The organism is Streptomyces venezuelae (assembly GCF_008642355.1).
In the GTDB taxonomy this organism is placed as follows: domain Bacteria; phylum Actinomycetota; class Actinomycetes; order Streptomycetales; family Streptomycetaceae; genus Streptomyces; species Streptomyces venezuelae_B.
In genome coordinates this window covers 3,070,616-3,185,958 of the sequence record NZ_CP029193.1, presented here as the reverse complement: position 1 = coordinate 3,185,958, position 115,343 = coordinate 3,070,616, and the positions used below count along the sequence as shown (strand labels likewise).

100 protein-coding genes, 2 tRNA genes, 1 other RNA gene and 1 riboswitch (2 of these 104 running past the window's edge) are annotated in these 115,343 nt (G+C 71.4%); of the genes, 61 read left to right on the top strand and 42 right to left on the bottom strand.

What is annotated here, in order from left to right; genetic code table 11:
* A protein-coding gene (locus DEJ47_RS14795; RefSeq protein WP_150168540.1) for a CDP-glycerol glycerophosphotransferase family protein crosses the window boundary here: on the top strand, positions 1-526 show its end. Its footprint begins 1,595 nt before the window's first position; only the last 526 of its 2,121 coding nucleotides appear in the window; its start codon lies off the left edge, out of view; the stop codon is at positions 524-526.
* Here the strand turns inward: DEJ47_RS14795 and DEJ47_RS14790 are convergent.
* From DEJ47_RS14790 to DEJ47_RS14740, 11 genes are all read right to left on the bottom strand, one after another.
* The gene (locus DEJ47_RS14790) at positions 502-3,330 is read right to left on the bottom strand and encodes a stealth conserved region 3 domain-containing protein (protein WP_150168538.1); all 2,829 of its coding nucleotides are present in this window, start codon (positions 3,328-3,330) and stop codon (positions 502-504) included. The genes DEJ47_RS14795 and DEJ47_RS14790 overlap by 25 nt on opposite strands.
* Complete coding sequence (locus tag DEJ47_RS14785) at positions 3,327-4,298, bottom strand: hypothetical protein (RefSeq protein ID WP_150168536.1); 972 nt, start codon at positions 4,296-4,298, stop codon at positions 3,327-3,329. The genes DEJ47_RS14790 and DEJ47_RS14785 overlap by 4 nt, the downstream gene beginning before the upstream one ends.
* Positions 4,299-4,434: 136 nt before the next feature.
* A complete protein-coding gene (locus DEJ47_RS14780) occupies positions 4,435-5,358 on the bottom strand; it encodes a class I SAM-dependent methyltransferase (RefSeq protein ID WP_150168534.1) in 924 nt (307 codons plus the stop codon).
* Positions 5,359-5,613: 255 nt separating this feature from the next.
* Complete coding sequence (locus DEJ47_RS14775; RefSeq protein ID WP_190415420.1) at positions 5,614-7,197, bottom strand: hypothetical protein; 1,584 nt, start codon at positions 7,195-7,197, stop codon at positions 5,614-5,616.
* Positions 7,194-9,437, bottom strand: a complete 2,244-nt coding sequence (locus DEJ47_RS14770) for a bifunctional glycosyltransferase family 2 protein/CDP-glycerol:glycerophosphate glycerophosphotransferase (protein WP_150168530.1) — start codon at positions 9,435-9,437, stop codon at positions 7,194-7,196. Before DEJ47_RS14770 ends, DEJ47_RS14775 begins: the two co-directional genes overlap by 4 nt.
* A 121-nt stretch (positions 9,438-9,558) precedes the next feature.
* Complete coding sequence (locus DEJ47_RS14765) at positions 9,559-11,811, bottom strand: CDP-glycerol glycerophosphotransferase family protein (RefSeq protein ID WP_150168528.1); 2,253 nt, start codon at positions 11,809-11,811, stop codon at positions 9,559-9,561.
* 36 nt (positions 11,812-11,847) lie between these two features.
* On the bottom strand, positions 11,848-14,106 hold the full coding sequence (locus tag DEJ47_RS14760) for a bifunctional glycosyltransferase family 2 protein/CDP-glycerol:glycerophosphate glycerophosphotransferase (RefSeq protein ID WP_150168526.1): 2,259 nt from the start codon (positions 14,104-14,106) through the stop codon (positions 11,848-11,850).
* Positions 14,107-14,316: 210 nt separating this feature from the next.
* On the bottom strand, positions 14,317-15,147 hold the full coding sequence (locus DEJ47_RS14755; RefSeq protein ID WP_150175642.1) for a carbohydrate ABC transporter permease: 831 nt from the start codon (positions 15,145-15,147) through the stop codon (positions 14,317-14,319).
* Between the two features lie 47 nt (positions 15,148-15,194).
* Positions 15,195-16,475: a carbohydrate ABC transporter permease gene (locus DEJ47_RS14750; RefSeq protein ID WP_150175641.1), complete on the bottom strand. Its 1,281-nt coding sequence runs from the start codon at positions 16,473-16,475 to the stop codon at positions 15,195-15,197.
* Positions 16,476-16,548: 73 nt separating this feature from the next.
* The gene (locus tag DEJ47_RS14745; protein ID WP_150168524.1) at positions 16,549-17,943 is read right to left on the bottom strand and encodes an ABC transporter substrate-binding protein; all 1,395 of its coding nucleotides are present in this window, start codon (positions 17,941-17,943) and stop codon (positions 16,549-16,551) included.
* A 180-nt stretch (positions 17,944-18,123) separates the two neighbouring features.
* Complete coding sequence (locus DEJ47_RS14740; protein ID WP_150168522.1) at positions 18,124-22,110, bottom strand: FHA domain-containing protein; 3,987 nt, start codon at positions 22,108-22,110, stop codon at positions 18,124-18,126.
* Between the two features lie 475 nt (positions 22,111-22,585).
* On the opposite strand from DEJ47_RS14740, the gene DEJ47_RS14735 reads away from it, so the two are divergent.
* From DEJ47_RS14735 to DEJ47_RS14720, 4 genes are all read left to right on the top strand, one after another.
* Positions 22,586-24,259, top strand: a complete 1,674-nt coding sequence (locus DEJ47_RS14735; protein WP_150168520.1) for a serine/threonine-protein kinase — start codon at positions 22,586-22,588, stop codon at positions 24,257-24,259.
* Between the two features lie 121 nt (positions 24,260-24,380).
* Positions 24,381-25,619, top strand: coding sequence for a serine/threonine-protein kinase (locus DEJ47_RS14730; protein ID WP_150168518.1), 1,239 nt, complete (start codon positions 24,381-24,383; stop codon positions 25,617-25,619).
* A 534-nt stretch (positions 25,620-26,153) separates the two neighbouring features.
* Complete coding sequence (gene prfB, locus DEJ47_RS14725) at positions 26,154-27,260, top strand: peptide chain release factor 2 (RefSeq protein ID WP_150168516.1); 1,107 nt, start codon at positions 26,154-26,156, stop codon at positions 27,258-27,260.
* A 307-nt stretch (positions 27,261-27,567) separates the two neighbouring features.
* Complete coding sequence (locus DEJ47_RS14720) at positions 27,568-28,263, top strand: LPXTG cell wall anchor domain-containing protein (RefSeq protein WP_150168514.1); 696 nt, start codon at positions 27,568-27,570, stop codon at positions 28,261-28,263.
* Positions 28,264-28,412: 149 nt separating this feature from the next.
* Here DEJ47_RS14720 and DEJ47_RS14715 read toward each other — a convergent pair whose 3' ends face one another.
* Positions 28,413-28,604 carry a hypothetical protein gene (locus tag DEJ47_RS14715; protein WP_150168511.1) on the bottom strand — a complete coding sequence of 64 codons (192 nt, stop codon included), beginning with the start codon at positions 28,602-28,604 and terminating at the stop codon, positions 28,413-28,415.
* Between the two features lie 228 nt (positions 28,605-28,832).
* On the opposite strand from DEJ47_RS14715, the gene ftsE reads away from it, so the two are divergent.
* From ftsE to dacB, 8 genes are all read left to right on the top strand, one after another.
* Positions 28,833-29,522, top strand: coding sequence for a cell division ATP-binding protein FtsE (ftsE, locus tag DEJ47_RS14710; RefSeq protein ID WP_150168509.1), 690 nt, complete (start codon positions 28,833-28,835; stop codon positions 29,520-29,522).
* Between the two features lie 85 nt (positions 29,523-29,607).
* Complete coding sequence (ftsX, locus tag DEJ47_RS14705; protein ID WP_150168507.1) at positions 29,608-30,525, top strand: permease-like cell division protein FtsX; 918 nt, start codon at positions 29,608-29,610, stop codon at positions 30,523-30,525.
* Positions 30,526-30,603: 78 nt separating this feature from the next.
* Positions 30,604-31,800, top strand: coding sequence for a S41 family peptidase (locus tag DEJ47_RS14700; RefSeq protein ID WP_150168505.1), 1,197 nt, complete (start codon positions 30,604-30,606; stop codon positions 31,798-31,800).
* A gap of 18 nt (positions 31,801-31,818) precedes the next feature.
* On the top strand, positions 31,819-32,340 hold the full coding sequence (gene smpB / locus DEJ47_RS14695) for an SsrA-binding protein SmpB (RefSeq protein ID WP_150168503.1): 522 nt from the start codon (positions 31,819-31,821) through the stop codon (positions 32,338-32,340).
* Positions 32,341-32,456: 116 nt separating this feature from the next.
* Positions 32,457-32,845, top strand: a transfer-messenger RNA (tmRNA) gene (gene ssrA / locus DEJ47_RS14690).
* A gap of 169 nt (positions 32,846-33,014) precedes the next feature.
* On the top strand, positions 33,015-33,287 hold the full coding sequence (locus DEJ47_RS14685; RefSeq protein ID WP_150168501.1) for a hypothetical protein: 273 nt from the start codon (positions 33,015-33,017) through the stop codon (positions 33,285-33,287).
* On the top strand, positions 33,284-34,057 hold the full coding sequence (locus DEJ47_RS14680; RefSeq protein ID WP_150168499.1) for a collagen-like protein: 774 nt from the start codon (positions 33,284-33,286) through the stop codon (positions 34,055-34,057). The genes DEJ47_RS14685 and DEJ47_RS14680 overlap by 4 nt, the downstream gene beginning before the upstream one ends.
* Before the next feature lie 114 nt (positions 34,058-34,171).
* The gene (gene dacB, locus DEJ47_RS14675; protein WP_165283590.1) at positions 34,172-35,776 is read left to right on the top strand and encodes a D-alanyl-D-alanine carboxypeptidase/D-alanyl-D-alanine-endopeptidase; all 1,605 of its coding nucleotides are present in this window, start codon (positions 34,172-34,174) and stop codon (positions 35,774-35,776) included.
* On the opposite strand, the gene DEJ47_RS14670 is transcribed toward dacB, so the two are convergent.
* A complete protein-coding gene (locus DEJ47_RS14670) occupies positions 35,688-36,959 on the bottom strand; it encodes an MFS transporter (protein ID WP_150168497.1) in 1,272 nt (423 codons plus the stop codon). The genes dacB and DEJ47_RS14670 overlap by 89 nt on opposite strands.
* A gap of 103 nt (positions 36,960-37,062) precedes the next feature.
* Here DEJ47_RS14670 and DEJ47_RS14665 point away from each other — a divergent pair, with 103 nt between their 5' ends.
* Positions 37,063-38,127, top strand: coding sequence for a LysR family transcriptional regulator (locus DEJ47_RS14665; protein WP_272924285.1), 1,065 nt, complete (start codon positions 37,063-37,065; stop codon positions 38,125-38,127).
* Between the two features lie 469 nt (positions 38,128-38,596).
* On the top strand, positions 38,597-39,193 hold the full coding sequence (locus DEJ47_RS14660; protein ID WP_150168495.1) for a hypothetical protein: 597 nt from the start codon (positions 38,597-38,599) through the stop codon (positions 39,191-39,193).
* 299 nt (positions 39,194-39,492) lie between these two features.
* Here the strand turns inward: DEJ47_RS14660 and DEJ47_RS14655 are convergent, their stop codons facing one another.
* Both DEJ47_RS14655 and DEJ47_RS14650 read right to left on the bottom strand, forming a co-directional pair.
* Positions 39,493-39,792: an NAD(P)H-binding protein gene (locus DEJ47_RS14655; RefSeq protein ID WP_150168493.1), complete on the bottom strand. Its 300-nt coding sequence runs from the start codon at positions 39,790-39,792 to the stop codon at positions 39,493-39,495.
* 29 nt (positions 39,793-39,821) lie between these two features.
* Complete coding sequence (locus DEJ47_RS14650) at positions 39,822-40,859, bottom strand: EamA family transporter (RefSeq protein WP_223828359.1); 1,038 nt, start codon at positions 40,857-40,859, stop codon at positions 39,822-39,824.
* 185 nt (positions 40,860-41,044) lie between these two features.
* Between DEJ47_RS14650 and DEJ47_RS14645 the strand changes: the two genes are divergently transcribed.
* The 11 genes from DEJ47_RS14645 (at position 41,045) to DEJ47_RS14595 (ending at position 53,588) form a co-directional block, all read left to right on the top strand.
* Positions 41,045-41,566, top strand: coding sequence for a MarR family winged helix-turn-helix transcriptional regulator (locus DEJ47_RS14645; protein WP_150168489.1), 522 nt, complete (start codon positions 41,045-41,047; stop codon positions 41,564-41,566).
* Between the two features lie 270 nt (positions 41,567-41,836).
* On the top strand, positions 41,837-42,505 hold the full coding sequence (locus tag DEJ47_RS14640) for a hypothetical protein (RefSeq protein ID WP_223828358.1): 669 nt from the start codon (positions 41,837-41,839) through the stop codon (positions 42,503-42,505).
* Entirely contained in the window at positions 42,496-43,542 is a 1,047-nt protein-coding gene (locus DEJ47_RS14635; RefSeq protein WP_165283591.1) for a hypothetical protein, read from the top strand. Before DEJ47_RS14640 ends, DEJ47_RS14635 begins: the two co-directional genes overlap by 10 nt.
* A 185-nt stretch (positions 43,543-43,727) precedes the next feature.
* Entirely contained in the window at positions 43,728-45,068 is a 1,341-nt protein-coding gene (locus tag DEJ47_RS14630; protein WP_150168487.1) for an MFS transporter, read from the top strand.
* 132 nt (positions 45,069-45,200) lie between these two features.
* Complete coding sequence (locus DEJ47_RS14625) at positions 45,201-46,460, top strand: uroporphyrinogen-III synthase (protein WP_150168485.1); 1,260 nt, start codon at positions 45,201-45,203, stop codon at positions 46,458-46,460.
* Between the two features lie 139 nt (positions 46,461-46,599).
* On the top strand, positions 46,600-47,193 hold the full coding sequence (locus tag DEJ47_RS14620; protein ID WP_150168483.1) for a CGNR zinc finger domain-containing protein: 594 nt from the start codon (positions 46,600-46,602) through the stop codon (positions 47,191-47,193).
* Positions 47,194-47,317: 124 nt separating this feature from the next.
* Positions 47,318-47,893 (top strand): sigma-70 family RNA polymerase sigma factor, encoded by a 576-nt coding sequence (locus DEJ47_RS14615; RefSeq protein WP_150168481.1) that lies wholly within the window; start codon positions 47,318-47,320, stop codon positions 47,891-47,893.
* The gene (locus tag DEJ47_RS14610; RefSeq protein WP_150168479.1) at positions 47,890-48,696 is read left to right on the top strand and encodes an anti-sigma factor family protein; all 807 of its coding nucleotides are present in this window, start codon (positions 47,890-47,892) and stop codon (positions 48,694-48,696) included. Before DEJ47_RS14615 ends, DEJ47_RS14610 begins: the two co-directional genes overlap by 4 nt.
* A gap of 99 nt (positions 48,697-48,795) precedes the next feature.
* Entirely contained in the window at positions 48,796-51,144 is a 2,349-nt protein-coding gene (locus DEJ47_RS14605) for a HelD family protein (protein ID WP_190415418.1), read from the top strand.
* 432 nt (positions 51,145-51,576) lie between these two features.
* Positions 51,577-53,007: an NAD-dependent malic enzyme gene (locus DEJ47_RS14600; protein ID WP_150168475.1), complete on the top strand. Its 1,431-nt coding sequence runs from the start codon at positions 51,577-51,579 to the stop codon at positions 53,005-53,007.
* A gap of 299 nt (positions 53,008-53,306) precedes the next feature.
* The gene (locus DEJ47_RS14595; RefSeq protein ID WP_016645140.1) at positions 53,307-53,588 is read left to right on the top strand and encodes an HU family DNA-binding protein; all 282 of its coding nucleotides are present in this window, start codon (positions 53,307-53,309) and stop codon (positions 53,586-53,588) included.
* A gap of 108 nt (positions 53,589-53,696) precedes the next feature.
* Here the strand turns inward: DEJ47_RS14595 and murA are convergent, their stop codons facing one another.
* Positions 53,697-55,040: a UDP-N-acetylglucosamine 1-carboxyvinyltransferase gene (murA, locus tag DEJ47_RS14590; RefSeq protein ID WP_055566701.1), complete on the bottom strand. Its 1,344-nt coding sequence runs from the start codon at positions 55,038-55,040 to the stop codon at positions 53,697-53,699.
* A 254-nt stretch (positions 55,041-55,294) separates the two neighbouring features.
* Here murA and DEJ47_RS14585 point away from each other — a divergent pair, with 254 nt between their 5' ends.
* Complete coding sequence (locus tag DEJ47_RS14585) at positions 55,295-55,897, top strand: YqgE/AlgH family protein (RefSeq protein ID WP_190415416.1); 603 nt, start codon at positions 55,295-55,297, stop codon at positions 55,895-55,897.
* Here the strand turns inward: DEJ47_RS14585 and DEJ47_RS14580 are convergent.
* Positions 55,870-56,748, bottom strand: coding sequence for a LysR family transcriptional regulator (locus DEJ47_RS14580; protein ID WP_150168472.1), 879 nt, complete (start codon positions 56,746-56,748; stop codon positions 55,870-55,872). The genes DEJ47_RS14585 and DEJ47_RS14580 overlap by 28 nt on opposite strands.
* Positions 56,749-56,827: 79 nt before the next feature.
* Here DEJ47_RS14580 and DEJ47_RS14575 point away from each other — a divergent pair, with 79 nt between their 5' ends.
* The 7 genes from DEJ47_RS14575 to DEJ47_RS14545 all read left to right on the top strand — a co-directional run bounded on the left by DEJ47_RS14575 (position 56,828) and on the right by DEJ47_RS14545 (position 65,942).
* Complete coding sequence (locus tag DEJ47_RS14575; RefSeq protein ID WP_223828357.1) at positions 56,828-58,042, top strand: MFS transporter; 1,215 nt, start codon at positions 56,828-56,830, stop codon at positions 58,040-58,042.
* A gap of 15 nt (positions 58,043-58,057) precedes the next feature.
* Entirely contained in the window at positions 58,058-58,357 is a 300-nt protein-coding gene (locus tag DEJ47_RS14570; RefSeq protein WP_150168469.1) for a DUF3039 domain-containing protein, read from the top strand.
* A gap of 126 nt (positions 58,358-58,483) precedes the next feature.
* The gene (locus DEJ47_RS14565; RefSeq protein WP_150168468.1) at positions 58,484-60,109 is read left to right on the top strand and encodes a beta-N-acetylhexosaminidase; all 1,626 of its coding nucleotides are present in this window, start codon (positions 58,484-58,486) and stop codon (positions 60,107-60,109) included.
* A 292-nt stretch (positions 60,110-60,401) separates the two neighbouring features.
* Positions 60,402-61,307, top strand: coding sequence for an FAD binding domain-containing protein (locus DEJ47_RS14560; protein WP_190415414.1), 906 nt, complete (start codon positions 60,402-60,404; stop codon positions 61,305-61,307).
* Complete coding sequence (locus DEJ47_RS14555; protein WP_150168463.1) at positions 61,304-63,097, top strand: 2Fe-2S iron-sulfur cluster-binding protein; 1,794 nt, start codon at positions 61,304-61,306, stop codon at positions 63,095-63,097. Before DEJ47_RS14560 ends, DEJ47_RS14555 begins: the two co-directional genes overlap by 4 nt.
* Positions 63,094-65,406 (top strand): xanthine dehydrogenase family protein molybdopterin-binding subunit, encoded by a 2,313-nt coding sequence (locus DEJ47_RS14550; protein ID WP_150168461.1) that lies wholly within the window; start codon positions 63,094-63,096, stop codon positions 65,404-65,406. The genes DEJ47_RS14555 and DEJ47_RS14550 overlap by 4 nt, the downstream gene beginning before the upstream one ends.
* A 38-nt stretch (positions 65,407-65,444) precedes the next feature.
* A complete protein-coding gene (locus DEJ47_RS14545) occupies positions 65,445-65,942 on the top strand; it encodes an AAA family ATPase (RefSeq protein WP_150175636.1) in 498 nt (165 codons plus the stop codon).
* A gap of 38 nt (positions 65,943-65,980) precedes the next feature.
* On the opposite strand, the gene DEJ47_RS14540 is transcribed toward DEJ47_RS14545, so the two are convergent.
* Positions 65,981-66,052 (bottom strand) — tRNA-Cys (locus tag DEJ47_RS14540).
* Between the two features lie 1,591 nt (positions 66,053-67,643).
* On the bottom strand, positions 67,644-68,189 hold the full coding sequence (locus tag DEJ47_RS14535) for a TetR/AcrR family transcriptional regulator (RefSeq protein ID WP_150168459.1): 546 nt from the start codon (positions 68,187-68,189) through the stop codon (positions 67,644-67,646).
* Between the two features lie 183 nt (positions 68,190-68,372).
* Here DEJ47_RS14535 and DEJ47_RS14530 point away from each other — a divergent pair, with 183 nt between their 5' ends.
* Positions 68,373-69,410 carry an NADP-dependent oxidoreductase gene (locus DEJ47_RS14530; protein ID WP_150175635.1) on the top strand — a complete coding sequence of 346 codons (1,038 nt, stop codon included), beginning with the start codon at positions 68,373-68,375 and terminating at the stop codon, positions 69,408-69,410.
* A gap of 112 nt (positions 69,411-69,522) precedes the next feature.
* Positions 69,523-70,137, top strand: coding sequence for an ArsR/SmtB family transcription factor (locus DEJ47_RS14525; RefSeq protein ID WP_150168457.1), 615 nt, complete (start codon positions 69,523-69,525; stop codon positions 70,135-70,137).
* A gap of 152 nt (positions 70,138-70,289) precedes the next feature.
* Here DEJ47_RS14525 and DEJ47_RS14515 read toward each other — a convergent pair whose 3' ends face one another.
* The 3 genes from DEJ47_RS14515 to DEJ47_RS14505 all read right to left on the bottom strand — a co-directional run bounded on the left by DEJ47_RS14515 (position 70,290) and on the right by DEJ47_RS14505 (position 74,327).
* Positions 70,290-71,096 (bottom strand): S16 family serine protease, encoded by an 807-nt coding sequence (locus DEJ47_RS14515; RefSeq protein WP_150168453.1) that lies wholly within the window; start codon positions 71,094-71,096, stop codon positions 70,290-70,292.
* 438 nt (positions 71,097-71,534) lie between these two features.
* A complete protein-coding gene (locus DEJ47_RS14510; protein ID WP_055568198.1) occupies positions 71,535-72,176 on the bottom strand; it encodes an IclR family transcriptional regulator in 642 nt (213 codons plus the stop codon).
* 351 nt (positions 72,177-72,527) lie between these two features.
* Positions 72,528-74,327, bottom strand: a complete 1,800-nt coding sequence (locus DEJ47_RS14505) for a DEAD/DEAH box helicase (protein WP_150168451.1) — start codon at positions 74,325-74,327, stop codon at positions 72,528-72,530.
* A 241-nt stretch (positions 74,328-74,568) separates the two neighbouring features.
* Between DEJ47_RS14505 and DEJ47_RS14500 the strand changes: the two genes are divergently transcribed.
* The gene (locus DEJ47_RS14500; RefSeq protein WP_150168449.1) at positions 74,569-75,105 is read left to right on the top strand and encodes a dihydrofolate reductase family protein; all 537 of its coding nucleotides are present in this window, start codon (positions 74,569-74,571) and stop codon (positions 75,103-75,105) included.
* 57 nt (positions 75,106-75,162) lie between these two features.
* Here the strand turns inward: DEJ47_RS14500 and DEJ47_RS14495 are convergent, their stop codons facing one another.
* From DEJ47_RS14495 to DEJ47_RS14485, 3 genes are all read right to left on the bottom strand, one after another.
* Positions 75,163-76,707, bottom strand: coding sequence for an MFS transporter (locus DEJ47_RS14495; RefSeq protein WP_150168447.1), 1,545 nt, complete (start codon positions 76,705-76,707; stop codon positions 75,163-75,165).
* Between the two features lie 71 nt (positions 76,708-76,778).
* On the bottom strand, positions 76,779-77,006 hold the full coding sequence (locus DEJ47_RS14490; RefSeq protein WP_150168445.1) for a DUF397 domain-containing protein: 228 nt from the start codon (positions 77,004-77,006) through the stop codon (positions 76,779-76,781).
* Positions 77,003-77,857: a Scr1 family TA system antitoxin-like transcriptional regulator gene (locus DEJ47_RS14485; protein WP_398334473.1), complete on the bottom strand. Its 855-nt coding sequence runs from the start codon at positions 77,855-77,857 to the stop codon at positions 77,003-77,005. The genes DEJ47_RS14490 and DEJ47_RS14485 overlap by 4 nt, the downstream gene beginning before the upstream one ends.
* A 156-nt stretch (positions 77,858-78,013) precedes the next feature.
* Between DEJ47_RS14485 and DEJ47_RS14480 the strand changes: the two genes are divergently transcribed.
* The 3 genes from DEJ47_RS14480 (at position 78,014) to DEJ47_RS14470 (ending at position 80,937) form a co-directional block, all read left to right on the top strand.
* Complete coding sequence (locus tag DEJ47_RS14480) at positions 78,014-78,460, top strand: ATP-binding protein (protein ID WP_150168443.1); 447 nt, start codon at positions 78,014-78,016, stop codon at positions 78,458-78,460.
* 1,237 nt (positions 78,461-79,697) lie between these two features.
* Complete coding sequence (locus tag DEJ47_RS14475) at positions 79,698-80,393, top strand: hydrolase (RefSeq protein WP_150168441.1); 696 nt, start codon at positions 79,698-79,700, stop codon at positions 80,391-80,393.
* Between the two features lie 79 nt (positions 80,394-80,472).
* Entirely contained in the window at positions 80,473-80,937 is a 465-nt protein-coding gene (locus tag DEJ47_RS14470) for a MarR family winged helix-turn-helix transcriptional regulator (RefSeq protein ID WP_150168439.1), read from the top strand.
* A gap of 25 nt (positions 80,938-80,962) precedes the next feature.
* Here DEJ47_RS14470 and DEJ47_RS14465 read toward each other — a convergent pair whose 3' ends face one another.
* The 6 genes from DEJ47_RS14465 to DEJ47_RS14440 form a co-directional block, all read right to left on the bottom strand.
* Positions 80,963-81,529, bottom strand: a complete 567-nt coding sequence (locus DEJ47_RS14465; RefSeq protein ID WP_150168437.1) for a DinB family protein — start codon at positions 81,527-81,529, stop codon at positions 80,963-80,965.
* Between the two features lie 131 nt (positions 81,530-81,660).
* The gene (locus tag DEJ47_RS14460) at positions 81,661-82,644 is read right to left on the bottom strand and encodes a glycine betaine ABC transporter substrate-binding protein (RefSeq protein WP_150168435.1); all 984 of its coding nucleotides are present in this window, start codon (positions 82,642-82,644) and stop codon (positions 81,661-81,663) included.
* Complete coding sequence (locus DEJ47_RS14455; RefSeq protein WP_150175633.1) at positions 82,641-83,513, bottom strand: ABC transporter permease; 873 nt, start codon at positions 83,511-83,513, stop codon at positions 82,641-82,643. The genes DEJ47_RS14460 and DEJ47_RS14455 overlap by 4 nt, the downstream gene beginning before the upstream one ends.
* A 26-nt stretch (positions 83,514-83,539) precedes the next feature.
* Positions 83,540-84,811 (bottom strand): betaine/proline/choline family ABC transporter ATP-binding protein, encoded by a 1,272-nt coding sequence (locus DEJ47_RS14450; RefSeq protein WP_150175631.1) that lies wholly within the window; start codon positions 84,809-84,811, stop codon positions 83,540-83,542.
* A gap of 19 nt (positions 84,812-84,830) precedes the next feature.
* Entirely contained in the window at positions 84,831-85,478 is a 648-nt protein-coding gene (locus tag DEJ47_RS14445) for an ABC transporter permease (protein WP_150175632.1), read from the bottom strand.
* A gap of 74 nt (positions 85,479-85,552) precedes the next feature.
* Positions 85,553-86,023 carry an Lrp/AsnC family transcriptional regulator gene (locus DEJ47_RS14440; protein ID WP_055702366.1) on the bottom strand — a complete coding sequence of 157 codons (471 nt, stop codon included), beginning with the start codon at positions 86,021-86,023 and terminating at the stop codon, positions 85,553-85,555.
* A gap of 121 nt (positions 86,024-86,144) precedes the next feature.
* Here DEJ47_RS14440 and hppD point away from each other — a divergent pair, with 121 nt between their 5' ends.
* Positions 86,145-87,293, top strand: coding sequence for a 4-hydroxyphenylpyruvate dioxygenase (gene hppD / locus DEJ47_RS14435; protein WP_150168433.1), 1,149 nt, complete (start codon positions 86,145-86,147; stop codon positions 87,291-87,293).
* 34 nt (positions 87,294-87,327) lie between these two features.
* On the opposite strand, the gene DEJ47_RS14430 is transcribed toward hppD, so the two are convergent.
* Entirely contained in the window at positions 87,328-88,782 is a 1,455-nt protein-coding gene (locus tag DEJ47_RS14430) for a tetratricopeptide repeat protein (RefSeq protein WP_150168431.1), read from the bottom strand.
* A 106-nt stretch (positions 88,783-88,888) separates the two neighbouring features.
* Here DEJ47_RS14430 and DEJ47_RS14425 point away from each other — a divergent pair, with 106 nt between their 5' ends.
* A complete protein-coding gene (locus DEJ47_RS14425) occupies positions 88,889-90,259 on the top strand; it encodes an FAD-binding oxidoreductase (RefSeq protein WP_150168429.1) in 1,371 nt (456 codons plus the stop codon).
* Between the two features lie 52 nt (positions 90,260-90,311).
* Here the strand turns inward: DEJ47_RS14425 and DEJ47_RS14420 are convergent, their stop codons facing one another.
* Positions 90,312-90,797 (bottom strand): SsgA family sporulation/cell division regulator, encoded by a 486-nt coding sequence (locus DEJ47_RS14420; protein ID WP_150168427.1) that lies wholly within the window; start codon positions 90,795-90,797, stop codon positions 90,312-90,314.
* Between the two features lie 279 nt (positions 90,798-91,076).
* On the opposite strand from DEJ47_RS14420, the gene DEJ47_RS14415 reads away from it, so the two are divergent.
* On the top strand, positions 91,077-92,705 hold the full coding sequence (locus DEJ47_RS14415) for an RDD family protein (protein ID WP_150168425.1): 1,629 nt from the start codon (positions 91,077-91,079) through the stop codon (positions 92,703-92,705).
* 70 nt (positions 92,706-92,775) lie between these two features.
* Positions 92,776-93,438, top strand: coding sequence for an RDD family protein (locus DEJ47_RS14410; RefSeq protein ID WP_150168423.1), 663 nt, complete (start codon positions 92,776-92,778; stop codon positions 93,436-93,438).
* On the opposite strand, the gene DEJ47_RS14405 is transcribed toward DEJ47_RS14410, so the two are convergent.
* Positions 93,428-93,727, bottom strand: coding sequence for a hypothetical protein (locus tag DEJ47_RS14405; protein ID WP_150168421.1), 300 nt, complete (start codon positions 93,725-93,727; stop codon positions 93,428-93,430). The two genes, DEJ47_RS14410 and DEJ47_RS14405, sit on opposite strands and share 11 nt — an antisense overlap.
* Before the next feature lie 541 nt (positions 93,728-94,268).
* Here DEJ47_RS14405 and DEJ47_RS14400 point away from each other — a divergent pair.
* Positions 94,269-96,632, top strand: a complete 2,364-nt coding sequence (locus tag DEJ47_RS14400; protein WP_202457559.1) for an immune inhibitor A domain-containing protein — start codon at positions 94,269-94,271, stop codon at positions 96,630-96,632.
* Positions 96,633-96,787: 155 nt separating this feature from the next.
* On the top strand, positions 96,788-97,132 hold the full coding sequence (locus tag DEJ47_RS14395) for a hypothetical protein (protein WP_150168417.1): 345 nt from the start codon (positions 96,788-96,790) through the stop codon (positions 97,130-97,132).
* A 45-nt stretch (positions 97,133-97,177) separates the two neighbouring features.
* Here DEJ47_RS14395 and DEJ47_RS14390 read toward each other — a convergent pair whose 3' ends face one another.
* Together DEJ47_RS14390 and DEJ47_RS14385 are read right to left on the bottom strand one after the other, a co-directional pair.
* The gene (locus tag DEJ47_RS14390; protein WP_150168415.1) at positions 97,178-97,762 is read right to left on the bottom strand and encodes an isochorismatase family protein; all 585 of its coding nucleotides are present in this window, start codon (positions 97,760-97,762) and stop codon (positions 97,178-97,180) included.
* Between the two features lie 123 nt (positions 97,763-97,885).
* On the bottom strand, positions 97,886-99,214 hold the full coding sequence (locus DEJ47_RS14385) for a nicotinate phosphoribosyltransferase (protein WP_150168413.1): 1,329 nt from the start codon (positions 99,212-99,214) through the stop codon (positions 97,886-97,888).
* Between the two features lie 91 nt (positions 99,215-99,305).
* Between DEJ47_RS14385 and clpS the strand changes: the two genes are divergently transcribed.
* From clpS to DEJ47_RS14335, 10 genes are all read left to right on the top strand, one after another.
* The gene (clpS, locus tag DEJ47_RS14380; RefSeq protein ID WP_150168411.1) at positions 99,306-99,620 is read left to right on the top strand and encodes an ATP-dependent Clp protease adapter ClpS; all 315 of its coding nucleotides are present in this window, start codon (positions 99,306-99,308) and stop codon (positions 99,618-99,620) included.
* Between the two features lie 39 nt (positions 99,621-99,659).
* Positions 99,660-100,262, top strand: a complete 603-nt coding sequence (locus DEJ47_RS14375) for a DUF2017 domain-containing protein (protein ID WP_150168409.1) — start codon at positions 99,660-99,662, stop codon at positions 100,260-100,262.
* Positions 100,263-100,634: 372 nt separating this feature from the next.
* A complete protein-coding gene (locus tag DEJ47_RS14370; RefSeq protein WP_190415408.1) occupies positions 100,635-102,128 on the top strand; it encodes an amino acid permease in 1,494 nt (497 codons plus the stop codon).
* 86 nt (positions 102,129-102,214) lie between these two features.
* Positions 102,215-102,637 (top strand): Mov34/MPN/PAD-1 family protein, encoded by a 423-nt coding sequence (locus tag DEJ47_RS14365; RefSeq protein WP_150168407.1) that lies wholly within the window; start codon positions 102,215-102,217, stop codon positions 102,635-102,637.
* Positions 102,601-102,764, top strand: a riboswitch (cobalamin riboswitch). (Overlaps the previous gene by 37 nt.)
* 43 nt (positions 102,765-102,807) lie before the next feature.
* The gene (locus DEJ47_RS14360; RefSeq protein WP_150168405.1) at positions 102,808-103,788 is read left to right on the top strand and encodes an ABC transporter substrate-binding protein; all 981 of its coding nucleotides are present in this window, start codon (positions 102,808-102,810) and stop codon (positions 103,786-103,788) included.
* A gap of 29 nt (positions 103,789-103,817) precedes the next feature.
* Positions 103,818-104,879 (top strand): FecCD family ABC transporter permease, encoded by a 1,062-nt coding sequence (locus DEJ47_RS14355; RefSeq protein ID WP_150168403.1) that lies wholly within the window; start codon positions 103,818-103,820, stop codon positions 104,877-104,879.
* The gene (locus DEJ47_RS14350) at positions 104,876-105,670 is read left to right on the top strand and encodes an ABC transporter ATP-binding protein (protein ID WP_150168401.1); all 795 of its coding nucleotides are present in this window, start codon (positions 104,876-104,878) and stop codon (positions 105,668-105,670) included. The genes DEJ47_RS14355 and DEJ47_RS14350 overlap by 4 nt, the downstream gene beginning before the upstream one ends.
* A gap of 66 nt (positions 105,671-105,736) precedes the next feature.
* Complete coding sequence (locus DEJ47_RS14345; RefSeq protein ID WP_190415406.1) at positions 105,737-105,895, top strand: putative leader peptide; 159 nt, start codon at positions 105,737-105,739, stop codon at positions 105,893-105,895.
* A 143-nt stretch (positions 105,896-106,038) separates the two neighbouring features.
* Entirely contained in the window at positions 106,039-106,317 is a 279-nt protein-coding gene (locus DEJ47_RS14340; RefSeq protein ID WP_150168397.1) for a MoaD/ThiS family protein, read from the top strand.
* Positions 106,318-106,329: 12 nt separating this feature from the next.
* Positions 106,330-107,283 carry a PLP-dependent cysteine synthase family protein gene (locus DEJ47_RS14335; protein WP_150168395.1) on the top strand — a complete coding sequence of 318 codons (954 nt, stop codon included), beginning with the start codon at positions 106,330-106,332 and terminating at the stop codon, positions 107,281-107,283.
* 63 nt (positions 107,284-107,346) lie between these two features.
* Here DEJ47_RS14335 and DEJ47_RS14330 read toward each other — a convergent pair whose 3' ends face one another.
* Complete coding sequence (locus DEJ47_RS14330; RefSeq protein ID WP_150168393.1) at positions 107,347-107,808, bottom strand: type II toxin-antitoxin system PemK/MazF family toxin; 462 nt, start codon at positions 107,806-107,808, stop codon at positions 107,347-107,349.
* A 195-nt stretch (positions 107,809-108,003) separates the two neighbouring features.
* Here DEJ47_RS14330 and DEJ47_RS14325 point away from each other — a divergent pair, with 195 nt between their 5' ends.
* Positions 108,004-108,756, top strand: coding sequence for an MBL fold metallo-hydrolase (locus DEJ47_RS14325; protein ID WP_150168391.1), 753 nt, complete (start codon positions 108,004-108,006; stop codon positions 108,754-108,756).
* A gap of 10 nt (positions 108,757-108,766) precedes the next feature.
* On the opposite strand, the gene DEJ47_RS14320 is transcribed toward DEJ47_RS14325, so the two are convergent.
* From DEJ47_RS14320 to DEJ47_RS14310, 3 genes are all read right to left on the bottom strand, one after another.
* A complete protein-coding gene (locus DEJ47_RS14320; protein WP_150168389.1) occupies positions 108,767-109,714 on the bottom strand; it encodes a haloacid dehalogenase-like hydrolase in 948 nt (315 codons plus the stop codon).
* An 89-nt stretch (positions 109,715-109,803) separates the two neighbouring features.
* A complete protein-coding gene (locus DEJ47_RS14315; RefSeq protein ID WP_202459258.1) occupies positions 109,804-111,027 on the bottom strand; it encodes a PTS transporter subunit EIIC in 1,224 nt (407 codons plus the stop codon).
* Positions 111,028-111,340: 313 nt separating this feature from the next.
* Positions 111,341-112,654 carry a PTS transporter subunit EIIC gene (locus DEJ47_RS14310; protein ID WP_150168386.1) on the bottom strand — a complete coding sequence of 438 codons (1,314 nt, stop codon included), beginning with the start codon at positions 112,652-112,654 and terminating at the stop codon, positions 111,341-111,343.
* Between the two features lie 144 nt (positions 112,655-112,798).
* On the opposite strand from DEJ47_RS14310, the gene DEJ47_RS14305 reads away from it, so the two are divergent.
* The 4 genes from DEJ47_RS14305 to rdgB all read left to right on the top strand — a co-directional run bounded on the left by DEJ47_RS14305 (position 112,799) and on the right by rdgB (position 115,076).
* The gene (locus DEJ47_RS14305; RefSeq protein WP_150168384.1) at positions 112,799-113,098 is read left to right on the top strand and encodes a glucose PTS transporter subunit EIIB; all 300 of its coding nucleotides are present in this window, start codon (positions 112,799-112,801) and stop codon (positions 113,096-113,098) included.
* A gap of 82 nt (positions 113,099-113,180) precedes the next feature.
* Positions 113,181-113,912, top strand: coding sequence for a ribonuclease PH (rph, locus tag DEJ47_RS14300; RefSeq protein ID WP_150168382.1), 732 nt, complete (start codon positions 113,181-113,183; stop codon positions 113,910-113,912).
* 109 nt (positions 113,913-114,021) lie between these two features.
* The gene (locus tag DEJ47_RS14295) at positions 114,022-114,417 is read left to right on the top strand and encodes a hypothetical protein (RefSeq protein ID WP_150168380.1); all 396 of its coding nucleotides are present in this window, start codon (positions 114,022-114,024) and stop codon (positions 114,415-114,417) included.
* Positions 114,418-114,473: 56 nt separating this feature from the next.
* On the top strand, positions 114,474-115,076 hold the full coding sequence (gene rdgB / locus DEJ47_RS14290) for an RdgB/HAM1 family non-canonical purine NTP pyrophosphatase (RefSeq protein ID WP_150168378.1): 603 nt from the start codon (positions 114,474-114,476) through the stop codon (positions 115,074-115,076).
* 63 nt (positions 115,077-115,139) lie between these two features.
* Here rdgB and DEJ47_RS14285 read toward each other — a convergent pair.
* Both DEJ47_RS14285 and DEJ47_RS14280 read right to left on the bottom strand, forming a co-directional pair.
* Positions 115,140-115,223: transfer RNA gene (locus DEJ47_RS14285), tRNA-Leu, on the bottom strand.
* 35 nt (positions 115,224-115,258) lie between these two features.
* Positions 115,259-115,343, bottom strand: the final stretch of a protein-coding gene (locus DEJ47_RS14280; protein ID WP_150168376.1) for an HNH endonuclease. The gene runs 578 nt beyond the window's last position; only the last 85 of its 663 coding nucleotides appear in the window; the start codon falls outside the window, past its right edge; its stop codon occupies positions 115,259-115,261.

Below are 115,343 nucleotides of genomic sequence, written 5' to 3'. Positions count from 1 at the left end.
GAAGGGGTTCCTGCCCCGCCTCGACCTGCGCCGCTTCGCCGACGCGCTCGGCCCGCGGTACGTCGTCCTCGTGCGCGCCCACTACTTCTACGGCGGCGACGCGGGCCTGGACGCCCACCCGCGACTCGTCGACGTCACCGGGCACGCGCGCGTGGAGGACCTCTGCCTGGCCGCCGACGCCCTCGTCACGGACTACTCGTCCCTGATGTTCGACTACGCCTGCCTCGACCGCCCGATCGTGACGTACGCCCCCGACTGGCAGGCCTACCGCCTCGCCCGCGGCACCTACTTCGACCTGCTCTCCGGCCGCCCCGGCGAGACCCCGGGCGCCGTGGCCACCACCGAGGACGAGCTCGCCGCGCTCTTCAGGGACGGCGGCTGGGACACCTCGGAGACGACGGCGCTGCGGGCGGCGTTCCGGCGGCGCTTCTGCCCCTACGACGACGGGCGCGCCGCCGAACGCGTGGTCCGGCGGCTGTTCCTGTCCGGCGCGTCCGGCGCTCAGGAGCTGTCCCGCACCTCGTAGGGCGAGCGGACCGGGAAGTACGCGGTCAGGAACGAGCGGATGGCGAGCGCCATCTCCTCGTCCGTCACCCCGCCGTCGGGGGACTCCCCGATGCAGAACGCGGTCCGGTCCCGGTTCTGCAGGAGCCGCCCGAGCCGCGCGTGGTCGGCCGGGTCCCCGATGTCCACGAAGTCGTACGAGATGCCGGCGGGCACCGCACGCCCGGTCAGGTACGCGTAGTGCTGGTGCAGCGAGGAGACCAGCGCGATGTCGCCCCGGGAGCGGACGCGGCTGCGGGCCGTGGCCGCCAGCTGCTCGGGGAAGCGCTCGGTGATCTCCTGGAGGATGCTGCGGCGCAGCGCGTACGGCACGTGGAAGAAGGAGTGCGTCGTCGTCCTGCCGAACGCCTCGCGAAGCAGCGCGCGGTTGTTCTTCGCCGCCGCCAGATACCCCTCGTCGTCCGGTGCGACCGGCAGCGCGGGCACGGACGCCGACGACCAGAAGAAGCGGGCCAGGCCATTGCTGAGGAAGAACGTGTCCGGGGTGGTGGGGCGGCCGAGGAACATGTCGTCGTTGAAGTAGAGGAAGTGCTCCGACAGGCCCTCGATGCGGTGCAGCTGCGACTCGATGGAGTGCGAGTTGAAGGTCGGCAGGCACTCCTCCGGGTCGGCGAACAGGTCGCGGTGGTCGACGACGGTCAGGCCCGGGTTGTCCCGGTCCAGCCAGGGCGGGGTCTGGCCCGCCGTGACCAGGTACACGTGCCGGATCCACGGCGCGTACATCGCGATCGACCGCAGGCTGAAGCGCAGCTCGTCCCGGTTGCGGAACCGCACGGCGCCGCCGTCGGCCGACGTGTCGCCGCCGCCGAGCGTCTCCTCGCGGCGGGCCCGCCACGCGGGGTCGGAGTCGTCGACCCACGTGTAGACGGCGTCGATGGGGAAGTCGACGTCCTTGACGAGGAGTTCGGTGAACACGTCGAGCGTCGGGTACGCGCGTTCCGCCACGTCCAGCGTCGCCGTGGGGGTCAGCGAGGGCAGCTCGGCGCCCGCGAGCGTCGACCCGAACGGAGAGTGGAAGGCACCCTCGGGCGTCCGTGGCCAGAACCCGACCGTGCAGGCGAGCCCCGCGCCGTGCCGCAGCGACAGCGTGGTCGTGGTGACCGGCTTGAAGACCTTCACGCCCGCGAGGTCGCCGATGGCGTCGAGGCGTTCGGCGAGAACCGTGCCGGGCGCCGCGTCGCGCGGGTTGACCAGCTCGGCGTAGACCGGCTGCCCGCGCAGCGCCCCGGCGAGGGCCTTCAGCGCGCGGGGGCGGTCGTCGTCGGCGACGGCCAGGGTGTGGGCGGTCCCGCCCGGAGTGCGCACCATGACGTAGGGGACGTCCTGCGACTCCAGGGCGTCCGCGACGAGACGCAGGTTCCACTCGGCCATCCGCGGGGCGAGGATGTCGTCGCGCCGCTCGGCGAGGCGGCCCACCGAGCGGATGACGCGGCCCGACTCGTCCGCCGCGAGGATCTCGTCCTCGCGGGCGTGCTCGTCGGCGGCGGCCGCCGCGTCGAAGGTGTGCGGGGCGGTGGGCCGGAAGCCACTGCCGCCGGACGCGACACCGAGCGCCACCCGGTCCGCGCGCCCGCGCAGCCGCCCGGGACGGTCACGGCCCGCCACGAGCCGTGTGTACAGCTCCTCCCAGCGCGCGGTGACGTCGGCCGAGGAGAACCGCGCGTACACGCCTTCGCGCGCCGCCTCGGCGTACCCGCGCCGCATCTCGTCGTCGCCCATCAACTCGCCCATGGCTACAGCCAGTTCATCGACCTGTCCCGGCGGTACGAGCAGCCCGTCGACGCGGTGCCTGACGATCTCGGCGGGCCCCGTGAGCACGTCGTACGCCACGACAGGGACCCCGGCGGCGAGCGCTTCGAGGAGGACCAGCGGGAACGCCTCGTTGTGCCCGGCCGTCATCAGGCTGAGGCCCGCCTTGGCCCACTCGGCGGCCATGTCCTGGCAGGGGCCGAGGAGTTCCACCCGGTCGTGCAGCCCGAACCCGTCGACGAGGCGGCGCAGATGCCGTTCCCGGTGGCCGCTGCCGAAGATCCGCAGCGTCCACTCCGGGTGTGCGTCGGCGACCTGCGCGAACGCCCTGATGGCGTGGTCCACGCGCTTCTCGCCGGTCAGGCGGGCCGCCATGACGATGACCTTGCTCTGGCCGTCCGCACGCGGCCGGAAGCCGTCCGGCACGGCGTTCGGGATGACGGCGAGCTCGGGGGCGGTCGCGCCGAGGGACTCCGCGAGCCAGTCACGGGTGCGACCGGTGAGCGAGACGAGGGCGTCCAGACGCGGCGCGTGCAGCAGCAGCGGCTCGCCGGACGGACCGCGCCGCTGGGTGGGCCGGTGCTCCTGGTGGACGGTGACGACCCGGGCGGGCACCAGCGCCACGGCGGCGGCGAGCAGCGCGGGCGTCGTCGTGACCAGCACGTCGGTGTCGAGCGAGCCGAGCGCGGCCGTCATCTCGATGTCCGAGAGCCGGTCGAAGGCGCCCTCCCAGGCAGGCCTGATCAGCTCGCTCGGCAGCGCGGCGAGCGTCCGGCACGCCGCGTCGTCCAGATCGGACTCCCGCACGGGGCGTTCGGGTGTGACGGTGCGGTCGACGAGGTGGCGCACCGGCAGTTCGCGTGCCTCCGCGAAGAACGGCTCGGCACGGGTGCGGAAGACGGAGACGACCTCGACCTCGACACCGGGACGCTCGGCGAGGTGCCGGGCCTGCGTGTACGTGGCGAGCTCGGTGCCGCCCATCTCGTCGCCCCAGCCCAGCAGATACGTGATCTTCATGAGGTCTCCTCCGCGAGGTCCCGCGGTGCGTCGGACTCCCGCACGGCGTCGGTGATGTCCCAGCACGTCACCGCGAACGCGCCGGTCCTGGTGAAGTGGGCGTGCGCCCGCACGAGCGCCCCGCCGGGCAGCGCGTGGACGCGGAACGGGGTGGGGTAGGCGGCGGACGGGTCCCGCACGTCGGTCAGCCACCGCCCGACCGGCAGCCGCCCCACGCGGAAGTCCCACACCCACTGCCCGGGCCCCGCCCCGGCCATCGCCGCCAGCGGCACCCGCAGCGCGAACGCCGCGCCCTCCCACGCCACTTCGGCGGGCACGGCCACCCCGTCCCGCCGCCGCACGGCCTCGGCGGCCCCGCCGGGCAGACCCCCGGCGACGAGCCTCCCGTGCACCGTGATCCCGTCCCCCGACGGCACGAACCGCACCAGCTCCGCGCGCGGCCGGGACCGCGTCGCCTGGAGCACCGCACGCCCGCTGCGGGCCCGCACGACCCGGACGAGGGTGCCGGTCCGCGGGTCGGGGGCGTGCGGGGCGGTCGGCGTCGTGGGCGGGGCGCCGGTGTCGGCGGGCGCGAGCCCGTACCGGCGTACGCGGCCGGCCGCGTCCCGCGTCTCGACGGTCAGCCGCCACACACCGTCCCGCATCCCGCGCAGGGTCACCGTGGCGGTCAGGAGGGGAGTGGCGCCGGTGTGCGGTTCGTACGTGAGCGGGACGGCGATCCTGCGCGGTCCGCGGGTGATGAGGAGCCGGGCGCGGCCGGGCCCGTGGGGGGCGGCGAGCGCGACGTTGAGGGTGCGGCTGTCGCGGAGCGAGAGGTGCACGGGCGCCAGGAGCGACCGGTCCCGCCCGGCGCCGCCGCGCACCCGGCCCGCGGCGGTCCGTTCCAGGCGGAAGCGGGTGCTTCGCGCGGTGCTGAGCAGCCGCCGGGCGAGGCGTGGCGGGGCGAACCGTGGGGCGGAGTGGTCCATTTCTCCACTGTGTACGACGTTGACCACATGTCGTCGCGGACGCCCCGGCGGCTGCGCCAACATGCACCATCCGGCGCTGCACCCGCTGCACCCGCTGCACCCGCCGCTTTCGCCGCACCCTGTGCGGTCGGGGCGTTCAGCCGCGGGCTTTCCGTACCGCCCGGGTCACCACCGGCGGCAGCAGGTCGACGGCGAGCCTGCGGACCGCCCGGCCCCGGGGAGCGGGCAGAGCGGGTGGGGGTGTGGGCGCGGGGGCGGCGGATTCGGGGACGGCTGTGGGGGCGGGCCTGGCGGGGCGCGCGGGGTGGCGGGAGGTGACCAGGTCAGGCGCCGGGATCTTCGCCCGGGAGGCCCGCAGCACGTCGAGGCCCGCGATGTGCTGGATCTCCGGGGCGCAGTTGGGCATGGCGTGCAGCGCCTCGTGGAGCGCGTCCCGCAGCGGCGCCGGATCGCCCCAGGTGCCGTACAGCTTGTTGGAGGAGAGCATGACGGGCCGCAGACCGTGGCGGAACACGGCTTCCCAGGTGGCGGCGGCGACGCCCGGCGTGTGTTCGGTGCGGTAGTCGTCGAGGACGAGGACGCCGTCCTCGCGCAGCGCGTTCTTCGCGGTCAGGATGTCGTCGCGCACGTCGTCGTACATGTGTGAGGCGTCGATGTGCACGAACCGGCACGAGGCGTCCTCGACGATCCCCGGCAGCACGTCGGTGCGGCCCTCGACCAGCGCGGGCAGCGTGTCGTGGAAGGCCGTGTAGTTGGCCTCGAAGGCACGCCTGGTCAGGGACTTCTGGTAGAAGGCCTTGGTCGCCTCCTTGGTGTAGCCGTCGTCGGACCCGAAGAGGTCACAGACCGTCATCTTCTCCCCGGGCCGCAGGAACTGGCCCATGACGACGGTGCTCTTGCCGAGGTAGCAGCCCATCTCCAGGAGGTCGCCCGGCGGGGTTCCGGCCGCGCCGTCGCCGAGGAACCAGGCGAACAGCCGCTGGTCCAGGGGCCAGAACCAGCCGGGTACGTCCTCCAGGGTGGTGGGGCGCGGAAGTCCGGCGTCCGGGGTCGTCGTCATCAGAGGCCTCCAGCAGGGGGTCTGCGGTCTGTGTGCGGTCGGTCGGATCGGTCAGTGGTTCGGTCGGGCGGCTGTCTGTCCGGGACCGGCGTTCTGTCCGGGTCCGGCTGTCTGTCCGGGACCGGCGGTTTGTCCGGGCCGCAGGACGCCACCGCAGCGGTCCCGCCCGCTGTCGTACGCCGCGGGGACGACGCGGCCCGCCCACGCGCGCAGCGGCCCGAGGCGCTCCGGGTGACGGACCGCGTCGGCCCGCACCTAGTCGCCGCCGCCGTCGTCCGTGCGGTACACCGGTACGTAGCCCTCCGCCGTCAGCCGGGGCGCCGTCATGCCGGTCTTGCGGGCCCAGACGCCGACGGCGTGGACGAAGGTGGGCCTCAACTCCCGGAAGGCGTACGCCCGCAGCCCCTCGGTGTCGCCCGCCGCGAGCGCGTCCGCGATGCGCGGCTCGGTGAGGCCCGCGAGGTCGTGCACCGTCAGGTCGCTGGTGAGCAGCGTGCCGCCGAGGCTGGGGAGCAGGACGGAGCCGCCCTCGATGCCGAGCCGGTCCGCGTACGTGTTGAAGACGACGCCGTCGCGGTTGACGACGAGGCACATCGGCAGCGTGGGCTCGGCACGGAACGCGGCCCCGCGCTCGCGCTGCGCCGACCACGACAGGAGCAGCGTCGTGCTCAGTGCCACGGCGACGGCGGCCCGGGGGCGCGGCCCGCCGCGCTCGGCGAGGCCCACGGCGGCCGCGGCGAGCGCCAGCGCGGCCAGCGGCCACACGGGCGTCGCGAACCGGTGCATGCCCATCCAGTCCGGCTCCAGGACGCCGTACGCGCACAGTGTCAGGGCCAGCGGCAGGACGACCGCGGCGAGCGCCGTGCGCGGCATCCCGCGCCGCGTGAGGGCGATCCCGAGAAGCGCGGCGGCCACGAGCACCGCGGGCCAGCCCGCGAAGGTGAGGAGTTCGCCGGTGGTGCGGGTGAACAGCTCGGCGTCGGGAAGCTCCTGGGCCTTGGCGACGGCCGTGTTCGGGACGAGACGGCCGAAGACGGCGAGGCGCCAGACGAGGAAGAGCGCGTAGGGCACGGCAAAGGCGACGGCGCTCAGCATCGCCGCCCGCACCCTGTGACGCATCTTCGCGTCGCCCACCGTCAACAGAACCAGCAGCGGGTACGCGCCCGCGAGCACCGCGCCGTCCGGGCGGGTCAGCGCGGCCACCAGGGCGAGGAGTCCGGAGGCCGCGGCGGGTCCTCTGCCGAGCAGGCTGTCCGCGGCGACCGCGCGTACCAGCACGGCCGCCAGAACCGTGGCGACACACGCGTACAGCGGGTTCTCCAGGCCCGAGAACGTCCACGCCACGAAGGAGACGTTGGCGCCGAGCAGCACCCCCGCCAGAGCCGTGACCAGCCAGGAGCGGGCCACCAGGCGCCGGGCGGCGCAGGCGACGGCGGCCAGGGTGACCAGGACGCAGAGCAGGCCCAGCGCCTTGGGGTAGAGGACGAGGTCCGGGATGCCGGAGACGGCCCTGTGGTCGAAGAGGCCGAGGCGGCGGCCCGCGACGAGGAGCGCGAGCCAGGCGGGGTTGGAGTAGCCCTCGACGGGTTCGGCACCCGGTTGCTGGACCGGGCCGAGCCCTTCGTCGATGCTGCGCGCGTACGCGAAGGTGATCGCCGCGTCGTCGACCACCCACTGGCCGAGCCGCGACCCGTGCAGGGCGACGAGGGCGCCGCCCCCGACGACGGCCGCCGCGTCGGCCCACCAGGGGGAGGCGGCGCTCTTCGGGGTGCCGGCGCGGGCGGCACGTGCGGGCTGCCCCGGGATCTCCACGGCGGGAGCAGTCCTCGTACCGCTCATCGTGTGCTGTTCGACAGGGTGGTGGGGGCGGCGTCCCGCAGACGTCCCGGGTCCTGCTGGGGGATGGCGGGCGGCGGACACTCCCGGCCCAGCATGACCCGTGACACCACGCGGGCCGCCGCGTTGCCGTCCTCGTACTCGCAGAACCGGGCGCGGAACGCGGCGCGCAGGGCCGCGGACCGCTCGTCGCGCCACGTGCCGGAGGCGAACAGGTCCGCCAGCCGCGCGGTGTTCGTGGTGACGTGGCCGGGGGGTGTCGCGAGGAGGTCGAAGTACGTGCCGCGGGTGACCTGGAAGGTCTCCCAGTCGTCCGCGTGGACGACGATCGGGCGGTCCAGGCACGCGTAGTCGAACATCAGGGACGAGTAGTCCGTCACCAGCACGTCGGAGGCGAGCATCAGATCCTCGACGGACGGCTCGTCCGTGACGTCGCGGAGCACGCCGCGCCGTGCCAGGTCGCGCAGTTGGAGGCCGCGCACGGCGGCGTGGGCGTACTGCGGGTGCAGCCGCACCAGGAGGGTGACCCCGGGCCCGGCGTCGCGGACCAGCCGCTCGAAGTCGAGGCGCGGCTCGTACCCCTTGCGGTGGTCGCGGGGTGTCGGCGCGTACAGGATCACGGTGCCGCCGTCGGGGACGCCGAGCCGCCTGCGCACCGCCACACCGCGCAGCGGGTCGCCCTGGACGAGGACGTCGTTGCGGGGCGCGCCGGTCGGCAGCGAGGTGAAGCGGCAGGGGTAGGCGCTCGCCCAGGCGCGTTCCGCGTGGCGGCCCGACACGAGGCTGTAGTCCCAGCGGTCCGCGCGCCACAATTGGCCGCGGAGGTTCAGACGGTGCGTCGCTGCGGGGCGGCCGAGGAGGTCGATGCCCATGTGCTTGAGCGGGGTGCCCCGGTGGGTCTGCACGTGGATCTGGCCCTCGCGCTTCACCAGGCCCGGCGCCCAGTTGACGTTGCTGACGAAGTACGTCGCCCGGCTCGTCACCCGGTGGTAGGCCGGGGTGTCGGGCAGCACGAAGTCGACGCCCTGCGGCACCCGGTCGAGCACGTCCGGGTGCACCACCCACACCGCCCTGACGTGCGGCGCGACGAGGCCGGCCGCCTGGTGGACGGCGGCCGGGTCACCGAGCAGGCCGCGGTGCGAGAACGCCGAGTACACGGCGAGGTCCGGGTCCAGCGGGCGGGTGCGCTGCACGCGGGTGAGGGTCCTCTTCACCCTCTTCGCGGCCTCCTCGCGCAGCCGCCGCTTCCTCTCCCGCGCGGCGGCGACCACCGACTGGGCAGCCGCGGCGGCCCGGAACACGGCGTACGGACTGCTCGCCGTGAGCCGCCACTGGAGGCGGAGGGCGTCGTCGGGCGGGGTGAACCCGGGCGGCCTGTGGCGCCGGTGGAAGTCGACGATCAGACGGTAGAAGTCGCCGCGGTCCTCGGCGGGGACGCGCTCGGTGTTCGGCAGCGTCGTCAGGAAGTGGTTGATCGTCCGCTCGAAGAGCAGCGGGCGGGCGGCGTCGAGTTCCGGGTGCGCGTCGAGGAACGCGAACAGCGCCTCGTACTGCGGGAAGATGTCGAAGTGCCTGCGCCCGGGGGTGCGGGTGATGGCGCCCTGCCTGCGCTGGCGGTACTCCACGCACACCCGGTCGAGACAGCCGATGCGGCGCGCGGAGACCAGCGCCTGATACGTGACGGGCGCGTCCTCGTAGAGCCCCTTGCGGTACGTGAATCCGTGCCCGGTGAAGAAATCGCGCCGGTACGCCTTGTTCCAGGCGACCAGGAACAGGTGCAGGTACCGCGGACTGCCGAGGATGTCGAACGTCTCCGTGCCCGCGGAGGCGAGCAGGTCCGCCGTCATGCTTCGGCCGCCGGAACCCCACCAGTGCGTGCGGACGTGGTCGAAGACCAGCACGTCGGGGTCGGCGGTGACGCGGAGCCGCTCGTCGATCGCCGCGAGCGCGCCCGGCGTGTAGCTGTCGTCACTGTCCAGGAACAGGAGGTAGTCGCCGGTGGCGTACGTGACTCCGGCGTTGCGCGCCCCGCCGAGCCCGGCGTTCTCGGCCAGGTGGACCGGGCGGACCCGCGGGTCGGCCGCCGCGTACTCGTCGACGATGGCGCCGCAGTGGTCGGGCGAGCAGTCGTCGACCGCGATGACCTCGAAGTCGGTGAACGACTGCGTCAGGACCGAGTCGAGGCACGCGCGCAGGAAGCCCTGCACCTTGAAGACGGGGACGATGATGCTGAAACGAGGCACGGGGTCTTCCTCCGGTCGGGACGGACGGGCGGGCGGGACGGCCTGCGTTGCGGGACGGGTGGGCGCGACGGCCTGCGCCGGGGGTCGGGTGGGCGCGACGGCCGGTGCGCGCGGACCAGCGCTACGCCCTGTGCTGCGGCACGCGTGGCGCAGCCGGTGCCGGGACGCGGTCGCGCAGCGGGACGACCGGGGGCAGCCGTTCCACGGGCTCCCCGAGCAGCACCCGCCGCACCACCCGCTCGGCGGCGAGCCCGTCGTCCAGATCACAGAACCGCTCGCGGAACGCCGCCCGCAGCGCCCCCGCCCGCGGGCCCTCCCACGCACCCGAGCGGAACGCCGCCGCCAGCTCGTCCGGGGTGCGCGCCACCACGCCCGGCGGCTCGGCGAGCAGGTCGAAGTAGACGCCACGCGTCTCGCGGTAGACGTCCCAGTCGTCGGCGTAGACCACGATCGGGCGGTCCAGGTTGGCGTAGTCGAACATGATCGACGAGTAGTCCGTGACCAGCGCGTCCGAGGCCAGGCACACCTCCTCGGGGGAGCGGTGCGCCGTCACGTCGATCAGCTTCCCGGAGCGCACCACCTCGTCGAGCCCCGCCGACCCCTCGTACAGGTGGTGGGCGCGGAGCAGCACCACGAACGCGTCGCCGAGCGCGTCGCAGAACGCGGGCAGGTCGAGCTGGGCGGCGAAGTCCGTGCGGTAGTCGCGGTGGGTCGGCGCGTACAGCACGGCGATCCTGCCCTCGGGCACTCCGAGCCGCTGCCGCAGGGCGCGCACGTCGTCGGCGGAGGCTCGGTAGAAGGCGTCGTTGCGGGGATAGCCGACGTCGAGGCTCTCGTACGCGCCCGGGTACGCGCGCTCCCACACCTCCGTCGAGTGCCGGTTGGAGGACACGTTGAAGTCCCACCGGTCCACGCGCCGCAACAGCTTGCCCAGGGGCCCGGCCGCAGCGGCGGTGGCGGGGAAGTCCGCCTGGTCCACGCCCATCCGCTTCAGCGGGGTGCCGTGCTGGGTCTGCACGTGGACGGTGCCGGGACGCTTCTTGACGGCCATCTCGAAGTTGACGTTGTTGAAGGTGTACTTGGCCCTCGCCATGACCTCCCAGTAGCGGCGGCTCCCGATCACCACGCCCTCGACACCCTCCGGGAGGCCCGCGGCCGCCCGCGCGTCGGAGACCAGGAACACCGTCCTGATGTGCGGGGCCAGCTCCCGCGCCCTGGCGTGGATCGCCGCCGGGTTGCAGGAGTAGCCGCGCCCCCAGTACGCGGAGAACACGGCGAGGTTCTCGTCGACGGGCCGCCGCAGGAAGGCGGCGTAGGCGTTGCGGCCGGGCAGCCGGCGCGCCACCTTCCCCCACACGACCCGTAGCAGCGAAACCGCGCCCGCCACCCGGGACTTGAGGCCGCGCAGCAGGCAGAACGCGTCGTACGCCCCCGCCCCCAGCAGCCGGTGCTGCACCCCGACGCTCCCCGCGGGCGGCCGGAACCCGGCCGGCCTGTGCAGCCGGTACAGCCGCGCGGCCTGCCGGAAGAAGCGCCGCCGCAGCCGCGCCGAGGGCAGCCGTCCGGGCGTGGACGCCGCCTTGAGCAGCTCGTGCGTGAACCTGCGGAAGACCCGCGCGAGGACCGGCGCGGGCACGTCGAGCGCCACGGCGTCGGCCATCACGCGCCCGAACCGGTCGAGCAGGTCCATGTGGTGGAGGCCGGGGGCGCGGTGCCGTGCGCCCTGGCGGCGCAGCAGGTGCCGTACACAGACCCGGTCGAGCACGGCGATCCGCCCCGCCCGCAGCACGGCCCGCGGGCCCCACTCCGTGTCCGTGAACATGCCGGGCTCGAAGACGAGACCGTGTTCGGCCACGAAGGCGCGCCGGTGCGCGGCGGAGAACGCGGGGACCAGCGGGTCGGGCAGCGCGGCGTGCTCGGCCACGGCGAACGTGCCCCGGGGCGCGCCCGCCCACAGCCGTTCCAGGGCCGGGCCCTCACCGCCGTCGAACCAGTGCACGCGCTCGTGGTCGAAGAACAGCAGATCCGGGTCGTCGCACGCGGAGAGGCGGGCGTCGAGCGCGGCGAGGGCGCCCGGGGTGAGCGTGTCGTCGCCGTCGAGGAAGAGCAGGTAGTCGCCGGTCGCCGCGCCCATCCCGGCGTTCCGTGCTCCCGGCAGACCCGCGTCGGGCGGCGACTGGGTGCGCCGCACCCGCGGATCGCGCGCCGCGTGCTCGGCCGCGATCACCGGGCACGGCCCTGCCCCCTCGTCGAGGGAGTCGACGACCGCGATCACCTCGAAGTCGGCGAAGGACTGGCCCAGCACGGAGGCGAGGCAGCCGGTGAGCCGCCCCGCGACGTCATGGGTGGGGACGATGATGCTGAAGCGCGGCAAGACGGCCTCCCTCAGTGGTGGTTCACTCGGCGCGGATCACAGCTGCGGGGACCGCTGGAGCCCCGAGAACGGCACCCGGTCCGGCAGCGGCGCACCCCCCGGCACCGGATGCCGTTCCTCCAGCGGCACCACGGACGGAAGACCGCCCCGCTCGCCGAGCACCACGTGCCGCACCACGCGCTCCGCGGCGCGCCCGTCGTCGAACGCGCAGAACCGCTCGCGGAACGCCCGCCGCAGCTGCGCCGAGCGTGAGCCCGCCCAGTGCCCGGTGGCGAAGATGTCGACCAGCTCGTCCTCGCTGCGCGCGACCGCGCCCGGCGGGAACGCCCGCACGTCGAAATAGGTGCCGCGGGCCGCCTCGTAGGCCTCCCAGTCGTCGGCGTGCAGCACGATGGGCCGGTCGAGGTTGGCGTAGTCGAACATCAGGGACGAGTAGTCGGTGACCAGCGCGTCCGACGCGAGGCACAGCGACTCGATGCTCGGGTGGTCCGACACGTCGATGAGCCGTCCGGAGGGCTGTTCGCCGCCGACGGCGAGCGGCGCCTCGTAGAAGTGGTGCGCGCGCGTCAGGACCACGAACCGCGGGCCGAGCGCGCGCAGCATCCGCTCCAGGTCGAGGGAGCGGAGCTGACTGCGGCGGTAGTCGCGGTGGGTCGGCGCGTACAGGACGGCGACCGCGCCGTGCGGGACACCGAGGCTCTCCCGGAGCCGGGCGACCTCGGCGGAAGTCGCGCTCTGGAAACGGTCGTTGCGGGGGCAGCCGTATTCGAGCGTCGTGTATCCGGCGGGGAACACCCGCTCCCACACGAGCGTCGAGTGCCGGTTCGCCGACAGCACGTAGTCCCATTTGTCGACGTTCCGCAGCAGCGCGGCGAAGTCCATGCCGCGCGCTGCCGCCGGGCGCTCCTGGAGGTCGAGGCCCATGTGCTTCAGGGGTGTGCCGTGCTGGGTCTGGACGAGGACCTGTCCGGGCCGCTTGACCAGCCTGCGGTCGAAGTTGACGTTGTTCACCAGGTACTTGGAGCGGGCGAGCGCCGTCCAGTACGCGGCCGAGCCGGGCCGCAGTCCGCGCGTCGCCGGGGGAATCGTGTGGTGGTGCCGCGGGTGCGCGATCCACGCGGTGCTGATCTCCGGCACGAGCTCGCGCATCGCGGCTTCCAGGGCGCCCGGACTGCAGCCGTGGCCGCGCCCCCAGTACGAGGAGAAGACGGCGTGCCGCTCGCGCACGGGAAGGCACAGCTGGACGCGGTAGTGCAGCTGGAGCAGGGCGCCCTTGGTGCGGCGGACCGCGTGGGACGCGGACCGCCGGGCGCGGGACCGCAGCCGCAGCGCCGCCCACAGGCCCGTGTACGTACGGTGCGAGCCGAGCCGCACCAGGCCGTGCCGCAGCCGGGTACGGGCGGGCACGGGGGCGCCCGGGGCGCGGTGGCGCCGGTAGTGGGAGCGGGCCCGGCGCAGGAACGCGGCGCGGGAGCCGCGCGGCAGCCTGCCCCGCTTGGTGAAGATCGTCGACAAGTGGTCGACCATGCGTCGGAACATCACGGGCCGCCACGCCGCGGACAGTTCGGGGTGCTCGTCGAGGAACGCGAAGACCCGGTCGTACTGGTCGAAGATGTCGAAGTGCTTGAGGCTCGTGGTGCCGAGGATGTTGCCCTGGCGGCGCTGGCGGTAGTGCACGCAGACCCGGTCGAGGGTGGCCATGGTGTCCGCCGTCATCAGGAGCGGATACGTCCAGGGCGTGTCCTCGTAGTAGCCGGGCGGGAAGGTGAAGCCCTCGCGCTCGACGAAGTCGCGGCGGTGCGCCTTGTTCCAGGCGACCATGAGGACCTTGAGGAGTCCCGGCCGGTCGGCGAGGCGGAAGGGAGCGGCGCCCTCCTCGGTGAGGTGGGCGGCGAACTGGTTGCGGACGGCGTCGCCGGACCAGAAGGTGCGCGCGTAGTCGTAGATGAGGACGTCCGGCTCGCCGGTCTCCTTGATGCGGTCGGAGATGGCGTGCAGGGAGCCGGGGGTCAGGGTGTCGTCGCTGTCCAGGAAGATCAGGTAGTCACCGGTGGCGTGCTCCATGCCGGCGTTGCGGGCCCTGCCGAGACCGACGTTCTCCTTCAGGTGGACGGCTCGCACGCGCGCGTCCCGGGCGGCGAACTCGTCGATGATCGCGCCGCACGCGTCCGGCGAGCAGTCGTCGACCACGATCAGCTCGAAGTCCGTGAGGGACTGTGCGAGCACGGACTCCAGGCACTCGTGCAGATATGCCTGCACCCGGTATGCGGGGACGATGACACTGAACCGGGGCAAGGTGAATCCATGGGTCGGCGCGGTCATACTGCCCTAAAACGCCCACGGAGGTGATCGCGTTACACCGGCTGTGGCATCCGGGGGATGGACAGCAGAGGACGGCCCGGTCAACCCGCCCGGACCGCCCTCTCTGGTATGCACGCCTCGCTCACGCCGTACGTCGCGCTCACGCCGTACGTCGCGCTCACGCCGTACGTCGCGCTCACGCCGCTACTTCACCGCGCCCGCCATCACCCCGGACACGAACTGCCGCTGGAACGCGAAGAACACGGCCAGCGGGATCACCATCGAGATGAACGCGCCGGGCGCAAGGATCTGCACGTTGTCGCCGAAGAACCGCACCTGCTGCTGGAGCGCCACCGTGATCGGCGGGTTCTTGGAGTCGGCGAAGATCAACGCGATCAGCATGTCGTTCCAGACCCACAGGAACTGGAAGATGCCGAGCGAGGCGATCGCGGGCGCCCCCAGCGGCATCACGACCCGCACGAACAGCCGCAACTCGCCCGCCCCGTCGAGCCGCGCCGCCTCCAGGAGTTCACGCGGGATCTCCGCGAAGAAGTTCCGCAGGAGGAAGATCGCGAACGGCAGGCCGAACGCCACATGGAAGGTGATCACGCCGATCGTGGTCTCGAAGATGCCGATCTTGCCGAAGAGGTCGGCGATCGGCACGAGCGCCACCTGCACCGGCACGACGAGCAGCGCGACCACGCCGATGAACCACCAGTCGCGGCCGGGGAACTCCATCCACGCGAAGGCGTACCCGGCGAGCGAGCCGATGACCACCACGAGCAGCGTCGCCGGGACGGTGATCATGATGCTGGACAGGATCGAGTCGGTGATCGTCTCGTCCTTGAGGAGCGTGCTGTAGTTGTCGAAGGTGAGCTGCGAGGGCGCGCTGAACGCCTTCCACCAGCCGCTCTCGCTCATGTCCTCCGGGGTGCGGAACGAGCCGATGAGCAGGCCGATCGTCGGCACCAGCCAGAACAGGCCCACCAACACCAGGAACACCCGCAGCGCGGTGCTGCCCAGCAGGGACGCCATCCGCCCCCCGAGCGACTGCCTGGCCTTCACGATCTCGGTCTGAGCGGTCACCGTCGCGCCTCCCGCCTCATCCGCCGAATGTTGAACAGCATCACGGGGATCACGAGGAGGAAGAGCAGCATCGCGATGGCGCTGGCCACTCCCACGTCCTTGTCCAGGAACGCCGAGTTGTACAGCTGCACCGCGAGTACGTTCGCCTCGTCCTTCGAGGAGCCCGGCGGGATCACGAAGACCAGGTCGAAGATCTTCAGTACGTTGATCATGAGCGTGACCAGGACCACCGCGAGGACCGGGGCGAGCAGCGGCACCGTCACCCGCCGGAACACCTGCCACTCGTTGGCGCCGTCCACCCGCGCCGCCTCCAGGAGCTCACGCGGCACGCTCGCCAGGCCCGCCGCGATCAGCACCATCGCGAACCCCGCCCACATCCACAGGTAGGAGCCGATGATCGAGGGCGTGATCAGCGTGGGGCCGAGCCAGTCGACGCCGTTGTACGCCTCCCGGAAGTTGGACGCCGGATACCGCAGCCGGGCGCCGTCCGCCTCCTTCGGCAGCGCGAACGTGCCGTCGTCCGCCGCCTCGGTGGACGCCACCACCTCACCGTTCCTGACCGCCTCGATCTTGATGCCGGAGTAGCCGAACTCCGTGCTGTCGGGGGCGTTCGCCTTCCCGCGGCCCTTGCCGCGCGTGAAGTCCTGCCACGCGGTGCCGGTGACCTGCTGCGGATCTGCCTCAGCGGGCCGCGCCGCCTTCGCGCCGTCCGGCATCTGGTCGGGCGGTACGCCGGTCAGCGGGAGCACCACGGGCGTGCCCGCCTTCACCGGTTCCTTGGTGATGAACGCGCCGCCGCCCGCGTCCCTCAGCGGCGAGAGCGTGCTCGGATGCGCCTGCGGGAACGCCGACGCCTCGGAGAACGTGTCGTGCACGCTCACCATCACGGCGTTGGCGACACCGCGGTCGGGGTCCGACTCGTACACGAGCCGGAAGATGATGCCCGCCGCCAGCATCGAGATCGCCATCGGCATGAAGATGACGAGCTTGAACGCCGTTCCCCAGCGCACCCGTTCGGTCAGGACAGCGAAGATCAGACCGAGGATCGTGGCGACCGTGGGCGCCACGACCACCCAGATCGCGTTGTTCTTGATGGCCGTACGGATGCCGTCGTCCGTGAAGAGCGTCTCGTAGTTGCCGAACGCGGTGAAGTCGCCCGAGTCGTCGAAGAAACTGCGGAAGAACGAGTACCCGATCGGGTACAGGACGAGCGCGCCGAGCAGCACCAGGGCGGGCAGCAGAAAGAGCACCGCCATGGCCTTGCGCGTGCCGGTCACGCTTCTGCGCGGGGTCGGAGCCGGGGGCGGCGCCATCTCCGGCGCACCCCCGGCGTTCACGGACGCCACCGCGTCAGTCCTTGTACGCCTTGGCCGCGGCGGTCTCCAGCACCTTCTGCGTGCCCGCGACGTCCTTCGGGTTCTGCAGGAAGTCCTGCAACGCCTTCCACTCGCCCTTGCCCGGCGTGCCGCCGAAGGACTGCGGGGCCTGGTCGGACATGTCGAAGCGGATGTCGTCGCCCGCCGCGATCAGATTCTTCGCGATGTTGCGCTGCACGTCGTTGGGATACGCCGACATGTCCAGGTTCTTGTTCGGCGAGATGAAGCCGCCCGCCTCGGCCCAGATCTTCGCCGCGTCCGGCGAGCCGAGGAACGTGAGGAGCGCCTGCGCGCCCTTGCTGTCCTTCAGCGCGACGGCGGCGTCACCGCCGACCACGGCGGGGGACTCGTCGCCGACCGCGGGGAAGGCGAACACCTTCGCGTCCGTCCCCACCTCCGCCTTCGTCTCCGAGATCGACAGCGAGACCATGTCGCCCTCGAAGACCATGCCCGCCTTGGGCTGGTCGCCGCCCGTGAAGGTCTGCTTCACGGACACCGGGAACTCCGTCTGCAGCGCGCCCTTCGCGCCGCCCGCGACGAACCCCTTCGCGCCGAACACCTCGCCCAGTGTGGTCAGCGCCTCCTTGACGGACGGATCCGTCCACTTGATCTTGTGCTGGGCGAGTTGGTCGTACTTCTCCGGACCCGCCTGCGAGAGGTAGATGTTCTCGAACCAGTCGGTGAGCGTCCACGCGTCGGCGCCCGCGACCGATACCGGCGGCACCCCGGAGTCGTACACGGTCTGCGCGGTCTCGACGAAGTCGTCCCAGGTCTTCGGGACCTTGACGCCCGCGTTGTCGAAGACCGCGGTGTTGTACCAGACCAGCGACTTGTTGGCGGCCTTGAAATAGACGCCGTACTGCTTGCCGTCGACCGCGCCGAGCTCCTGCCACCCCTTCGAGTAGTTCTTGTCGAGCTGCTTCTGCGCCTCGGCGCCGACCGGCTTCGCCCACTTGTTCGCCACGGCCTGCTCGATCGCGCCGACCTGAGGCAGCATCGCGACGTCCGGCGGCTGACCGCCGGCGACCTTCGACTCCAGGAAGCTGATGATGGGGTCCTGAGCGGGCACGAAGGAGACGCTGGCACCCGTCCGCTTCTCGAACTCGTCGAGGACCTTCAGGAAGACCTTGCGCTCCGCACCGCCCCAGACGGCGGCCACGGACACGTTCTCCCCGTCCAGCTCGGGCAGTTGCAGCGAAGACGCGGTGTCGTCGTCCGTTCCCTTGTTCCCCTTCTCCCCGTCGTCGCTGTCGTCGCCGCCGCACGCGGCGACGGTGAACGCGAGTGCGCCCGCCACGACGGCCGAGGCGATTCTGGCGGTGGTACGCCGATGTAGCGGTGCCCTGCGTGTACGAAGAGTGCTGCGCATCACTGCCCCGTTCTCTTCCTGGCGAGTCCCGTGCGGTCTGGTCTACGCCCGCGCGGGGAGGGGCGGCAAGATGGCCTGCGCTGTCAACTCGCTGATTGTGATGGCGTTGTGACGTGCAGTCATGAGTTTTGGCATGAGGTGCACGGACTGTCAGGTTCGGGCGGTCGGGGCGGGGTGGTGTCAGAGGAGTGACGGCACTTGGTCCGCGGAGACGGAACGTGCCGCCCGCTCCAGGGCGCTGGCCAGGAGGGCCAGGTCGGTCGGTCCGTTGCCGAGTTCGCGCACCGGCCGCCGGGCCGGCGGGTCGCCCATCCGCTCCCACTCCAGAGGCACCACCGTGGGCCGCAGCGTCGCCGTACGCGGAATGCGTCCCGTGACCCGGCCCGCCTGGAACGCGGTGGCCCGGCCGTCCGGCGAACGCAGCTCGCCCCGTCCGGGCGCGGGCTCCTCGGGACCGGACGCCACCGCGTCGAGCACCACGCGCAGCGACGCGCGCTGCCCGAGCTCGGTCTCCAGGACGCGCTCGCTGCGCCCGGTGGCCGCCACGAGATGCACGCCGAGACGCTCCCCGTCCCGCGCGACCGCCTCGAGAGCACGGACGACGGAACCGGCCGCGGGCCGCCCCGGGGAGCCGAGCGCGGGCGAGAGCAGCGCGTCGAAGTCGTCCACGACGACGACGAGGCGGGGCAGCGGCGGCCCGGGATCCACCCGCTGCCGCGCCGACGCGGGCCGCAGCCGCATCGTGGCACTGGGCGGCGCGTCGAGGTCCCCGTCGAGCCCCTGCGGGGGCGCGGACGGCGCGGGGGAGGTGGAGGCGGCGGAGGTGGGGTTCGTGGGGTGGGGGATTGCGGAGGGGCGTGCGGGGCGAGAGGCCGCGGGGTGGGTGGCCGAGGGGCCGGCTTCGGCGCGCGCGGGGGCCGCGGACGGGTGGTTCCCGGGGCGGGCGGTCGAGGGGCCGGCTCCGGAGCGTGCGGAAGGCAGGGAGGGGGAGTTCGCGGGGTGGGAGGTCGCGGAGGGAGAGTTCCCGATGCCGGTGGGCGAGGTCGTGTCTCCGGAGTGTGAGGAGGGGGAGGACGACGTGGCTTCGGCGTGTGCGGAGGCCGACGCCGTGGCTCCCGGGTGGGCGGAGGCCGCAGGTGGGGTTCCCGGGTGGGCGGAGGCCGTGGGGCCGCCTCCTGGGCGTGCGGAGGGCGAGGGCGTGACTTCGGCGTGTGCGGAGGCCGACGTCATGGCTCCCTGGTGGGCGGAGGCGGAGGGGCGGCCCGCTGGGTGGGTGGAGGCCGAGGGAGCGGTTCCCGGGCGGGCGGGTGCCGAGGGGGTGGTCTCGGAGCGTGGGGAGGCCGGCGCGGGGGCCGTGGACGCCGCGACCGCGCCCGGCGCGGACGACTGCGACCGCTGCGTCACCATCCGCCCCGACACCTCCCGCTGCGTGTGCCACTCCGCGAACCCGAGCCTGCCGAGCAGCTCCGCCCGCCGCTTCAGCTCCGCGGCCAGGGACTGCGCGAACGCCCGCATCCGCACGGGGTCGTTGGCGACGAGGTGCGTCGTGACGTGCGGCAGGTCCGTACAGACGGCGAGCCCCGTCCCCTGCCGCCCGGCGGCGCCCCCCGCACCGACACCGTCCCGCCCGTCGACGAGCACGATGCCCAGCCGGTCGGGGCGCTCGGCGGCCGCCAGGGACGCGGCGACGGAGCGCAGCAGCTCCGTACGGCCGCTGCCCGCCGGACCCTCCACGAGCAGGTGCGGGCCTTCCGCGCCGAGGTCCGCGACGACGGGGCCGCGCGGGCCCGCGCCGAGCACGGCCGTGGCCCGCCCGCCGAGTGCCTCGGGGTCGTCGGCGGCGGCCGCCCACCGCGCCATCAGCGAGGCGGGCGTGGCCCTGGCGAGCCCCAGTTCGTCGAGGAGCCGGGCCGACAGGGGCAGCGGCGCGGACACGCGCGCGTGTCCCTCACCCGCCGTGCCGTCCGTGCGCAGCGGCGCGAGGGCCCGCGCGAACCGCTCGGCCCAGGCCGCCGACACCGCGTCCACGGCGGCGACGGTGCCGTGGCCCGCGGGCCGCCCGCCCGCCGTCCGCATCAGCCGCAGCGCGGTCGCCACATCGCCGCTCAGCAGCGCGACCGCACCGCACGCGCGGAAGGCGGGCGCCACCGCGCAGGCCGCCTCGTACGTGTCCAGGACCGGCGACGCGGGCGACGCGGCGACCGTCTCGGCCAGGCACACCACGTGGATCCCGGCCTGCGCGCCCTCGGCGGCGAGCCGGACGGTGGACTCGCGCAGGGCCGCGGAGCCGGGGTCGCCGTCGACGACGACGACCGTCCGCGCGCCGGCCGGGGCCGTGCCCGCGTGACCCGTGCCGCTGTCGGCGACGTGGTCGTCGAGGCGGCGGATCAGTTCGTCCGTGCGGGCCGCCGCCTGGTCGCGGTCGTAGGCGAGGAGGAGACGGCAGTCCTGGCCGTGCGCGGGCCGCAGGTGGGGGAGCCAGCCGAGCCAGGCCCACTCGGCGGTCCGCTCGGCCGTCACGCGTGCCCGGTCCGTGCTGACCAGCACGATCTCCAGGGTGTCGGGGGAGTGCAGCGCGGCGAGCTGGGCGACGACCGCCCTGGCCAGGCCGGTGAGCCGGTCCCGGGGCCCGGCGAGGCCCAGCGAGCCGGCCTCGCGCAGCCCGACCGTGACGGGGACGGCGGGCAGCAGCCCCTCGCGTCCGTCGGCCGCGGGCAGGGCGCGGTCGACCGTGCCGAGCCGCACCGCGAGTGCCTCGGGATGACCGGGGCCGCGCTCCCAGAGGCGCGGGCCGGGGCCGAGGGCGGTGAGCAGCAGGGCGGCGGGATCGGGCCACGCCTCGGGGGTGCGGGCGGCCGCGGTTATGGCGAGGTCCTCGGGGGAGGGGCCGAGCGGTCGCGGGCCGTGGCCGTCGGCGTGCCCGCCGTCCGCGTACGTCTCGTAGGACCCGTCGTGTCCGTCGCGCCCTCCGTGCTCCCCGTATCCCCCGTACTCCCCGTGCCCCCCGTACTCCTCGAACTCGTCGGGACCGTCCGGGCCGTCGTACGGATCGTGGCCCCGGCCGTCGTCCCGGCCGCCCTTCAGTCGCCGGGCCCAGGCCGAGAGACCGCCGCGCTTGCGCAGGTTGCGGGGGACGGTCGTCCCGCGCGCGGGAGTGCCGGTGCGGGTCCGCTCGGTGTCGGGGGCGGTGCCCTGGTGCGGCACGACGGGCGTCTCGGCGCCGGTGCGGTCGATGCCGCCGGGCATGCCGTGCTCGACCGGCGCGGGCTGCGTTCCGTACGCCCCGTACGGGCTCTGCGCGCCGTGGGCATTCGCCGGCCCGTACGCCCCCTGCGGGGTCTGGGCGCCGGTGTCGTACGTGCCCGCGCCGCCGGTGGCGCCCGCTGCGCCCCAGCCCGCCGGGCCGTACGCGTGATGGGCTCCGGAGCCGTCCGGTGCCGCCTCCACGAGGGTGGGCGGGGCCGTCCCGACGGGCCGCACGCGCACGTGGCCCTCGCCGTCGGGCGCCGTCGCGAGCGCCGTGCCCGCGCCGGACACGGGGCCGCCCGCGCCGTCCGTCAGACGGAGCGCGGACTCGCCGATGCGCAGCAGGGAGCCGGGGGAGAGGCGCACCGGACGGTCGGTGACCTCCTTGCCGTCCACCGCCGTGCCGTTCGTCGAGCCCAGGTCCGTGACCGTGACCCGGCCGTCCGCGGTGAGCGTGACCGAGCAGTGCATGCGCGAGACGTCCGGGTCGTCCAGCGGGACGTCCGCGTCCGCCGAGCGGCCGACCTGGATCCGGCCGCCGTGCAGGAGATGGACACCACCGGCGTCCGGCCCGGCCACCACGTGCAACTGGGCGGCGGCGCCCGCGAGTTCGGGGCCCGGCTCGGCGGGCGTGCCGAGGGAGAGCACCGCTCCGTCGATCAAGGGAGGCTCGCCGAGGGTGCAGCGCTGGGCGTCGAGGCGGTCCGGGCCCGCGTACAGCACGAGGGGCGCGTCACTGCCCGCCACAGTCGTGGCCAGACCGGAGGCGACCGCGGCCAGCGCGGTCCCGGCGGGCGCGGTGACCAGGACGTCACAGGCACCCTGCGGCCCGGTCGACTGGGCATCGCTCGCCGCCGTGGGGCGGCCTTGCTGCTCGGTCCGGCCGCTGCGCGGCCCGAGGACGGTCAGCCGGATCTGCATCGCCGTCAGCGGTCCCTTCTGCGCTGGGCGCCCGGCACGGGGACACGCGCTGTGATTCCCCCCACCGCACACGGGCACGTCGGCCAGTACTGGAGGCATCCTCGCACCTGCCACTGACAACACGCCCGGCGGCCACCTGTAAGTGATCTTGATTGGTCGGCTCTGCTCGGAAAAGTGCCTGCTCGGACCGTTGTGGATATCTCCGGGCGTTCTCGAGCGAAGACCGGATCCCGGTCGATGCGGAAGGCGGTCCGGAGACCCGTTCGGAACCACTCGGCAACCAATGGCCACGGGCGAGCGTCTTTCCACCGAACAACGATCCGGAATGCCCCGGAAAGAAAAAGGCCGGGCGGAATCGGACCGGCCGGTGCCATGTTCGACGGCATTACAGTGGGTCGGAACACCATCGGACAGCCCCCCCGGACATGACCAGCGTCCGGGTCGGGACCAGCCAGACCAGCAGGGAGCGCATGACGTGCGGCCGGTAGGCAGCAAGTACCTGCTCGAGGAGCCGCTCGGGCGCGGCGCCACGGGCACCGTCTGGCGAGCCCGCCAGCGGGAGACCGCGGGCGCCGAGGCGGCCGTCCCGGGCCAGCCCGGCGAGACCGTCGCGATCAAGGTCCTGAAGGAAGAGCTCGCCAACGACGCGGACGTCGTGATGCGCTTCCTCAGAGAGCGGTCCGTCCTGCTCAGGCTGACGCACGAGAACATCGTCCGCACGCGCGACCTGGTCGTCGAGGGCGACCTGCTCGCCCTGGTCATGGACCTCGTCGACGGCCCCGACCTGCACCGCTACCTGCGCGAGAACGGCCCGTTCACGCCCGTCGCGGCGGCCCTGCTCACCGCCCAGATCGCCGACGCGCTCGCCGCCAGCCACGCCGACGGCGTCGTGCACCGCGACCTGAAGCCCGCCAACGTCCTCCTCAAGCAGGACAGCCAGGGCATGCACCCGATGCTCACCGACTTCGGCATCGCGCGCCTCGCGGACTCCCCGGGGCTGACCCGTACGCACGAATTCGTCGGCACGCCCGCGTACGTCGCGCCGGAGTCCGCCGAGGGCCGCCCCCAGACCAGCGCCGTCGACATCTACGGCGCGGGCATCCTCCTGTACGAGCTCGTCACCGGGCGCCCGCCGTTCTCCGGCGGCTCCGCCCTCGAAGTCCTCCACCAGCACCTCAGCGCCGAGCCGCGCCGCCCCTCGACCGTCCCCGACCCGCTGTGGACGGTCATCGAGCGCTGCCTCGACAAGGACCCGGACCGCCGTCCCAGCGCCGAGAACCTCGCCCGCGGCCTGCGCGCCGTCGCCGAGGGCGTCGGCGTGCACTCCACCCCGGCGCAGATCGCCGCCGCGGAGGGCGTGGGCGCGCTGCTCATGCCGGACCCGTCGCCGGCCCACGTCCCGGAGACCCCGGGCGCGGCCGACCCGACGCAGGTGCTGCCGAACAACGCGGGCTCGTACGACCCGAACGCCGCGACCAGCGTCATGCAGAGCACCGGCGGCCACGGTTCCGGGTCCGGCGACGCCGACCCGACCTCCGTCCTGCCCAACAACCGCGGCGCCGCCGACCCGACCGCCGTCATGCCCCCGGTCCCGCCGGGCGGCCCCGGCGCGGACCCCAACGACCCGCACCCCTGGCAGAGCCAGATGGCCGCGGCCCGCGACCGCAACGAGCAGACGCAGTACCAGGCGCACCTGGACCCCGAGCAGGACCCGCTGCGCCGCCGCCCCCAGCGTCAGGTCGCCCGCCCCCAGCAGCAGCCGCACCCGCAGCAGTACGCGCCGCAGCAGCCGCGCGGCCAGCGGCAGCAGCGGCAGCAGTACGCGCCGGCGCCGCAGCCGCAGTACCAGCCCCAGCACCAGCCGCAGCAGTACGCCGCGCCGCCGCAGCAGCCCGCACCACGCCCCACGCGGGAGCCCCGCGAGCCGCGTCAGCCGAGGCAGCGCAGCGCCAACCCGATGAAGATCCCGGGGCTCGGCTGTCTCAAGGGCTGCCTCTTCACGATCGTCATCCTGTTCGTGGCGAGCTGGCTGGTCTGGGAGTTCAGCCCGCTCCAGGACTGGATCGGCACGACGAAGGGGTACTGGGAGCAGCTGAAGGACTGGTACGACACGGTCAGCGGCTGGATGGGGAAGATCGGCGGCAACTAGCCGGTTCGCCTGCCGATGTTGGGGATTTGTCGACATCTGCAGGGTGATTTCCGCTCCCGGAGTGAAGGTTGGCGGCAAGGCCGCGTAGTTTTGTCGCCAACACGCATCCGTAGGAGCAGTCTTGACGCGCAAGATCGGCAGCCGGTACACCGCCCACCAGATCCTGGGCCGTGGCAGCGCCGGCACGGTGTGGCTCGGCGAGGGGCCGGAAGGCCCCGTCGCCATCAAGCTGCTGCGCGAGGACCTGGCCTCCGACCAGGAACTCGTCGGCCGCTTCGTCCAGGAGCGCACGGCGCTGCTCAGCCTTGACCACCCGCGCGTGGTGGGCGTCCACGACCTGGTGGTCGACGGCAACGACCTCGCCCTCGTCATGGACCTCGTCCGCGGCACGGACCTGCGCACCCGGCTCGACCGCGAGCGGCGCATGGCGCCCGAGGCCGCCGTCGCCATCGTCGCGGACGTCGCCGACGGGCTCGCCGCCGCGCATGCCGCGGGCATCGTGCACCGCGACGTCAAGCCCGAGAACGTCCTCCTCGACATGCAGGGCCCCCTCGGCCCCGGCGGCTCCCACCCCGCCCTCCTCACCGACTTCGGCGTCGCCAAGCTGATCGACTCCCCGCGCCGCACCCGCGCGACGAAGATCATCGGTACGCCCGACTACCTCGCCCCCGAGATCATCGAGGGCCTCCCGCCGCGCGCCGCCGTCGACATCTACGCGCTCGCCACGGTCCTGTACGAACTCCTCGCGGGGTTCACCCCCTTCGGCGGCGGCCACCCGGGAGCGGTCCTGCGCCGCCACGTCACGGAAACCGTCGTCCCCCTCCCCGGCATCCCCGAAGAGCTCTGGCAGCTCCTCGTCCAGTGCCTGGCCAAGGCCCCCGCGTCCCGGCTGCGCGCCTCCGAGCTGGCCTCGCGGCTGCGGGAGCTGCTGCCGCTCGTCGCGGGGATGCCGCCGCTCGACGTCGACGAACCCGACACGGAGCCTTCGCCGGCCGAGGAGGCGTACGAGGACTCGGCGCCGCCCGAGCCCCGCGCGACCGCGCCCCGGCGGGGCGCCGTCCCCCTCGTCCCCGGCTCCGCCTCCGCCGACTCCAACCGCGACACGCACACGTCCATGCGCGTCCCCGGGCCCGACGAACTGGCCGGCGGAGCCCGCGGCACGGCCCGCGCGCCCCGTGCCTCGGGCACGGCCCGTCCCGGCTCCGCCAAGCACCGCACGTCGGCGCGGCGCCGCAGGATCACGCTCGGCGTGGCGGGCGTCGTCCTCGTGGCCGCGGCGGGCGTGGGCACGTGGGTCGCCACGAGCGACGACGACGCACCCCCGTCGCAGCCGGGCACCTCAGCCCCCGAAACCCCCTGACCCCACCCGCGGCGTCCCCCCCCCGGGTGGGTCGCGCGTGCGGGCGGAAGGTGGCTGCTCGCGCAGTTCCCCGCGCCCCTGGGCGATCCTCGGCACCCGGCGCCGCCCTGTCCCGCTCGCCCGGAGGCGGCCCCAGGGCGTGGGTCTCGCGTGCGGGCGGACGGTGGCTGCTCGCGCAGTTCCCTGCGCCCCTGGGCGATCCTCGGCACCCGGCGCCGCCCTGTCCCGCTCGCCCGGAGGCGGCCCCAGGGCGCGGGTCTCGCGTGCGGGCGGACGGTGGCTGCTCGCGCAGTTCCCCGCGCCCCTAGGTGGTCCCCAGCACCCGGCGCCGCTCCGCCCCGCCCTCCCGGAGGCGGCCCCAGAGGCACGGGAGCGGCCCTCGGTGTTCCGCGCCGATTCGCCTCCGGGCGCCCGCAGGCTGCCTCAGGGGCGCGGGGGACTGCGCGAGTGACGCGCGGCGGTCCGCGGGGGCGGGGAGGGTCGGCCCCGGAGGGGGCGCCGAGCCACCCTTGCCGGAACCGTTAGGCTGGAGTCGTGGCAGTCGTCGATGTATCCGAAGAGCTCAAGTCCCTCTCCTCGACCATGGAGTCGATCGAGGCCGTCCTGGACCTCGACAAGATGAGGGCCGATATCGCCGTGCTCGAGGAGCAGGCGGCCGCACCGTCCCTCTGGGACGACCCCGACGCGGCGCAGAAGATCACCAGCAAGCTGAGCCACCTCCAGGCGGAGGTCAGGAAGGCCGAAGCGCTCCGTGGGCGCATCGACGACCTCAGCGTGCTCTTCGAGATGGCCGAGGAGGAGGACGACCCGGACACCCGCGCCGAGGCGGAGTCCGAGCTCGAGTCCGTCAAGAAGGCGCTGGACGAGATGGAGGTCAGGACCCTCCTCTCCGGGGAGTACGACGCGCGTGAGGCCGTCGTCACCATCCGCGCCGAGGCCGGAGGCGTCGACGCCTCCGACTTCGCGGAGAAGCTGCAGCGCATGTACCTGCGCTGGGCCGAGCGCCACGGCTACAAGACGGAGCTCTACGAGACGTCGTACGCGGAAGAGGCCGGCATCAAGTCGACCACCTTCGCCGTGAACGTCCCGTACGCCTACGGAACGCTCTCCGTCGAGCAGGGCACCCACCGCCTCGTGCGCATCTCGCCCTTCGACAACCAGGGCCGCCGCCAGACCTCCTTCGCCGGCGTCGAGATCCTCCCCGTGGTGGAGCAGACCGACCACATCGAGATCGACGAGAGCGAGCTGCGCATCGACGTGTACCGCTCGTCGGGCCCCGGCGGCCAGGGCGTCAACACGACGGACTCCGCGGTCCGCCTGACCCACCTGCCGACCGGCATCGTCGTCTCCTGTCAGAACGAGCGCTCGCAGATCCAGAACAAGGCGACCGCGATGAACGTCCTCCAGGCGAAGCTCCTCGAGCGTCGCCGCCAGGAGGAGCAGGCCAAGATGAACGCCCTCAAGGGTGACGGCGGCAACTCCTGGGGCAACCAGATGCGTTCGTACGTCCTGCACCCCTACCAGATGGTGAAGGACCTGCGGACGGAGTTCGAGGTCGGCAACCCCGAGTCCGTCTTCAACGGCGAGATCGACGGTTTCCTGGAAGCCGGAATTCGCTGGCGCAAGCAGCAGGAGAAGTAAAAACCCCGCCGAGTGACGGCGGGGAATGGAACAGCTTTATCGACAAGGCAACTGCCGCCCTTCAGGCGGCAGTTGCCTTTTGCGTCACAGTCGCATCTCCGTAGTACGGTCAACTCCCCTAATTTCGGACATCGCAGGCGCAACGACCTTGACGCTGCTGTGAAAAGTGGAAAGGCTAGCGCGCGGCATGCGTATTCCTGGGGCGCGTGGGATCTGCGGGGGCCGGTCGAATCGACCGGGTCGCCCCGGCGAACGCAGCCCCGGACGCTGCCTCACTGACGATTCAGCTACTGGGGGTGGCAGCCAGATGACAAAGAAGACGCGGATCCGTGTCGCGCGGATAGCCGCGGGCGCCGTGATCGCCGCGGGCGCCTCGCTGACCGCCGCGGGTGCCGCATCGGCCCTCGACGTGGGCGTCGACCTCGGCGGTGTGAGCGCGGACGCTCACGCGGACGAGACCGGCGTCGGCGTGGACGTGGACGTTCCGGGTCCGGGCGACGAGACCCCTCCGGGCGACCCGGAGATCCCCGGCCCCGAGGACCCCGAGAACCCGGGCGACCCGGACCCGGGTGAGCCCACCGAGGAGCCCACCGAGCCCACCGAGGAGCCCACGGAGCCCACCGAGGACCCGGAGCCCACAGAGGACCCGACCGACCCCTCCGACCCGCCCACCTCGGACCCGACCGACCCGACCGACCCGGACGACGGGAACGGCAACGGCGGCGGCAGCAACGGCGGCGGGGGCGGCAACGACAACAACCCCGACGGCGGCTCCAGCCCCGTCGAGCAGGGCAAGGGCAAGGACAGCCTGACCGACACCGGCTCCAAGCCGGTCGAGCAGGGCGGCAACAACGCCCAGCCGACGGCCGACAAGGGCGAGCTCGCCGAGACCGGCGCCACCGAGACGACGTTCCTGCTGATCGGCGCCGCGACGATGATCGCCGGCGGCATCGGCTTCCGCATCCTGCCGCGCCTCGTCGGCAACCGCGGCGCCGCTGCCTGACCCACGCGGCCGGTGCGACGGTGACGTACGCCACGTACGAATGAAGAAGGGCCCGGAGCTTCACGAAGCTCCGGGCCCTTCCGTGTGGCGTCGGTCGCGACACCGTGACTCTCTGTGTGCCGGTGCCGGGTCCTACGGGTTCCGCCGTCCTACGCGGACTGGTGCGCCAGCAGCGCGACCGCCGCGATCAGCACCACGAGCAGCGCTATCAGAGCCGCGGGGTTGAGCCCCGCGAAGGGGCCCTCCTGCTGCATGCGCTCGCGATTGGCCCGGCACACGGGGCAGCGGCCTTCACTCACGGGCGCCGCGCAGTTCGCGCATACCAACCGATCCAGGGTCATGCGCTTCTCCTCCCGCACAGTCTCAGCCTGCCCAACGCCAGGGGGAACCCAATCGTTCCCCCTACCACTGTGCCAGCTTCCGCGGATTTCGGCGCGGCCCGCCCCCTCATGACGGTTTCCGACACCGCCAGGCGTGACAATTCGCGCAACTCAGGACGCCGACTGCGCACGCGTACCGGGTTCGCGTATGGTCACGCTCACCTACCCCCGGCAACCCGTGGTGCATCCGTGATCCGATTCGACAACGTCTCCAAGGCCTACCCGAAGCAGTCCCGCCCCGCGCTCAGGGATGTCTCCCTCGAGATCGAGAAGGGCGAGTTCGTCTTCCTGGTGGGATCCTCCGGCTCCGGAAAGTCCACTTTCCTGCGTCTCGTCCTGCGTGAGGAGCGCACCAGCCACGGCCAGGTGCACGTCCTGGGCAAGGACCTCGCGCGCCTGTCCAACTGGAAGGTGCCGCACATGCGCCGCCAGCTGGGCACCGTCTTCCAGGACTTCCGGCTCCTGCCCAACAAGACCGTCGGCGAGAACGTCGCCTTCGCGCAGGAGGTCATCGGCAAGTCCCGCGGCGAGATCCGCAAGTCCGTGCCCCAGGTCCTCGATCTCGTGGGACTCGGCGGCAAGGAGGACCGGATGCCGGGCGAGCTCTCCGGCGGTGAGCAGCAACGCGTCGCCATCGCGCGCGCGTTCGTCAACCGCCCCAAGCTCCTCATCGCCGACGAGCCGACCGGCAACCTCGACCCCCAGACGTCCGTCGGCATCATGAAGCTGCTCGACCGGATCAACCGGACCGGCACCACCGTCGTGATGGCCACCCACGACCAGCAGATCGTGGACCAGATGCGCAAGCGGGTCATCGAGCTGGAGAAGGGCCGCCTCGTCCGCGACCAGTCGCGCGGCGTGTACGGCTACCAGCACTGACGGCTCCGCTCGCCCGAGCCGGCAGCGATCGGCCCGCCCGTTCCGTCTGATCCACCTGAGCAACCTGATCCACTGAAAGGCCGCCATGCGCGCCCAGTTCGTCCTGTCGGAGATCGGCGTCGGTCTCCGCCGAAATCTCACGATGACCTTCGCGGTCATCGTCTCCGTAGCGCTCTCGCTCGCCCTGTTCGGCGGCTCGCTGCTCATGCGTGACCAGGTGAGCACGATGAAGGGCTACTGGTACGACAAGGTCAACGTCTCGATCTTCCTGTGCAACAAGGCCGACGCCGAGCAGGACCCCAAGTGCGCCAAGGGCGCCGTCACGAACGAGCAGAAGGACCAGATCCTCGGCGATCTGAAGAAGATGCCCGTCGTGGACAAGGTCGTCCACGAGTCGGCGGACGAGGCGTACAAGCACTACAAGGAGCAGTTCGGCGACTCCCCGCTGTCCAGCTCGCTGACGCCGGACCAGATGCAGGAGTCGTTCCGCATCAAGCTGAAGGACCCGGAGAAGTACCAGGTCGTCGCGACCGCCTTCTCGGGGCGGGACGGCGTGCAGGCCGTGCAGGACCAGAAGGGCTATCTGGACAACCTCTTCGGGCTCCTGAACGGCATGAACTGGGCGGCCGTGGCGGTGATGGCGCTGATGCTCGTCGTCGCGCTGATGCTGATCGTCAACACCGTGCGCGTCTCGGCGTTCAGCCGCAGACGGGAGACCGGCATCATGCGGCTCGTCGGCGCGTCGAGCTTCTACATCCAGATGCCGTTCATCATGGAGGCCGCGGTCGCCGGTCTCATCGGCGGCGGGCTCGCCTGCGGCATGCTGCTCGTCGGCAGGTACTTCATGATCGACCACGGTCTCGAACTCTCCGAGAAGATCAACCTGATCAACTTCCTCGGCTGGGACGCGGTCCTCGCCAAGCTGCCGCTGGTGCTCGCGATCGGCCTTCTGATGCCCGCGCTTGCCGCGTTCTTCGCGTTGCGCAAGTACCTGAAGGTGTGACAAGAGCCCTCAGCGTGGCAGGGCGTCGTGCGGTTCAACCCACCGTGCGGCGCCCTTCGTTGTCCTAGACTCACCGTCATGTCAGGCCTCGACCGGTTCGCCGAGCGGTTCCCCGGGCCCCGCCGCATTCGCCGCGGGGCGACCCTGACATTGGTCTTCGCGAGCGTCCTCGTCACCGGAGCGGCCACCGGCTCCTGGAGCGACGCGGCGGACGACGGCCGGAATGAGCCGCCTCCCGCGGTACGTTCCGGCGCCCTCGCGGCGCCGCAGGGCGACGCCGACACCGCGGACAAGGCCGCCGACGCCGCCGCGGAGGCGATGGCCGACGGCAAGTCCGGCGAGGACGCCGCCGAGGAGGCCGTCAGCCGCAGCGGGGACCGCTGGGGGTCGGTGTATTCGCCGGGGGAGTTCCATGAGTTCGAGAAGGCGCTCGACGGCGCGTACACCGGCGTGGGTCTCTGGGCGCGGCGCACGGCCGACGGGGACATCGAGATCTCCAAGGTCCAGAAGGACGGCCCCGCGCGGCGGGCGGGCGTCCGCGAGGGCGACCGGCTGCGCTCCGTCGACGGCGAGCGCGTCAAGGGCCGCCCCGTGACGGAGGTCCTCTCCCTGCTGCGCGGCGGGCGCGCGGGCACACCGGTGGTCCTCGGCCTGGAGCGCGGCACGCGCGCGTGGAGCGAGACGGTGCGCCGGGCGCGGCTCAGCACGGACTCGGTCACGGTCACCGAGGCGTCCGACCACGCCGTCACGATCAAGGTCGACGCGTTCACGAAGGGCTCCGGGGAGGCGGTGCGGACCGCGGTGCGCGACGCCCCCGAGGGCGCCGGGATCCTGCTGGACCTGCGCGGGAACTCCGGCGGCCTGGTCTCGGAGGCGGTCACGGCCACGTCCGCCCTCGTCGACGGCGGCCTCGTCGCGACGTACGACGTGCGCGGGGAGGAGAAGGCCCTGCACGCCGAGCGCGGCGGTGACACGGACCGGCCCGTGGTCGCCCTCGTGGACGGCGGCACGATGAGCGCGGCCGAGCTCCTCGCCGGTGCTCTCCAGGACCGCGGCCGTGCCGTCGTGGTGGGCACGAGGACCTTCGGCAAGGGGTCGGTCCAGATGCCGAGTCGGCTGCCCGACGGTTCCGTCGCCGAGCTGACCGTCGGCCACTACCGCACTCCTTCGGGGAGGGCCGTCGACGGGCGGGGCATCACCCCGGACCTGGAGGCCGAGGACGGGGCCGAGAAGCGGGCCGAGACAGTATTGACTGGCCTCGGACCCCCCTCGTAGTGCGAAAATGGCCGCACTATGGCGAAGGAAAAGGTAAAGCGCAAGGCCGCGAAGGCCGCTGAGAAGGCACCCGCCCGGAAGATGGTCGCGCAGAACAAGAAGGCGCGGCACGACTACCACATCCTGGACACGTACGAGTGCGGCCTCGTCCTCATGGGCACCGAGGTCAAGTCGCTGCGTCTGGGCCGTGCCTCCCTGGTGGACGGGTTCGTGCACATCGACCGCGGCGAGGCGTGGCTGCACAACATCCACGTCCCGGAGTACGTGCAGGGCACCTGGACCAACCACTCCGCCACGCGGAAGCGCAAGCTCCTGCTGCACCGCGCGGAGATCGACAAGCTGGAGTCGAAGTCCCAGGAGACGGGTCACACGATCGTGCCCCTGGCCCTGTACTTCAAGGACAGCCGGGTCAAGGTCGAGATCGCGCTGGCCAAGGGCAAGAAGGAGTACGACAAGCGGCAGGCGCTCAAGGAGAAGCAGGACCTGCGCGAGACGAACCGCGCGATCGAGGCGGCCAAGCGGCGCCAGCGCGGCGCCTAGCCCCGGGCCCCGCGGACCTCGGGGACCCCGCGGGAATTGGCTGGCATCGTCGGGCGTTGGTCACGTACGATGGGTACCGCACCTCACCGCAGGTGCACGCATTGAAAAATCAACATGGGGATGATCGGTTTCGACAGCGGATGTCGAAGCAGGGGAAGCGAGCCGAGGAAGCGGCAATGATCTCGTAAACCATATGTCGCAACCAATAATCGCCAATTCTAAGCGCGATTCCCAGTCCTTCGCCCTCGCTGCCTAATAAGCAGTGACTGAAGGACCCTAAATGGGTGTCAGCCCGGGAGTGTTCCCGGCCCGGATCCTGGCATAATCTAGGGAACTAAACCATCGAGCCCGGTCACGGGGTTCGATGGGAAATCAAACAGTGACTGGGCCCGTCGGAGACTTGTTCGCGAGATCTCCGGGGCCGAGAAAAGCGAAGCGAACTGCGCTCGGAGAAGCCCTCCTTTTGCACCGTTGGACGCGGGTTCGATTCCCGCCATCTCCACAATTCCCATGTGCGGCGAAAGCCCCCCGGCCCCAGGCCAGGGGGCTTTTTCCATGCCCGCACGCCGCGAGCACATCCTCCGGTCATGTGACTCGTTAAGGGAAGGAGTCCAGGTTCGCAGCGGCCGGGCGGCATGCGCCCGGCCGAACAGGCAGGAGCAGGAGGCAGGCGCTTGGATGCCACCGTCACTCTCTTCGGCTCCGTTCTCGCCACCCTGGGGGTTCTCGGCGCGGCCGTGGTGGCGTACCTCGGCAAACGCGGTGAGAACGCGCTCATGGGGTTCTCGAATCTGACGGAGAAACTGCAGATCGAGCGCGACCGGCTGGAACGCCAGGTCGCGGAGCGCGACGCGAAGTTAGCCGAGTTGAACGCACTGCACGCGCACGACCAGAGCGAGATCGCACGGCTGCTCATGGACAACCAACGGCTCGGAGGCACGCCGTGACCCAGCTCGAGCGACTCCTGGCCCACCGCTGGCGCACCGTCTTCCTCGTCTGTGTGCTGCTCGCCCTCTCCGGCGTCGCGGCCATTCTCTGGGCGCGGATCGACGCGGGGGACCGCCGCGCCGACCGGTTCGCGACGGAGGCGGACCGGCGCGGGGAGGCCGTCTCCACCCTCGCCCGCGACGTACGCACGCTGCGCGCCCAGATCCGCGCGCACGGCGACACCCCCGCGGCGCCCGACCCCTCCGACGCCATCGACGACCTGCTGGGCCGGGTCAAGGCCCCCGCGGGCGCCCCGGGCGAGGACGGGAAGCCCGGCGAGAAGGGCGCGCGAGGCAACGGCGGACAGCGGGGCGAGCCGGGGGAACAGGGCGAGGCCGGGGAGCGGGGCGACCGCGGAGCCCAGGGGGAACCGGGCGAAGCGGGTGCCCCCGGAGAGCCGGGAAGACCCGGTGAGCCCGGCGCGGCGGGGCAGGACGGCCGCAGCGGCGACCAGGGACAGACGGGACCGATGGGGCCGGCCGGTCCTCCCGGCACGGACGGCGCCGCCGGGCCCGCGGGACCCCGCGGCGAGAGGGGTGAGAAGGGCGAGCGGGGCGAGAAGGGGGAACCTGGGTCTGTCTGCCCGGAGGGGTACAGCCTCCAGGCGCCCGCCGACGACCCCGACGCCCTGGTCTGCCGCCGCCCCAACAACGGCCCGACAGGACCGGCCCCCGCGCTGACCCTCCTGGCCGCGCTGCCGCCCCAGCGACGCCGCCTGCAGGACCACTGAGGGGCGGCGGGGCATGCTCGTCGCCCTTCCGGTGGCCGGACATCTCTCACGTCCCCGTACGCGACCGGAGTGGGGTCTGTTGCGGGGCGGCCGAGTCCGGGATGCTCCAGGGTCATGAGTAGACCCGTGAGACGCGTCAACACCCGCATGCGCCACTGGATCTGGCCCGCCGTGCTCGCCGTCGCGGCGGCCGGGCTCTCCGCCGGAACCCCGGCCGGCGCGGACTCCGACCGGTCAGGGCTGCCCGAAGCCATCGACACCATCCTGGGCGACCCGCGCATGGAAGGCGGTGTGGCCAGTGTCGTGGTCGCCGACTCCGCGTCCGGCGACGTCCTGTACCAGCACCGCTCCAGCGGCCGCCTGATGCCCGCCTCCAACACCAAACTGCTCACCTCGGCCGCCGCCATGGAACTCCTCGGCCCCGGCCACCGGTTCACCACGGACGTCCGCACCACCGCGCAGCGCCGCGGCTCCGAACTGCGCGGCGACCTCTACCTGCGGGGCACCGGCGACCCCACCACCCTCGCCAAGGACTACGACCGACTCGCCGCGAAGATCGCCGACTCGGGGATCAGACGGGTCTCCGGGCGGCTCGTCGCCGACGACACCCGCTTCGACGACCGGCGCGTCGGCGACACCTGGGGCGCCGACGACGAGTCCTCGTACTACGCCGCGCAGATCAGCGCGCTGAGCGTCGCACCCGACACCGACTACGACACCGGGACCGTCATCGTCGAGGTCTCGCCCGGCGCGCGGGCCGGGGCCAAGCCACGCGTGCGCGTGACACCGAAGACCGACTACGTGGACATCGATCTGCGGGCGACCACCGTCGCCCGGGGCGGCGCCGACACCGTCGCCGTGGAACGGCAGCACGGCAAGAACGTCATCACCGTCAGCGGCACCGTCCCCGTCGGCGGGGACACCACCAAGGAATGGGTCACCGTCTGGGAGCCCACCAAGTACGCCGCCGCCGTCTTCCGCGACGCTCTCGCCGCGCACGGCGTGAAGGTGAACGGCCCGACTCGCGCCGGGATCGCCACCCCGGGGAACGCCCGCAGGCTCGCCACGCACGACTCGATGCCGCTCAAGGACCTCATGATCCCGTTCATGAAGCTGTCCAACAACATGCACGCCGAGAGCCTCACCAAGGCCATGGGCCACAAGGCGACCGGCAGGGCGGGTAGTTGGAGCGACGGCATCACGGCCATCGGCGGCTACCTGAAGACCGCGGGCGTCGACCCGGGGAAGATCCGCCAGGTCGACGGCTCCGGACTCTCGCGCAAGAACAACGTCGCGGCCGAGCAGTACATCAAGCTGCTGCGTTCGGCGAAGAGCGAGCCGTGGTTCGCCGACTGGTACAAGTCCCTGCCGGTGGCCTGCGACCCGGACAAGTTCGACGGCGGCACACTGCGCACCCGGATGTGCGGGACCCCCGCCGCCCTCAACGTCCGCGCGAAGACCGGGTCGTTGACGGGTGCGTCCGCGCTGTCCGGCTACGTGAAGGACAAGGACGGGCGCGAGCTGGTCTTCAGCATCGTCCTGAACAACTACCTGGCCTCCTCCGTGAAGGCGCTGGAGGACGCCATCGTGGTGACGCTCGCCTCCTCGACCGCGGACCGGGCCGTCCCGGTCACACCGCGTCCGACACGCGCGGTGGAGCGGGACGGCGGCGACGCAGCCGAGGTCGAGTGCTCGTGGCGCAAGCCTGCGAGCTGCTGAGCAGCAGGGCGCAGCAGGCGGCGGCGACCGGCACGCCGTAACCGGCGGCGGCGCCCAGGTGCTCCACCGCCCAGCCGCCGCCCGCCGCGCCGCAGGCGATGCCCCCGAGGAGGCCGGTCACGGCGAGGGTCATGCCCTCGTTCAACCGCCCCTCGGGGGTACGCCGTTGCACCAGCGTCATGGCGGTGACCATCGTGGGCGCCGTCGCCATCCCCGCGCACAGCAGCGCCATGGAGAGGACGGTCAGCGACCCGGCCGACACGACCGCGAGCAGGGGCAAGGTCATCGCAGCCGTCATGGCGGCTGCGCACAGGACGTGGCGGCGGCCGAGGGACCCGCGTGGTCTCACGGCTCCGTGGACGAGCCCCGCCGCGCAGGAACCCGCGGCCTGGAGGGCGAGGACCGCGCCCGCGGCCCCCTTGTGGCCCCGCTCGTCGGCGTAGGCGATCGTGACGACTTCGAGCGATCCGAAGACGGCACCCGTGGCGAGGAAGCCGATCAGCAGAGCGGGCATCCCGCGCGCGCGGAGCAGCGATGTCGTCGCGGCGGACGTGTCCGTGTGGTCCCGAGGATGGCGACGACCCTGTGGCGGGGGTTCGGTCGCCCGCTGCGCGGCGAAGACGAGAACGCCGGTCACCAGCAGAAACACCCCGATCAGGGTGCCGGCCTGGGGGAAGAGCGTGCCGCACAGGAACGCGGCGAGGACGGGTCCGAGCATGAAGCAGAGCTCGTCGACGGCCTGCTCGAAGGAGTTCGCGGTGTGCACGGCCTGCGCGTCCCCCTTGAGGAGGTGCGCCCAGCGGGCCCGTGACATGCCGCCGGTGTTGGGCGTCGTGGCCGTGGCCGCGTACGACGCGAAGAGCGTCCAGTCGGGCGCTCCGTAGCGCACGCACAGCACCAGGGAGACCGAGCCGAGCGCGGCGACGAGGGTGGCGGGGACCGCGACGCGTGCCTGGCCGTGGCGGTCGACGAGCCGCGCCGTCCACGGCGCCACGACGGCGGTCGCGGCGAGACCGGTCGCGGTGACGGCGCCGGCCAGGGCGTACGAGCCGCGGGCGCCGGAGATCATGATGACGGCGCTCACGCTGAACATGCCCATGGGGAGCCGTGCGACGAGGTTGCCGAGGGTGAAGGCGGTGGTGCCGGGTATCGCGAAGAGGCGGGAGTAGGGGTTGTGGGGCATGCGCACACCCTCGCCGGGGGCGCCGGACGGGGTCCAACACCTCCTGAACCCCTATTCACGCATTCCCGTTGTAAGTCCTTGTGAGGGCTTGTAGTTTCCTGCGATGACGATGCCCCCGGAAGCGCCAGCCGTCGCCGTACACCGCCGTGACGTGGACCCCAGGCTGCTGCGCGCCTTCGTCGCCGTGGCGGAGGAGCTGCACTTCACGCGGGCGGCCGCCAGGCTCTACGTCGCGCAACAGGCGCTGAGCCGCGATGTGCGGCGCCTGGAGCGGGAGTTGGGCGCCGAGCTCTTCTCCCGCACCACGCGGCAGGTCACGCTGACCGCCGACGGCGAACGGCTGCTGCCGTACGCGCGACGCGTCCTGGAGGCCCAGGACGACCTGGTCGCCGCCGCCGCGGGCGCGGCGCGTCCGCTCCTCGTCGACCTGAACAGCCCCGGCCTGGCCTTCGGCCGCATCCTGGAGCGGGCCCGCGCGCTGGCCCCGGAGTGCGAGCTGATGGCCCGCTTCGAGAGTGGCCTCACGGGTTCCGCCGCCGAGATCGTCGCCGGACGGCTCGACGTGTCCTTCGGGCGGTACGCGGGGCTCGACCCGGCGCTGCGGGCGGGCCTCGACCACCAGCCCGTGCGGTACGAGCCGATGGCGGTGCTGCTGCCCGCCGGCCACCCGCTCGCGGAGCTCGACGAGGTGCCGCTCGACGCGCTCGCGGGGGAGACCGTGTACGCGGGGGCGGGCAACCCGAGGACGACGGAGTGGACGGGACTCGCGCGGCTGCTCTTCGCGGGGCGGGGCGCCGGTGGGCGCGGCATCGACGTCGCGCCGCCCGCGCCGCTCGCCGTCGGACCCGAGGAATTCGAACGGGTCATGGCGAAGAACCGGAACCCGGTCCTGGCGGTGGTGGACTTCCCGGCCATGCCGGGAGCCGAGCTGCGACCGCTCGTCGATCCCGTTCCGCTGTCGCCCGTGTCGATGGTGTGGCGCAAAGGGCTGATCCACCCGGGTGTCACCGCCTTGCGGGAGGCGGCGGCGTCCCTCGCCGCCGAGGAGGGATGGCTGGAGAGACCGCCGGATGGATGGCTGCCCGCGACGGACGCGCTCATCATGATGAGGGGCGGCGGCAGCGGCAGGGGCAGGGGCAGGTGTGGGGGTACGGGTGGGGAGGGTTAAGCCAGCCGGACGCCGGACGCCGGACGCCGGAGGGTGGGGCGGCGCCGGTCTTCACAGTGACCACGCAATGACGTTGTGCGAACGTTACGTGTGACGCTGCGCCCGCAATGATTCGAAATGCCGCGGTAAAAGAGGGCGTTCGGCGCGGGAGAGATGCGGTTTGCGCACTCCTCGCAGGGTGGCCGAATTCGCTGGGGCGAACGAATGTGGACGTGGCGGATCGCTGCGGCCGACAGGAGCCGGACGTACAGCTTCCGTTCCTACCGATGCCCTGCCGACGCACCCGCATCCGCTCTTTCCCATGCCCCGCCGACGCGCCAGCATCGCATTAGCGAACCATTCTCCCCTCATGGGTCGTAATGATCTCGACGCTGCGCGTAGCCGACTCCTAAGCTGGCGGCTCTTCCCCGCCGTACGCGCCGGACGACCGCATGCCGCGCGGCGGGCCCACCCTCTGCCAGGAGTTCCTTTGCTGTACAGGAAGACCGCGCTGCGCATCGCCGCGCCCGTCGCCGTGCTCGCCCTCGCCCTCACCGCCTGCGGCGGCGGTGACGACAAGAAGTCGGACGACAAGAAGGCGGACGCCCCCAAGTCGCAGAACAAGCCCGCGGAGCCGACCGCGCTGAAGGCCGGCGAGACCACCACGGGCCAGGTCAAGGAGGACAAGGCCACCGTCACGTACGACGTCGCCGCGGAGAAGATCGACGTCGGTACGGCGGCCGAGACCAAGAAGCTGGTCTCCGACCCGAAGCAGGCGAAGGGCCTGGTCGTGGCGACCGCCCACATGAAGATCACGCACAAGGCCGGCGCCCCGCTCACGGACACGCCGGACGTGGCCGAGACGACGGAGATCTACGCGGACGGCACCCGCGGCGGCCTCCTCATCGGCGCCCCCGAGGACGCGCCTGGCTGCGAGGACGAGCTGGACCTGGAGGGCTGGAAGAAGGGCGAGACGCACGTCCTGTGCGAGACGTACCTGATCCCCGAGGGCTCGAAGAACCTCGAGGTCCGCTGGTCGGCCAAGGAGGACGGCAAGCAGGTGACGTGGAAGGTCCCGGGGAAGTAGCGGCCGCGCGGGCGTAACTGCCGTGTGGGGCGGGTGCGTCGGCGTGTGTGTCGGCGGGTCGTTGTCGTCCTTGCCGAGGCGGTACTTGCCCGTGCGCGTGCCCGGGGCGCAGCGGGCGGCGGGGCTGATGTACGTCCAGGACACTCGCGTGTCCGCCGTGCGCAGTGCCTCGTACTGGGCGTTGGGCGCCTCGGCGATGTGACGCCAGGCCGTGGGGGACGTACCGCGGGTCGTCGATGGCGAGGCGGCCTCCGTGCCGGGGACCATCAGGCCGCCCGCGCCGCCGATGACGATGAGGCTCAGGGCGTCGGGGGCGCGGGCGAGGCCGGACAGGAGTGGTCTGGTGATCGCCGCGCGTTCGGCCTCGCGACCTGAGCGGGTCTTGTCGCGGCGACGATGACGTGCTGGCCGGTGGGCAAGGCGGCTACGTGGTCCGGGTTCTGCGCGTCGCCGGTGCGGTGGATGGCGTCCGGGTTCAGGTCGGGGCAGCGGGACGGGGCGCGGACGACCGCGGTGACCTCGTGGCCGCGGGCGAGGGCTTCGGTGACGACGCGGCTTTTGGCGTTTCCGGCGGCTCCGAAGACTGCGATGCGCAACATGGGGGCTCCTCGGGGCAGGAAGGGGGTGGCTATGCGCGGGGTGCCTTGCTGCGGCTCTGGCCCAGCACGACGCTGCCCAGGACGAGGACCAGTCCGGCCACCTGCCACACGGTGAGCGTCTGGCCGAGGACCACCAGGCCGGCGAGTGTCGCGACGACCGGGTTGGCCAGGCCGAGGAAGGACACGGACGACGCGGGGAGTCGTTCGATGCCGCGGAACCAGAGGGCGTACGCGAGGGCCGTGCCGATGATGCCGAGGTACGTGTAGCCGGCGATGTTGGCCCCGGTGAAGTGGTCCGGAAGGCCCTCGGCGGTGAGGGCGATGGGCGCCAGGACCAGCCCGCCCACGGTCAGCTGCCACCCGGTGAGGGCGAGCAGTGAGACGCCCTCGGGGCGGCCCCATCGCTTGCTGAGCACCACGGCGAGGGCCATCAAGGTGGTCGCCGTCAGCATCGCCACGATGCCGGCGAGGTCGACGGTGGCGCTGCCGCGCAGGACGAGGAGCGCGACGCCCGCGACGCCGACCAGGCCCGCGAGCAGCGTGCGGCGGGTGGGGCGCACCTTCAGTACGCCGATGCCGAAGCCCGCGACGAGCAGCGGCATGACCGCGCTGATCGTCGAGGCGACGCCACCGGGCAGGTGGTAGGCGCCGAAGAAGAGGAGCGGGAAGAAGGCGCCGAAGTTGAGGATGCCGAGGACGGCCGCCTTCCACCACCAGTCACCGCTCGGGAGCCGCCGGGTGAGGGCGAGCAGGATGAGCCCGGCGGGCAGTGCGCGGAGCGCGGCGGCGAGCAACGGGCGGTCCGGGGGGAGGAGTTCGGTGGTGGTGACGTAGGTCGTGCCCCAGGTGGCGGGGCCGATGGCGGCGAGCGCGGCGAAGCCGGCGGCGGCTTTGGCGGAGGTTCTGGCGGAGGGTCGGGCCGTGGGGTGGGCCGTGGGGTGGGCCGCAGGACGTGCCTGGGGCCGGGTGGTCGGGGCGGATGCGTTCTTTTCCGCGCCCCGTTCCACGCTCTGCCCCACTCCCGGTCCCGCGCCCGGTTCCCACCTCGGTTCCGTGCTCTGTTCCACGGTAGAAGTCTGCGGTCGGCGCGGTGTGTTGATGCTGGTGCTCTTGATCCTGGTATCGGACATGACGGTCCCTGGCCCCCTCGTCGTTCCCTGAACGCTGTTATTCTCAACGTTGAGATAAATATGGACCCGAGTCCTGTGAACGTCAAGTATCTGAACGTTGAGAGAAGCTGTGGAGGGGAGACATGATGACCGACGCCGACGACGCCATCGATGAACTGCGGAGTCAGTGGCGCCGTGAACGTCCCGACCTGGACCTCGCGCAGCTGGACGCGATGGCCCTGGTCGGCCGCATCAAGCGGGCGGACCACCTGCTGAGCAAGGGCATGAAACGGGTCTTCGTCGAGTACGGCCTGGAGTTCGCGGAGTTCGACGTCCTCGCCACGCTGCGCCGCGTCGGCGCCCCGCACGAACTCACCGCGGGTGGGCTCCTCAAGACCGCGATGGTGACGTCCGGTGCCATTACGAACCGCCTCGACAAACTCGAACGCAAGGGCCTGATCGAACGCCACCCGGACCCGAACGACCGCCGCGCCATCCGCGTCCGCCTCACGGACGCCGGCCGCGACCTCGTGGACCGCGCGGTCGTGGACCACATCGCGAACGAGGAGCGGATGCTCGCCGCCCTCTCCCCCGAGGAACGTGCCTCCCTCGACGGGGCGTTGCGGCGGCTTCTCGTGTCGCTGGGGGATACGCACTTGGGGTGACGGCGCTCCAGGCCGGTTGCTGCGCCGGTTGCTGCGCCGGTTGCTGGGCCAGTTGCTGTTACGGGCTGCGAACAGGTGCCCCGGTCCCGCGCCGGAGCGGTCGGTGACCAACTGGGCGTAGCCGGTGATTGTTTTGCGGCAATGGCGCGAGTGTGCGGATGGTATGTCCGCGTATGCCGGGTGCGGGGTGCGGGCTCGACGTGACCCGGCCTTTCCTCCCTGGATAGCTTGGTTCACTGCAGAGAATCCTCCCCTCACCAGGAGCTCGTAGTGAACCGTCGTCCTGCCCTGCTCTCAGCGGCCGCCATGGCTGCTGTGGCCGCCCTTTCGCTCTCCGCCTGCGGAGGCGGTGGCGACGACTCCAAGGACAGCGACAAGATCGCGGGCGCCGACAATGGCGCGTCCACGTCCGCTTCGCCGTCGCCGAAGGCGTCGGACGACGGGGTCGACCGGCCGGAGATCAGACTTCCGAAGGACGTGAAGAACATCTTCGAGGGCCGCAAGACCGGCGACGCGAAGAAGGACGCGGTACTGGCCGACAACGAGCGGCGGATCGAGTCGGTCGACGAGGCCATCACAGGGGAGGCGAAGGGGTACCCCGCGCTCAAGTTCTACTCGGCGGGGGACGCGCTTCTTTCGGCGGCCAAGTACGTGGAGGGTTACCGCAAGGACGGCAAGAGCTTCGTGGGGACCACCCGGTACTTCAATCGTCAGGTCACGTTCCTCAAGGGGGGCGCCGCTGCGGTGACGTACTGCATGGATGACACCCAGACCTATCCCAAGGATCGCAAGACGGGCAAGGTCGACAGGTCGTCCGGGGACGCGCCGGCCACTGCGAAGGACTACATCTTCTACAACACCCGCCTGGAGAAGAACGACTCCGGGGTGTGGCAGACGACGCGCGTGTTCAGCGAGAAGGCGGCGAAGGAATGCGCGTAGCGAACAAGCACACGGCAGGCCGCTGGACGGTCCCTGTCCTGGTGCTGGCCCTGACCGCACTTCCCGGTTCCGCCGCATACGCCCGCGGCGGGCACGAGGCGACGGGCACGACGGAGAACTCGGAGGCGATGGGGGGACGCCAGGACCGCAACCTCACCGTCCAGACCAAGATCCAGACGACCGTCAACGGCGCCCGCGAAACCGCCAAGACCGGCACGCTCACCCCCGCCGACAGCAACTGGAACCCACCGGCCTGCTGGTACGAGCCCGCGTACTCCCCGAAGCAGATCCAGGCCATCGTCAAGGCGATCCGGCAGGTGGGGATGCTCGGCGTCGGCGAGCTCGTGGGCGGGGTGTTCGACTCGTACTTCAAGGAAGGTCACCCCTACAAGAACTACAACCTCGACAAGCAGGGCAAGGGACAGTTCTGGGCGGCGACCATCAACGAGAAGCGCAAGAACGACCCCGAGGCCAACTCCTGCAACAAGCTCCCCTTCTGGGTGGAGGAGGGCGAGACGCCCAAGGAGCCCCTCGCGGTCTCCCCGAAGATCCTCGCCGAGTACGCCTACGACGAACTGCCCGTGCCCAGCACCGAGATCGAGCTTGCGCCCGAAGGCACGACGAAGGTGAACCTGCCGACCTGGGCCTGGCTGGACAAGGCGAAGTTCAAGAAGGTCTCCGTCACCGCGAGCATCCCCGGGTCCGGGCTCTCCGCGACCACGACGGCCGAACCCGTGTCCCTGTCGATCGACCCCGGCACGGAGGACGCCGAGACCTATCCCGCCTCCGGGGAGTGCCCCATCGAGGGCGGCAAGATCGGCGTGCCGCGCGCCAAGGGCACCCCCGCCGACACGGATCCGCCGTGCGGCGTGAAGTACCTGCGCTCGTCGGACGGCGACGCGTACAACCTCCGCGCCACCGTCACCTGGAAGATCAGCTGGACCAGCACCACCGGCGAGGGCGGCGACCTTCCCGAGGGGCAGTTCGGCGCCGACCAGCGGGTCGAGGTCGAGGAAGTGCAGTCCATCAACCGCTGAGCTGCAGTCCACCAACCGCTGAGTCGCCCGGGAACCCGCCTCCGCACCATCTCCTCACCACCCCCCGCCCCACCCCCGTGAGCCCAACGTTCCGTCGTGGTCATCGGGCGGTACAGGGGGGAAACGCGGAGTCCCTAGTTTCGGGGGGTCGGCCGCTGGTCGCGGACTACCCCTGGAGGCGTGAGATGTGGATCGAGCGGTGGGAGCCGGAGGACGAGAGGTTCTGGAAGGAGGAGGGCGGGGAGAGGGTCGCCCGGCGGAATCTCGTGTTCTCCGTGCTGTCCGAGCACGTCGGGTTCTCCGTCTGGAGCCTCTGGTCGGTGATGGTCCTGTTCATGGGGCCCGAGTACGGGATCGACGCCGCCGGCAAGTTCTTCCTCGTGTCGATGGCGACCCTCGTCGGCGCCGTCGTCCGCGTGCCCTACACCTTCGCCGTCGCCCGGTTCGGGGGGCGGAACTGGACCGTCATCGCCGCGTCCCTGCTGCTGCTGCCCACCGTCGCCGCGTTCGTGGTGATGGAGCCCGGGACCTCGTACAGCACCTTCATGCTGTGCGCGCTGCTCACCGGCGTCGGCGGAGGCAACTTCGCCTCCAGCATGACCAACATCAACTCCTTCTTCCCGCTGCGGGAGAAAGGGTGGGCGCTCGGGCTCAACGCCGGGGGCGGCAACATCGGTGTGCCCGTCGTGCAGCTCGTGGGGCTCGCCGTCATCGGGGCGGGAGGCGGACCCCGTGTCGTGCTCGGGGTCTACATTCCCTTCATTCTGATGTCCGCCCTCTGCGCCTACCTCTTCATGGACAGCATCTCCTCCGTGCGCAATGACACCGGCGCCGTCAAGGCCGCCGTTCGTGATCCGCACACGTGGATCATGTCGTTCCTCTACGTGGGGACCTTCGGCTCGTTCATCGGGTACGGGTTCGCCTTCGGGCTCGTCCTGCAGACGCAGTTCGGGCGTACGCCGCTGGAGGCCGCGCAGCTCACCTTCGTCGGGCCGTTGCTCGGCTCGCTCGTGCGGCCCTTCGGCGGGCGGCTCGCCGACCGGTTCGGCGGGGCCCGCATCACGCTGTGGAACTTCCTCGGCATGGGCGCCGCGACCGGCGTCGTCGTCATCGCCTCCATGCGCGAGTCGCTGCCGCTCTTCGTCGGCGCCTTCGTCGCGCTCTTCGTGCTGACGGGGCTCGGCAACGGTTCCACGTACAAGATGATCCCCGGGATCTTCCAGGCCAAGGCCGAGGCCCGGGGCCTCACGGGGGAGGACGCCGCCGCCGAGGGGAGGCGGCTCTCCGGTGCGGCCATGGGGCTGATCGGGGCCGTCGGCGGGCTCGGCGGGCTCGGCATCAACCTCGCGCTGCGGCAGTCCTTCCAGACGGTCGGCTCCGGCACCGGCGCCTATCTCGCCTTTCTCGCCTTCTACGGGGTGTGCGCCGGGGTCACCTGCTTCGTATACCTTCGGCGGCCGGTCGCCCGTACGACCGCGACAGCCGACACCGGGGAGAAGACGCAGCTCAGCTACGCCGATGTGTGACGTTGCCGGGTGCGGCCGATGCGTGGGCCGGCGCGGCGCGCAACACGTAACACGACGGACATCGGGGGGAACCGAGGGTGTCACGCGCCGTTGACAGGCTCGGTCGTCCGCCCATGAGGACGAGAGCAGCCTATGCACGCCACACCCAGGAACGAACCCTCGACACCCGGTAACGAACCCTCCGCACCCAGGAACGAACCCTCGACACCCGGGAACGAACCCCCCGGTCCCCGGACCGGTCCCTCCGGTTCCAGGACCGGTCCCTCCGGCCCCGGCCCCCTCGCCGGGTTCACCGTCGGCGTCACCGCCGCCCGCCGCGCAGACGAGCTCGGCACGCTCCTCGAACGGCGCGGCGCGAGCGTCCTGCACGCGCCCGCCCTGCGCATCGTGCCGCTCGCCGACGACAGTGAACTGCTGGACGCCACCAAGCAGTTGATCGAGCAGGCCCCTGACGTCGTGGTCGCCACCACCGCCATCGGGTTCCGCGGGTGGATCGAGGCCGCCGACGGATGGGGGTACGGGGAGGCGCTGCTGCGCTGTCTGCGCGGGGTCGAGCTGCTCGCCCGCGGTCCGAAGGTCAAGGGGGCCGTACGGGCCGCCGGACTCACCGAGGAGTGGTCGCCGTCCTCCGAATCCATGGCGGAGGTCCTCGACCGGCTGCTGGGAGAGGGAGTCGAGGGGCGACGCGTCGCACTGCAGCTGCACGGCGAGCCGCTGCCCGGATTCGTCGAGGCGCTCCGGGCGGGCGGCGCGGAAGTCGTCATGGTGCCCGTCTACCGGTGGCTGCCCCCGGAGGACATCACACCCGTCGACCGGCTGCTCGACGCGGCCGTCGGGCGCGGCGTCGACGCGCTGACGTTCACCAGCGCGCCCGCCGCCGCGTCCCTGCTCGCCCGCGCGGAGGAGCGGGGCATGACCGACGAGCTGCTCGCCGCCCTGCGCCACGACGTGCTGTCCGCCTGCGTGGGGCCTGTCACCGCGCTGCCGTTGCAGTCCCTCGGCATCGACACGGTGCAGCCGGAGCGGTTCCGGCTCGGACCGCTCGTCCAGGTGCTCTGCCGCGAACTGCCCGCCCGAGCGAGGGTGTTGACCGTGGCCGGGCACCGGGTCGAGATCCGCGGGCATGCCGTCCTCGTCGACGACGAGCTGCGCGCGGTGCCGCCCGCCGGCATGGCTCTGCTCGCCGCCCTCGCCCGACGGCCCGGCTGGGTCGTCGCCCGCGCGGAACTGCTGCGCGCGCTGCCGGGCGCGGGGCGCGACGAGCACGCGGTGGAGTCCGCGATGGCCCGTCTGCGGACGGCCCTCGGCACGCCGAAGCTGATCCAGACCGTCGTGAAGCGCGGCTACCGGCTCGCCCTCGACCCGTCGTCGGGGTCCAAGTACGCGGGATGAGGCCTCCGCGGCGCCACAGCGGAGGGCCGCGTTCTCGGGGGAACCTGGTACGCCGGGTTCCGGACCCGCCTCGGGGAGTGCACTGTAGGGGTACGCGACGGCATCACTCACCGGTATCCCCCAAGGCGGTGACACACGCATGGCGTTGGGCACGGCCCCGGCTCCGTACGAGCTGCGATTCGACTCCGGGCGGAGCTGTCTGGACCTCGTGGCGACGAACCACCCCGTGGAACGGCTCGACTCCGTGGCACGGCTGCGTGCCTGGCTCACCGGTGCGGGCCTCGTACCCGCGGAAGCGTTACTGCACGGCGCCGGGCCACAGTGGCTCGCCGCCTTCCACGAACTGCGCACCCACATCGGGCAGGTGGTGCGCGGGGAGATCGAGGGGCGGCCCCTCGCCACCGCCGCCGCACTCGACCGCGTCAACGCGCTGGCCGCCGCGCCGCCCCCGGCCCCGTGCGCGGTACGCGCCGCCGACGGCACGCTCGTCCGCGTCCTGCGCGGTGAACCCGGCTGCGCGGCGCTCGTCGCCGCGGTCGCCCGGGACGCCGTCGACCTGCTCACGGACCCGGTGGCCCGCGCGCTGCTCCGTCAGTGCGAGGGCGACAACTGCCCCATCGTGTACCTCGACACGTCCCGCGGGCGTCGGCGCCGCTGGTGCTCCAGCGAGGTGTGCGGCAACCGGGAACGAGTGGCCAGACACCGCCGGAGGGCGGCACTCGCCCGCCCCTGAGAGCAGGCGTCGCGGTACCGTCGGCCGCCCGGTCGCGCCCCCGTTGAACACCGCGCCCCTCACCTACGTACCTCCGTCGTGAGACCCGCCCGACCCGCCGAAAGCGCGGACACCGGAGGTACGCGTGCGCAAGGATTCCGCCGTGGCCGATGAGCGCCCGCAGCCGCACCGCCATCGTCTCGGCCGGCCCCCGGGCCCGGACGAGGAGTTGATGCGCGCCCTCTACCAGGAGCACGCGGGGCCACTCCTCGCCTACGTGCTCCGGCTGGTGGCGGGGGACCGGCAGCGTGCCGAGGACGTCGTGCAGGAGACGCTCATCCGTGCCTGGAAGAACGCCGGTCGGCTCAACAGTGCCACCGGTTCGGTCCGCCCCTGGCTGGTGACGGTCGCCCGGCGCATCGTCATCGACGGCCACCGCAGCCGGCAGGCCCGGCCGCAGGAGGTCGATCCGTCGCCGCTGGAGGTCATCCCCGCGGAGGACGAGATCGACAGGGCACTGTGGCTGATGACGCTTTCGGACGCACTGGAGGACCTGACTCCCGCACACCGGGAGGTACTTGTCGAGACCTACTTCAAAGGGCGTACGGTCAACGAGGCGGCCGAGACGCTGGGCATACCCAGCGGGACGGTCCGCTCACGGGTCTTCTACGCGCTTCGCTCGATGAAGCTGGCGCTCGAGGAGCGGGGGGTGACGGCATGACCGAGTTCCACAGCCACCACGGCGCGCGGCAGGACGACGACGTCCACGAGACCGTGGGTGCCTACGCCCTGGGGATCCTGGACGACGCGGAGGCGACGCGGTTCGAGGCGCACCTCGCCGGGTGCGGGTTCTGCAGGCAGCAGCTGGACGAGCTCTCCGGCATGGAGCCGATGCTGGCCGCCCTCGCGGACTTCCCGGGCCCGCGCGGCGTGCCCGCGATCGGCGAGCAGCTCGCCGCCCGGCCGAGCCCCCGCCTTGCCGAACGGCTCGTCGGTGAGGTGTCCGTGACACGGCAGCGCGGGCGCAGGCGCGGCATGTTCCTGGTCGCGGCGGCGGTCGCGCTGATCGTCGGCGGCCCGCTCGTCGTGCTCGCGGTGACCGGGGACGACGGAGGGACGGACGGCACCGAGGACATCGCCGCCGAACCGCACCCCACCAGTCCCGCCGAGGACGCCTTCTTCCACCACATGGACGAGAAGGTCCGGGCCACGGACCCGACGACCAAGGTCAGCGCCACCGTCGGCACCGAGAAGAAGGCCTGGGGCACCCACACCGTCCTGGAGCTGAAGAACGTCAAGGGGCCCCTGAAGTGCTCACTGATCGCGGTCGGCAAGGACGGCGAGAAGGAGACGGTCAGCAGCTGGTCGGTGCCCGAGTGGGGATACGGCATCAAGGACAGCCCGAACAAATGGGCACGCGGTCCGCTCTACGTCCACGGGGGCGCCGCCATGGACCGCAACGACATCGACCACTTCGAGGTGACCACGTTCGACGGCGACCGGCTGGTCAAGGTCGACGCATAGGACACCGCTCGCGCACGACAAGTGCACAGGATGGGCCCCTTTCGCCTAAGGTGGACGGCTGCTCGGTACGGGCAGCAGCACGGTGTGAAAGGGGCCCCGGTGGCCGACGTACGCGACCGCGAGATCAGCGTCGAACAGGAACATCTCGACCAGGTCTACCGACGTCTCGAGGAGAAGATCCACGAGGCGGAGTTCCTGATGAACGACGCGGCCAAGCGCTCCCAGGTCGGTACGCCCGGCGCGCTCGCCGAACGCGACGCGCAGGTCTTCCGCGCCGGCGTCCATCTGAACCGGCTCAACAACGAGTTCGAGGACTTCCTCTTCGGGCGCATCGACCTGCTCCGGGGCAAGGACGGCAAGAAGGGGCCCGACGGCGCGTACACGGCGGTCGAGCCCGCGGAGGGCGCGGTCCGCGAGGACGAGAGCGGCAAGCACGCGGAGATCGCGGAGACGCTGCACATCGGCCGCATCGGCGTCCTCGACGCGGACTACTCCCCGCTGGTCATCGACTGGCGCGCGCCGGCCGCCGCGCCGTTCTACCGCTCGACCCCGGTCGACCCGGGCCGCGTCGTGCGCCGCCGCGTCATCCGCTCCAAGGGCCGCAAGGTCCTCGGCGTCGAGGACGACCTGATGCGCCCGGAGATCACCGCACGCCTGGACGGCGAGGTGCTCCCCGTCATCGGCGACGGCGCCCTGATGGCCGCCCTCGGCCAGGCCCGCAGCCACTCCATGCGGGACATCGTGGCGTCCATCCAGGCCGAACAGGACATGGTCATCCGCGCGCCCGCCGCCTCGGTGACATACGTGGAGGGCGGCCCCGGCACCGGCAAGACCGCGGTGGCCCTGCACCGGGCCGCGTACCTGCTCTACCAGGACCGCCGCCGGTACGCGGGCGGCATCCTCATCGTCTCCCCGACCCCGCTCCTGGTCGCCTACACCGAGGGCGTGCTGCCCTCCCTCGGCGAGGAGGGGCAGGTCGCGATCCGCGCCGTCGGCTCGCTGGTCGACGGGGTGGAGGCCACCGAGTACGACAGCCCTGCCGTGGCACGGGCCAAGGGCTCGTCGCGGATGCTGAGGGTCCTGAGGAAGGCGGCGAGGGGGGCGCTGGAGGGCACGACCGCCCACGTTCCGGCCGCCGCCCCGCAGGACGGCCAGCTGTCCTTCGGCGACGAGGAACCCGCCGACCCGCGGCCCGCCGCCACCCCCACCCGCCTCCGCGTGGTCGCGTTCGGGCGGCGCCTGGAACTGGACGCCGACCACCTCGACCGCATCCGCCGCACCGCCCTGAGCGGCACCGCTCCCGTCAACCTCCTGCGCCCCCGCGCCCGCAAGCTCCTCCTGGACGCCCTGTGGGCGCAGTCCGGCGCGGCGGGACGCCACACCGACCCGGAGCTCGCCGCCGAGCTGCGCTCGTCCTTCGACGACGACATCACGTCCGAGGACGACTTCATCCGGTTCCTGGACGCGTGGTGGCCGGAGCTCACCCCGCGCGGGGTGCTCACCGCGATGAGCGACGAGAAGCGGCTCGGGCGGTGGGCGCGGCGGATCCTCAACCCGGGCGAGGTCCGCAAGGTCGCCCGTTCGCTGCGGCGCGACGCGCTGTCCGTGCACGACGTGGCGCTCCTCGACGAGCTCCAGGCGATCCTCGGCACCCCGCACCGCCCCAAGAAGAAGCGCGAGCTCGACCCGCTCGATCTGCTCACCGGGCTCGAGGAGCTGATGCCGCAGCGCGAGGAGTCCCAGCGCGAGCGCGCCGAGCGGCTCGCCGCGGAACGCACCGAGTACGCGCACGTCATCGTCGACGAGGCGCAGGACCTCACCCCCATGCAGTGGCGGATGGTCGGCCGCCGCGGCCGGCACGCCACGTGGACCGTCGTGGGCGACCCGGCCCAGTCCTCGTGGTCGGACCCGGACGAGGCGGCCGAGGCCCGTGACGAGGCCCTGGGGACCCGCCCGCGCCGCCGTTTCGAGCTCACCGTCAACTACCGCAACCCCGCCGAGATCGCGCAGCTCGCCGCGAAGGTCCTGGCCCTGGCGATGCCGGGTGCCGAGTCCCCGTCGGCGGTCCGCTCGACCGGCGTGGAGCCCCGCTTCGCCGTCGTACGGGACAAGGACCTCGCCGCCTCCGTGCGCGAGGAGGCGGCGCGGCTCCTGGAGCGCGTCGACGGGACGGTCGGCGTCGTCGTGGCGATGAACCGGCGCGAGCAGGCGGCGCGCTGGCTCGCGGGCCTGGGCGACCGGGTCGTGGCGCTCGGCAGCCTGGAGGCCAAGGGCCTGGAGTACGACGCGACGCTCGTCGTGTCGCCCGCCGAGATCGCGGACGAGTCACCGGCGGGCCTGCGCGTCCTGTACGTGGCGCTGACCCGTGCGACGCAGCAGCTCACGGTCCTTTCGGGGGAGCGGGACGAGCCGGACGAGGACGGCGTGCCGGACCTGCTCAGGGACTGAGCCGCACGGGTTCCGAGTGGTCTCCGCGCGGGTTTCCGAGCGGGTTTCCGGGACGGGAATTGCCTTACGGGGTTCGTTTGTTACCTTGGATGTGGCACCGGCTCGATCCAAGCCCCCGGGCCCAACCATCGTCGCTACGAGCGACCACTTGCCGCGAGGCGAGCATGGCGGGTCGGTGTCATGAACGTACGGGAGAGGCCCACGTCACCACGTGACGTGGGCCTCTTTCCGTGTTCGGGACCGGCTTCCCGTGTGCGGGGCCCCTCTTCCGCGACGAGCCAACTTCTCGTATGGTGGAAACCAGTTTCCAAAAACGCAGCGCACTGGCCGGTGAACAAAACGTTCGCAATCCGGGGCGGCTACCACGTACTCGGCGGTAGGTGCGACCATCGGACGGCAAGAGCTACAAGGTGAAAGCAGAGGAAGTCGGCCATGGCAACGGCGCCCAGCGTCTCCTACTCGATGACGGTCCGGCTGGAGGTGCCCGCGAGCGGAACGGCGGTCTCCCAGCTCACCACGGCCGTCGAGTCTTCCGGGGGCTCGGTCACCGGCCTCGACGTCACGGCCTCCGGCCACGAGATGCTGCGGATCGACGTGACGATCGCGGCGTCCTCCACCACGCACGCCGACGAGATCGTCGAGCAGCTGCGCACGATCGAGGGCGTCACCCTCGGCAAGGTCTCCGACCGTACGTTCCTGATGCACCTCGGCGGCAAGATCGAGATGGCGTCGAAGCACCCCATCCGCAACCGTGACGACCTGTCCATGGTCTACACGCCCGGTGTCGCCCGCGTCTGCATGGCGATCGCCGAGAACCCCGAGGACGCGCGCCGCCTCACCATCAAGCGCAACTCCGTTGCGGTCGTAACGGACGGTTCGGCCGTCCTCGGCCTCGGCAACATCGGCCCGAAGGCCGCGCTGCCGGTCATGGAGGGCAAGGCGGCCCTCTTCAAGCGCTTCGCCGGCATCGACGCCTGGCCGATCTGCCTGGACACCCAGGACACCGACGCCATCGTCGAGATCGTCAAGGCCATCGCCCCCGGCTTCGCGGGCATCAACCTGGAGGACATCTCCGCGCCCCGCTGCTTCGAGATCGAGGCACGCCTCCGCGAGGCCCTGGACATCCCCGTCTTCCACGACGACCAGCACGGCACCGCCATCGTCGTCCTCGCCGCCCTCACCAACGCCCTGCGCGTGGTGAACAAGGGCATCGGCGACGTGCGCGTCGTCATGTCGGGCGCGGGTGCGGCCGGCACGGCCATCCTCAAGCTGCTGCTCGCCGCCGGCGTCAAGAACGCCGTCGTGGCCGACATCCACGGCGTCGTGCACGCCGACCGCGAGGACCTGGTGTCCCACGACGCCGACTCGCCGCTGCGCTGGATCGCCGAGAACACCAACCCCGAGGGCCTCACCGGCACCCTCAAGGAGGCCGTCGTCGGCGCCGACGTGTTCATCGGCGTGTCGGCCCCGAACGTGCTGAACGGCGACGACGTCGCCGCCATGGCCGAAGGCGCCATCGTGTTCGCGCTCGCGAACCCCGACCCCGAGGTCGACCCGGCAATCGCCCGCCAGACGGCCGCAGTTGTCGCCACCGGACGCTCGGACTTCCCGAACCAGATCAACAACGTCCTGGTCTTCCCGGGTGTCTTCCGCGGGCTCCTGGACGCCCAGTCGCGCACCGTCAACACGGAGATGATGCTGGCCGCCGCGGGTGCCCTCGCGGACGTCGTCGCCGAGGACGAGCTGAACCGGAACTACATCATCCCCAGCGTCTTCAACGACAAGGTCGCCCCCGCCGTGGCCGACGCCGTGCGGAGCGCCGCGAAGGCCGCCGGGGCCGCTGTGACAGGCGCCACGGCCTAGGGACACGGCGCGTCGCGGGACCCGGGCCCCTCGGGCCCCCTCTAGGGTGGCTTGGCAGCAAGCCCTCCGGCCTCCGGCATTTCAGGGGCGGCGGACGCTTTTCGTGTGACCCCCACGGGCACCGGATTGGCTTTCCCGCCGCAGGTGGGGGCAGGATGCGTAATCGGGCGCGAGGGTCTGACGTCAGACCCGGGTCCGGGGACTGTCCGAGGACCCTGGCAGCATCGTCTTCGCTGTGCCCATCATGCGGCCTCGCCGCGTGGCACGCCTCAACGGCAAAAGAACACGGGAGTACAAACATGAACCGCAGTGAGCTGGTGGCCGCGCTGGCCGACCGCGCAGAGGTGACCCGCAAGGACGCCGACGCCGTGCTGGCCGCGTTCGCCGAGACCGTCGGCGAGATCGTTGCCAAGGGCGACGAGAAGGTCACCATCCCCGGCTTCCTGACCTTCGAGCGCACCCACCGTGCCGCTCGCACCGCCCGCAACCCGCAGACCGGCGAGCCGATCAACATCCCGGCCGGTTACAGCGTCAAGGTTTCGGCCGGTTCCAAGCTGAAGGAAGCGGCGAAGGGCAAGTAGCCCCGAGCAGCGATGAGGGGCGGCCACCCATCCGGGTGGCCGCCCCTTTCGCGTGCCGTACTGCCGCCGTACCGCTTCAGGGGGCCCGTACGGCCCCCTGCGGGCCCGCTAGGCCAGCGGTGCCTTGCCGGGCAGCTCGACCTTCGCGCCGAGCTCCACGAGCTTCTCCATGAAGTTCTCGTAGCCGCGGTTGATCAGGTCGATGCCGTGGACGCGGGACGTGCCCTGCGCCGCCAGGGCGGCGATGAGGTACGAGAAGCCGCCGCGCAGGTCCGGGATGACCAGATCGGCGCCCTGGAGCTTCGTCGGGCCGCTGACGACCGCCGAGTGGAGGAAGTTCCGCTGGCCGAAACGGCAGTCGGAACCGCCGAGGCACTCGCGGTACAGCTGGATGTGCGCACCCATCTGGTTGAGCGCCGAGGTGAAGCCGAGCCGCGACTCGTACACCGTCTCGTGGACGATCGACAGGCCCGCGGCCTGCGTCAGCGCCACGACGAGCGGCTGCTGCCAGTCCGTCTGGAAGCCGGGGTGCACGTCCGTCTCCAGGGCGATCGCGTTGAGCGAGCCGCCCGGGTGCCAGAAGCGGATGCCCTCGTCGTCGATCTCGAAGGCACCCCCCACCTTCCGGTAGGTGTTCAGGAACGTCATCATCGAGCGCTGCTGGGCGCCGCGCACGTAGATGTTGCCCTCGGTGGCCAGGGCGGCGGACGCCCAGGAGGCGGCCTCCAGGCGGTCCGAGAGGGCGTGGTGGTTGTAGCCGCCGAGGCTGTCGACACCGGTGATCCGGATGGTCCGGTCGGTGTCCATCGCGATGATCGCGCCCATTTTCTGCAGGACGCAGATCAGGTCCTCGATCTCCGGCTCCACCGCGGCGTTGGAGAGCTCCGTCACGCCCTCCGCGAGGACGGCGGTGAGCAGGACCTGCTCGGTGGCGCCCACGGACGGGTACGGCAGACGGATCTTCGTGCCGCGCAGCCGCTGCGGGGCCTCCAGGTACTGGCCGCCCTCACGCTTCTCGATGGTCGCGCCGAACTGGCGCAGCACCTCGAAGTGGAAGTCGATCGGCCGGCCGCCGATGTCGCAGCCGCCGAGGCCCGGGATGAAGGCGTGGCCCAGGCGGTGCAGCAGGGGGCCGCAGAAGAGGATCGGAATGCGCGACGACCCCGCGTGGGCGTCGATGTCGGCGACGTTCGCGCTCTCCACGTGGGAGGGGTCCATGATGAGCTCGCCCGGCTCCTCACCGGGGCGGACCGTCACGCCGTGCAGCTGCAGCAGACCGCGCACGACGCGTACGTCGCGGATGTCTGGGACATTGCGCAGCCGGCTCGGGGCGCTGCCGAGCAGCGCGGCCACCATGGCCTTCGGCACGAGGTTCTTCGCGCCGCGGACACGGATCTCGCCCTCGAGCGGAGTGCCGCCGTGGACAAGCAGGACATCATCGGTGACGGTCATGAATCTCGCGTTCCGATTGAATGGACAGGGGGACCAAAGGGCCAAGCGTAATGGCCGCGTACCCCCCTTCCGTAAGGCCGAGGCCGCCCAGAACAGGTCATGAGTTCGTGACAACACGAACCGTGCGTATCCGGACACACCGGGTCACCGTCCGTTTCGCCGGTTCCACCGGCCCCATCCTGCCCTGAGCTGCGTTCACTCCGTTATGCGCATTGGCTCCCCGCGCGGGGCGAAGATGCGGGATCATGTGCACCATGACCGAGGTGTCCTCGCTCACAGGCCGGCTGCTCGTGGCCACACCGGCCCTGGCGGACCCGAACTTCGACCGCGCGGTGGTGCTGCTCCTCGACCACGACGAGAAGGGCTCGCTCGGTGTGGTCCTGAACCGCCCGACCCCCGTGGACGTCACCGACATCCTGGAGGGCTGGGGGCGGCTCGCCGGTGCGCCAGGAGTGGTCTTCCAGGGCGGCCCCGTCTCGCTGGACTCGGCGCTCGGGGTCGCGGTGATCCCCGGCGACGAGGGCACGTCGCCCGGCACCCGCAAGCGGACGCCCGCGCTGCGCGACCCTGTCGGCTTCCGCCGCGTCCACGGCGCGATCGGCCTCGTCGACCTGGAGGCCCCGCCGGAACTCCTCGCCCCGGCCCTCGGCTCCCTGCGCATCTTCGCGGGCTATTCGGGCTGGGGCCCCGGTCAGCTGGAGAGCGAGCTGGAGGACGGCGCCTGGTACGTGGTCGAGTCCGAACCGGGCGACGTCTCGTCCCCCGACCCGGAGCGGCTGTGGCGGGCCGTCCTGAGACGCCAGCGGAGCGAGCTGGCGATGGTGGCGACCTATCCGGACGACGCGTCGCTGAACTGACGGGCCTGATGCAGGTACCGCTCCGCCAGCGGGTGGGAGTCCCTCGCCGGGACCGCCAGGCGCACGGTGACCGGCGGCGCGTTCTTCAGGCGTACGCGGCGCAGCGCCGGATGCGTGTGTCTGCGCGCCACCGGTTCCGGGGCGATGCCCACGCCGTGGCCCGCCGCGACCGCCTCCAGCCACTCGTCGAGGTTGTCGGCCGTGCAGGCGAGCCGTGGGCGGCGCTCCGGTGGCCACAGGTCCGGGCTCGTCGTGCCGGTCACCGTGTTCACCACCAGCGGCACGTCCGCGAGTTCCGCCCAGTCGACCACGCGCCGCCCCGCCAGCTCCGCCGCCCCGCGTGCGACGACGGCGACGCGCGGCTCCCGCAGCAGCACCCGCGTGCGGACCGCGGCGCCGGACGGTACGTCACCCCGTACGACCGCGACATCGCACGCGCCCGACAGGAGCCCGGCGAGGGGTTCGTCCCGGCGCACGAGCCGCACGCCCGCACCCGTCGCCGCCTTGAACGCGTGCACCAGATCGGCGCAGGCCTGCGGCAGGAGTGAGGTGAACCCGAGGCGCAGGAGCGGGGGCTCGCTGCCCGCCGTGCGCAGCGCCCCGTCGAGCCGGGACAGGAGCGGCGCCAGCTCGTCGCGGAGGCGGGAGCCCGCCTCGGTGAGGGCGACCCGGCGCGTGGTCCGCTCCAGGAGGCGCGTGCCGAGCGCGTCCTCCAGCGCCCGCACGGTCCGCGTCAGGGCGGGCTGGCCGACGCGCAGCACTGCGGCGGCGTGCGTGAAGTTCAGCTCGTCGGCGACGGCGAGAAAACCCCGCAGGTGGCGCAGTTCGACGCCGGGCGGTACGTGATCCATGCTGCCCCAGCATAAATGCGCCTCGCACGCATTTCTCCCCGGATGCGGAGGCTGCCTACGTTTCCAGCCTTCGTGAGACATGAGACATGAGACAGGGGAGTTGAACGCCGTGCGCAAGGTATGGCTGTTGATGGTGGGGTCCTTCACGCTCGGGCTCGACGCCTACGTGATGGCGGGGCTCCTGCCGGTGGTCGCCGACGACCTGGCGACGACCGTCTCCCTCGCCGGGCAGATGGTCACCGTCTTCACCCTCGCCTACGCGGTGAGCGCACCGCTCGTCGCCGGACTCCTCTCCGGGGTCCGCCCGCGCGTACTGATCGTCGCCGCGCTCGCCGTCTTCACCCTCGGCAACGGACTCACCGCACTCGCCCCCGGGCTCACCGTGCTGCTCGTCGCGCGCGCCGTGGCGGGGATCGGCGCCGGGGTGTACTCGGCGCTGTCCACCGCGGCCGCCGCCGCCCTCGCGGGGGAGGAGCGGCGCGGGCGGGCGCTCGCGCTGGTGATGGGCGGGATGAGTTCGGGCACGGTCCTCGGCGTGCCGCTGGGCGTGCTGCTCGCCGACCACACCTCGTGGCGGGCCACGATGTGGCTGGTGACGGGGCTCGGCGCGGTCGCCCTGCTCGGCCTCGCGGTGGGGCTCCCGGACATCCCCGCCGCCCCGGCGGTCCCGATGCGGGCGCGGCTCGCGGCGCTCACCGACCGCACGGTGCTGCCCGTCGTCGGCGTCTCGTTCCTGGGCGCGGTGGCGAGCCTCGGCCTCTACACCTACCTCGCGCCCGTGCTCGCCTCCTCGGGCGGCGTGGGCGACGGCGCGGTGGCGCCGTACCTGTGGGCGTGGGGGCTCGGCGGAGTGCTCGGCAGCGTCGTCGCCGGACCGCTGGTGGACCGTACCGGCCGGGTGTACGTCCTCGTGACCGGAATCGTCTCCACCCTGGTCGTCGCGATCGGCGTCCTGCCGCTGCTCGGCGCCGCCGCCCACCCCGCGCTCGTCGTCTGGGGCGCCGCGGGCTGGGCGTTCCAGGTCCCGCAGCAGCACCGCCTCCTCGCCCTGCGCGCCGAACGCGGCACGGTCGCCCTCGCCCTCAACAACTCCGCCCTCTACCTGGGCAGCGCGGTCGGCTCGGGAGCGGCCGGGCTCGCCCTCGCCGCGGGGCTCGCCCCCGAGCGCCTGCCCTGGGCGGCGGCCGCGGTCGCCGCGGCGGCCCTGGTCCTGCACCTGCTGCACAAGACCCCCGCCCGCCCCGCCGTCGCGGGGTCTCCCGACACGGCCGCTGCCGGGACGCGCCGCGCGTGAGTACCCTTGGCCGTTATGAGCACTCTTGAGCCCGAGCCCGAGCGCGGGGCAGGTACGGGGACCCTCGTTGAGCCGACACCCCAGGTGTCGCACGGTGACGGCGACCACGAGCGCTATGCGCACTACGTCCAGAAGGACAAGATCATGGCGAGCGCGCTGGACGGCACGCCCGTCGTGGCGCTCTGCGGCAAGGTGTGGGTCCCCGGCCGCGACCCGAAGAAGTACCCCGTCTGTCCCATGTGCAAGGAGATCTACGAGTCCATGGGCGCCGGCGGAGACAACGACAAGGGCGGCAAGGACGGCGGCAAGAAGTAACCGACGGAGTCCCACTCGGCCTTCCGGCGACTTCCGGCCACCGGAAAGCACCCTTCGCCCAAGGGGCGTTGCGCCTGCCGCAACGCCCCTTTTGCGTCGTGCAATCGCGTGACAGTCTGCGGTCGCATGACCTTTGAGCAACTCGTTCCGGCGCCGACCAGCGCCCGCTGGGTCCCGCCCACCCAAGGTTCCTTTCCCCTCGACGACGAGACCGCGCTGCACGCCGGACCAGGCACCGAAGGCACCGCGCGCTGGCTGCGCAGCACCGTCGGAGCCGCAACCGGCCTGCGGTTCCCCGACGGTGAGAACGAAAACGGCATCGTGCTGCGGATCGACGAGGGCCTCGCGGCCGAGGCCTACCGCCTCGTCGTCGACGGCCACGCCATCCGCATCGAGGGAGGCAGCGCGGCCGGTGTCTTCTGGGGCGCGCAGACGTTCCGTCAACTCCTCGGCCCCGAGGCGTTCCGGCGCGCCCCGCTCGACCCCGCCCGGCAGTGGACGGTGCCGATGGTCGCCGTCGAGGACGCCCCGCGCTTCGGCTGGCGCGGCATGATGCTCGACGTGTCCCGGCACTTCATGCCGAAGGACGGCGTCCTGCGGTACCTCGACCTGCTCGCCGCCCACAAGCTCAACGTCTTCCACTTCCACATCACGGACGACCAGGGCTGGCGCGTGGAGATCAAGCGCCACCCGAAGCTCACCGAGGTCGGCGCCTGGCGCTCCCGCACCCGCTGGGGCCACCGCGCGTCGCCGCTCTGGCAGGAGCACCCGCACGGCGGCTACTACACGCAGGACGACATCCGCGAAATCGTCGCGTACGCGGACTCCCTGCACATCACCGTCGTCCCGGAGATCGACATCCCCGGCCACTCGCAGGCCGCGATCACCGCGTACCCGTACCTCGGCAACAGCGATGTCGTCGACACCGAGGCCATGACCGTCTGGGACAGCTGGGGCGTCAGCCCGAACGTCCTCGCCCCCACCGAAGAGGTGCTCCGCTTCTACGAAGGGGTCTTCGAGGAGATCCTCGACCTCTTCCCCTCCACGTTCGTCCACGTCGGCGGCGACGAGTGCCCCAAGGACCAGTGGAAGGCGTCGCCCACCGCGCAGGCCCGCATCAAGGAACTCGGGGTCGGCGACGAGGACGGCCTGCAGAGCTGGTTCATCCGGCACTTCGACCGCTGGCTCGCCGACCGCGGACGCCGCCTCATCGGCTGGGACGAGATCCTGGAGGGCGGCCTCGCCGAGGGCGCCACCGTCTCCTCCTGGCGCGGCTACCGGGGCGGCATCGACGCGGCGAAGGCGGGCCACGACGTCGTCATGTGTCCCGAGCAGCAGGTGTACTTGAACTTCCGTGAGGACGGCGGCCCGGACGAGCCGATGCCCATCGCGTACGTCCGCACGCTGGAGGACGTCTACCGCTTCGAGCCCGTCCCCGCCGAGCTCACCGAGGAGGAGGCGGCCCACGTCATCGGCACCCAGGCCAACGTGTGGACCGAGGTGATGGAGCACCAGGGACGCGTCGACTACCAGGTGTTCCCGCGCCTCGCGGCCTTCAGCGAGGTGGCGTGGCGGGAGCTGCCCGCCCCGGCCGAACGTGACTTCGCCGACTTCGAACGCCGAATGAACGCCCACTATCGCCGACTTGACGCCCTGGGCGTCGACTACCGTCCGCCGAGCGGTCCACTCCCGCGACACCAGCGGCCCGGTGTGCTGGGACGCCCGATCGAGGGGGCGCCCCCGAACGTGTGAGCAGCTCCCCGGGTGCTTGGCCGGGCGTGCGGTCGAGCGGGCGGTCGCCGGAAAGGGCGGCCGCCCGAAGGCGTGCGAAATCGCCACATCCGCCTGGTTCGCGGACGAATGCCTCCTAGCGGACCCCCGCGTCGGGCCCCGGGGAAGATGTGCCAGAGTTGCCACGTCCGGGTTGTGAGCACGTACCGTACGGCGGAACAGGCGTAACGGTGACACGTCGCGAAACGGCGAGCACTTCACATACGCGATGTACGTGGAGCATGCGGCCGGACATCGGGAAGGGGCAGCCGGTTTGACCACGCACGCACCGCAGGCGGCGCAGACACCGCAATCGGTGAAGCTGCCCGCCACGCTGGACGAGGCAGTGGCGGCGCTCGCCGCCATGCCCGCCGCCGTGCCCGTCGCCGGCGGCACGGACCTCATGTCCTCGGTCAATTCGGGACAACTGCGGCCCGCCGCGCTCGTCGGCCTCGGCCGCATCAGCGAGATCCGCGGCTGGCAGTACCAGGACGGCCACGCCCTGCTCGGCGCCGGTCTCACCCACGCCCGCATGGGCCGCCCCGACTTCGCCGCGCTGATCCCCGCCCTCGCCGCCGCCGCGCGCGCCGCGGGGCCGCCCCAGATCCGCAACGCGGGCACCCTCGGCGGCAACATCGCGTCGGCCGCGCCGACCGGTGACGCCCTGCCCGTCCTCGCCGCGCTCGAAGCGGTGCTGATCATCGCGGGACCGGGCGGCGCCCGCCGCGAGATCCCCGTGTCGCACCTGCTCGCAGGCATGGACATGCTCCGCCCCGGCGAACTCATCGGCTTCGTGCGCGTACCGCTGCTGCACGCCCCCCAGGTCTTCCTCAAGGCGACCGGACGGACCGGACCCGGCCGGGCCACGGCTTCCGTCGCCCTCGTCCTCGACCCCGCGCGGCGCGGGGTGCGGTGCGCGGTCGGCGCCATCGCGCCCATGCCGCTGCGTCCGCTGGAGGCCGAGGAGTGGGTGGCCTCCCTGATCGACTGGGACGGCGAGCGGGGCAGCCTCGTCCCGGAGGCGGTCACCGCCTTCGGCGAGTACGTCGCCACCGCCTGCATTCCCGACCAACCCCCGGCGGCCGACGGCACGGAACAGCCGCTGGCCCCCGCGGTACTGCACCTGCGGCGCACCGTCGCCGCGCTGGCCCGACGAGCACTGGGGAGGGCGCTGTCGTGAGCGACGACCGGCACGAAGAGAACACGGCCCACGGCGGCGGCTGGCAGCCGCACCCGCAGGGGGAGTACGACTCCGACGCCACGGCGTTCGTGCAGCTCCCCGAAGGCATGCTGGACGCCCCGCTCGCCGCCCCCGGCCACGGCTACGTACCGCCGCAGATAACGGTCAACCCCACCGTCGCCGACGCCACCGACCCGGCAGCCACCGGCGCCTGGGTCATGCCGCCCGAGGTGACGGGCGCGCTGCGGTGGCCCGACGCGGGCACGGTGCAGGAACAGCCGCCCGCGCACGCGCAGCCGCACGCGTACGACCCTCGGGCGACGGGGCAGTGGAGCTTCCCCGAGGCGGAGTCGCCCGCGGGACAGCAGTCGTCGCACGAGCAGGAGTACCGGCCCGCCTACGAGCAGGAGTACGCCCACCAGTACGGGCAGGAGCCCGCCGCTCCCCCCGCCGACGTCACCGGCCAGTGGTCGATCCCCGTCGCCAATGGTGATCTGCCGGACGAATCGGGCGAGTTCACGGCGTCCTCGCTCGCCGCGCAGTGGGGCGGCGGCACGCCTCCCGCGACGCTGCCCGGCGGCGCGCCCGCGCCCTGGGCGACCGGGGTGGGGGCGGGTGCGCCGTGGGGTGCGCAGGCACCGGCACCGGCGCAGGACGTGCTGCATGAGCCTGCTCCCGAGCGGGTCGCGGAGCCGCTTTCGGAGCCCGAGCCGCAGCCGCAGCCGCAGCCCGAGGCCGAGGCCGAACCGGAGAGCCGGTTCGAGAAGACGCAGCTGCTGCGCGCGATCAAGCTGCCGTCCGCGGAGCCCCCGGTCGCGGAACCCCCGGTCGCGGAGCCCCCGACCGCGGAGCCGGTCGCGGAGCCCGAGCCCGAGCCGGAACCCGAGCCCGAGCCCGAGCTGGAGGTCGTGCCCGAGCCGGAGCCTGCCCCCGAGCCCGTCGACGAACCGGTCGAGGAGCCCGCCGGGCCGGTCGAGTCGGCTCCCGAAGCGACCGTCGAGGCCCCCGAAGCGGCCGAGCCCGTAGAGGTGCCGGACGCGGACGAAACGGTCGCTCCGGATGAAGCGGCCGAAGCGGCCGAAGCTGTCACCCCTGACGCCGCCCCCGCACCCGACGACACCCCGGCCCCCGACGAAACCCCCGACGTCGCCCCCCTCCACGACGACCACCCCCTCGTCTCCTACGTCCTTCGTGTGAACGGCACCGACCGTCCCGTCACCGGTGCGTGGATCGGCGAGTCGCTCCTCTACGTCCTGCGCGAGCGCCTCGGTCTCGCCGGGGCCAAGGACGGGTGCTCGCAGGGCGAGTGCGGGGCCTGCAACGTCCAGGTGGACGGGCGGCTCGTCGCCTCCTGCCTCGTGCCCGCCGCGACCACCGCGGGCAGCGAGGTCCGTACCGTGGAGGGCCTCGCCGCCGACGGGCAGCCGTCCGACGTGCAGCGCGCGCTCGCCGCGTGCGGCGCCGTGCAGTGCGGCTTCTGCGTACCCGGCATGGCGATGACCGTGCACGACCTCCTGGAGGGCAACCCCGCCCCCACCGACCTGGAGGCCCGCCGCGCCCTGTGCGGCAACCTCTGCCGCTGCTCCGGCTACCGAGGTGTCCTGGACGCCGTGCGCGAGGTCGTCGCCGAACGCGAGGCGACCGCGCAACACGAGCACGAGCAAGAGCAACAGCAGCACGACCAGTACGACCAGCACGACCAGCGCGGTCACGCCGAGGCCCACATCCCGCACCAGGCGGGCCCCTACGGCCAGGACGGCCCCTACGGCCAGGACGGAGGCCACGCGTGACCACCGAAGCCACCACCGCGACCACGCCCGCCACCGCCGACCGCCAGGCCGCGGCGGCCGAGCAGCCGCCGCGCGGCATCGGCGCGTCGCTGCCGTCCGCGGAGTCCCGGGTCAAGACCGAGGGCACGTTCCCCTACGCCGCCGACCTGTGGGCCGAGGGCCTCCTGTGGGCGGCGGTCCTGCGCTCCCCGCACGCGCACGCCCGCATCGTCTCCATCGACACCAGCCACGCCCTGGAGATGCCGGGCGTCCGCGCGGTCGTCACGCACGAGGACGTACCGGGCGAACCGCTGCACGGCCGGCGCACCCCGGACCGCCCGGTCTTCGCCTCCGACGTCGTACGCCACCACGGCGAGCCCATCGCCGCCGTCGCCGCCGACCACCCCGACACCGCGCGGATGGCCGCCGCCGCCGTCATCGTCGAGTACGAGGTGCTCGAACCGGTCACCGACCCGGAGAAGGCCTTCGAGGCCGAACCGCTGCACCCCGACGGCAACCTCATCCGCCACATCCCGCTGCGGCACGGCGACCCGGAGGCGGCGGGCGAACTCGTCGTCGAGGGCCTGTACCGCATCGGCCGGCAGGACCCGGCGCCCATCGGCGCGGAGGCGGGGCTCGCGGTGCCGCGGCCCGACGGGGGCGTGGAGCTGTACATCGCCTCCACCGACCCGCACGCCGACCGCGACCGGGCCGCCGCCTGCTTCGACATCACCCCGGACCGCGTGAAGGTCGTCGTCACGGGCGTGCCGGGCGCCACCGCCGACCGCGAGGACGCGGGCTTCCAGCTCCCGCTCGGGCTCCTGGCGCTGCGCACCGGCTGCCCCGTCAAGCTCACCGCGACCCGCGAGGAGTCCTTCCTCAGCCACGCCCACCGCCATCCCACGCTCCTGCGCTACCGCCACCACGCGGACGCCGAGGGCCGCCTCGTGAAGGTGGAGGCGCAGATCCTGCTCGACGCGGGTGCCTACGCGGACACGTCGTCGGAGGCGCTCGCCGCCGCGGTCTCCTTCGCCTGCGGCCCGTACGTCGTGCCGAACGCCTTCATCGAGGGCTGGGCGGTCCGTACGAACAATCCGCCCTCCGGCCACGTCCGGGGCGAGGGCGCGCTCCAGGTGTGCGCCGCCTACGAAGCCCAGATGGACAAGATCGCCAAGAAGCTGGGCGTCGACCCGGCGGAGCTGCGGCTGCGCAACGCCATGGCGACCGGCGACATCCTGCCCACCGGCCAGACGGTGACGTGCCCCGCGCCCGTCGCCGAACTCCTCGCCGCCGTGCGGGACGCACCGCTGCCCGAGCTGCCCAAGGACACCCCCGAGGACGAGTGGCTGCTCCCCGGCGGCCCGGAGGGCGCGGGCGAACCGTCCGCCGTCCGGCGCGGCGTCGGCTACGGCCTCGGCATGGTCCAGCTCCTCGGCGCCGAGGGCACGGACGAGGTGTCCACGGCCACGGTGAAGGTCCATGACGGCGGGGCGACGGTGATCTGCGCGGCCGTCGAGACCGGCCAGGGCTTCACGACGCTGGCCCGCCAGATCGTCCAGGAGACCCTGGGCATCGAGGACGTGCGGGTCGCCCCCGTCGACACGGACCAGCCGCCCGCCGGACCGAGCTGCCGGGGCCGCCACACGTGGGTGTCGGGCGGCGCGGTGGAGCGCGCGGCGAAGATGGTCCGCACACAGCTCCTCCAGCCCCTCGCGCACAAGTTCGGCATGTCCACCGAGCTGCTCCAGATCACCGACGGCAAGATCACCTCGTACGACGGTGTGCTCTCCACGACCGTCACGGAGGCCCTGGAGGGCAAGGAGCTCTGGGCCACGGCCCAGTGCCGCCCCCACCCGACCGAGCCGCTGGACGAGGCCGGGCAGGGCGACGCGTTCGTCGGCATGGCGTTCTGCGCGATCCGTGCGGTCGTGGACGTCGACATCGAGATCGGCGCGGTACGGGTGGTGGAGCTCGCGGTGGCCCAGGACGTGGGCCGCATCCTCAACCCCGCCCAGCTCAAGGCCCGTATCGAGGCGGGCGTCACCCAGGGCGTGGGCGCGGCCCTCACGGAGAACCTCCGCACCCCCCGCGGCCTGGTCCGCCACCCCGACCTGACGGGCTACGCCCTCCCGACCGCCCTGGACACCCCGGACATCCGCATCGTGAAGCTGGTGGAGGAACGGGACGTCGTGGCCCCCTTCGGCGCGAAGGCGGCCAGCGCCGTCCCGGTGGTGACGTCCCCCGCGGCCATCGCCTCGGCGGTCCGCGCGGCGACGGGCCGCCCGGTCAACCGCCTCCCGATCCGCCCCCAGGCGGCGGTCGCGACGTGACGCCCGCCGGGGGCGCGGTGGTCGTCGTCACCGGCATCATGGCGTCCGGCAAGTCCACGGTCGCGCAGGCGCTGGCCGAGCGGCTGCCGCGGGCCGCGCACGTGCGGGGGGACGCGTTCCGCCGCATGATCGTGTCGGGCGGAGTGCCGTACGAGGGTGTGCCGGGCGGCGAGGGCGAGGCCCAACTCCGCCTGCGCTACCGCCTCTCGGCGTCCACCGCCGACGCCTACGCCTACGCCGGGTTCACCGCCGTCGTCCAGGACGTGATCCTGGGCGAGGAGTTGAAGGCGTACGTGGAACTCGTCCGCACCCGCCCTGCCTACGTCGTCGTGCTCGCCCCACGCCCCGAAGTGGTCGCGGCCCGCGAGGCCGCCCGCGGCAAGACGGGGTACGGCGCGTGGACCGTCGACGACTTGGACGCGATCCTGCGGGAGCAGACGCCTCGGCTCGGACTCCGGCTGGACAGCGGGGAGTTGACGGTCGAGGAGACGGTGGACGCGATCCTCGCGGGCCTGGACGAGGCCCGGGTGAAATAACTCCTCCCGGGCCCCGTGGGGTACCACGGTCGGGCAAGAGGCCGTGGCGGGATTCGAACCCGCGTTACTGGATTTGCAGTCCAGCCCCTGAGCCTCTCGGGCACACGGCCAAGTCGTCGACTCGACTCGACGTGACGCGTCTCATCTCGTCGACCTGACTCGTTGAACGTAGCCGTGGTCGTGCGGCCGCCTCAAGCGGTCACGGGGTGCTGCAACGGGACTGCCATGTGCCGTTCACGAATGGGGCGTACGGGGGCGGTGGAGCGGTGGAGCGGTGGAGCCGTGCGGGACACAGTCTCCATCGCCTCGCCACGTACGCCCCCTCAGCGGTGACTTCGGTGGGCCGGTGTCTTTGATGGTTGCCGGGGCCGCCCGGGGTTTTGCGGAGTGTGGCGGTTCCGGGCCGGGAGTAAAGGGCGCTCCGCTGCGCTGCGCGTCGGCTGCGCCGATTCCGCTGCGCTCCACCCTTGACTCCCGTCCCTCCACCGCGACTTGACCTTTGACCCGGACGGCCAGGGGTGGGGGCAACGGGGACCGCTGGGGCAGTCATCGGCTTTCGCTGCCGGGTGCGGCCCGGTCCATCGTGGGCGGCGGGTCACGGTCACGGGCCCGCCTACCGCGCGGCTTGGCCGCTCGGGCCATCGGCTCGCGTTGCCGGGTGCGGCCCGTCCCAACGCAAGCCGCCCTCACGGTTCGGGTCGGGTCATCGGCTTGCGTTGCCGGGTGCGGTCCGGTTCATCGTGGGCGGGAGTCATGGTCGATGAGCTGTGTTCCGGTCGGGGGCTGCCCCCCCTCCGGCACCTACTTTGGGAAAGTTGCGAAGCGGCGGGCCACGCGCCCCCCTCGGCAGACTGAATGCGCCCCCATGGCTGGCCTTCCTTGGTTCGGGCTGCCCCCTCCGGCACCTACTTTGGAGAAGTTGCGAACCGGCACACTGCGCGCCCCCCTTCTCACTCCCCGCGCGCCGCCTCCCGCGTCACCGGCCTCACGAATCTGGCGCGGTGAGCCAGCGCATTGGGGGGCGTATGCGGCTTGGCAGGGGGGCGTGCGGTGAACGCATTCGCAACTTTCCCAAAGTAGGTGCCAGGGGAGGGGCGGCCCGACCCGAGGCGGGCCAGGGGCGCACTCGGTCTGCGAAGGGAGCGCGCGGCCAACCCATTCGCAACTTTCCCAAAGTAGGTGCCGGAGGGCGCGGCGCCCCCCGGGCCACAGCTCATCGAGTATTGCTCCCGCCCACGTTGGGCCGGTCCGCACCTGGCCGCGAGAGCGGATGTCCCACCCCGGACAGTGAGGGCGACTCACGATGAGCCGGTCCGCACCCGGCAGCGCGAGCGGATGACCCGAGCGGCTCGGCCGCGCGGCGGGCGGTCACGCAACCCTGGCCGTCGGCCACGATGGACCGGGCCGCACCCGGCAGCGAAAGCCGATGACTGCCCCAGCGGTCCCCGTTGCCCCCACCCCTGGCCGTCCGGGTCAAGAGGCAGCTCGCGGTGGAGGGACGGGAGTCAAGGGTGGAGCGCAGCGGAATCGGCGCAGCCGACGCGACCGAAGGAAGCGCCCTTTACTGCCGGCCCGGAACCGCCACACTCCGCAAAACCCCGGGCGGCCCCGGCAACCGTCGAAGGCGCAGGCCCACCGAAGCCGCGGACAGGACGCGCACGCGCGCACGCACGCACCGTCCGCGAGCCCGGAACAGCGTCCTCAGCGCGGACTGACCGCGCCGGTGACGACGTCGAAGAGGTGGTCGGCGCGGGGCGCGAGCGAGGGCTGGTCGCCGAGCCAGGCGAGCATCGCGACCAGCGCGAACAGGTCGGCCCCGTCGATATCGCCCCGCGCCACCCCCGCTTCCTGCGCACGCACGAGCAACCGCGCCCCCGCCGCGCGCAGCGCCACGCACGACGCGTGGAGCGCGGACTCGGGCTCCTCGATCGCGGCGGCTATCAGTACCGTCACGCCCCGGTACTCGGTCGTCCACGCGACGGCGTCCCGCAGCCAGGAGACGAGAGCGTCCCCGGGCGCACCCGACGTCTCCAACGCACACGCCTTCTCCGTCAGTTCGTCGAAACCCGTGCGGAGCAGGGCGTCGAGCAGCGCCTCGCGCGTGGGGAAGTGCCGAAGCAGCGTCGCGAGCCCGACGTCGGCCCGGCGCGCGATGTCGCGCAGGGCCACGTCGACGCCCTGCTCGGCGATGGCGGCGCCCGCTACGGCGAGCACATGGTCGCGGTTCTTCCTGGCGTCGGCCCGCATCTGTCCCTGCCCTGCCCTTCCTCGACCGCTTGACTATCCGGATCAGTGGTCCATATATTCGGATCACTGGTCCATTTATGTGGATCGTTGGTCCGGATGAGCGTATCCCGCGGCACGAGCAGGAGAGAAACGATGGCGGCCAACCCGATGCCCACCACGGTGTCCACCCCGAAGCCCCGCACGATGAAGGCGATTCGGCTGCACGAGTTCGGTGCCCCCGGAGTCCTGCGCCACGAGGACGTGCCGATCCCCGAACTGGGGCCGGGCGAGGTGCTCGTCCGCGTGCACGCGGTCGGGCTCAACCCTCCCGACTGGTACGCGCGTGAGGGAATGCCCGACGTGCCGCCCGAGCTGAAGCCCCCGTTCCACCTCCCCCTGATCCCGGGAACGGACGTCTCCGGCGTAGTGGAGGCCCTCGGCCCCGAGGCCGATGGCGGCGACGGCGCCGACGCCGCCTCCGGCGCCCACCGCTTCGCCGTAGGAGACGAAGTCATCGGCCTGCTGCGCTTCCCCGCCGCTCTCCAGAGCGGCGCGTACGCCGAGTATGTCACCGCCCCGGTGGCCGACCTGGCCCACAAGCCGGCCACGGTCGACCACGCGCACGCCGCCGGCCTGCCCATGTCCGGGCTCACGGCATGGCAGTACCTGATCGAGCTCGGGCACGATCACCCCTCGCCGTTCCAGGAGGCCCGGCACCGCCCGATCCCGCTCGCGAGCGACACCACCGTCCTCGTCAACGGCGCCGCGGGCGGCGTGGGGCACCTCGCCCTGCAGCTCGCGAAGTGGAAGGGTGCGCGCGTCATCGCCGTGGCCTCCGGCACCCACGAGGCGTTCCTGCGCGATCTCGGCGCGGACGAGTTCATCGACTACACCAAGGAGCGCGCCGAGGACGTCGTCCGCGACGCCGACCTCGTCCTGGACGCGGTCGGAGGCCCGCGCAGCAAGCGATTCCTGCGCACGCTGAAGCGCGGCGGCTCCCTCTTCCCCGTCTACTTCGGCGACTTCGACGACGCCGAGAACGCGGAGCTGGGCATCACGGTCACGCTCACCCAGGTCCGGTCGAACGGCGCGCAACTCGCGGAACTGGCCCGCCTGATCGACGCGGGAGCGGTGCGGGTCACACTCGACAGCACGTTCCCGCTCGCGGACGCGCGGGCCGCGCACGAGCGGGCCGCCCGAGGGCACATCCAGGGAAAGATCGTGCTCACCGTCGCGAACTGAAGTCCGGCGGCTGCTCTGTGCCGCAGCGCGGCGCGGCGACGCCCGACGAGTTGCAAAGACTCCGTTGCAAAAACCGTTGCAACGGAGTCTTTGCATGCTTACGCTGAGGGGCATGACGGAAGACGACCGCTCCGGGGCCCGCCCCCGGAACGTCCACCACCTGAACCCCCGCTCCCTGCGGGGCCTGGCGCACCCGCTCCGGATGCGCCTGCTCACCTCCCTGCGCCACGACGGCCCGGCCACGGCGACCCAACTCGCCGCCAGGCTCGGCGAGTCGAGCGGAGCGACCAGCTACCACCTGCGGCAGCTCGCGGAGTACGGCTTCGTCGAGGACGACCCGGACCGCAACAAGGGCCGGGAGCGGTGGTGGCGCTCCGCCCACCAGGGCACGCGTACCGACGAGGAGTTGATCCGCGACCCCAACCCGGAGGTGCAGGCCGCGCTCAGTACGCTCCTGTACGAGTACGCGACGCAGCGCGCCCAAGAGGTGACCACGTGGATCGCGACACGGCACGAGTGGTCGTCCGCGTGGGACGAGGCGGCGGACACCAGCGACTACACCCTCACCCTGTCCCCGGCCCAGGCCTCGGAACTGAGCCGCAAAGTCGAAGCGCTCATGGAGAGTTACCGCGGCACGCCCCCGCCCGAGGGCACCCCGGACGTGGCGCAGGTGCGCGTCCACTCGCACATCTTCCCGACCCGCCCGGCACCGGCCGGGGACGCCTGAGAGGAGCTGAACCATGCACCCTGACGTGCATCTGATGCTGCACGAGGAGCGCGCCGAACGGTTACGTCGCGCGGCCCCGCCCCGCCGGGTGAGGCGTCGCCGCCTCCGCGCTCAAGTGGGCTGGCGCCTCGTCGAGTTGGGGCTGCGGCTCGTCAGCAGCTCGGGACCTTCCCGCCCTTTTCCAGCGCCCGCAGCGCGTCGACCGTTCCCTTCAGCGTCGTGATCGGGACGAGTCGCAGGCCCTTCGGCAGCTCGGCCTGAGCGTCCGAGCACTCCGCCTCCGGGACGAGGAAGACCGTGGCGCCGTCGCGGCCCGCCGCCTGCGTCTTGAGGGCGACACCGCCCACCGGGCCCACCTTGCCGTCGGCCGTGATCGTGCCGGTGCCCGCGATCTTGCGGCCGCCCGTGAGGTCGCCGCCGCTGCCGTCGCCGTCGAGCTTGTCGATGATGCCGAGCGAGAGGAACAGGCCCGCGCTCGGCCCGCCGATCTTCCCGAGGTCGGCCTTGACCTTCACCTTGTCGGTGTCGTCGACACCGTTCGCCTTGAGGTAGTTCAGCGCCGCGTCCGTGGCGGCGTCCTGTGACTTCCGCATGTCACCGAGGTTGTGCTTCTCGACCTCCTCGACGTCGTCGCCGACGGGGTAGACGGAGTCCTTGGGCATCACGGCCCGGTCGCTCCGGAACCATCCGTCGATGACATCGCCGAGGTACACGTCCATCTGCGGGCCCGTGGCCACGATGGTGGTCATCCGCAGCTCACCACGGGTCTCCCGGGTGGCCACGCCGCTGACCGTCAGGACGGGCTTCCCTTCGTGCTTCCCGAGCACGTCGGCGGTCCCCCCGGGCTGCGCCACGGCGAACGGCAACGGCGCCAGCCCGGCGACGGCGAGCAGAGCCACGACGGGCAGGGCGCAGAGAGCGAGGGCCTGGGAGCGCGTGAGACGAGAGAACGAGAACACGGGATCAATCTACGTGACCGTCCCGACGCCGAGATTCCAGCCCGCCCGGCCCGCACGGGTAGGGGCGCCAGCCCTCCGGCACGCACGGGAGGCGGGGTGCAGGCCCATCCGGCACGCACGGAGGCTGGGCTGCGGCCCGTCCGGCACCCATGAGAACGGAGTTCCAGCTCCCTCTGCACCCACGAGGACGGGGTGTCAGCCTGTCCGGCACACACGGGGGAGCGGGGCGTCAGTCCGTCCGGCACGCGCGGGGGAGGGGCGTCAGTCCGTCCGGCACCCATGAGAACGGAGTTCCAGCCCGCTCTGCACCCGCGAGGACGAGGTTCCAGCCTGCTCAGCACCCGCGAGGACCGGTTTCAGCCCGTCCGGCGTTTGAGGACGAGCAACGGCGGAGCCGGCGACAGACCGCGCCCCGTGACACCGCTCGCCCGCGCGGCCTCAGCGCAACGCGTCGGCCACCTCCCGCGCCGCGTCCACCACCCGCGGCCCCACCCTCTCCGGCACCGAATCCGCCAGCATGACCACGCCCACGCTGCCCTCCAGGCCCGTCACGCCCACCAGCGGCGCCGCCGCGCCGCTCGCGCCCGCCTCCAGTTCGCCGTGGGTGAGCGCGTAGCCGGGGTCCGTGACCAGGCCCTGCCGGGCCGCGAGGATCGCGCGGCCCGCCGCCCCCCGGTCGAGCGGGTGACGGAAACCCGTGCGGTACGCGACGTGGTAGTCCGTCCACGTCGGCTCGACCACCGCGACCGCGAGGGCCTCCGAGCCGTCGACGAGGGTGAGGTGGGCCGTCGCGCCTATGTCCTCCGCGAGCGAGCGCAGCGCCGGCAGCGCGGCCTCGCGCACGAGCGGATGCACCTGCCGGCCGAGCCGCAGCACGCCGAGGCCGACGCGGGCCCGGCCGCCCAGGTCGCGGCGCACGAGCGCGTGCTGTTCGAGCGTGGCGAGCAGGCGGTAGACCACCGTGCGGTTCACGCCGAGCTTGTTGGAGAGCTCGGTGACCGTGAGGCCGTGGTCGGTGTCGGCCAGCAGCTTGAGGACGCGCAGTCCTCGGTCGAGCGTCTGGGAAGTCTCCGCGGTCACGACGCCCACTCCTTAGGTGAGGGTCGGCGGCCCCCCTACGCGGCGGTTGCGTCGCCGGTCCCGTGGGCGACGCGCGTCAGAGGCCGCCGGTCGGAACACCGGCTGCGCTCCGCGGCGGCGCTGCCACGGGGCGTGTGCTTTGCGGGGACATTAGCGAGGCCGTCCCGCTGAGCGGAAGACTTCGTCCAGAATCCGGGCACGGGGACGCCCCTAGCGCCCCCCATTGCCCCATTACGCGATGGCCGCCTCGGAGGCCGCACGCACCACCTCCGCACACGAACTCCCCACTCGGAACCCCCGGCTCCTTACTCGAACGTCACTTCATGAACGTACGAGCGTGCCGTCCGAGCGTCACTTCATGCGGGTGGCCCACTCCTGGACCTTCTCGATGCGCTGCCGCAGCTGCCCCGCCGTGGCCTCCGCGCTCGGCGGGCCGCCGCAGGTGCGGCGCAGCTCGGTGTGGATCACGCCGTGCGGCTTACCGCTCTGATGGACGTACGCGCCGACCATCGTGTTGAGCTGCTTCCGCAGCCCGAGGAGCTCCTTGTGGGAGACGACGGGCCGCCGCTCGGCGGGCAGTTCAAGCAGGTCGGCCTCTTCGTCCGGCTTCTTCCTGCTGTGGGCGATCTGCCGGGCCTGCCGCTTCTGCAGCAGCATCTGCACCTGGTCGGGTTCGAGGAGCCCCGGGATGCCGAGATAGTCCTGCTCCTCCTCGCTCCCCGGGTGCGCCTGCATGCCGAACTCGGCGCCGTCGAACAGCACGCGGTCGAAGACGGCCTCGGACTCCAGCGCCTCGAACGAGAACTGCTCCTGCTCCCCGGTGTCCTCGTCCTCCTGCTTGTTGGCCTCGTCCATCTCCTTCTCGGACTCGGCGTACGGGTCCTCCTCGCCCTCCTTCTTCGGCTTGTCGAGGGCGTGGTCCCGCTCCACCTCCATCTCGTTGGCGAAGGTGAGCAGGTCGGGGACGGTGGGCAGGAAGACGGACGCGGTCTCGCCGCGCCGCCTGGACCGCACGAAACGGCCGACGGCCTGCGCGAAGAACAGCGGCGTCGAGATGGTGGTGGCGTACACGCCGACCGCGAGGCGCGGCACGTCGACACCTTCGGACACCATGCGGACGGCGACCATCCACCGGTCCGTACTGGCGCTGAAGTCGTCGATGCGCTTGGACGCGCCGGTGTCGTCGGAGAGGACGACGGTGGCCTTGGTCCCGGTGATCTCCCGGATCAGCTTGGCGTACGCACGCGCGGAGTCCTGGTCGGAGGCGATGACGAGGCCGCCCGCGTCCGGAATGGCCTTCCTGACCTCGGTGAGCCGCTTGTCGGCGGCCTTGAGGACGTTCGGCATCCACTCGCCGCGCGGATCGAGCGCGGTACGCCAGGCCTGGCTGACGGCGTCCTTCGTCATCGGCTCGCCGAGCCGCGCCGCGATCTCGTCGCCGGCCTTGGTGCGCCAGCGCATGTTGCCGGAGTACGAGAGGAAGATGACGGGCCGCACGACGCCGTCACCGAGCGCGCTGCCGTAGCCGTACGTGTAGTCGGCGGCGGACCGCCGGATGCCGTCGTTCCCTTCCTCGTACTGCACGAACGGGATCGGGTTCGTGTCGGACCGGAACGGCGTACCGGTGAGCGCGAGGCGGCGGGTGGCGGGCTCGAACGCCTCCAGGCACGCCTCACCCCACGACTTGCTGTCCCCCGCGTGGTGGATCTCGTCGAGGATCACGAGCGTCTTGCGCTGCTCGGAGCGGTTGCGGTGCAGCATCGGCCGTACACCGACGCCCGCGTACGTCACGGCGACGCCGTGGTACTCCTTGCTCAGCGGTCCCGCGCTGTACTCGGGGTCCAGCTTGATGCCCACCCGGGCGGCGGCCTCGGCCCACTGCTTCTTCAGGTGCTCGGTGGGCGCGACGACCGTGACCTGCTGGACGACGTGGTGGTGCAGCAGCCAGGACGCGAGCGTGAGCGCGAACGTCGTCTTGCCGGCGCCGGGGGTGGCGACGGCGAGGAAGTCTCGCGGCTGCTCCTGGATGTACCTGTCCATCGCCGCCTGCTGCCAGGCACGCAGCTTGTTGGCGGTACCCCACGGGGCACGGCCGGGAAAGGCGGGGGAGAGGTGGTGGGAGGAGTTGGCGGCGGCGCTGGTGGTAGTCACGGTCTCCGGGTTCGCGGGTCGGCGGCACGTATGACAACCGGGCCACCTTACCGGTGATGCGTTGACGTTCCACTGAGGCCGAGGCGGTGACGGGGGCGGGTGCGACAGGTCTCACACGGGGCGCGAAACGCTCGGAACGCCGGTACGGCGATGTCCGTCCAGGTCACGGCTTCCGTAGGGGAAGATGCCGCTCCCCGGCCTACGATGCGATCCCGGCCCTCCACCTGCTTGGAGACGACGCATGACGGACGCGAGCATCGGCAAAGTGGTCGTGAACAGGGTGATGTCCCTGGACGGCTTCATCGCCGGTCCCGGCCACACGATGGACTGGATCTTCGAGCACATGACGTCGGCGACGTTCCCCGAGGTCATGGCGGCCACGGGCGCGATGCTCATCGGCCGGGGCACGTACGAGGTCGGCAAGCGCATGTCCGACGAGAACCCCGACTACGAAGGCGGGCCGCGCTTCGTCCTCACGCACCGCCCGCCCGATGATCCCGACCCCGACGTCACCTTCCTCACCTGCGACATCGAGGAGGCCGTTGCCACGGCACGCCGCGCCGCCGGCGACAAGAACCTGGAGATCCTCGGCGCCGACCTGGCCGCCCAGTGCCTGCGACGCGGTCTCGTCGACGAGATCCTCGTGTACGTGCTGCCGGTGCTGCTCGGCGACGGCGTCCGCTTCACACCGCCGGGCCTCGACCGGATCGACCTGGAGCCGTACGGCAACGTGCAGTCGGGCGGGGTGACGATGCTGCGGTTCCGCGTGCGCAAGTAGGGGTGACGTGCCCGACGCACCCGCCCGGACGGCGGGCCCGCCTGGCCCTCCGCTCGCCTAGCCCTCCGCCCGCCCGTCCGGTGCCGTGTCCGACAGGACGTCCATGCGTACGTCCGTCACGACGTCGGTCACCACGAGCCCCGTCTCGTCCGCCGCCGGGACCGCCGCGTCGCCCGCCGCGGCCTCCTCCGGCACCTGCGGGCCCTGCAGCCTCGTCCCCACCCACGCCCCGACCAGGGCGACCACGGCCATCGGCACGAAGACGGCGACGAACGCGGCGGGATGCGACCCGGCGGCACCGTCCGCCGCGTCCGCGCCGTGGCCCGCGCCCACCGTGCCGCCCCCGAGCGCGGCGAACGCGGCACCTCCGGCGGCCAGCAGGAGCACGTTCGACAGACCGTCCGAGATCTGCAGCGCCGCCGAGTTCGACCCCGCGTCCGCGGGCGCGGACAGCCGCAGCAGCAGCACGCTGGTCGAGGCGATCACCATGCCCATGCCGAAGCACCCGAAGCCCCACGCGACCCCCACGATCCACACGGGCACGGACTCGATGAGCACCGTCGGCACGGCGAGTATGGCCGCCGCGACGAGCACCATGCCCGCGGCGACGAGCCGCGCCCGGTAGGGCTCCATCCGAGGCCGCGACTGCACGTACGACCCGAGCGCCCATGTCGCCCCGCCCACCGCGAGCGAGAGCCCCGCCATGGTCGGGCTCAGCCCGCGCTGCGTCACGAGCATGAGGGGTACGAAGGACTCCGCCGCTACGAACGACCCCGCCGCGACGCCGCGCAGCAGCACGACCGACGGCAGGCCACGCGCCGCCCGGTACGTCCCCTTCGGCAGCAGTCCGAGCACCGCCGGCACGAGGACCGCCCCGCCGACCACGGCGGGCAGCAGCGACAGCCACCGCAGGTCCTGCCCCGCGTACTGGAGCAGCCCCGCGCCCAGCGAGATCCCGAGCGCCAGCCGGATGCGGCGCCGGTCGAACGCGGCGACCGGCGCGTCCGGGTCGACCGGACCCGACGCCGTCCGCCGTATCGCGGGCAGCGCGAGCGCGAGCGGCGCGAGCACGAGGACGGGGATGCCGACGAACACCCAGCGCCAGCCGAGGTGTTCCGTGACCGACCCGGAGATCAGCGGCCCCACGACCGACGGCACGACCCAGCTCGCCGCGAACGCCGCCATGATCGAAGCCCGCAGATGCTCGGGGTAGGCGCGGCTGACGATCACGTACAGCCCGACGATGACCAGGCCTCCGCCGAGCCCCTGCACGGCCCGCCCCGCGATGAACAGCCACATCGCCCCGGCGGTGCCGCTCAGCAACAGCCCCGCTGCGAACAGGGCGATGCCTGTCGCCAGCGGGCCGAGCGGTCCTCGCCGGTCCGCCCACTGGCCGCTCAGCACCATGCCGAAGAGGCTCGTGGTGAAGTACCCGGAGAAGGCGAAGGCGTACAGCGACACGCCGTCGAGCTCCCTGGCCGCCACCGGCATCGCCGTCCCTACGGCGGTCGCCTCGAAGGCGATGAGCAGTACGACGGACACGATGCCGATGCTCAGGGCTCTGTAGGGCTTGCTCAGTACGCCGCCGGTGTCGTCAGTCATGCACGCCAGGGTAAGAGGCGTGGGCTGCTTTTACCCCTGTCCGGGGGTGGGGGCTTGCTGGTCCCTTGGTCTTACGCCTCTGAGTCCTGCGAGGCGTAAGCGGCGTATGTGACGAAGGCGGACCAGGTGGAGGGGGTGAGGGTGAGGTGGGGGGTGTGGGGGGTCTTGGAGTCGCGGATGTGGATGTGGGCGGGGGTGGTGGCTATCTCGACGCAGTCTTCGCCGTTGCTGCTGCTGCTGTAGCTGCTCTTGAACCACTCCAGTTCGAGGCGGTCACCAGTAGTGCCCTTGCGGATCATGTTTCTCCCAGCACTTCCTCGATGAAGGTTCGCGTCTCTCCCGGCGTGAGAGCGCGGGCCCGGATGATGCCATACCGGAGTTCAAGAATACGGAGCTGCCTCGGATCAGAGACTGGACGGCCGCCGAACTCTCCATCAGAGCGGCCCACAGCTGTCCCGTCACCGAACTTGAGCAACTCGATCAGGCCTCCAGTTCCCGGGTGGTCGCCTCGATCAGTGGGCATCACCTGAACTTCGACGTTCCGCAACTCGCCGACTTCCAGAAGGCGTTCGAGCTGCCGCCGCAGCACCATTGTCCCCCCGATCGGCCGCCGTAGGGTCACCTCCTCCTGTACGAAGCTGAGTTCAGGCGCAGGTGAGCGGTCGAAAATCGATCGGCGAGCCATTCGCGCAGCGACAAGGCGCTCCAGATCTTCGACTGCGTATGTAGGCCTCCGCGTCTCCAGCAAGGCCCGCGCGAACTCCTCCGTTTGCAGCAGACCGTGGACGTTGTGGTTGCTGTACAGCCCTACTTCGACCGCCCGCTCCTCCAGCTTGGCAAGCTCGCGGACCTTCCTCGGGTACCTGGCTTCCCTCATCTCCTTCTTCATCGCGGAGACGAACCCACCGGCGTCCACCACTTCCTCCACCCGGTCCAGGTACTCGGGGCGGGGGATGCGTGCCCCGCGCTCGACCTTGCGGACCAGGTCCTCCCCGTACCCGATGGCCGCCGCGAACTCGGCCACCCTCATCCCCGCCGTCTCCCTCCGCAGCCTCAGCTGATGGCCGACCATCTCGACCACCGAGCTGATCTCGTCCTCCGGGTCGACGTCCCAACCCGGCTCGTCCACACCGTCGTTACGTTCTTCCACAGCACCCACCTCCGACGTACCGCCCGAACCAACGCGCACACGTACCCGGTCGCCTACATGGACAGCCGGGACAAGCCGGGACAACGTCCGGACAGACCCCGCACGCACAGCGCGCCGCCCTGTTCACGCTACGCACGGCCCGCCACGCTGAGTGACGTGAACCAAGAAACCACCCGGCCCCAAACCCCCACGCCCGTACGCCAGTTCACGATCTTGCTCTCCGCGACGAGGAGAGGCGCGCGACTGGCCCGGCTCCTGACGAGGGAGCAACTGCACAGCTGGGGCTGCCCGAGCGACGCCGCAGAGCACGTCGTCGCCGAGCTGGCCAACAACGCCGTGCTGCACGGTCACGTGCCGGGCCGGAGCTTTCGACTCGGCCTCCTGCTCAGCGCGGCGAACACGCTGCGTATCGAGGTGACGGACGCGCGGGCGGACCGCAGCCCGCCTCTGCATCCGCGCAGGCCTTCCGCCGAGGCGGAGTCGGGGAGGGGCCTGCTCCTGATCGAGGCGCTCGCGGACCGCTGGGGAACGGACTTGGGGCCGCTCCCGCTCCGCCCCTGCAAGACGATCTGGGCGGAACTTGACGTACCGAGAAAACGGTAGCGGTGACTTCGGTGGGCCGGTGTCTTTGATGGTTGCCGGGGCCGCCCGGGGTTTTGCGGAGTGTGGCGGTTCCGGGCCGGGAGTAAAGGGCGCTCCGCTGCGCTGCGCGTCGGCTTCGCCGATTCCGCTGCGCTCCACCCTTGACTCCCGTCCCTCCACCGCGAGCTGCTTCTTGACCCGGACGGCCAGGGGTGAGGCGGCGGATCCGGGTGGGTGGGTCATTGCCGTTCATCGCCGGGTGCGGACCGGTCCAACGCAAGCCGCCCTCACCGTCCGGGGCGGGCCATCTGCTCTCGTGGCCGGGTGCGGCCCGGTCCATCGTGGGCGGGAGTCATGGTCGATGTGCCGTGCCCGTCCGGGAGCGCCTCGGGCCGCGCCCTCCGGCACCTACTTCGGGAAAGTTGCGAATGCCTTGGCCGCGCGCCCCCACCCAAGCCCTGTACGCCCCCGGGGATTCGGGGATTCGGGGTTTGGTCGGGTCGGGCGGTCCTCTCCGGCACCTACTTGGGGAAAGTTGTGAACCCTACCGGCGCGCGCCCCCCTTCGCACCACCGCACGCCGCCCCCACCCACCCCTCATCGCGCGCATCCACCGGGGCAAGCCCGCATGAGAGAGGGGCGCGCATGGCTCGACAGAGGGGGCGCGCGGCAACCTCATTCGCAACTTTCCCCAAGTAGGTGCCGGAGGGGGGGCGGCCCCCGGCCGGATACAGCTCATCGAACATGACTCCCGCCCACGATGAACCGGACCGCACCCGGCAACGCAAGCCGATGACCCGACCCGAACCGTGAGGGCGGCTTGCGTTGGGACGGGCCGCACCCGGCAACGCGAGCCGATGGCCCGAGCGGCCAAGCCGCGCGGTAGGCGGGGCCGTGACCGTGACCCGCCGCCCACGATGGACCGGGCCGCACCCGGCAGCGAAAGCCGATGACTGACCCAGCGGTCCCCGTTGCCCCCACCCCTGGCCGTCCGGGTCAACAAGCAGCTCGCGGTGGAGGGACGGGAGTCAAGGGTGGAGCGCAGCGGAATCGGCGCAGCCGACGCGACCGAAGGGAGCGCCCTTTACTCCCGGCCCGGAACCGCCACACTCCGCAAAACCCCGGGCGGCCCCGGCAACCATCAAAGACACCGGGTGCCCCACAACAACCCTCCCTGGACAACTAGTTGACGTGTCATATAGAAAGATGACGCGTCAACCAGAACGGTTCGCGCGCCCGTACTCCTTGAGGAGATCTCCATGAGCACGTCGCCGTCGCCGTCGCCGTCGCCGAAGACCGGCCTCGAAGCCCTGCTGACCCCGGAGGAGAGCGTCCTCGTACTGATCGACCACCAGCCGTACCAGTTCGCCAACCTCCACAGCCACGAGCCGATGATGGTGACCAGCAACGTCGTGGGCCTGGCCAAGGCGGCCAAGGGGTACGGAGTGCCGACCATCCTCACCACGGTCGTGGAGGACCGAGGAGGCCTGCTGATCCAGCCCCTGCAGGACGTGTTTCCGGACCAGAAGCCGATCAACAGGACCTTCATCAACACCTGGGAGGACCAGGTCGTCGTGGACGCCGTGAAGGCGACAGGGCGCAAGAAGTTGATCCTCGCCGGCCTGTGGACGGAGATCTGCGTGGCGATGCCCGCAATCCAGGCGGCGGGCGAAGGCTTCGACGTCTACGTCGTCACCGACGCGTCCGGCGGCGTATCGGCGGAGGCGCACGACATGGCGGTGCGGCGCATGGTCCAGGCCGGGGTCGTGCCGGTCACATGGCTTGCCGTGATGGGCGAGTGGCAGCGCGACTGGGCGCGTACGGACCGCATCACACCGGAGGACCAGCTGGCGGCCCTGGCCCACACGGGCGCCACCGGCATCGCGACGCTCTGGGAGCAGCAACTCCTGAACACCCCGGTCACCGACGCCACCGGAACGGCAGCCCGAGCGTGACGGGGTAGGGGGTACCCCGGTCCCCCATCCTGATCTCGCCGTCCGATGACGTGTCAACCAGTTCACTACACTCGCCCCCGTGACTGACGGAGTGAACTGGCTGACGGCGGAGGAACAGCACGCGTGGCGGAGCTTCGTCCGGTTGCACGAGCGGCTCATCGGCCGCCTCGCGCATCTGCTCCAGACGGAATCCAACCTGGCGTCCGCGGACTACGCGGTCCTGGTCAACCTGACGGACGTGCCGGAGGGCCGGCAGCGGTATCAGGACCTCGCGCGGGCGCTGGAGTGGGAGAAGAGCCGGATGTCCCACCACATCGCCCGGATGATCAAGCGGGGTCTCGTGGTCCGGGAGGAGTGCGCGGAAGACGGGCGGGGCGCCTTCGCGGTGATCACGGAAGCGGGACGCGAGGCCATCGGGGCGGCGGCCCCGCTGCACGTACAAGCCGTGCGGTCCCTCTTCCTCGACCACCTCTCCGAGGCGGAACTGCGCACCCTGGCCGACGTCTCCGTCCGCGTCGTGGAGAAACTGGACGACGACGCCTGAACGGGGGCGCGTACGGCCACGCGGCTCAGCCCATGCTGAGGGCGCCGTCCAGGGACTCGCGGATGATGTCGGCGTGACCCGCGTGCTGCGACGTCTCCCCGATGACGTGCAGGAGGACCCGGCGGGCCGACCACCGGCCACCCGGCTCCCACCACGGCGCCTCCGGCAGGGGGTGGGACACGTCCAGGTCGGGGAGGTATCGCACCAACTCGTCGGTGCGGCGGGCCACTTGCTCGTACGCGGCGAGTACGCCCGCCAGCGTCTCGCCCGGCAGCATGCGGAACTCGTCGGCCCGCTGCGCCCAGTCCTCGTCGGTCATGTCGGTCACGTCACCGAGGGCGGAGAGGCCGTCCTGGATGAAGGCGGTCCACACCCTCTCCACCGAAGTGACGTGCTTGATGATGCCGCCGACGCACAGCTCGCTGACGGTGGTGCGCCGGCCGGCCTGCTCGTCGGTGAGGTCGCGGGCGGTGACGCGCAGCATCGTCCGGTGGTGGGTCAGCGCCTCGAGCAGGTCGGCACGCTCGCCGGTGACCCTCGGTTCGTCCTGGGGCGTCGTGTCGGCGTTGGTGTCGGTGTCGGTGCGGGGCATGGTGGTGACCGCCTTCCGTGGGTACGGGTCCGTCGGGCGAGCACCACGTTAGGAGGGAAGTAGGTCAGGTACTGACCTACTTCAGCGGCCGATCCCGCTCCGGCCACCGCGGCCCCACTCCCACCGCAGCCCTACTCCTTGACGAAGCCCTCCTCGATCAGCCAGTCCTTCGCCACCTCATGAGGGTCCTCACCGTCCACGTCCACCTTGGAGTTGAGGTCCCGCGCCACCTTGTTGTTCAGTTTCTTCGTGATGGGGGCCAGGACCTCCGCCATCTCCGGGTGCTCCTTCAGGGACTTGCTGTTGATCTCCGGGGCCGCGTTGTAGTTGGGGAAGAAGTGCTTGTCGTCCTCCATCGTCGTCAGGTCCATCGCCTTGATGCGCCCGTCCGTCGTGAAGACCTCCCCATACGTGCAGGACCCCTTCGACGCCTGCGTGTAGATGATCCCCGTGTCCATCTTGGTGATGTTGGAGGACGGGACCTTCATCCCGTACTCCTTCTGCATGCCGGGCAGCCCGTCCTCCCGCGACGCGAACTCGCTCTCCACGCACAGCGATACGGCCTTCGGGTCCGACTTCGACAGGGCCGCCACGTCCGAGAGCGTCCTCGTCCTGTACTTGGACGCGTTGCTCCGGTTCATCGCCAGGGCGTAGGTGTTGTTGAGCGTGGCCGGCTCCAGCCACGTCACGCCGTTCTCCAGGTCCGCGTCCCGTACCGCCTGCCACTGCTTGTGCGGGTCCGTGATCGGCTCGGTGTTGCCCTGGTAGGTGATCCACGCCGTGCCCGTGTACTCGTACATCGCGTCCGCGTCGCCGCCCTTCACGGCCTCACGGGCGCCGATGGAGCCCTGGATGCCCGTGCGGTCGAGCACGTCCGCGCCCGCCGCCTCGAACGCGATGCCCATGATCGCGCCCAGGATGAGCTGCTCGGTGAACTCCTTGGAGGTGACGGTCAGGTCGACGCCCTTGAGGGGGAGGCCCTTGCCGACGGTGCCGGGTTTGACGTCGTCCACCATCGGGCTGCCGCTGGTGAGACCACAGGCGGCCAGCACCGCACCGCCCAGAGCGGCGATCACGGCCGTGCGCGCGGTGATCCCGAGCTTCCGGTTCCTCATGCGTCCACCTCCAGGCCCCTCGGGCGCAGCAGCAGCTCCGCCAGCGACGCCAGCCAGTCCACGAGCAGTGCGAGCGCGATCGTCAGGATGGAGCCGAGCATGAGGACCGGCATGCGCTGGTTGGTCATGCCCGTCGTGATCAGGTCGCCGAGGCCGCCGCCCCCGCCGAACGTGGCGAGCGTCGCCGTGCCCACGTTGAGGACGAGTGCCGTGCGCACGCCCGCGAGGATCAGCGGTACGGCCAGGGGGAGTTCGACCTTCGACAGGACGCCGAGCGGGGACATGCCGATGCCGCGCGCCGCCTCGATCAGGGTCGGGTCGTTCGCCTTCAGGCCCGCGATCGTGTTGGAGAGGACCGGCAGGACGGCGTAGATGATGATGCCGATCAGCGCCGCCTTCTCGCCGATGCCCAGCCAGATGACGAGGAGCGCCAGGAGGCCGATCGCCGGGGTCGCCTGGCCGATGTTGGCCACCGCCATCGCGACCGGTGCGCCTTTGCGGAGCCTCCTGCGGGTCAGGAGGATGCCGAGGGGGATGGCGATGATGAGGACGAAGAAGGTGGAGATGGCCGTCAGCTCGATGTGCTGGCGCAGGCGGAGCCAGACATTTCCGTTCGCCAGCGCGTTCTTGGAGATCGCGTCGAGGTCGGCCTGCTGGAACCACCACCACGTCGCGAGGAGGATCACCGCGAGCACGGCGGGCAGGAACGTCAGCTTCTGCCAGGTGACGCGGCGCGGCTGCCGCGCGGCGAGTACGGCCGGAGGTGCTTCGAGTTCGGCCTCGCCCTCGTCGCGGAAGGCCAGGCCCTTGACCTCGTGCTCGCCCTCGGGACGGGACGCCTCCCTCGGTTTCGGCTTGGGGTCGGGGATCCGGGGCGTGCCCCCGGCGGTGCCGGTCACGCCTTCGCCTCCCCGCCGTAGCCCTCCTGCTCGTGCTGGGTCAGGCGGGCCCGCTGTTCCTCCAACTCGTGCTGGTGCTCCACCGCTTCGAGGCGGTCGGCCTCCAGCATCTCGTGGACGGAGTTCATGAGGGTCTCCATGTCGACGACGCCCGTGTACTCGCCGCGCCGCCCGGTCACGGCGACCCGGCCCGCGTTGTCGGTGAGGACGGCTTCGAGCGCGTCGCGGAGGGTCGCGTCGCGGGTCACCGTGTCGTGGACGAGGGTGCCCGCGCGGGCCAGGGAGCCCTTGGCGCGCATCAGGTCGCCGCGCCGCAGCCACTTGTAGGGGCGGCCGCGCTTGTCGAGCAGGAGGAGTTCGTTGGTGGTGCCTCCGCGCAGCTTGTCGAAGATGTCCTGGAGCGGGTCGTCGACGGTCACTGTCGGGATGTCGGCGATCTCCACGTCCCGTACGCGTGTGAGGTTGAGGCGCTTCAGCGCCGCGCCCGCGCCCACGAAACCCGAGACGAAGTCGTCGGCGGGGTTGGTGAGGATGGCCTCCGGGGTGTCGAACTGCGCGATGTGCGACCGCTCCCGGAGGACCGCGATGCGGTCGCCGAGCTTGATGGCCTCGTCGAAGTCGTGCGTGACGAAGACGATCGTCTTGTGCAGCTCGTGCTGGAGCCGGATCAGCTCGTCCTGGAGATGGTCACGGGTGATCGGGTCGACGGCGCCGAACGGCTCGTCCATGAGGAGGACGGGCGGGTCGGCGGCCAGGGCGCGGGCCACGCCCACGCGTTGCTGCTGGCCGCCGGAGAGCTGGCGGGGGTAGCGGTGGTGGAACTCGCCCGGGTCGAGGCCCACCAGGTCCAGCATCTCCTCCACCCGGGACTTGATCCTCGCCTTGCCCCAGCCGACCATCTTCGGCACGAGCGCGATGTTCTGCGCGACGGTCATGTGCGGGAAGAGCCCGGAGGACTGGATCGCGTACCCGACCTTGCGGCGCAGCTTCACCGGGTCGATGTCGGTGACGTCCTCGCCGTTGATGCGGATGCGGCCGCCCGTCGGCTCGATCAGGCGGTTGATCATCTTCAGGGTCGTCGACTTCCCGCAGCCGGAAGGTCCCACGAAGATGACGATCTCGCCCGCCTTGATCTCCATGTTCACGCTGTCCACGGCGGGCTCGCTGCTGCCGGGGTAGCGCTTGGTGAGGTTCTCCAGCTCGATCGTCGCCCCGGAGGTGGTGGCGGCGCGCCCGGCGCCCTCGGCTGTCGCGCCCTCGCTCGGCACGCTCTCACTCGCGGTGGTCTCAGACACGGATCCCCCTCGGGATGGTCAGCCTGCCGATCAGGACGTACGCGGCGTCGAAGAGCAGCGCGAGGACGATGATCCCGAGCGTGCCCGCGAGCACCTGGTTGAGCGCGTTCTTGCTGCCGAGCGAGCCGATGCCGCGGAAGATCTCGTTGCCGAGTCCCGGCCCGGACGCGTACGCGGCGATGGCCGCGATGCCCATCAGCATCTGGGTGGAGACGCGGATGCCGGTCAGGATCGGGGGCCAGGCGATCGGCAGCTCCACCCGGAACAGGCGGGCGAGGCGCGACATGCCGATGCCCTTGGCGGCGTCGATCAGCGACGGGTCGACGCCGCGCAGACCGACGATGGAGTTGCGCACGATCGGGAGGAGCCCGTACAGGGTCAGCGCGATGACGGTCGGTGCGACACCGAGCCCGACGATCGGGATGAGCAGACCAATCATGGCGAGCGACGGGACGGTGAGAATCGTGGACGTGGTGGTCGTGGCGAGGTTCCCCGCCCATTCGCTGCGGTACGTGAGGACGCCGATCAGTACGCCGATGAGGGTGGCGACGACCATGCACTGGAAGACGGCGCTCGCGTGTTGGAACGCGTCCGTCAGCAGTTGCTGGTGGCGGTTGCCGAGGTAGTCCCAGAAGTTCACTGAAGTGCTCACCTCGCCTTTCCGTAGCTGCTCAGAAGCTGCACACAGGTCAGTGACGCGGGGGTGCGGGTGACTCAGGGGTCTTCGGACGCCTGCTCCACCAGCGGGATGATCCGCAGCGGAACGGGGTTTTCCATGACGATCGCCGTGGAGGCCCGGACGATGCCATCAAAGCCCACGACCCGGTCGATCACACGTTGGAGATCCGCGTTCGACCGGGCCACGAGGCGGCAGAGCATATCGCCGTGACCGGTGATGGTGTGCAGTTCGAGCACCTCGGCGACCGACGCCAAATGGGCCCGTACGTCGGCGCCCTGGCCCTGTTTGATCTCCAGCGTCGCGAAGGCCGTCACCGGGTAGCCCAGGGCCGCCGGATCCACCTCCGGGCCGAAGCCGCGGATGACTCCATTGGACTGAAGCCGGTCCATCCGCGCCTGCACCGTGCCGCGCGCCACGCCGAGCCTGCGGGACGCCTCAAGAACCCCGATACGCGGCTCCCGCGCCAGGAGCACGATGAGTCTGCCGTCCAGATGATCGATCGCCATGCCGCCTCCAAGGTGGTCATGATGTACAGATAGCCCGCCCATCCTGGGCATCCACTGGGCAGATTGACCACTGAAAACGCGAACTATTGCGCACCTTGTGGTTCGGCGGGAGCCTCGTGCCATGACTGAGACCACCACCCACACCACACCCGACACCGCGCGCGAGGCCGACCCCTTCCCGGTCAAGGGAATGGACGCGGTCGTCTTCGCCGTGGGCAACGCCAAGCAGGCGGCGCACTACTACTCCACGGCCTTCGGCATGAAGCTGGTCGCCTACTCCGGACCGGAGAACGGCAGCCGCGAGACCGCGAGTTACGTCCTCACCAACGGCGGTGCGCGCTTCGTCTTCACCTCCGTCATCAAGGCCTCCACGGACTGGGGCCACTTCCTCACCTCCCACGTGGCCGAGCACGGCGACGGCGTCGTCGACCTCGCCATCGAGGTGCCGGACGCGCGTGCCGCGTACGCCTACGCCGTCGAGCAGGGCGCACGGGGCATCACGGAGCCCTACGAGGTCAAGGACGAGAACGGCAAGGTCGTCCTCGCCGCCATCGCCACGTACGGCAAGACCCGCCACACCCTGGTGGAGCGCACCGACTACGACGGCCCGTATCTGCCCGGTTTCGTGGCCGCGAACCCGATCGTCGAGCCCCCGGCCAAGCGGACCTTCCAGGCGATCGACCACTGCGTCGGCAACGTCGAGCTCGGCAAGATGAACGAGTGGGTCGGCTTCTACAACAAGGTCATGGGCTTCACGAACATGAAGGAGTTCGTGGGCGACGACATCGCGACCGAGTACAGCGCGCTGATGTCGAAGGTGGTCGCCGACGGCACGCTCAAGGTCAAGTTCCCGATCAACGAGCCCGCCATCGCGAAGAAGAAGTCGCAGATCGACGAGTACCTGGAGTTCTACGGCGGCGCCGGCGTCCAGCACATCGCGCTCGCCACGAACGACATCGTGGAGACCGTCCGCACGATGCGCGCGGCCGGCGTCCAGTTCCTGGACACCCCCGACTCGTACTACGACACCCTCGGCGACTGGGCCGGCGAGACCCGCGTCCCCGTCGAGACCCTCCGCGAGCTGAAGATCCTCGTCGACCGCGACGAGGACGGCTACCTGCTCCAGATCTTCACCAAGCCGGTCCAGGACCGCCCGACCGTCTTCTTCGAGATGATCGAGCGCCACGGCTCGATGGGCTTCGGCAAGGGCAACTTCAAGGCGCTCTTCGAGGCGATCGAGCGCGAGCAGGAGAAGCGCGGCAACCTCTAGGCGACGTGGATCGCGGGCTGCGCCCAGCTCGTCCTCAATCGCCGGACGGGCCCGAATCCCTCGTGCCCGTCCGGCGGCTCGGCAGAGCGGCCCCGCTTCGCTCCTGAGGCGACGCGTACAGCTGGGCGGGCCCGCCCTCGGGCGGCTCGCCCAGGGCACCGAGCGCCCGCTTCGCCGCGGGCACGCCGAGCGGCGAGAAGTAGGGGTTGATGCGCAGCGCCTCGTTCAGGTGGCGGCGGGCCGCGCCGTAGTACTGCAACTCCCGCTCGATCACCCCCCGGTGGTACGCGAACAGGGCGCTGCGCGGGCCCTTGTCCATCGCCTTCGTCACGAGCTTCAGGCCCGCCTCGCCGTCCCCGGCACGGTGCAGCGCCCAGCCCAGCGCGTCCGCCGTCTCCGGGCCGGCGTGCCGCTTGTACTCCGCGGTCAGCCGCCGCACCGCCGCGTCGGCGTCACCGTGGTCCGCGTCCAGGAGGCCCAGGACGCGTTCGTTGTTGATGCCGATGCCGCGGGCCTTCTCCTGCTTCACCAAGGTGCGCAGTGTGTCGTACTGGGCCCGTGCCGCCGGAGCCAGTTTCAGCGACTCGTACAACTCGCCCAACTCCAGGGCGTACTCGGGCAGCGGGTGCTTCGTCAGCGCCGAGCGGTACGCGAGCAGCGCCTCCGAGGAGCGGCCCAGCGCGGCGAGCGCGCGGCCCCGGCCCGCGAGTGACGGATGGTGCTCGGCGTCCGCGGCGAGCGCCGCGTCGTAGTAGCGCAGCGCCACCGTCGGCTCGCCCCGCTCCCACGCCAGCTCCGCCACCCGGTGCAGCGCCGCCGCCTTCGCGGCCGGGGCCACGGCGAGCGCCGCCGCGTCCGTGAGCGCCGCGTTCGCGTCCTCGCGCCAGCCGCGGTCGCGGTAGACCTGCCCGGACCGGGCGAGCACCGCGGACCCCGAACCCAGTTCCTGCAAGGATTTCAGGGCGCGGTCCACGCCCTTCGCGTCGCCGAGCCCGCTGTACGCGTCGATCAGCGCCGGGTACGCCGTCCACCGCTTCGGCGCCTGCTTCACCGCCGACTCGCCCCACTTGCGGGCCGAACGGAAGTCGCGGCGGGCGTTGGCGAGCGCGGCCAGCCCCGTCAGGGCCTCGGGGTTCCGGTCCGGCTTCGTCCTCAGCGACGTGTGCAGCGCACGGTCCGCCTTCGGGAAATCCCTGAAGTCCGCCGTCCGCACGGCCCGCGCCACATACGCCGAGCCCAGCACCGCCCACGACTGCTCGTCCCCCGGATGCGCCCGCACCTGCGCCTCGCGCTCCGCGATGAGCACCGCCAGATCCGGCAGCGCCGCCGGCGCCCCCGCCCCCACGGCCGCCATCGCCCGGCCGGCCGGACCGAGCGCGGGCGGTTTCGCCTTCCCGCCGCCGTCCGGAGGCAGCAGCACCAGCACACCGCCGAGCACCACGCTCCCCGCCACGGAGCCGATCAGCACACGCTTCACCGAAGGCCTCATGTCGTCACTGTGCGCCACTGCCGTCCATACGAAGAGCACATCCCGGCGTGCGGAACGGCGTCGCACACGGGTTCACACCGATGGCCCCGGGTGCGACGCTGTGATCATGAGCCGCACTCTCGTCGAACTCCTCCAGGACGGCCTGCCGGCCGAGGCGATCCTCACCGACCCGGACGTCACCTCCTCGTACGCCCACGACATGGCGAGCTTCTGCGCGGCGGGCGACCCGGCCGTCGTGGTCCTGCCCCGCACCGTCGGGCAGGTCCAGCACGTGATGCGCACCGCCACCGAGCTGCGTGTCCCCGTCGTCCCCCAGGGCGCCCGCACCGGCCTGTCCGGCGCCGCCAACGCCAGCGACGGCTGCATCGTCCTGTCCCTCGTCAAGATGGACCGCATCCTGGAGATCAGCCCCGTCGACCGCATCGCCGTCGTCGAGCCGGGCGTCGTCAACGCCACGCTGTCCCGCGCGGTCGGCGAGCACGGCCTCTACTACCCGCCGGACCCGTCCAGCTGGGAGACGTGCACCATCGGCGGGAACATCGGCACCGCGTCCGGCGGCCTGTGCTGCGTGAAGTACGGGGTCACCGCCGAGTACGTCCTCGGGCTCGACGTCGTCCTCGCCGACGGGCGGCTCATGAGCACCGGCCGCCGCACCGCCAAGGGCGTCGCCGGATACGACCTGACGCGGCTCTTCGTCGGCTCCGAGGGCAGTCTCGGCATCGTCGTCCGCGCCGTCCTCGCCCTCAAACCGCAGCCACCTCAGCAGCTCGTGCTCGCCGCCGAGTTCCCCTCCGCCGAGGCCGCCTGCGACGCCGTCTGCAGGATCATGGAGGGCGGCCACGTCCCGTCGCTCCTCGAACTGATGGACCGTACGACGGTGAAAGCCGTCAACGCGCTCGCCCAGATGGGCCTGCCCGAAACCACCGAGGCGCTCCTCCTCGCGGCCTTCGACACCCCGGACCCCGCCGCGGACCTCGCCGCCGTCGGCGCGCTCTGCGAAGCCGCAGGCGCCACCCAGGTCGTCCCCGCCGAGGACGCCGCCGAGTCGGAACTCCTGCTCCAGGCGCGCCGGTTGTCGCTCACCGCACTCGAAGCCGTCAAGGGCAGCACGATGATCGACGACGTCTGCGTACCGCGCTCCAGACTCGCCGAGATGCTCGTCGGCGTCGAGCGCATCGGCGAGAAGTACGGCCTCACCGTCGGGGTCTGCGCGCACGCGGGCGACGGCAACACCCACCCCACCGTCTGCTTCGACGCGACGGACCCCGACGAGGGCCGGCGCGCCCGCGAGTCCTTCGACGAGATCATGGCCCTCGGTCTCCAACTCGGCGGCACCATCACCGGCGAACACGGTGTCGGCGTCCTCAAGAAGGAGTGGCTGGCGCGCGAGATCGGCCCGGTGGGAGTGGAGATGCAGCGGGCCGTCAAGGCTGCCTTCGACCCGCACTCACTCCTCAACCCGGGCAAACTGTTCTGACCTGTACGTGTATGAGTACGTCTCTCCGTCATCGCCCCCGTGGCGGCGGAGCTCACTCACCGTCCTTGGACTCGTCCGAGGGCCACGGGTCGCGCAGCCACAGCTCGTCCACACGGCCACGGCCCGAGGCAGGCGCGAGCAGCTCGGCGAGGCCGTCGTCGATGCCGAGCCGCTCGCCCTCAGAGCCCGGAGGGACCACCCGCAGCGTCCGCTCCAGCCACGCCGACACCGCGGCGGCAGGCGCCTCCAGGAGGGCGTCGCCGTCCGGTGAGCTCAGCGCCATCAGGACGACACTGCGTCCGTCCACCTTCGTCGGCCAGACCCGCACGTCACCGTGGCCGCACGGCCTGAACACCCCCTCCACCAGGAGCTCCCGCGCGAACGTCCAGTTCACCGGGTGCTCGGAGCCGATGTGGAAGGCGATGTGGACGGCGTAGGGGTCGGCGGTGCGGTAGGTGAGGCGGGCCGGGACGGGGACGGCCCGTTCCGGCGACAGGACCAGTTTGAGCTCCAGCTCGCGTTCCACCACGGAGTGCATGTCGATGCCCTTCCTTCTCCTCGTAGCTCACGTAGGGGTCCTGGGAGCGGACCCGTACGAGTGGAGAGCGCGGGATCGCCGGAGCATTACGCGAGTTCCGGCAACTTTCTCCGGACGACTTCGCGGACGCGGCAGGGGAGGGGACGTGGGGGACGCGGGGGATGTGTGGGGACCGTGCCCGGAAAGTGGTCCGTAGGGCGGGACCCGCTCTACGGGACACGGAGGTCTGATAGATGTGGAGCCCCCAAAAGACCCCCGAGCAGATACGGGACGACGGACATGAGCGCCCCAACTCCGGCCCCAGGCGACGACCGGCCGCGCGAAGGCTACTACCCCGACCCGTCCATTCCCGGATATGTCCGGTACTGGAACGGTGCCGCCTGGGTGCCCGGTACGAGCCGTCCCGCGCCGTCCGACGGCGAGCCGCTGCCGCCTCCGCCCGGTGCGACCGCCGCTCCCGTCGCCCCCGCGGCCCCTGCCGCGCCCGTCACCCCCGCCGCTCCCGCTGTACCCGCCGCCGAGGAGACGGGACCCGTCTTCTTCGACGAGGCGCCGCACGCGGGCCAGTCCGAGCAGGGGGACCCCGAGACGGGCCGGTTCGAGGCGGCGCGGCCCGAGCCCGCCTCCGCCTGGCACGCCGACGCGGGCCGCCAGACCGGACTCGGTGGGGAGCCGGACCACAAGGTGTCCTGGGGCGGTGCGCCCGGCCGGCCCGACCCGCGCGTGCCGAGCGACGCGGCGCCCGGTCCGGTCGGCGCCGAGGAGACCACCCCGGAGCCGTCGCACGACGACAGCGACCCCGGCACCGTCACGATCCGCCCGGTGGCGCCGGGTGCCGCGAAGCCGACCGCCGGCGAGGGCACGGTGACGTTCCGTCGGCCGACGGGGCCGGTGCGGCCCGCCCCGTCCCCCGGTACCGACGGCACGATGTCGATCCGTGCGATCCGCCCCAAGTCGGCGCGGCAGGGCGGCGGCAGGACCGCTGCGGCGGTGCAGCCCTCCGTACCGCAACAGGGGGGCGTGACCCCGCAAAGCCCGCAGACCCCCCAGGCCCCGCAGACCCCCCAAGCCTCGCAGACCCCTCAAGCCCCGCGGGCAGATCAGGCCCAGCAGGCGCCCCAAGCACCGCAGGCGCCCCAAGCACCGCAGGCGGCGCAGGCGGCGCAGGCGGCCCAGGTCCCCCAGGCGCCCACCCCGCCCCAGACCCAGCAGCCCCGGCCCCGGCAGCCCTCCGTCCCGCAGCAGGGCGGTGTCCCCACCCCCGTCACCTCGGGGCCCGGCGGCGGCTCGCCCTCCTGGGCCCAGCAGGTGCACCAGCTCGCACAGAACCCCGCCGCCCCCGCCCAACAGGGCGATGGGCAGCCCGTCGTGCCCTGGAAGCCGGTCGCCGAGGACCCGTTCCTCGCGAGCGTCCGGGCACAGACCGCGGCCCGCCCCGCCGGGCTCGGCCGACGCCTGGCCGCACGTCTCATCGACACCGTCGTGCTCGCGGCCGTCACCGGCGCCGCCGCGCTGCCGCTCGGCACCAAGGCCGCCGACCACATCGACAGCAAGATCGACGCGGCGAAGCTCTCCGGCGAGAAGACGACGGTCTGGCTCCTGGACGGCACCACCGCGGGTTACTTCGGCCTGATCCTCGCCGTCCTGCTGCTCTTCGGCGTCGTCTACGAAGCGCTGCCCACCGCCAAGTGGGGCCGCACCCTCGGCAAGAAGGTCTGCGGCATCGAGGTGCGGGACATCGAGGAACACGAGGCGCCGACGTTCGGGGCGGCGCTGAAGCGCTGGCTGGTGTACAGCATCCCCGGCGTCCTGGTGATCGGCGTCGTCGGAGTCGTGTGGTGCGTCTTCGACCGGCCATGGCGCCAGTGCTGGCACGACAAGGCGGCGAACACGTTCGTGGCCGGGTAGGAGCCCGTGCCCTAACCCGGTCGGCCGCTCGCCGGATGCGGAGCAGGTGCCGTCGCGATCGACTCGGGCCATGAGCACCGAACCGCCGCAGTACCCGCCGCCGGACGACGACCCGTTCAAGAAACAGCCCCCGCAGCAGCCGCCGCAACCCCCGCAGGGCGGCGGATCCCCGTACGACACCCCGCCCCCGGGCGGCGGCTCGCCCTACGGCACCCCGCCCCCGCCCTACGGCGGCGACCCGTACGGCGGTGGTGCCGGGGGCCTCGGCGGGCCGGACCCGCTCGCCGGGATGCCTCCGCTGGCCGACAGCGGCAAGCGGGTGCTGGCCCGCATCATCGACATGATTCTGGTGGGCGTCGTCGTATGGCTGCTGACGTGGTTGTTCGGCACGTCCGAGTACGACATCGACCCGGACAAGGTGAACACGGGCAGGTCGTTCGGCCAGTCACTGCTGGCCGCCTTGCTCTACATCGCCTACGACACCTACCTGATCTCCAGGACCGGGCAGACGCTCGGCAAGAAGTGGCTGGGCATGCGGGTGGCCAACCTCAACGACGGGGCCACGCCGACCGTGTCGACGGCGCTGGCCCGCGCGGCCGTTCTCTGGCTGCCCTTCGCGTTCTGCTGCGCCTGTATCTGGACGGCGATCTGTGGCGGCTGGAGCTTCTTCGACAAGCCCTACAAGCAGGGCCTGCACGACAAGGCGGCCAAGACCGTGGTGGTCAGCGCGTAGGTTCGCGCACGGAGTCGGCGAGCACGGAGTCGCGCTGCCCGGCGACGCGCTGCCCGGGGACGCGCTCGCCGGTGGAGGCGGCCACCGGGACGGAACGCGCGGCGCGCGCGGCGGGCTGTTTGGGCAGCGGGACCGTCATGGCGACGAGTAAGCCGAGGCCGAGGGCGGCCAGGGCTATCACCGCGATGCCGACTCCCGAGGAGGTCTGGGAGAGCAGGAGCATCGCGAGCGTCGAGAAGACGACGGTCACCGACCCGTAGGTGATCTGTGCGGTGGTCGGACGTGGCATGGGACGCGGCATGACGTGATCCGTCCTCGGCAGTGATCCCCCCACGACTTGTGGTCATGGGGGCGGATGCGGATGTATGAACGGGCTGTATACGAATCAAAGGGTGCTCGACAGCGACGACTTGGGATATGCCGTCTCGCGCGGTGGCGCACCGTCGATTGACTCTATTCCGCTGCATGCCCGACAGGAACGGTTGGTAAGCGTGACCTAACCCACGGTGCCGGAGCACAGGGGGCGCACCGGTTCATGGCGTCCACCAAGTGGACGGGGCGGCGCGCCCGTTGACCTTCGCCGCGGGACGGCGCTCCGTGTCCGGATAGCGGTTCCGGGCGTCTGCATAGTGCACTTGGCCTGAGCAAGTCAAGGACTGTCTTTTCTCCAGCACTTCCGGTCGAATGTCGTCACTTGTGACGCGTACATCGCGCGCGGACCTCCTCCGACCGGGAATTTCGGTCCGCCTATTCGCGCGGGGCGCGGGGGAGGACAGCATCAAGTGACAGTCAGAACACGGACCTTCAGAGCCACCGCGGTGGCCGTGGCGATGGCCGCGGCCGCCGCGACGTTCTCGGCGGCGACGGCTTCGGCCGAGGACGGGGCCTCGGGCGGGGCCCCGGCCATCGACCGGCAGGACCCGTCGCGCCCGAAGGCGCACGTCGACCACGACCTGGACGGCCCGTTCAGCAAGCAGCAGGCGCAGCAGCGCAAGGCAGCACTGCAGCAGGTCGTCGCGGGTGACGCCAAGGTCCAGAAGAGGGGCGCCTCCAAGGTCGTCAAGCTCGACGACAAGAAGTACGTCGAGCTGGGCCGGGAGAAGACCGACAAGATCTTCACGATCCTGGTGGAGTTCGGGGACAAGGTCGACGACACGACCATGTACGACCCGGACGGCCCCGAGGGCCCGCAGCAGCCGGTCAAGAAGTACGGCGGCAAGCCGGGACCGCTGCACAACAAGATAGCCAAGCCGGACCGTGCCAAGGACAACAGCACGGCCTGGCAGAAGGACTACGACCAGAAGCACTTCCAGGACCTGTACTTCGGGAAGGGCAAGGACTCCAAGGGCAAGGCGAAGCACTCGCTGAAGACCTACTACGAGAAGACCTCGTCCGGCCGGTACTCGGTCGACGGTGAGGTCTCCGACTGGGTCAAGGTCGACTACAACGAGGCCCGCTACGGCTCGAACTACTGCGGCGACACCAACTGCGCCAACGTCTGGGACGCGGTCAAGGACGGCGTGACCGCCTGGGCGAAGGACCAGAAGGCGAAGGGCCGCACGGACGCGCAGATCAAGGCGGACCTGGCCAAGTACGACCAGTGGGACCGCTACGACTTCGACAACGACGGCGAGTTCAACGAGCCCGACGGCTACATCGACCACTTCCAGATCGTCCACGCGGGCGAGGACGAGTCGGCCGGCGGTGGCGCCGAGGGCGAGAACGCCCTGTGGGCGCACCGCTGGTACGCCTACGGCAACGACGCGGGCAGCACCGGCCCCTCGAACAACAAGGCCGGCGGCACCCAGATCGGCGACACGGGCATCTGGGTCGGCGACTACACGATGCAGCCGGAGAACGGCGGCCTCGGCGTGTTCGCCCACGAGTACGGCCACGACCTGGGCCTGCCCGACCTGTACGACACCACGGGCAAGGGCGAGAACTCGGTCGGTTTCTGGTCCCTGATGTCGGCCGGTTCCTGGCTCGGCACCGGCAAGGACGCCATCGGTGACCTGCCGGGCGACATGACCGCCTGGGACAAGTTCCAGCTGGGCTGGCTCGACTACGCCAAGGCGAAGGCCGCGACGACGTCCGAGCACAAGCTGGGCGTCGCCGAGTACAACACCCGGCACCGTCAGGCGCTCGTCGTCGACCTGCCGAAGAAGGCCGTCACCACCAAGGTCGTGAAGCCCGCCGAGGGCTCCAAGCAGTGGTGGAGCGACCAGGGCGACGACCTCAAGAACACCCTGACGCGGTCCGTCGACCTCACCGGCAAGTCCAAGGCCGAGCTCTCGCTGCAGGGCTGGTGGGACATCGAGGCCAACTACGACTACCTCTACACCGAGGTGTCCACGGACGGCGGCGCCAACTGGAAGCCGGTCGACGGCACCGCGGACGGCAAGCCGATCACCCGTGACGCCGGCGACAAGCCCGCGCTGACCGGTGTCTCCGGCGCGTACAAGAAGCTGGTCTTCCCGCTCGACGCCTACGCGGGCAAGAAGGTCGACGTCCGCTTCCGCTACTCCACGGACGGCGGCGCGGGCGGCAAGGGTTTCGCGGCCGACGCGCTCACGATCACCGCGGACGGTGCGAAGCTGTTCGAGGACGGCGCCGAGGGTGACGACAACGGCTGGGCGTCGAAGGGCTTCTCGCGCATCGGTGAGTCCTTCACGAAGAAGTACGACCAGTACTACCTCGCCGAGAACCGCCAGTACGTCTCGTACGACAAGACCCTTGAGGTCGGCCCGTACAACTTCGGTTCCAAGGTCCGCCCCGACTGGGTGGAGCACTACCCGTACCAGACCGGTCTGATGGTCTGGCAGTGGGACACCTCGCAGAAGGACAACAACACCAGCGCCCACCCGGGCGAGGGTCTGATCCTTCCGGTCGACGCGCATGCGAAGCCGCTGAAGTGGAAGGACGGTACGGTTCTGCGCAACAAGATCCAGCCGTTCGACGCGCCCTTCAGCAAGTACGCGACGGACAAGTTCACGCTCCACAACGCGGACGTCGCGCTGAAGATCAAGTCCCAGAAGGGCGTCCCGGTCTTCGACGACCACAAGGGCACCTACTGGTACAAGGAGAACCCCACGGGAAGTGTCAAGGTCACTGACACCAACACTCAGATCAAGATCGTCAAGCAGCCCAAGGACGGCTCGACGATCACGGTCCAGGTGGGCCCCTCCACGAAGTAATTGACGTTTTCGCAGGTCAAGTCATGATCGGCCGTCGCCCTCTAGCGGGCGGCGGCCGATCGTGTTTAGGTGCGTCTGTGGATTTCTTATTGACGCGGGGTCCGGCTGTGACTCGTCAGGCTCCCGCTCGATGTCTCACGGGGGTGTGACCCAGCATGTCCGCAGGAGGTTTCTGCAAGCTGCCGAACGGCAGCGTGGTGGTGGCGCTGACCCTGCCGGACCCGTCCCGGGGCGGCGGCACGGTCAGGATGATCGTGCACGCCGTGAACCGCGCGAGGGCGCTGACGCGTCTGCGCAACCTGGGCCTGCGGGCGGTCTACCTCCGGGGCAACGCGGAGCCGCCGACACCGGACGAGGTGACGGCGGTCCTGCACCACCCGGACGGCCTCATATGGCGTACGGCGCCGGACGACGTGCGGGAGCTCTGGCACCCGATCAGGGCGCTCCGCCGCCAGAGCCGTGCGGCTTCCCGCCCCAGCGGGACCGGGGCGCCCTTCTGACGGCTCTCGTGCGTCTGCGGGCCCGGCCCGCCACCGGGCGGTCAGTCACACGACGGGCTTGCCCGTCAGGGTGACGCCCGCCGCGCGGAGCTCGGCGAGAGCCGTCTCCGTGCGCGCCGCCGAGACCCCCGCCGTCAGGTCGAGAAGGACCGTCGTCCTGAATCCCTCCCGCGCCGCGTCGACCGCCGTCGCCCGCACGCAGTGGTCCGTGGCGATGCCCACCACGTCGACCTCGGTGATCTCCCGCTCGCGGAGCCACTCCGCCAGGGAGAGCCCGTTCTCGTCGACGCCCTCGAAGCCGCTGTACGCCGCCGAGTACGCGCCCTTGTCGAAGACCGCGTCGATCGCGCCGGAGGCGACCGCGGGGGCGAAGTTCGGGTGGAAGCCGATGCCCTCCGTGCCGGCCACGCAGTGCGGCGGCCAGGAGTCGACGTAGTCCGGGTGGTCCGAGAAGTGCGCGCCCGGATCGATGTGGTGGTCGCGCGTCGCCACCACGTGGCGGTACCCCGCCGGGGCCTGGCCGATCAGCTCCGTGATGGCGGCGGCCACGTCCGCGCCGCCGGCGACCGCGAGGCTGCCGCCTTCGCAGAAGTCGTTCTGCACGTCTACGACGATCAGTGCGCGGCGCATGGCGGGTGTCCTTCGCGTGGGGAGGGGGCTCGTCAGGGACTCGGGCGGATGAACCGAGCGTAGAGACTTCAACCACATTGTGGGAGGGGGCCCCGCCGGGGCCGGGCCGCCCTCCTCGCGATGTCAGACGTATTCCGTCGGAATGACCGCTTCGCCCCGCGAGAGCTGCGTCGCCGAGAGCGGCAGCCCCGCGCGCGCCGCCGCGTGCCGGTCGCGGACCGCGTCGAGCGGCTCGCGCGAGAGCACCTCGCCGCCCTTGACCAGCTCGACCTGGAGCTGCCGGTCGGCGAGCTCCGAGGGCACGGTGCCGGTGCCGACGACCTCGGCCTCGGCCACGCCGTACCGGTCGGTCCGGCGCGCGGCCCACTTGCGGCCGCCCATGGACGACTTCGCGCCGAGCGACTTCTTCGCCACCGGTTCCAGGGGGGCCTGCGGGTCCGCCGAGTGCGCGCGGGCCACCAGCTTGTAGACCATGGAGGCGGTGGGGTGCCCGGAGCCCGTGACGAGCTGCGTGCCCACGCCGTACGCGTCCACGGGGGCCGCGGCGAGCGAGGCGATGGCGTACTCGTCGAGGTCGGAGGTCACGACGATCTTCGTCTCCGTCGCGCCGAGCTCGTCCAGCTGCTGGCGCACCCGGTGGGCGACGAGCAGCAGGTCGCCGGAGTCGATGCGCACCGCGCCGAGCTCGGGCCCGGCGACCTCGACGGCCATGCGGACGGCCTCGGTGACGTCGTAGGTGTCCACCAGCAGGGTCGTGCCGCGGCCGAGCGAGTCGACCTGGGCCCGGAAGGCGTCGCGCTCGTTGTCGTGCAGCAGGGTGAAGGCGTGGGCGCTGGTGCCGACGGTGGGGATGCCGTAGCGGAATCCGGCCGCCAGGTCCGACGTGGTCGCGAAGCCGCCGACGTAGGCGGCGCGGGACGCGGCGACGGCCGCCAGCTCGTGGGTGCGGCGGGCGCCCATCTCGATCAGCGGGCGGTCACCGGCGGCCGAGGACATGCGGGAGGCGGCGGCCGCGATGGCCGAGTCGTGGTTGAGGATGGAGAGGATCACCGTCTCCAGGAGCACGCACTCCGCGAACGACCCCTCGACCCGCAGGATCGGCGAGCCGGGGAAGTAGACCTCGCCCTCGGGGTAGCCCCAGATGTCGCCGCTGAAGCGGTACCCGGAGAGCCATTCGAGGGTCGCCTCGTCGACGATGTTCCGCTCGCGCAGGAAGCCGAGGACGCCCGAGTCGAAGCGGAAGTTCTCCACGGCGTCCAGGACCCGGCCGGTACCGGCCACCACTCCGTAGCGCCGTCCCTCGGGGAGTCTGCGGGTGAAGACCTCGAAGACGGAGCGCCGGTCGCCGGTGCCGGCCCGCAGCGCGGCCTGCAGCATCGTCAGCTCGTACTGGTCCGTGAAGAGCGCTGTCGACGGAACATCCACCGGCAGGCCAAGGTCCGCTGTGTTCATACGACGGATGCTACCTCCAATCTCGTCACTCTGACGATTTCTGCGGACGCGCGGGAGGCCATTTGTGCGAGGGCCCGCGCGGAGTGGCAGCATGGGGCGTGTGAGTACGGCTCCCGCAGAGATCACCCGCCCGGAATCGGACGAAGAGACCTTCGTCGTCCCCGAGCCGGACGTCCCCTGGATCACCCTCGTCCACAACGACCCGGTCAACTTGATGAGTTACGTGACGTATGTGTTCCAGTCCTACTTCGGGTACTCGAAGGAGAAAGCCACGAAGCTGATGATGGACGTCCACGAGAAGGGCCGCGCGGTCGTCTCCACCGGCAGTCGCGAGGAGATGGAGCGCGACGTCCAGGCCATGCACGGATACGGGCTGTGGGCCACCCTTCAGCAGGACCGCAAGTAGCGGGCCGGAAGCAGCGGACCGGAAGTAGCGACGCATCTGATGCCAGGACAATTCGAAGCGATCCCCGGCGGCGGCGCCGCCGTCGCGCTCGACGAGGTCGAGATCTCGATCATCCGCTCCCTCGCCGTGCAGCTTCTCGAGCTGATCGGGCCGGGGCCCGGCGGCGAGGTCTCCGACGACCCGCTGGCGGAGCTCTTCGCCGAGGGGCCGAGCGAGCCGCCGGCCGATCCGGTGATGCGGCGTCTGCTGCCCGACGCGTACGGCGGTCCGGGCAGCGAGGACAGTGCGGGAGACGCGGACGAACTGCGGGCGTATTCGGCGGAATTCCGACGCTTCACGGAGAACGACCTGCGGGCCAAGAAGCGGGACGACGCCCTGGTCGTCATCCGCTCGCTGGACTCGATGACCGCGTCGGGTGAGGGCGGAGCTGTCCTGAAACTGTCGGTCGAGGAGTCCCAGCGGTGGCTCGGCGCCCTCAACGACCTCCGGCTCGCCATCGGCACGCGCCTCGAAGTGAGCGACGAGGACGACGCCGATCTGCTCTACCGGCTGCCGGACTCGGACCCGCGCAAGCCGATGGTGATGGCCTACCTCTGGCTCGGTGGACTGCAGGAGACGCTGGTCGGGACGTTGCTGGACTGATTCCGGGCAGAAGTTCATGCAGAATGCAGCGAAATTTGTTGTAGTGGACAGGTTTCGGGGGTTCGAGGTGCTGTTCGCTCAGCGGAGCCTCAAATCCGGATAACGATCCCGTCACGTCATTGCCCGCTTTTGCTCTGTCAAGGGCGCTTTGTCCGCTTCTTCCTGTGGGGTGCGCCACAGGTGGCTCATTCCCTCACTGTTGCCACCGTGATAAATCTTCACGACCGCTCGGCGACGCCACCCATGTCGCCGAGGGCGCTTCAGCCGGCGGACCGCCGGTAGCACTCCATTCGTATCCGGGGGGATCAGGACCTGATCCGCAGCCACAACGCAGATGTGCGGGCGCGGATCGGCATGGAGAAAGGCGTCACCATGACCTCAGTGCAGGTCGAAGAGCACCACGACGAGCACGGCGGCAACGGTGTCGCGCAGGACGGCTCGTCCGGCGAGGGCTACCAGCGCGGGCTCGGAGCCCGGCAGATTCAGATGATCGCGATCGGCGGTGCCATCGGCACCGGCCTGTTCCTCGGAGCGGGCAAGGCCATCCACAAGGCCGGACCGAGCCTCATCCTGGCGTACGCCATCGCGGGACTCGTCATCTTCTTCATCATGCGGGCGCTCGGCGAGCTCCTCATGTACCGGCCCGTGTCCGGCTCCTTCTCGGAGTACGCACGCGAGTTCATGGGCCCGTTCTTCGGATTCGTGACCGGCTGGACGTACTGGCTCTTCTGGGTCGTCACCGGCATCACCGAAGTCACCGCGGCCGCCCAGTACATGCAGTACTGGACCCACGACTCGTTCCCGCAATGGGCCTACGCGCTCGTCTTCACCGTCATCCTGTACGGCGCGAACCTCATCTCCGTGAAGCTCTTCGGTGAGCTGGAGTTCTGGTTCTCGATGGTCAAGGTCACCGCCATCATCGGCATGATCCTGATCTGCATCGGCATCCTCACCATCGGCTTCTCCGACGCCGGCGACACCGCCACCGTCGCCCACCTGTGGAACCAGGGCGGCTTCTTCCCCAACGGCATCGGCTCCACGCTGATGACCCTGCAGATCGTGATGTTCGCCTTCCTCGCCGTCGAGCTGGTCGGCGTCACCGCGGGCGAGTCCAAGGACCCGAAGACCGTCCTGCCCAAGGCCATCAACACCGTGCCGTGGCGCATCGCCGTCTTCTATGTCGGCGCGCTCATCATGATCCTGTCGGTCGTGCCGTGGACGCACTTCCAGCCCGGCGTCTCGCCGTTCGTCGCGGCCTTCGAGAAGATGGGCCTCGGCATCGGCGCCGCGATCGTCAACTTCGTGGTCCTCACCGCCGCCCTCTCCTCCTGCAACTCCGGCATGTACTCCACCGGCCGCATGCTGCGCGACCTCGCGCTCAACGGCCAGGGCCCGAAGTTCTTCACCAAGCTCACGAAGAACGGCCTGCCGCTGATCGGCACCACCGCGTCCGCCGCGTTCATGCTGGTCGGCGTCTGGATCAACTACCAGTGGCCGGGCGAGGCGTTCAACTACGTCGTCTCCTTCGCCACCATCTCCGGCATGTGGGCCTGGATCATGATCCTGGCCTGCCAGATCCGCTACCGCCGCAAGGCCGACCGCGGCGAGCTGCCGCAGTCCACCTTCCGCGCCCCGGGCGCCCCGTACACCAGCTGGTTCGCCCTGCTCTTCATCGGCATGGTCATCGTCATGATGGGCGTCGACAAGGACGCGCGGATCTCCCTGTACGCCGCTCCGGTCTGGGCCGCCATCCTCGGCGTCTCCTACCTGGTCCTCAAGAGCCGCAACCCGCAGGCCGCGGCCTTCAACAAGCGGAAGATCGGCCTCCCCGAGCAGCCCGCCGACGACCGCCTCTCCAAGGACTGACGGCTCCCCAAGGCCCCTGTCCAGCATTCGGGCCCGCGCGTACCACACTCCGGTACGCGCGGGCCCTTCTGCTTATCCTGGCTGCCATGCTGACCATCACCCAGGCCCTCCACGACCAGATCGTCGCGCACGCGCGCCAGGACCACCCCGACGAGGCGTGCGGCGTCGTCGCGGGCCCGGAGGGCACCGGGCGCCCCGAGCGGTTCATCCCGATGCTGAACGCCGCCCGGTCGCCCACGTTCTACGAGTTCGACTCGGGTGACCTGCTCAAGCTCTACCGCGAGATGGACGACCGCGACGAGGAGCCGGTGATCGTCTACCACTCGCACACCGCCACCGAGGCGTACCCCTCGCGCACCGACATCACCTACGCCAACGAGCCCGGCGCGCACTACGTCCTGGTCTCCACCGCGGACACCGACGGCGCGGGCCCCTTCCAGTTCCGGTCGTACCGGATCGTGGACGGCGAGGTCACCGAAGAAGAGGTAAAGGTCGTCGAGGCATACTGAGCTTTACTCATGAGGGCGGCAGGACCCAGGAAGCCGGTGCGAACCCGGCACGGTCCCGCCACTGTGACCCCACCCCGGGCACCGGGGCCGGGGGAGTCAGGAACTGACCTGCCGCCCTTCTCCACGCAACGCAGGGGACGCGGAAATCCCCTGGAGGAGGCAGTCCAGTCATGTCCCGCCGTCACACCGGCATACGCGCGCTCGCCGCCGCGGCCCTGCTCGTCCCGCTCGCCGCGTGCTCCTCGTCCTCCACGTCGGACGGAGAAGGTGACGGCACGACCGCCGCCAAGGCCGCCGGATTCCCGTACACCGTCACCAACTGCGGTGTGAAGACGACGTACGACGCACCCCCGAAACGCGCCGTCACCATGAACCAGCACACCACCGAAGTGATGCTGGAACTCGGCCTCAAGGACCACCTCGCCGGCACGGCCTACCTCGACGACAAGGTCCTGCCCAAGTATGAGAAGGCGTACGACTCCGTGCCCGTCGTCGCCAAGGAGTACCCCTCCTACGAGAAGCTCCTCGCCGCCAACCCCGACTTCGTGTACGGCGGCTACGCGAGCGCCTTCCTCGCGGGCGACGGCCGCAGCCGCTCGGCGCTCGCCAAGTCCGGCATCAAGAGCCGCCTCAACGTGGAGGGCTGCGCGAAGAAGCCCGTCTCCATGGACGACGTCTACCGCGAGGTCCGCGAGGTCGGCTCCACCTTCGGGGTGCGGGACCGCGCGGACACGTGGGTGCGCGGCGCCCAGCGCGAACTCGCCGCCACCGCCGAGAAGTCCAAGGGCAAGAAGGCCCTCTCCGTCTTCGTCTACGACAGCGGCGACAAGACCGCGTTCACGGCGGGCGGCCGCGGCATCGGCAACGACATCATCAAGCGGGCGGGCGGCCGCAACGTCTTCGCCCACGTGGACAAGTCCTTCAGCGACGCGTCCTGGGAGTCCGTCGTGAAGAACAAGCCCGAGGCCATCCTGATCCTCGATTACGGCGCCACGACCGTCGCCCAGAAGAAGAAGCGCCTCCTCGACGACCCCGTCCTCCAGGACGTCCCCGCCATCAAGAACAAGCGGTTCGCGGTGCTTCCCCTGTCGGACATGGTCACGGGGGTACGAGCACCCGAGGCGGTGAGGAAGCTGGCGGCGCAGCTGTGAGCGCGCTGCGAGTACGGGAGATCCCGCGATTGAGGACGAGCCCGAAGGGCGATCGGCGGGGCGCGGCCGGGCGGCGCCTCGCCGTCCTGACGGTGCTCACCGTCGCCCTCGGCGCCGCGACACTCGCGGGGCTGGCCTTCGGATCCGTTCGTGTCCCGACGGCCCAGGTCGTCGAGATCCTGACGGGGAGGGCGGACCCTTCCCCGTTCCGCACCATCGTCCTCGACGTCCGCCTCCCGCGGGTCATCCTCGGAGCCACCGTCGGAGCCGGTCTCGCCGTCATCGGCACCGTCCTGCAGGCCCTCGTCCGCAACCCCCTCGCCGACCCGTTCCTGCTCGGCGTCTCCTCGGGCGCCTCCGTCGGCGCGGTCTGCGCGATCGTCCTCGGCTCCGTCTTCGGACTCGGCGCCGCCCTGTCGACCACCGTCACCATCCCGGCCGCCTCCTTCGCGGGCGCCCTGATCTCCCTGGTCCTCGTCTACGCCCTCGCACGCGGCGGCAGCGGCGGCTTCGCCACCGGCAGGCTGATCCTCGCGGGCGTCGCCGTCTCGTACATCCTCACCGCCCTGACCAGCCTCATCCTGGTCACCGCCGACAGCGCCGACCACCTCAAGGAGGTCCTGTACTGGACGCTCGGCGGCCTCGGCAGCGCCCGCTGGGACATGCTCGCCCTGCCCTGCGTCACCCTGGTCATCGGCACCGCCCTCCTCATGCCCATGGCCCGCCCCCTCGACCTGCTCCTCGCGGGCGAGGAGGGCGCCACCGTCCTCGGCCTGGACGCCGCCCGCTTCCGCGCGGGCGTCTTCGTCCTCGCCTCGCTCCTCACCGGCGTCCTCGTCGCCTACAGCGGCGCCATCGGCTTCGTCGGCCTGATGGTGCCGCACGCCGCCCGCATGCTGGTCGGCGCCGCACACCGCGCGCTGCTCCCGGTCGTCGCCCTCATGGGCGCGGTGTTCCTGGTCGCCGCCGACCTCGCCGCGCGCACCGTCGCCGCGCCGCAGGACATCCCCGTCGGCGTGCTCACCGCCCTCACCGGCGGCCCGTTCTTCCTCTGGCTGCTGAGGCGACGCAACGAAGGAGTACCGGCATGACCACGGCACCGGCCACCGGCGGGCTGCGCACCGAAGGGCTCTCGTACGAGGTGGCGGGCCGGCTCCTCGTCGACGCCGTCGACCTCACCGCGGACCCCGGCGAGACCGTCGGCGTCGTCGGCCCCAACGGCAGCGGCAAGACGACCCTGCTGCGCTGTGTCTACGGCACCCTGCGCCCCACCGCGGGCCGCGCCCTCCTCGACGGCGACGACCTGCACACCATGACCCCGAAGGCACGCGCCCGCCGCCTTGCCACCGTGCCGCAGGACGGGCAGGCCGCCTTCGAGCTCACCGTCCGGCAGGTCGTCGCCATGGGCCGCTCCCCGCACAAACGGTTCTGGGAGGCGGACACCGCCGCCGACGACGAACTCGTCGCCGACGCGCTCGCCCGCGTCGGCGTCCAGGACCTCGCCGACCGCACCTTCCCCTCCCTCTCCGGCGGCGAACGCCAGCGCGCCCTCGTCGCCCGCGCCCTCGTGCAGCAGCCCACCCTCGTCGTCCTCGACGAACCCACCAACCACCTGGACATCCGCTACCAGCTGGAGATCCTCTCCTTCGTGCGCGACCTCGGCACGACCAACCTCCTCGCCCTGCACGACCTCAACCTGGCCGCGTACTTCTGCGACCGCCTCCACGTCCTCGACGGCGGTCGGCTCGTCGCCTCCGGGGCGCCCAAGGAGGTCCTCACCACCGAGCTGCTCGCCACCGTGTACGGGGTGACCGCCGAGGTCAGCACGCATCCGCTGACCGGTGCCCCGACGGTCGTCTATCTGCCGCCGCCCGCATCCTGAACGGATTCCGTCCACCAGCTGAGATCACATTCCGGGATCCGGACCGGGAATCGATACGATGACCGCATGGTTCCCCATGACGTGAGCGAAGAGACGCCGAGCGCACCCCTGCTGCTCGCTCCGCTGCGCTCCGCCTCCACTCTTCTTTTGGGAGCCTTCGGATGTGGAGCGGCGCGGCTGCACGTCGACCTGTGCCGACTCGCCAGCGCCATCTGTACCCGCTGAACCGGTCCACCGCGGTCCCCACGCACGGCCGCGGGCCGCGGCGGCCGTTCCCGTACGCCCGGCGCACCACACCGCGAGCGCGAGCCCCGCGCCGCCGCGCGCCCACCACACGCACTTCTCGACTCCCGACAGGAGCCCTCAGCATGGCCATCGAGGTCCGCATCCCGACCATCCTCCGCACCTACACCGACGGCGCCAAGGCCGTCGAAGGCAGCGGTGACACCCTCGCCGAGCTCTTCACCGACCTCGACTCGCGGCACGCGGGCATCGCCGAGCGCATCGTCGACGACGGCAAGCTCCGCCGCTTCGTGAACGTGTACCTCAACGACGAGGACGTCCGCTTCCTCGACGGCATCTCCACGAAGGTCGCAGACGGCGACAGCGTCACGATCCTGCCGGCCGTCGCCGGCGGCATGGTCTAGGCCTGATCCCGGATGCCTCGCTACGACTCCCCGCTCGCCGCGGTCGGCAACACGCCGCTCGTACGCCTGCCGCGGCTCAGCCCCTCGGACGACGTCCGCATCTGGGCCAAGCTGGAGGACCGCAACCCGACCGGCTCCATCAAGGACCGGCCCGCCCTCCACATGGTCGAACAGGCCGAGAAGGACGGCCGGTTGACGCCCGGCTGCACGATCCTGGAGCCGACCTCCGGCAACACCGGCATCTCGCTCGCCATGGCGGCCAGGCTCAAGGGCTACCGCATCGTGTGCGTCATGCCGGAGAACACCTCCCAGGAGCGGCGCGACCTGCTCGCCATGTGGGGCGCCGAGATCATCTCCTCGCCCGCCGCGGGCGGCTCCAACACCGCCGTCCGCGTCGCCAAGGAACTCGCCGCCGAGCACCCCGACTGGGTGATGCTCTACCAGTACGGCAACCCCGACAACGCGGGCGCCCACTACGCCACGACGGGCCCGGAGATCCTCACCGACCTCCCCTCGATCACCCACTTCGTGGCGGGCCTCGGCACGACCGGCACCCTCATGGGCGTCGGCCGGTACCTGCGCGAGCAGAAGCCCGACATCAAGATCGTCGCCGCCGAGCCGCGCTACGACGACCTCGTCTACGGCCTCCGCAACCTCGACGAGGGCTTCGTCCCCGAGCTGTACGACGCGTCCGTCCTCACCACCCGCTTCTCCGTCGGCTCCGCCGACGCCGTGACGCGCACGCGTGAGCTCCTCCAGCAGGAAGGCATCTTCGCGGGCGTCTCCACGGGCGCCGCGCTGCACGCCGCGATCGGCGTCGGCAAGAAGGCGGTCAAGGCGGGCGAGCCCGCCGACATCGTCTTCGTCGTCGCCGACGGCGGCTGGAAGTACCTGTCGACGGGGGTCTACACGGCCACGACGACCGAGGCGGCCATCGAGACACTGCAGGGCCAGCTCTGGGCGTAGTCCCGAGCCGACGCCGACCGAACGCCGGAGGGGCCGACAAGGTCGGCCCCTCCGGCGTCTCCGCTACCGCGCCAGATGCCGCACCTGATCCCACAGCACCGGATCCGCCACCCCCGCCCTGCGCCGGAAATCACCCAGCGGCACGTCCCGCAGCTCGTCCGTCTCCAGGAAGCTCGCGCGGCCCTCCGCATCGCCCACCGAACCCGGCGGCAGCGGAATCACCCCCGCACGCTCGTCGTGGTATTTGCTGGTGATCTTCACGACCCGGGCACTCCGCCCGTGCACCGACAGGACCAGACACGGCCGGTCCTTGCCGCCGGACCCGTCCTCGTACGGCACCCGCGCCCACCAGATCTCCGCCGCCCGCGGCGCCGGAAACCGCCGCCGGGGACCCCGCGGCGGGCGCGTCCGGCCCGCCGGACGGGAACTCCGCTTCCGCGGTCCGCGCCCCCAGCCGTCCACCACGGTGACGACGAGCGCGAGCACCACCACTGCGGCCAGCGCGAGCCACCACGACGTGTCCATACCCACGACCGTACCGGCGCGCATCCCCGACCGCCCACCGCCCCACCCGGCCCCACAAGCCCCCCGAACCGGTGACAGTGCAGGTGAGTTCGCCCACAACGGCCCGCGACGGAGGAGCGACCAGCCCTTTTGCGCCTTACGCTCGACGGACCGCACACTCCCCAGCTCTCCTGCCAGCGCGGAGGTTCCAGCTTCATGAAGCTCACCGTCGTCGGCTGCTCGGGGTCGTTTCCCTCCGCGGACTCGGCCTGCTCGAGCTACCTCGTCGAGGCCGACGGCTTCCGGTTGCTGCTCGACATGGGCAACGGCGCCCTCGGCGAGCTGCAGCGCCACATCGGTCTGTACGACCTCGACGCGATCTTCCTCAGCCATCTGCACGCCGATCACTGCATCGACATGTGCGCGTACTTCGTGGCCCGCTACTACCGCCACGAAGGCGGCCGCTGCGCCCCCATCCCGGTGTACGGCCCCGAGGGCACCGAACAGCGCCTCACCACGGCGTACGCGGACACGCCCTCGGCGTCCTCGATGAGCGAGGTCTTCGACTTCCACACGGTCAAGCCCGCCTCGTTCGACATCGGCCCGTTCTCGGTCCGCACCGAGAAGATGTGCCACCCCGTCGAGGCGTACGCCATCCGCGTCGAGCACGCCGGGAAGTCCCTCACGTACTCCGGGGACACCGGCCCCTGCTCCGCCCTGGACGAACTCGCCTCCGGAACCGACTTCTTCCTGTGCGAGGCCGCCTTCACGCACGGCAAGGAGAACATCCCCGACCTGCACCTCAACGGCAGAGAGGCGGGGGAGTCCGCCCACCGGGCCGGTGCAGGAAGGTTGCTGCTCACCCACATCCCGCCGTGGACGGACCCCCAGACCAACCTCGCCGACGCCCGCGCGGTCTACGCGGGACCGACGGCCCTCGCGGCGCCCGGCGCGACGTACGAGATCTAGGGCCTGTGCTCTAGACCGCCGTCGTACGGCGATGTCCGCGGCCGCCCAGCGCCATCCTGTTCCACGTGTGGCGGCGGCCGCGGATCGCCACCGAGTAGTCGTACATGACCTCCGGGTCGCACATCCCCGGCAGGAACGAGTCGCCGAAGTGGTGTGCGTCGATGCCCACCTCCTTCGCCGTCAGGGCGAGTTGCGGCACCACGTTCGCGTGCGAGCCCTCCTGACTCGTGCCGATCGCGCCCATCACCACCGCACCCGCGTCCTGCACCGCCGCCACCGCCTCCGCGGCAAGCTCCTTCGTGACACCCGGCAACGTGCCGGGCAGCGGCAGCACGACACCGTCGGCACCCGCCTCCACCAGCGACGTCAGCCGCTCCACCGTCACCCGCTCCGGATGCCCCGCGTGGTGCATCTTGCCGCTCCACAGCGCCACGTCGTCCCCGAGCCCGGCCCGCAGCTCCTCGGTGACCCGCGCGAGCCCCGCGTAGGACCCGCCCGTGCCCGGGTTCGCCGTCAGGCAGAGCATCGCCGCACCCATGTCGATCAGCCGCTTGGCGTACTCCGGCTTCGCGCGCCGGATCTCCGGTACGTCGCCCGGCTCCAGATTGATGCCGACCGGGCGGCCGATGTACGCGGCGAGGTCGGTGAGGGAGGTGAAGGTGCCGAGGCCCGGCAGGGTGAGGCGCTCGCCGTCCCAGGCGCGCTCGATGAGGTTCAGTACGACGATGTCGGCGCCGAAGGCCGCGACCAGCTCGGCGTTGTGCACGCCCGGCATGCCCGGCATCGGGACCAGGGCGGCGCGGTCGGCGAACACCTCGGCGACCATCGTGCGGCCCTCCGCGGCGGCGACGGAGGCGGTCAGGGCGTGGCCGCGCAGGGCGGCGAGACGCTCGCGGTCGAGGTCGAGGATGCGGGGGGTCTGCCGGTGGTCGTACTGGTGGCTGTGCTGGTCGCTCATGCCTCGACCGTATGCCGTCGGACACGACGAAGCCCCTCGCCTTTGGTACCTGCGGCGAGGGGCTTACGTCACTCAAGTGCGGGCGGAGACTACTTGCCCTCGGCCTTCTGGAGCTCGGCGAGCTCCTCGTCGGACTCGCGGCCCGGCGTCGGCAGGTTGAACTTGGTGATCGCGAAGCGGAAGACCACGTAGTAGACCGCGGCGAAGCAGAGGCCGACCAGGGCCAGGCCCCACGGGTTCTTCGCGATGCCGAGGTTCAGCAGGAAGTCCACCGCGCCGGCCGAGAAGCCGAAGCCGTCCTTCATGCCGAGCGCCCAGGTCAGCGCCATGGAGACACCGGTGAGCACCGCGTGGATCGCGTACAGGACCGGCGCGATGAACATGAAGGTGAACTCGATCGGCTCGGTCACGCCGGTCACGAAGGCGGTGAGCGCGAGCGAGAACATCATGCCGCCGACGACCTTGCGGCGCTCGGGACGGGCGCAGTGCACGATCGCGAGGCAGGCGGCGGGCAGGGCGAACATCATGATCGGGAAGAAGCCCGTCATGAACTGGCCCGCGCTCGGGTCGTGGTGCAGGAAGCGCGCGATGTCGCCGTGGTAGTCCACGCCGCCGTCGTTGTACGTGCCCGCCTGGAACCAGGGGAAGGAGTTCAGGAGGTGGTGCATGCCCACGGGGATCAGCGCGCGGTTGGCGACACCGAAGACACCGGCGCCGACGGCGCCCGAACCGACGAGCCACTCACTGAAGTTGTGGATGCCGGTGCCGAGGACCGGCCAGATCAGACCGAAGACGATGCCCGCGACCAGGCCCGCGAAGGCCGACAGGATCGGGACGAGACGGCGGCCGCCGAAGAAGCCCGCCCAGTCGGGCAGCTTGGTCCGGTAGAACTTCTGGTAGAGCAGGGCGACGATGATGCCCATGACCACGCCGCCGAGCACACCGGCGTTGACCGGCGCCTCGTTCATGACGATCTTGCCGTCCACGACGGACGCGACCTTCGGCAGGTTCTTGTCCGTGAAGGTGGCGAGCACCTTCTGGAAGACCAGGTAGCCGGTCACGGCCGCGAGGGCCGTCGAGCCGTCCGACTTCTTGGCGAAGCCGATCGCGATGCCGACGCAGAACAGCAGCGCCATGTTGTCGAGCAGCGCGCCACCGCCGGCCGCCATGTACTCCGCGAGCTTGTTGATGAAGGTCGGGAACGACTCTTTGCCGAGCATGTCGTTCTGACCGAAGCGGACGAGGAGGGCGGCGGCGGGCAGCACGGCGACCGGCAGCATGAGGCTGCGGCCGATGCGCTGCATGACGGCCATCACGCCTGCGCCCTTCTTCTTCTTGTCCGCCGCGGGGGCGGCGCCGGTCGTGGACACAACTTCCTCCAGTGGGCAAGGCGCCGCCTGGGGACATGGAAGTGGGGGACGGCGGCGTCTCCGGGGGACGCGGCGAGAAGGCCGCGTGGTCTACACCAATTAGTGGTGTAGACCTGTTGTAGCACGGTGAAGGAGACATAAGGAACCCGTGATTCCTGTGGGGTCGGCCATATCCCGACATGACAGCCGAAAGACCCCCGGACCAAGGGTCCGAGGGCCTGATACAGGGTACGAGCAGCCCGCCCCGCGCGACGAATTACGCCTTCGTCTGCTCCCGGTCCTCCGCCTCCGCCTCCTCCTCCGGTTCACGTCCCGGAGTGTGCAGATCGAACTTGATGATGACGAAGCGGAACAGCGCGTAGTACACGACGGCGAAGCACAGACCGATCGGAATGATCAACCACGGCTTGGTCGCCAGACCCCAGTTGATGACGTAGTCGATCAGCCCCGCGGAGAAGCTGAAGCCGTCCTTCACCCCCAGCCCCCACGTCACCGCCATCGACACACCCGTGAGCACCGCGTGGATCGCGTACAGCAGCGGCGCGATGAAGAGGAACGAGTACTCGATCGGCTCCGTGATGCCCGTGACGAACGACGTCAGACCCACCGACAGCATCAGACCGCCGACCACCTTGCGCCGCTCGGGCCGCGCGCAGTGCGTGATCGCGAGAGCGGCGGCGGGCAGCGCGAACATCATGATCGGGAAGAAGCCCGAGGTGAACTGGCCCGCCGTCGGATCGCCCGCCAGGAACCGGTTGATGTCACCGTGCACGACCGTGCCGTCCGGCTTCGTGTAATCCCCGAACTGGAACCACACGAACGTGTTCAGGAACTGGTGCAGACCCACCGTGAGCAGCGCCCGGTTGGCGACACCGAAGATGCCCGAACCCAGCCAGTCCAGATCCACCAGCCACTTGGAGAAGCTCGTCAGCGCGTCACCGACGGGCGGCCAGATCCAGACGCACAGCCCCGCGAAGACCAGACCCACGAACGCCATGATGATCGGCACGAGACGGCGGCCGTTGAAGAAGCCCAGCCAGTCGACCAGCTTCACGCGGTGGTAGCGCTGCCAGAACCAGGCGGCCAGCAGCCCCATCACGATGCCGCCGAACACCCCCGGATTCTGGTACGCGGCCTGCGCCACCGTCCCGTCCTCCGCCACGCACACCCCGCTCCACATGCCCGCGCCGCCGAACGTCGTGTCCTTGGGGCAGTCGTCGGGGAACGCGCGCAGCACCGCGTAATAGACGAGGAAGCCGGTGACCGCCGCCAGCGCCGTGGAACCGTCCGACTTCTTCGCCATGCCGATCGCGACACCGATGCAGAACAGCAGCGGCAGGCCCAGCGACGAGTCGAGCAGCGAACCGCCCGCCGCCGCGAAGACCTTGGCGACGTTCGTCCAGCCCAGACCGTCGTCGCCGAACACGTCCGGCTGCCCGAGCCGGTTCAGGATGCCGGCCGCGGGCAGGACCGCGATGGGCAGCTGAAGACTGCGGCCCATCTTCTGCAGGCCCTGGAACAGGCCGTTCCACCACTTCTTCTGCGGCGCCGCTGCGGCAGTGGAACTCATCGGCGTCCCTCCCGGAACAAGCCAGGTTTGGCGGTCGTTGAAAACTGGTGTAGACCAGTTGCGGTACGTGTGGGAGCGCCGCCCGGCAGGGACCGGCACCTTGATCGTCATCATTGGGCACGACTGACGTAACCGCCCGCGAAGATGGTCCAACCGTGCGTTACCGTGGCAAAGCGGTCCCCCGGCCGCGAGAAACACAGGGAGAAACACATGGCCAGCAAGGCTGAGAAGATCGTTGCCGGGCTCGGCGGCATCGACAACATCGAAGAGGTCGAGGGCTGCATCACGCGTCTGCGCACCGAGGTCAAGGACCCCGACCTCGTGGACGACGCCGCCCTGAAGGCCGCCGGCGCCCACGGCGTCGTCAAGATGGGCACCGCGATCCAGGTCGTCATCGGCACCGACGCGGACCCGATCGCCGCGGACATCGAAGACATGATGTGAGTTCCTGAACTCACCGTGAGGGCCCCGTCCGGACAACCGGACGGGGCCCTCACGCATGTCGCCCTACGGCTAGGCTCCTCACATGTCTCGAATCGACGGCCGCACCCCCGAACAGCTCCGCCCCATCACCATCGAACGCGGCTGGAGCAAGCACGCCGAAGGCTCCGTCCTCATCTCCTTCGGCGACACCAAGGTCTTCTGCACCGCCTCCGTCACCGAAGGCGTCCCCCGCTGGCGCAAGGGCAGCGGCGAAGGCTGGGTCACCGCCGAATACTCCATGCTGCCCCGCTCCACCAACACCCGCGGCGACCGCGAATCCGTCCGCGGCAAGATCGGGGGCCGCACCCACGAGATCAGCCGCCTCATCGGCCGCTCGCTGCGCGCCGTCATCGACTACAAGGCCCTCGGCGAGAACACCATCGTCCTCGACTGCGACGTCCTCCAGGCCGACGGCGGCACCCGCACCGCCGCCATCACCGGGGCGTACGTCGCGCTCGCCGACGCCGTCGCCTGGGCCCAGGGCAAGAAGCTCATCAAGGCCGGCCGCAAGCCCCTCACCGACACGGTCTCCGCCGTCTCCGTCGGCATCGTCGCCGGCGTACCGCTCCTCGACCTCCGCTACGAGGAAGACGTCAAGGCCGACACCGACATGAACGTCGTCTGCACCGGCGACGGCCGCTTCGTCGAGGTCCAGGGCACCGCCGAGGCCGAGCCCTTCGACCGCAAGGAACTCAACGCGCTCCTCGACCTCGCGGTGGGCGGCTGCGAGGAACTCGCGGCGTACCAGCGCGCGGCACTGGAGAGCGCGCGCTAGTTCGCGCGGTCCAACAGGCAACCAACAACCCCCTGCCGGGCGTTGTTACCAGTACGGGCGCGCGGACGAAGCCGCGCGTCCGTACGCACCCTGGGGAGGGGACCGAACCATGGCCGCGCGCCACCGTCGCATCGCCACCGCCGTCGTCACGGCACTGATCGTCATCCCGGCCGGCGTCGGCCTCGTCGGCTGCGACGCCGTCTCGAAGGCACTCGACTGCGTCCAGACCGCCGACACGATCGCCGACAGCGTCACCGACCTGCAGCAGGCCGTCGAGAAAGCGGGCGACGACCCCGCCGCGGCGGACCGGGCGCTCGACGACATCGGCAAGAACCTCGACGAGATCGGCGACAAGACCGACGACGCGGACGTCAACAAGGCGGTCGACGACCTGGAGAAGGCGGTCGACAACGTCCGCGACGCGGTCGACAAGGGCGACGCGACGCCGGACGTCAGCCCGGTCACGGACGCGGCGGGCGAACTGACGAAGGTCTGCACGCCGTGACGAAGGTCTGCACACCGTAAGGAAGCCGGTGGGCGGGGGCGGCGATACTTGACTCCATGACCCGCCTCATCCTCGCCACCCGCAACAACGGCAAGATCACCGAACTCAGGGCGATCCTCGCCGACGCAGGCCTCACACACGACCTCGTCGGCGCGGACGCCTACCCCGAGATCCCCGACGTCAAGGAAACGGGCGTCACGTTCGCGGAGAACGCCCTCCTCAAGGCCCACGCCCTCGCCCAGGCCACGGGCCTGCCCGCCGTCGCCGACGACTCGGGCCTGTGCGTCGACGTCCTGAACGGCGCGCCCGGCATCTTCTCCGCCCGCTGGGCGGGCCGCCACGGCGACGACGAAGCGAACCTGAACCTGCTCCTGGCCCAGCTCTCCGACATCGCCCCGCCCCACCGCGGCGCCCACTTCGCCTGCGCGGCAGCCCTGGCACTCCCGGACGGCACGGAGCGAGTGGTCGAGGGCCGCCTCGTGGGCACCCTCCGCACGACCCCCGCGGGCACGGGGGGCTTCGGCTACGACCCGATCCTCCAGCCGGAGGGCGAGACGCGCACGTGCGCGGAACTGACGGCAGCGGAGAAGAACGCGATCAGCCATCGGGGGGTGGCGTTCCGAGGGCTGGTGCCGGTGGTGCGGGAGTTGTTGGGCTGAGGGTTTCGATGCACGTAAGAGTGCCCGGCTCGCGCGGGATGCGCGAGCCGGGCACTCACGTGATGCGGCCGGTGGGATTCGAACCCACACGGGATTTCTCCCACGGCGATCTAAACGCCGCTCGGCTGCCAGTTACGACACGGCCGCTTGCACGGCCATGGTACCGGTCCGCCTTCTCCTGCCTAGGTGCAGCGTCGTCGGCCACCCCTGCACCAGGTATTGGTGACTGCGTGGCAATTGGGGCACAGCAGCCGGAGGTTCTCCCGT

Coding starts and splice junctions, on each gene's coding strand:
- DEJ47_RS14350 (WP_150168401.1), top strand. CDS start 104,876: ATGACCACGGCACCGGCCACCGGCGGGCTGCGCACCGAAGGGCTCTCG.
- DEJ47_RS14545 (WP_150175636.1), top strand. CDS start 65,445: ATGGCGTCCGGCAAGTCCACGGTCGCGCAGGCGCTGGCCGAGCGGCTG.
- DEJ47_RS14775 (WP_190415420.1), bottom strand. CDS start 7,197: ATGAGCGGTACGAGGACTGCTCCCGCCGTGGAGATCCCGGGGCAGCCC.
- murA (WP_055566701.1), bottom strand. CDS start 55,040: ATGACCGTCACCGATGATGTCCTGCTTGTCCACGGCGGCACTCCGCTC.
- DEJ47_RS14780 (WP_150168534.1), bottom strand. CDS start 5,358: ATGACGACGACCCCGGACGCCGGACTTCCGCGCCCCACCACCCTGGAG.
- DEJ47_RS14720 (WP_150168514.1), top strand. CDS start 27,568: ATGACAAAGAAGACGCGGATCCGTGTCGCGCGGATAGCCGCGGGCGCC.
- DEJ47_RS14570 (WP_150168469.1), top strand. CDS start 58,058: ATGAGCACTCTTGAGCCCGAGCCCGAGCGCGGGGCAGGTACGGGGACC.
- DEJ47_RS14320 (WP_150168389.1), bottom strand. CDS start 109,714: ATGAGCGACCAGCACAGCCACCAGTACGACCACCGGCAGACCCCCCGC.
- DEJ47_RS14325 (WP_150168391.1), top strand. CDS start 108,004: ATGAAGCTCACCGTCGTCGGCTGCTCGGGGTCGTTTCCCTCCGCGGAC.
- DEJ47_RS14670 (WP_150168497.1), bottom strand. CDS start 36,959: ATGCCCCACAACCCCTACTCCCGCCTCTTCGCGATACCCGGCACCACC.
- DEJ47_RS14335 (WP_150168395.1), top strand. CDS start 106,330: ATGCCTCGCTACGACTCCCCGCTCGCCGCGGTCGGCAACACGCCGCTC.
- DEJ47_RS14645 (WP_150168489.1), top strand. CDS start 41,045: ATGATGACCGACGCCGACGACGCCATCGATGAACTGCGGAGTCAGTGG.
- DEJ47_RS14340 (WP_150168397.1), top strand. CDS start 106,039: ATGGCCATCGAGGTCCGCATCCCGACCATCCTCCGCACCTACACCGAC.
- DEJ47_RS14430 (WP_150168431.1), bottom strand. CDS start 88,782: ATGAGGCCTTCGGTGAAGCGTGTGCTGATCGGCTCCGTGGCGGGGAGC.
- DEJ47_RS14625 (WP_150168485.1), top strand. CDS start 45,201: ATGCACGCCACACCCAGGAACGAACCCTCGACACCCGGTAACGAACCC.
- DEJ47_RS14490 (WP_150168445.1), bottom strand. CDS start 77,006: ATGATCCGCAAGGGCACTACTGGTGACCGCCTCGAACTGGAGTGGTTC.
- DEJ47_RS14585 (WP_190415416.1), top strand. CDS start 55,295: ATGACCGAGGTGTCCTCGCTCACAGGCCGGCTGCTCGTGGCCACACCG.
- smpB (WP_150168503.1), top strand. CDS start 31,819: ATGGCGAAGGAAAAGGTAAAGCGCAAGGCCGCGAAGGCCGCTGAGAAG.
- DEJ47_RS14715 (WP_150168511.1), bottom strand. CDS start 28,604: ATGACCCTGGATCGGTTGGTATGCGCGAACTGCGCGGCGCCCGTGAGT.
- DEJ47_RS14370 (WP_190415408.1), top strand. CDS start 100,635: ATGACCTCAGTGCAGGTCGAAGAGCACCACGACGAGCACGGCGGCAAC.
- DEJ47_RS14440 (WP_055702366.1), bottom strand. CDS start 86,023: ATGGCGATCGATCATCTGGACGGCAGACTCATCGTGCTCCTGGCGCGG.
- DEJ47_RS14700 (WP_150168505.1), top strand. CDS start 30,604: ATGTCAGGCCTCGACCGGTTCGCCGAGCGGTTCCCCGGGCCCCGCCGC.
- DEJ47_RS14385 (WP_150168413.1), bottom strand. CDS start 99,214: ATGAACACAGCGGACCTTGGCCTGCCGGTGGATGTTCCGTCGACAGCG.
- hppD (WP_150168433.1), top strand. CDS start 86,145: ATGACTGAGACCACCACCCACACCACACCCGACACCGCGCGCGAGGCC.
- DEJ47_RS14500 (WP_150168449.1), top strand. CDS start 74,569: ATGACGGACGCGAGCATCGGCAAAGTGGTCGTGAACAGGGTGATGTCC.
- DEJ47_RS14530 (WP_150175635.1), top strand. CDS start 68,373: ATGAAGGCGATTCGGCTGCACGAGTTCGGTGCCCCCGGAGTCCTGCGC.
- DEJ47_RS14745 (WP_150168524.1), bottom strand. CDS start 17,943: ATGCGCAGCACTCTTCGTACACGCAGGGCACCGCTACATCGGCGTACC.
- DEJ47_RS14595 (WP_016645140.1), top strand. CDS start 53,307: ATGAACCGCAGTGAGCTGGTGGCCGCGCTGGCCGACCGCGCAGAGGTG.
- ftsX (WP_150168507.1), top strand. CDS start 29,608: ATGCGCGCCCAGTTCGTCCTGTCGGAGATCGGCGTCGGTCTCCGCCGA.
- DEJ47_RS14600 (WP_150168475.1), top strand. CDS start 51,577: ATGGCAACGGCGCCCAGCGTCTCCTACTCGATGACGGTCCGGCTGGAG.
- DEJ47_RS14630 (WP_150168487.1), top strand. CDS start 43,728: ATGTGGATCGAGCGGTGGGAGCCGGAGGACGAGAGGTTCTGGAAGGAG.
- DEJ47_RS14475 (WP_150168441.1), top strand. CDS start 79,698: ATGAGCACGTCGCCGTCGCCGTCGCCGTCGCCGAAGACCGGCCTCGAA.
- DEJ47_RS14375 (WP_150168409.1), top strand. CDS start 99,660: ATGCCAGGACAATTCGAAGCGATCCCCGGCGGCGGCGCCGCCGTCGCG.
- DEJ47_RS14785 (WP_150168536.1), bottom strand. CDS start 4,298: ATGGACCACTCCGCCCCACGGTTCGCCCCGCCACGCCTCGCCCGGCGG.
- DEJ47_RS14790 (WP_150168538.1), bottom strand. CDS start 3,330: ATGAAGATCACGTATCTGCTGGGCTGGGGCGACGAGATGGGCGGCACC.
- DEJ47_RS14315 (WP_202459258.1), bottom strand. CDS start 111,027: ATGGCCGTCATGCAGCGCATCGGCCGCAGCCTCATGCTGCCGGTCGCC.
- clpS (WP_150168411.1), top strand. CDS start 99,306: ATGGGGCGTGTGAGTACGGCTCCCGCAGAGATCACCCGCCCGGAATCG.
- DEJ47_RS14525 (WP_150168457.1), top strand. CDS start 69,523: ATGACGGAAGACGACCGCTCCGGGGCCCGCCCCCGGAACGTCCACCAC.
- DEJ47_RS14365 (WP_150168407.1), top strand. CDS start 102,215: ATGCTGACCATCACCCAGGCCCTCCACGACCAGATCGTCGCGCACGCG.
- DEJ47_RS14580 (WP_150168472.1), bottom strand. CDS start 56,748: ATGGATCACGTACCGCCCGGCGTCGAACTGCGCCACCTGCGGGGTTTT.
- DEJ47_RS14460 (WP_150168435.1), bottom strand. CDS start 82,644: ATGAGGAACCGGAAGCTCGGGATCACCGCGCGCACGGCCGTGATCGCC.
- DEJ47_RS14405 (WP_150168421.1), bottom strand. CDS start 93,727: ATGCCACGTCCGACCACCGCACAGATCACCTACGGGTCGGTGACCGTC.
- DEJ47_RS14575 (WP_223828357.1), top strand. CDS start 56,828: ATGAGACATGAGACAGGGGAGTTGAACGCCGTGCGCAAGGTATGGCTG.
- DEJ47_RS14425 (WP_150168429.1), top strand. CDS start 88,889: ATGAGCCGCACTCTCGTCGAACTCCTCCAGGACGGCCTGCCGGCCGAG.
- DEJ47_RS14665 (WP_272924285.1), top strand. CDS start 37,063: ATGACGATGCCCCCGGAAGCGCCAGCCGTCGCCGTACACCGCCGTGAC.
- DEJ47_RS14565 (WP_150168468.1), top strand. CDS start 58,484: ATGACCTTTGAGCAACTCGTTCCGGCGCCGACCAGCGCCCGCTGGGTC.
- DEJ47_RS14465 (WP_150168437.1), bottom strand. CDS start 81,529: ATGCCCCGCACCGACACCGACACCAACGCCGACACGACGCCCCAGGAC.
- DEJ47_RS14755 (WP_150175642.1), bottom strand. CDS start 15,147: ATGGCGTCCCTGCTGGGCAGCACCGCGCTGCGGGTGTTCCTGGTGTTG.
- DEJ47_RS14535 (WP_150168459.1), bottom strand. CDS start 68,189: ATGCGGGCCGACGCCAGGAAGAACCGCGACCATGTGCTCGCCGTAGCG.
- DEJ47_RS14410 (WP_150168423.1), top strand. CDS start 92,776: ATGAGCACCGAACCGCCGCAGTACCCGCCGCCGGACGACGACCCGTTC.
- DEJ47_RS14400 (WP_202457559.1), top strand. CDS start 94,269: ATGGCCGCGGCCGCCGCGACGTTCTCGGCGGCGACGGCTTCGGCCGAG.
- DEJ47_RS14740 (WP_150168522.1), bottom strand. CDS start 22,110: ATGCAGATCCGGCTGACCGTCCTCGGGCCGCGCAGCGGCCGGACCGAG.
- rdgB (WP_150168378.1), top strand. CDS start 114,474: ATGACCCGCCTCATCCTCGCCACCCGCAACAACGGCAAGATCACCGAA.
- DEJ47_RS14415 (WP_150168425.1), top strand. CDS start 91,077: ATGAGCGCCCCAACTCCGGCCCCAGGCGACGACCGGCCGCGCGAAGGC.
- DEJ47_RS14395 (WP_150168417.1), top strand. CDS start 96,788: ATGTCCGCAGGAGGTTTCTGCAAGCTGCCGAACGGCAGCGTGGTGGTG.
- DEJ47_RS14360 (WP_150168405.1), top strand. CDS start 102,808: ATGTCCCGCCGTCACACCGGCATACGCGCGCTCGCCGCCGCGGCCCTG.
- DEJ47_RS14635 (WP_165283591.1), top strand. CDS start 42,496: ATGCGCGTAGCGAACAAGCACACGGCAGGCCGCTGGACGGTCCCTGTC.
- rph (WP_150168382.1), top strand. CDS start 113,181: ATGTCTCGAATCGACGGCCGCACCCCCGAACAGCTCCGCCCCATCACC.
- DEJ47_RS14305 (WP_150168384.1), top strand. CDS start 112,799: ATGGTCCAACCGTGCGTTACCGTGGCAAAGCGGTCCCCCGGCCGCGAG.
- DEJ47_RS14655 (WP_150168493.1), bottom strand. CDS start 39,792: ATGTTGCGCATCGCAGTCTTCGGAGCCGCCGGAAACGCCAAAAGCCGC.
- DEJ47_RS14345 (WP_190415406.1), top strand. CDS start 105,737: ATGGTTCCCCATGACGTGAGCGAAGAGACGCCGAGCGCACCCCTGCTG.
- DEJ47_RS14420 (WP_150168427.1), bottom strand. CDS start 90,797: ATGCACTCCGTGGTGGAACGCGAGCTGGAGCTCAAACTGGTCCTGTCG.
- DEJ47_RS14310 (WP_150168386.1), bottom strand. CDS start 112,654: ATGAGTTCCACTGCCGCAGCGGCGCCGCAGAAGAAGTGGTGGAACGGC.
- dacB (WP_165283590.1), top strand. CDS start 34,172: ATGAGTAGACCCGTGAGACGCGTCAACACCCGCATGCGCCACTGGATC.
- DEJ47_RS14620 (WP_150168483.1), top strand. CDS start 46,600: ATGGCGTTGGGCACGGCCCCGGCTCCGTACGAGCTGCGATTCGACTCC.
- DEJ47_RS14495 (WP_150168447.1), bottom strand. CDS start 76,707: ATGACTGACGACACCGGCGGCGTACTGAGCAAGCCCTACAGAGCCCTG.
- DEJ47_RS14295 (WP_150168380.1), top strand. CDS start 114,022: ATGGCCGCGCGCCACCGTCGCATCGCCACCGCCGTCGTCACGGCACTG.
- DEJ47_RS14610 (WP_150168479.1), top strand. CDS start 47,890: ATGACCGAGTTCCACAGCCACCACGGCGCGCGGCAGGACGACGACGTC.
- DEJ47_RS14390 (WP_150168415.1), bottom strand. CDS start 97,762: ATGCGCCGCGCACTGATCGTCGTAGACGTGCAGAACGACTTCTGCGAA.
- DEJ47_RS14330 (WP_150168393.1), bottom strand. CDS start 107,808: ATGGACACGTCGTGGTGGCTCGCGCTGGCCGCAGTGGTGGTGCTCGCG.